This window comes from Bacterioplanes sp. CLAM21, from assembly GCF_059641015.1.
The window spans coordinates 1,990,976-2,106,318 of the sequence record NZ_CM184929.1 but is presented as its reverse complement, the minus strand read 5'-3'; the positions used below and the strand labels follow the sequence as shown (position 1 = coordinate 2,106,318).

The following is a 115,343-nucleotide window of genomic DNA, read 5'->3' as shown; positions in this document are numbered from 1 at the left end:
ATGCTCTTCCTCGTTCCCCCAAGGCAACACCACCTGACGCCCAGAGCCGACCACCTTCTCAGCCAGCTCACGCCAGTACTGCTCTGGCCACAACTTAGTCACCCAAGTAGTGCCATGCAAAAACAGCCAATAATCGCCATCAATATCCGGTCTTTGCCAGCGCTGACGATCAATACCGTAAGACAGCTGGGCAGGCAGCTCATAGCCCAGCACCGCGGCAAACAGCTGTCGCACTCGAGGAATGGCATGCTGACCACGGGCAATCGCCAGCTTGTGCTGATACGCCATGGCCGCCAGCGGTTCACGACAAGAGTGCTTGTTTAACCCATAACGAGGCCCACGAGCTAAACGGCTAAACAGCGCACTTTTGATCAGCCCCTGGGCATCGATGACGGCATCGTATTGCTGTTCACGCAGTTGCTGGATGAATGCCCTCAGCTCTTGTCGATGCTCGGCGTTAAACAGCTGCTTTCGCCAGCGCCGCCAAGCGACGGGGATCACCTTAGTCACCACCGGATGCCAGCCAGGAATGGCGGCAAAGGCTTCTTCCACCAGCCAGTGAAATTCGATATCTGGGCGCAACCGCCTAGCATCTTCCAGCGCCGGCAGGGTATGAAACACATCCCCCAGAGAAGATGTTTTAACGATCAGTACTTTCATTGCTGCATCCAAAACCCAGAATAGCGGCGCGCAACTTTACGTGATTCTAGCGGTGAATCAAGGCAGCAAGCTTGACTTTGCTGAGTCCCAAGGCAACCATCCGCGCCGTTAATCAATGATTGGGGCAAGGCGTGCTGTCTTCTTGGAAGTTTTGGTTAGGGGCCGGGCTACTACTGGGCCTGATTGTGCTGGTGGAAAACAGCTTTGGCTGGCTGGCGGTACTGGCGGCCTGGCAAGCTATCCCGCCGCATGCACTGGCGATGGCCGTTGGTCTGATGCTACTGAGCTATGTTCTGCGTGCGCTGCGTTTTTACGATTTTTTCCACCACTACTGCCAAGGGCATTTTGCCCGCCTGCTACATATCACTGTGCTGCACAATTTTTTTAACAACCTATTGCCCATGCGCAGTGGCGAAACCGCCTTCCCTTTATTGATGAAAACCCATTTCCAACTGCCTTACCGTCACAGCGCACCGGCACTTTTGTGGCTGCGACTGCTGGACCTGTATGCCTTGCTGGTGTTGGCGGCGATGAGTTTGCAAAACCTGCTGCCATTACCCACTGCGGTTCGTTACGGCCTAATGGTGGGGCTGTTACTGGCCCCGGTGCTGCTATTGCCCGTTCAAACCTGGCTAGAACAACGTTTACGCCAGCACCCAGCCAACTGGGCAAACCGCGCAGCCGAGCTATTACATGCCATACCAAAATCAGCCGGACCTTTTGTTCGTGCGCTACTTTGGACATTTGCCAACTGGACACTCAAGCTGGCGGTATTTGCCTGGCTGCTTAGCCAGTTTTTACCGCTACCTTACTTTCAGGCCTGGATTGGCGCCACCAGCGGTGAAATGAGCAGCGTACTGCCGATTCACGGCATTGCTGGGGCCGGCACTTACGAAGCCGGAATATTGGCCGGCCTGCTACCCTGGGGTATTGAAAAAACCAGCGCCCTGGCGGCGGCAGTCAATCTGCATCTATTTGTTTTAGGTTGTACTTTTTTGCTGACAGCTCTGCTATTAGTCGCGCTTCGCCCTTGGCTAAGCCGCAGCACTAGCAACACTGCAACAGAGTAATCCAGCCGCCGTCTGTGTTTTCCCGATCCGGCCTTTTCGGTATGATCGCGCTCTTACTTTGACGGGCCTTTGCCCGTCGCTTGCTTTAACCGTTGGCACTGCACGATCGGCAGCTGCCCTGACAAAAGTGGAATTCGCTTTGAGCCAATCACCCAAACCTTCACTGTCCGTTGTTATCCCTATGTACAACGAAGTCGAAAACGTGACTGCCATGGTGGCCCGAGTCCATGAAGGGCTGGCCGATTACCAAGGCAGCTGGGAACTGCTGGTGGTCGACGATGGCAGCTCAGATGGCACTCCACAAGCGCTGCACCGTGAGACCGAAGCTTACGGTCGTCATGTGCGCGTGATTGAACTGCGCCGCAACTTTGGCCAAACCGCCGCCATGCAAGCCGGCATCGATGAGGCACGCGGTGAGCTGATTGCCACCTTAGATGGCGATTTGCAAAATGACCCGGCCGATATTCCACGCATGGTGGATCACCTGCTCAGTAACGATTTGGATTTGCTCACTGGCTGGCGTAAGAATCGTCAGGACGACTTACTGTTACGCAAAATCCCATCTCGTATTGCCAATCGCTTGATTGGCAAGATCACCGGAGTGCGCATCAACGACTACGGTTGCTCACTGAAAATTTATCGAGCGTCGGTCATCAAGCAAGTTCGTTTGTACGGCGAAATGCACCGCTTTATTCCGGCTTGGGTAGCGGCCGTTGTTCCACCGAGTCGCATCGGTGAAATCGTCGTCAATCACAATGCTCGAGTGGCGGGTGAATCCAAATACGGCATTTCACGTACCTTTCGCGTCATACTCGATCTGTTGTCGGTGTATTTCTTTATGCGCTATCGCGCAAGACCAGGGCATTTCTTTGGCTCCATTGGTTTAGCGCTGGGCTCTATCGGTGGTTTATTAATGCTTCATTTAGGCTTTGTAAAGCTTGTTTTGGGTGAAGACATAGGTACCAGACCACTGTTTTTAATTGCCGTCGTCTGTGTCATTGCGTCCTTGCAATTCCTGACAACCGGGGTGTTGTCGGAGCTGATCTCACGCACCTATTTTGAATCATCCAAACGCCAGCAATATGCTATTTATCGCCGCGATAACGACAGTGACAGCGATCAAGTTAGCTGGGCTGAGCCAACACCAGCGCCAACCGGAGACGAGACAGACTCATCCCATGCGTAAGCTGAATTTCCCCTGGTGGTTATTGCCGGCATTAGCCGGCTTATTTTTGCTTAATCTGAATGGTTATTTATTATTTGACCACGATGAGGGCGCCTTCAGTGAAGCCACGCGCGGCATGTTTGAGCGTGGCGACTTTATCACCACCTATTTGAACGATCGCCTGCGCTTTGATAAGCCGATACTGATTTACTGGCTGCAAGCGGCATCGATTTATGTATTTGACATTGAGGTGTGGGCGTTTCGCCTGCCCTCCGCCTTAGCGGGTATCGCTTGGGCATTGGCGATTTTCTTTTTCTGTCGCCGCCATATCGATGAAGCAACGGCTTCAGCCGCCGCGTTAATGACAGCTACTGCCCTGGGCATTAATACCATGGCTCACGTGGCCACCGCTGATGCGGTATTAAATGTCCTACTGGCGGCTACCCTATTGGCCATGTATCACTACAGCCAGTCACCATCACGACGTGTATTACTGGCCATATACGCATTAATGGCGCTCGGCACGCTCACCAAAGGCCCAGTGGCTGTCGCTATTCCATTTTTAGTCGCCTGTATTTATTACCTCAGCTGTGGCCAGCACAAGCTACTGCTGAAAGCACTGTTTTATATTCCCGGCTGGTTGTTATTTTTGGCCATCGCTGCCCCCTGGTACGTACTCATTTATATGGATCAGGGCCAAGCCTTTATTGATGGTTTCTTTCTCAAGCACAACGTTAATCGTGTGACGGATGCAATGGAGGGCCACGATGGCGGCCCTTTGTATTACTTACTGATACTGCCCTTTGTGCTGGCACCCTTCGGTGGCTTGTTAGTACGGATTGTGCCCAGCATTCGCCATATACGACAAGGCGATCTGAGCCCAGGGCAAAGCCTTGATCGTTTTTTGTGGATTTGGTTTTTGCTGGTGCTGGTGCTGTTTTCATTTGTCAGCACTAAGCTGCCCCATTACATCATCTATGGCTGCACCCCACTGGTTATCTTAATGGCGCGCTACCGTCACTGGCTCAACAGTCGCTGGCTGGCGGCGGCCTTTCCGGCGGTATTTTTTGCTGTCATGGTGGCCTTCCCCTTATTGGTGCCCATCATCAAGGATTCACGCACTGACCCGTTTGAGATCGCCGTCGCAGAGCGTGTCGCTCAATTAATCGGCAACGAATTTCTTATCGCCGCCGCCGTTGCAGGCCTTGCCTCCATGGTGATTATTTTGGCCGTGCGCCGGCTAGCTCCCTGGCTGGCACTGATTATAGTGGGCGGCATTCAAGCCATGTTTGTCTGGTTGGTGTTCGTGCCCTTCGCCAGTGAGATGCAACAGCGTCCGGTATGGGAAGCCGCACAATTTGCGCGCTTGTTGAATGAGCCCATTGTGACGCAATCCATTAACAAGCCGAGCTTCAATGTCTATTTAAACCGGGTAACTGAGCGGCGCGATCTCAAGGTCGGAGAAGTAGGCTTTGCCCGAGAAGACAAGATCCGCGTTGAGCACTATGACACCCTGTTTAAATCAGGACCGATTATGCTTATCCGCCGATTGCCAGACAGCGTCCCTGGTGATGCTCCAACCGCCGATGGCACAATCAACTCGGAACAAGGCGCCCCGCATGAATAACGCACTCATTGCGATGGCCACCACCTTGCTGCTTGCTGCACTGACCTTATGGTTAAGCGATGCCCAAGTTGAGCTGTTTTTGCAGTTAAACCAAGCCAGCTCACAGCTGCCAGATTGGCTATGGGCCAATTTGACACTGCTAGCCGACACTCTATGGGCAGTCGCCGCCCTGTTGATCGCCGCCAGCTTTCGACCTCAGCTGTTTGTTAAGGCGTTATTGACGTTTCTGCTCGGTGCACTGATCGTACACTTGGCCAAGGCCGGCTTTGATGCATCAAGGCCGGCTTTGGTGCTGGGCAAAGAGGCCTTTCATATCATTGGCCCCACGCTAAAACACCACAGTTTCCCATCGGGCCATGCCTTTACCGCCATGGCGACAGCAGGCTTGTTAGCACTGACCTTTCCACGCGCTGCCATTGCGATATTAACCATCGGCGCCCTAGCAGCCTTTAGCCGTATCGCTGTCGGCGCACACTGGCCACTGGATGTGTTAGTCGGGGCGGGATTGGGCCTACTAACCGCTGTTGTCGGAGCACTGAGTGCTAGCAAGATAGCCCTGTTTCAACACAACGGCTGGCGCATGACTGCGTTAGTGTTGCTCACTCTGGCCACCATCGCGCTCATTTTCCATGATGATCGCTACCCCATGACTCAAGCACTGACCGTGCTCAGTGCCGTCGTTGCATTGGCCATTAGCGTGCAGCGTATGTGGTGGCCGTTGGTCCGTCTTATTCGCCAAACAGATCAAAGCTGAGGCCACCGTCTTCTGCTTGATCAAGCCAGCCGGCAGGCTTGCTAAAAGTCTGCTCCATTTGCCGCGCCAACTTGTCAGCGATTTTTCGCCGTGGCGGCTCTGCCAACATAGCCTCTAAAGCCTTTTCATCCTGCCCTAAACAAGCTGCCATGGTCGCCACATCGAGGGCGTTCTCAGCTAACAACTGCTGTGCTTTGTGCCAGCGCACATCTTGACCATTCATCACAAATCCCCTCGACCCAGAGTCATTGATTCTTCTGGATTAACAATATTTTTCTTTTTTACCTTTTCGTCACTGCTTTATAGTGACCGGCACGTGGCGGAATCTGCATTCAATGGATTTCACACCTGGCGTAACGCGGCTGCAATATTACCTCAATCCAGCCGCGTTATGCTGATGGAAATTCCGGCCGGTTCCGGAGCAAACAACACACCTTTAATAAGAGTTTTATTATGCGTCGCGTGGTGATCACAGGTATGGGTATCGTCGGATGCCTTGGTAACAACAAGGATGAGGTGCTGGCATCGCTGCAAGCCCAGCGCTCTGGCATTCGCGCTATTCCGGAGTATCAGGAGCTTGGCTTTCGTAGCCATGTTGCCGGCCGGCCAGACATCCAGCTGGACGAACACATCGACCGCAAACTGAAACGTTTTATGGGCGACTCAGCGGCCTACGCGTATTTGTCGATGAAAGAAGCCATCGCAGATTCAGGCCTGAGCGAAGAGATGGTCAGTAGCATACGTACCGGCCTGCTAACGGGTTCTGGCGGCGCCTCCACCAGCGATATCGTCGAAGCCGTCGACATTTTGCGCAGCAAAGGCATTCGCAAAGTTGGTCCCTATCGCGTTACCCGCACCATGGGCAGCACCACCTCAGCCAACTTGGCAACGCCCTTTAAGATAAAAGGCGTTAACTATTCCATGACCTCAGCGTGTGCCTCCAGCGCCCATTGTATTGGTCATGCGATGGAATTGATTCAGCTCGGTAAACAAGATGTGGTATTTGCCGGCGGCGGTGAAGAAGAACATTGGGCACTGAGCATGCAGTTCGATGCCATGGGCGCCCTGTCCAGCAAGTATAACGACACGCCAGAATCGGCCTCACGCCCTTACGACGCCAACCGCGACGGTTTTGTCATCGCCGGTGGCGGTGGAATGCTGGTGGTTGAAGAATACGAGCACGCCATAGCTCGCGGTGCCCATATTTATGCCGAACTCACGGGTTATGGTGCCACCTCTGACGGTGCCGATATGGTAGCACCATCAGGAGAAGGCGCCGTGCGCTGCATGCAGATGGCGTTGAACATGGCAGGCAATCCGCAGATTGACTACCTTAACACCCATGGCACCAGCACCCCAGCCGGCGACATTACCGAATTAAACGCCTGTGGCCAGGCCTTTAATGGCCAGTGCCCACCGATCAGTTCAACCAAATCGCTGAGCGGTCATTCGCTGGGTGCAGCTGGCGTTCAGGAAGCGATTTATACACTACTGATGATGCAGCATGGTTTTATTACCGGCAGTGCAAACATCACAGAAGCAGACGCAGGAACCGCAGGTTACGACATAGTAACCCGCAACCGCGAAGCGGAATTACGCACGGTAATGTCGAACAGTTTTGGTTTTGGCGGAACCAACGCAACTTTGGTTTTCCAGGCGTTACAAAAATGACATACTCGGGCGTCTCTACGGGCTATTAATGCCTGTCAGACTCAGGTCTGACGGCGCCCCCGCCCCAACCAGGCGTACCCTGCGCAGTTCTGTTTCATCGGACTTTGGCTGCAGCAAGGTACGTACTTTGTTTTGGATGGATATCGGACATAATGACAGCACACACCAGCGACAAACAAACTGACCAACTCTTTTTAATCGCCGAGCAATTATCGGCTGATTTTTCCCTGTTCCCAGAATACGAAGACAACGCTGTCGACCACAGCGTGCAGGGACTGGTCAACCCCACCGCCTGCCAGGCTGAACTGGAGCGACTACAACAGCTCAATATTGATGATTATATTGAGCAGGTGGTTTCCCCCAGTGAAAACGCCTCACGCCCCAGTGCCAAGGCCATCGTAAAACATCTGATTTTACGTACCATCAGCGAATTTGAAGATGGCCCACTGTATACTTGTGAAGCAGAAATGGACTTTGCTGGTGACGTTCGCAGGGTTGGTTTTATTTGCCAAAACCGCGAGCACAACAACGGTGTTTGGGGGCCCCAGCACCATAATCGCGCCGCCCAGCAAGCACGTGCCTTTGCTCGTCGCGCCATGCCCATTATCACCTTTATCGACACCCCCGGGGCCGATGCCGGCGAAGAAGCCAACGCCAACAACCAAGCGCACTCTATTTCTCACCTACTGACTGAAATGGCCAACAATGATGTACCGACCTTAGGTATTATCTGGGGTGCAGGTTATTCTGGCGGTGCCATTCCACTGGCCACCACCAATATTTTATTGTCGTTGCGCGACGGTATTTTCAACACGATTCAGCCGCAAGGCCTGGCCAGCATTGCTCGCAAATACAATTTGTCGTGGCAGGAGTGTGCCAAGTACGTGGGCGTCAGCGGCTATGAGCTGCGCAAAGCGGGCATTATTGACGGCATTATCGACTATGCGCCGACCGATGCCGACGAAAAACGCTATAACCTGCATCAAGCCATTGTCACCGGCATTCAATCCATCGAAGCCAGCGCCATTGAATTTGCTCGCACCAACCCGTATTTGATGGATCACTATCAGCGTTCGGTTAAACGCTTTTTAGCGCCTTCGGAAAAACTGGTAGCTCTGGAAAAAGAATCTAATTTCTTTTTAGCACCAACGCCGACAGAACATTTAAATATCTTTGGCCTGACCTACAAGTACACCCGCTACTTAACCCTGCGTCGCCGTATTCACGCCACCACGGTAGAAAACTACGGCCGCCTGGCAGATAACGAGGTGCCAGAGGGCCAGCTGCAACAACGTACTGAGCGTGAAGCCCAGCGCAAGTTCCGCAACTGGCTGCAAGCCCCAGAAAAAATTGTTTATGACGACACCTTGCATAAAAGCTGGAAGTCATTCTGGAACAAGTACGAAGAGCGTGATGAAAGCCGCTCGACCATTGCCCGTTTGTTTTTAGGTGAGCCTAAAAACAACTATTTAAAAGCCAAACAAGAGCTGTGCTTCAATTTGGGCCTGTACTTGTTTAATCGTTGGAAATCCGATGCCAGCGTCAACTTCCAAGGCCTGCTGAACTACCTGGAAGACTACAAGCAAAGTCGTTTTATGCTGCGCGCCAACGACATTCTTGACGGCGTTGCGGTGGCAGACTTTATCGAAAAAAATCCGCATCCATTAGCGGTGTACATTCGTGAAAGTTTGTCACACGAAACACGCCAGGACATCACCCAAGCGGTGAACCAGGAGCGTAAAAAAGGCGACCTGAAGCAGTCTCTGGCGTCCGCTTTAAACAGCGTATTAAGCAGCGATCTTATTCCTGAAGACATTCGCACCGAGCTTAAATTATCGACTCGCACACAAGCACTGGTTACCAGCATTGTCAGTGTCAAAGTCGAAGCCAATCGTCGCATTTTAGAAGAAGCACTGGCGCCTTATATACAGTTCCGCCAAGAGAGCATTCAAGATCCAGCCCACCCTGACATCACTATTCTTGATGCCATCTTACACGATGAACTGCGTTATGAGTTTTCCCAGGTGTGTCAGAACATGTTGGTGTTCGGCCAGCTGTATGACAACTTTATTAACAACCTGGTCAACGTTGCCAAAGAGGCTAACGAAAATCGCAGCTTGTCGCGCGAAGCGGTAAAAGAGTTGCTAGACAAGTCGTTGGCTCAAGCGACTTCGGGTGAAACCTACACCGAACAGGAGCGTGAATCTTTTAACCATTGGCTCAGCTACTTTATTAAGAGCAACAGCCGTGGTGACTTCCTGAAGTCGGTAGAAGAGTGGAAAAAACTGGCCTTCCCTCGCCTGTCAGACACTTTGTTTGTTGTTATCACCTTTATTTTTGAAAAGCTGCTGGGTGAATACCTGGCCGCCGAGCAAGATGGCAAAAGCTATAATGGTCGCATTATGCCGGTCTCCATTGGTCGTCGAAAAGACTTTTGGAACCGCCTCACCATGGCCTACCACGACCTGCTCATCCAACAGGTGTTGGATGATACTAAGCGTCAGAAAAAAACGTCGGCTAATGCCCTGGTAGAACGTTTCTTCAACGACTTCGAAGAAATTAACGCCAGTCTGATGTCTGCAGATCCAGTGGCCTTCCCAGGCTTCCGCTCTTCTATTGAGGCGGCACTGAACAAAGACATCAAACCTTGCGGCGTAATTACCGGTCTTGGCACCATTAAAATTGGTGAGCGCGAGCAGCAGGTCGGTGCATTAGTATCCAACCTGGATTTTCAGGCCGGCGCCTTTGATATGGCCAGTGCCGAGAAATTCTGCAAACTGATGGTCGAATGTGCCAAGCGCCAGCTACCGATTGTTTGCTTTGTCTCATCCGGTGGCATGCAAACCAAAGAAGGCGCTGCCGCACTGTTCTCCATGGCCATCGTCAATGATCGCATCACACGCTTCGTTCGTGATAATGATTTGCCGATCGTTATTTTCGGCTTTGGGGATTGTACTGGTGGCGCTCAAGCCAGCTTTGTTACTCATCCTCTGGCACAAACCTACTATTTCTCCGGCACTAATATGCCGTTTGCCGGGCAAATTGTTGTACCGTCTTATTTGCCGAGCACCTGTACCCTATCGAACTATTTGTCGGTGTCGCCCAAAGCAATGGACGGCTTGGTACAGCATCCGTTCTTTGACAACCTAGATGAGCGCTTGCGCGCCATTGACCCAGATATGCCGGTTGCACGTCATACCGTCGACGACGTGTTAGACCGCGTTTTGCAAGGCTATGTCAAAGCTGAACGTTTTGCTCCTGATACCGGCGAAATGGCTAACCAGAATAAAAAATACGGCAAGATCGATAAGGTTCTGGTCCATGCCCGTGGCTGTACTGCGGTAAAACTGGTACGCAAAGCTCAGGAAAACGACATCAAAGTGGTGTTAGTGCAGTCCGACCCTGATATGGAATCCGTGCCCGTTGATATGTTGGGGCCACAGGACCGCGTGGTCTGCATCGGTGGTAACACCCCGGATGAGTCCTATCTTAACGCCAAGTCGGTACTACGCGTTGCTGCCCATGAGCAGGTAGATGCATTGCACCCAGGTATTGGCTTTTTATCAGAAAGCAGCCAGTTTGCCGCTCTGTGTGGTAATCACTCAATTAATTTTGTTGGCCCACCGGTATCTTCTATGGAAACCATGGGTAATAAATCCAACGCGATTAATACTGCCATGCGGGTCAAGGTGCCCGTCGTTCCTGGCTCGCACGGGATTTTGACCAGCTCAGCCAACGCCGCCAACGTCGCCGAAGAAATTGGCTACCCAGTGCTGTTAAAAGCCGTGCACGGCGGTGGCGGTAAAGGCATTCAAGTGGTGGAATCGGCGGATAAAATTCACGCCCTATTCCATCAAATATCTACCGAAGCCAAAGCCGCCTTCGGTAATGGTGATGTCTATTTAGAAAAATACGTCACCTCACTGCGCCATATTGAAGTTCAGGTACTGCGTGATCGTCACGGCAATACTCGTATTCTGGGTCTGCGCGACTGCTCAGTGCAACGGAATAACCAGAAAATCTTCGAAGAGTCTGGTTCGACCATGTTGCCACGTGAGCTAGAACAGTCTGCTTACGACTACGCCGAGAAGTTGGCCGATGCGGTCAAATACGTTGGTGCGGGTACCGTTGAGTTTATTTTTGACCTCGACAACCGCGCTATTTATTTCATGGAAATGAACACTCGCTTGCAGGTTGAGCATCCTGTTACTGAATTGGTATCCGGCGTTGATATCGTTAGCCAGCAGTTCCGTATTGCCGAAGGCGGTGATATTTCGGATATCCAGCCTAAGTCGAATGGCTATGCCATCGAGGTGCGGGTTAATGCCGAAAAAGCCGTTATCAAAGGCGATAAAGTTGAATTTGTGCCTACCCCGGGCACCATTCGCGATTGTGTACTGCCACAGCATGATCACATTGAACTGATCTCCATGGCAGCGCCTGGCAAACAAGTATCACCTTTCTACGACAGCATGGTGGTGCAGATCATTTGCTACGGCAAAGATCGTGACGACACCATTAAAAAGCTGCGCAGTTATTTAGACGAAGTTCGTATTACTGGTGTGTGCACCAATATTGCGCTGCTTAAGCGCGTGTTGGATGACGATGTTTTCTGTCATGGTGAATACGACACAGGCTATTTGCCACGCTTGTTAGATCGCCTCGATATTGATGCCTTAATTGCTGACATAGAGCAATCTGCCGACCTCAGTGCCGACGCTGTTGATGCCGGCGCATTAAAAATTGAGGGTTCTGACGAGCTAAAAGTATTGTCTCCGTCCACCAGCATTTTCTACGGCGCTTCATCGCCCACAGAGCCTGCTTTTGTTAAGGAAGGCGACATCATCGATGTCGGTCAAACTCTGTGTTTGATGGAAGCGATGAAAATGTTTACACCCATGACGCTGGCGCAATTTAATCGTGCCGATGCGGAACTATACCCTACCAAACAGCGCTATAAAGTTACTCGCATTATGAACACCGACGGCCAACAGGTGAATCAAGGAGATCTACTCTTTGTTGTGAAGCCCGTCGCACAAAGCGCCTAATTTTTAGCCTACCTAACAAGCGCCCCACGAGGGCGCTTTTTTGTGCGCTTAAATCGAGCGTCACTTTCATGTCTGCACCATAATAAAACACAGCTCGGCCGTAATTGTCCGTTGACCTCGCTGCCTGATACGTGTGTATTAGATACAACGCAGGAGTAACGAGCCACTGAGGCGCTTCAGTTAGGGTCTTATTACTGCCAGCGGCCTGGGTTTGAAGTGAGCAGTGCAAAACCTGCCTCCGCAGCAATAAAAATAAATGACATTGGCACTGTATTTGATTACTTGATGCCAACGACAACGCATCCGCCCAGCTAAAGGGCACTTTAAAACCACGGAGAATCACAGTATGAAAAAACTGGCGTCTATCCTGACAGCAACCCTCGCCATAGGAGCAGCGGCGTCTGCCACTGCTGGCACGCTGGAAGATGTGAAAAAGCGCGGAATGCTGTCATGCGGCGTAAGTACCGGCTTAGCAGGTTTTTCGCAAAAGGATGAAAAAGGCAACTGGAGCGGCATGGATGTCGATGTCTGCCGTGCCGTGGCCGCAGCGGTATTGGGCGATGCCGGCAAGGTGCAATACAAACCTCTGACCGCCAAAGAGCGCTTCACTGCCCTGCAATCCGGTGAAGTCGATGTACTGTCACGCAACACCACCTGGACCCACACCCGTGACACCTCCCTAGGGCTCAACTTCGCCGGCGTGAATTATTACGACGGCCAGGGTTTTATGGTATCCAAAAAACTGGGGGTTAAAAGCGCACTGGAGCTGAATGGTGCCGCAGTATGCATTCAGGCCGGTACCACCACTGAGCTCAACCTGGCGGACTACTTCCGAGCCAACAAAATGGAATACACCGCCGTTACCTTCGACACCTCAGATCAGACCCGCGCCGGCTTTGAAAGCGGTCGTTGCGATGTTCTGACCTCAGACCAATCCCAGTTGTATGCCATCCGCATCGGTTTGAAAAAGCCATCTGAGGCAGTGGTACTGCCAGAAGTCATTTCCAAAGAGCCGCTAGGCCCCGTGGTACGCCAGGGTGATGACGCCTGGTTCAACATTGTGAAATGGTCGCTGTCCGCTATGGTTGAAGCAGAGTATCTGGGTGTCACCAGTGCCAATGCAGCAGACATGGCTAAGTCTGGCAGCCCTGAGCAGCAACGTCTGCTGGGTACCACTGGTGACTCTGGCGAGAAGATGGGCCTTAGCAAAGAGTGGGCAAAGAACATTGTTATGCAGGTCGGTAACTACGGCGAAATATTCGAGCGTAACGTAGGCATGGCATCACCGCTGCAAATTGCACGTGGTCTGAATGCCCAATGGAATAAAGGAGGCATCCTCTACTCCAACCCGATCCGTTAATCCTGTGTTCTACCCATCACCCGCCCATTGGCGGGTGATTTGTGTTTGAGAGATAACGATATGAGCGGAGCAAAACGCCCCCTGCCGCAGTCTTCCAAGGCGCCGGCGTTCTACAACAACCCCAATGTGCGGGCAGTGTTTTATCAACTACTGTTGGTCGCCACGCTGGGCTATTTCTTTTTCCTGATCGTTGCCAACACGCTGGCCAATATGGAAGCCAGAGGCATCAAAACCGGCTTTGATTTTTTAACCTCAACGGCCGGCTTCGACATTTTAATGTCGCTGATTCCCTATGAAGCCACCGATACCTACTTGGACACCTTTTTTGTTGGCTTACTGAATACCATTCTGGTCTCCATCATAGGCATTATTCTGGCGACCTTGCTGGGGTTTATCATGGGAGTCGCCTACTTCTCCCGCAACTGGCTGGTGTCTCGCCTGTCCATCGCCTATGTTGAGACATTTCGCAATATTCCGCTATTGCTGCAAATATTCTTTTGGTATTTCGCCGTATTGGCAGCGCTGCCCAGTGCTCGCAACAGCATGAATTTCGCCGATGCATTTTTCCTTAATGTGCGCGGCTTATACCTGCCGGCTCCCATTGAAGAAGCCGGTGCCAGCGCCTTCTATGGCGCCATTGTGTTAGCGATAGCGGCCATTGTCTGGCTCAGACATTACGCTAAAAAACGCCAAGATGCTGAGGGCGTACAGCTGCCAGTCTTTCGCCTGTCACTGGCCATCCTGTTGACCTTACCCCTACTCGCAGCACTCATTACTGGAGCACCGTTTTCGTTCGAATATCCTGAGCTGCGCGGATTTAACTTTCGCGGTGGCATCACCATTATTCCAGAGCTCATGGCGTTGGCACTGGCGTTGACTGTCTACACCGGTGCCTTTATCGCAGAGGCAGTGCGCGCCGGTATCCAAGCAGTTCCACACGGACAAACGGAAGCGGCACGCAGTATTGGCTTAAAAGAAAGCAAAATCATGAAACTGATTATTGTGCCCCAGGCCATGCGTGTGATCGTGCCCCTGCTCAACAGTGAATATCAAAGCTTGGTGAAGAACTCCACCCTGGCCACCGCCATTGGCTATCCAGATCTATTTACCGTCTTTGTTGGCACCTCGTTAAACCAAACCGGACAAGCCATTGAAATAGTGTTTATGACCTTGGCGGTGTACTTCGCCGTTAACATGACCATTTCATTGCTGATGAATGTCTTTAACCGCAAAGTCAGTCTGGTGGAGAGAAAATAATTATGAATCACTCAACACCAAATACAGATGCACGGGTTTTTGTGCCTAAGCCAGATCAGCCTGCGCCCGTATCAACCACAGGCCCAATCGCCTGGTTACGCAACAACCTGTTTAATGGCCCTATCAATAGCGCCATGACGCTGATCATTCTGGCATTTTTCTTTTGGGCCATTCCACCACTGCTCGACTGGCTGATCTGGTCGGCCGATTTTTCCGGCAGCAGCCAAAATGACTGCTCCCGTGACGGTGCTTGCTGGGTGTTTATTCAAGCCTGGTCACAACAACTGTTTTATGGCTCCTACCCAGACGGCGAAATCTGGCGCGTAAACCTCAGCTTAGTGCTGTTGGCCGTGGTTTTGTCATCGCCCTATTGGCTGCCCCATACACTGCGCAACCGTTTGGATCTGGCCATGCTGGTGGCTTATCCGTTTGTCGCCATCGTCATTCTAGATGGCCGCTTATTGGGGCTCGAACAGGTCAGCACCGATTTTTGGGGCGGTTTTTCCCTTAACCTGTTGCTCGCTTCAGCCAGTATTATTCTCGGCATGCCGCTGGGCTTTTTATGGGCGTTAGGACGGCGCTCCCATATGCCCATGGCACGCAGCATCAGCGTGATACTGATTGAGTTCTTTCGTGGCGTGCCGGTACTGGCATTGTTCTTTATGGGATCAGTGATGCTGCCGCTGTTTTTTCCAGAGGGCACCAACGTCGATAAGCTGTTACGGGTCTGGATCGTATTAACGCTCTTTATGGCGGGCTACATGGCTGAAGTATATCGCGGTGGTTTTCAAGCCATTCCTGCGGGTCAATACGAAGCCGCCGATGCATTGGGATTAAGCTACTGGCAGACCACATTGCTGGTGATCCTGCCCCAGGTCATTAAGGTCTCAATGCCGAATATTCTGGCTACCGCCATCATGCTGTTTAAAAACACCACTTTCTTACTGATTATCGGTATTTTTGAGGTGCTTAGCACGGCACAAACGGCACTAACCAACTCAAACTGGCTCGGCGGCTACGCCACTGAGGCCTATTTATTCGTCGGTATTGTCTATTGGATATGCTGCTTTGGCATGTCGCGCGTCGCCGCCAATATCGAAAAGAAACTCGACACCAGTCATAAGTCCTGAATTATTGGAAGTTCATTATGAATCAAGTATCTGACACGCCCAACACCGACGCTCAGGATGACGTTATCACCATCTCGGGATTAAATAAGTGGTATGGAGATTTCCACGTATTAAAGGACATCAACCTGCAGGTCAAACGTGGCGAGCGCATCGTTGTCTGCGGCCCGTCAGGCTCTGGTAAATCCACCATGATTCGTTGCATCAACCGACTAGAAGAATTTCAGCGCGGATCGCTAGTGGTGGATGGTACCGAAATGATCGACGATGTTAAAAACATCGAAACTATTCGCCGTGATGTTGGCATGGTGTTTCAACACTTTAATCTGTTCCCGCATCTAACCATTTTGGAAAACCTGACTCTGGGGCCTATCTGGGTTCAGAAAAAGCCCAAAGATGAAGCCAATGCCATCGCCATGAAGTATCTGGAACGGGTAAAAATTGCCAATCAGGCCGATAAATACCCAGGGCAACTGTCGGGTGGTCAACAACAGCGCGTCGCCATCGCACGTTCACTGTGCATGTCGCCGCAGATCATGTTGTTTGATGAGCCAACCTCGGCACTGGACCCCGAGATGGTCAAGGAAGTGCTCGACGTAATGATAGAGCTGGCCGAAGAAGGCATGACCATGCTGTGTGTTACCCACGAAATGGGCTTTGCCAAAAAAGTGGCCGATCGCGTGATCTTTATGGATGGCGGCGAAATCGTTGAGGAAAATACGCCAGAGCCGTTCTTCGAAAATCCACAAACCGATCGTTTGCAGCTGTTCCTAAGTCAAATTTTGGAGCACTAAACCTTATAAAAAAGGCGCCATCGGCGCCTTTTCTTTTGCCTAACACCTAGCCACTAAAAACCCAAGATAATTTGATGCTGATCGGCTAATTCTGGCTTGCACAAGGTGACTCGTGCCGACAACGGCTGCTGTTTTTCATCCTTGCTGGCAGCTAGGTATTGTTTCACCCACTGCGCCCGCAAGCTCGCCAGTTCGCTCCAGTTTTCCGGTGCATTTTCCTTGGCAAACTGAGGGCACACTTTTAATTCCAGCTCAGTCTTGTTTTGCATAATGCCAATCACTTTATCCAATTGTTGCTGCTGAGTGGTATTTAGTGCCTGTTGTTCGCCATCGAGGATCAGCGCGTCTAACCGTATCGCCATCAACTGCGAGCCAGCAAAATCGGCAATGCTGAGTAAGGTTCCATAAGGCACCAAGCTTTGTTTGAGGTAATGCATAGTGGCGGTGCGTAAGGCCAAGCTGGCCAGCTGCCGACCCAGGTCGTTTAGCCCGACATCCGGGTCTGACAAATCACCGGATAACGGCACGTTAAGGCGAATATTGCCGCTGTCGTCACGTAATAATGACAGGGCAGTATCCACCGGCATGGCGATTTGCTTGCTGACACGGTCAATCACCGCTTCGTCTTCCGGCTCAAAACGCGCGTTACGCAACAGCAGTGCAACATCGCCTTGCAACGCACCCTGCTTAAAGCCCAACTTGGCATCGACGTTAAGCTGGCCGCGACTGGCGTGATAGCCCATCGCACGCGACAAATAGCCATTCAGCGGCACTAAGTTCAACTGCGACACAGATACAACAACATCGCCTTGAGGATAGATCGCCTGCTCTGTTTTATAACTGCCCAGCTCGCCGTTGATGTCTATCTGGTTGTATTCATCCAGTGCCAGTTTAAGCTGCAGCTTGAGCGCTTGGACCAACTGCTGTTGCTGCGCATTGATGGGGCTAACCTGCAGGCTTTGCAGTGTAATATCTGTATTAAATGCGGGGGCAACGCTGGCATCTCGCATATGGATAACAGACGGTTGGTCTCCTTGGCGTATCCCCGCTACAAACAGCTTAAGCGAATGACTGGAATCGTCGGAGGACTCTGCTGGCGATTCTGCCTGCTCAGCAACGTCATTGCTGGTTTCAGCTGTGGTTTTGTCTGTTGCTTCCGCTACCGTTTTTGTGGTCGGTTCCATCGTCGGTTCGAGGGTGTCACTAGAGTCGTTATTAACCTGCGCCAGCGCTTTTATCTGACCGTTTTTATCAATATCCAGCCACACCTCAAGCCCTTCAAATTCGTGCCAGCCACTGTTCAGCTGCGCAGGCGTTAGCTCTACATCGGCCACCTGATAGTTGGGCAAAGACATCAATGGCTGCTGCTCTGTACCCAGCTGTAAGTCAGTCAGTGTTATTTGAGCCAGGGCCAATGTCTGTGACATCTGTTGCCAGCTAATATCCTCTAGCTGCAAATCTTGCAACGTCAGAGTTGGCGCCAGCGGGCTATTTAACGCCAGCTTTTCTAACTGCAGCTGGCCTTGCCAGTGCGACAGGTCAGCGCTGAGTTGGCCATCCAGCTTGAGTTCAAATTGCGCTGACAACTGCTGTTCTAACTCAAAGGTGTGAAGCTGCAACCGCAGGCTATGACTCAGCGGCCCTTGCAATGGCCACTGCACGTCCTGGCCAGACAGGCTAAGGGTTAATTGACCCTGATTATTGGCAGGCAGTTGGCTATGCCAGCCCAGTTGATGCTGATTCAGCTGCCATTGATCGACGCTAATGCGCCATTGGGGCTCAGTGGTGGTTGTATCGTTTGGCTCAACTGGCGCAGCTTCACTCGCAGCAACGGGCAAAACTAAGCCCGCCAGCTGCAATTGCTCATTGTCTATGCGCAGCTCAGCTTTCACTCCGTTTAGTGCCAATTCACGAATATGCAGGTGCTGTTGCCACAAAGACGCCAGGTCGTAACGCAGTAACAGCTGGTCTAATACCGTAACCTCACCGAGCGAATGGCCAGGGTGCCGCAACTCTAACTGTTGCAGCGATAACTCGCCTTTAAAGGGCGAAAAATGCCAGTCTGCTGCGGCTATCTGATAGCCCTCGCCCTGGCTCTGATACCAACGATCGGCCCACCACAAAGCAATGCCCGGAGCCAGATACAGGGCCAGCAAAGACAGCAGCAACAACAATAAAAATAGGGCCAATAACCATGACGAGACACGACGCACCCAGCTCATAGCCTTCTCATTTAATGACAATGGGCGGCCACTCTAGCACGCTGCATCACTGCACCCAAGACAGTCTTTACCACAACAAGCATCACCGCCAGGGCAGTTTAGAGCGGAGCAAAACCTGTACTTAAGATTTGTCATTATTCAATCAGAGGCTGCACAAGTTGGTTAGCCGTAACGCTAAGAAAGGCCCAACGAGAGATTGCTGGTCAGTCAAAATCATTGCTAAAACTGCGAATTTTTAGTGCTCCCTAATAACACCCAATAACACCCAATAACATCCTAGTTTTGCTAAGGGCTTCCGAGCCAGCGATGCAAGGTGGCATACAACTGAGATAACTCAATGGGTTTAGCCAAATGATCAGAAAAACCTTGCTCACTGTATCGCTGCACATCGTCAGCCATAACGTTGGCGGTCAACGCCACAATCGGTGTGTTATAGCCTTGGCCTCGTAGCGCCGTTGTTGCTTGCATGCCATCCATCACTGGCATTTGAATATCCATAAAGACCAGATCAAACGACTCTTCAGAAGCCAGGTCTACCGCTTGCTCACCGTTCACTACCATTTTCACTTCGGCGCCGGTCGATGTCAGTAGCTCCTCAACAATCAACTGATTAATATCATTGTCTTCAGCCACCAAAATACGTTTACCCTGACAATTTGGCATACTGGTTTCGTCATCCGCTAACGCCGCCTCCGTCTGTTGCTCTGCCACTTCAGGCAAAGGCAAAAACACCGTTACCGTAGTGCCAATATCGACTTGCGATTGAACCTCAATTTGCCCTTGCATCAGTTCGACCAATCTCTGGGTAATGGCCATACCCAAACCGGTGCCGCCGTATTTACGGGTGGTTGATTTGTCCGCTTGCTCAAAGCGGGTAAATAGTCGACTAACGGCCTCCTCGCTCATGCCTATGCCGGTGTCTTGCACCACCACAATCAGGGTGCCCTGCTCAGACTTTAGAAAAATTCGCACATGGCCCCGATGGGTGAATTTAATAGCATTAGAGACCAGGTTCAAGATCACCTGTCGTACCCGGACACTGTCTCCTAACCATTGCTGATGAAGAACTGAGCCTGGATGCAACGACAAACTTAAGCCCTTATCGACCGCATTGGCGTTTAAATCTGAAATAATGTTTTCAGCCACCTGGTAAATATCAAAGGCTTTTTCCTCAAAGCTCAACATGCCCGCTTCGATTTTAGAAAAATCTAAAATATCGTTAATAATGGTTAGCAATAGCTTGGTAGAGGTTAATGCACGCTTTACCAGCTCTCGACTTTCAGCGTCAATGGTCCTTGCACTCAATATTTGCAAAGAGCCATATATACCGTTCATGGGCGTTCGAATTTCGTGACTCATATTGGCCAAAAACTCACTTTTAGACTGGCTGGCCTCTTCTGCTCTGGCCACGCTTTCTTCCAGCGCCTTTGCGTGTTCAATACGCTCACTGATATCACGCAGTACACCGACAAAGGTCATGCCGTCGTCAGAGATTAAACTAGACACCATCAGCTCCACCGGAAATAAGCGACCACTGGCATGCTTAGCGTATAAGTCGCGGGTCGTGCCGACTGCTACAGACGGCTTTGATGGCTGATAACGCTTTAAATAATCATCATGATGTTGTGCATCCACATCATTCATTAGAAACTTGATGTTTTTGCCCACCACCTGCTCGGATTTATAACCAAACATTTGCTCGGCAGATTCTGAAAAGGTATGAATCTCACCATGGCTATCAATCACAATGACGGCATCGGCTAAATTTTGCAGAATACTGGCATTGTATTGAGATAAGCGTTCAAACTGCTCATCACTGTATTCGCGCTGTTTGGCTGCGATATCGCGCTCGGTTTCAACAATGTCCTGGCGCAATCGCTCTCCTGCCAAGGCAAACCACAGAGCAACGCCGTAAGCCAGCATCCGCAATACGTGCCAGCCCCACCAGGGCAGATCCCACAAGGCCGATTGCTCAAACATAATGGCGGCGGCGCCAAACATGCTGCAATGCAGTACAAACAATAAATCTTCAATATTGCGATACTGGCGATACGACAAAAACAATCGCACTGCTGCCAGCAGTAACAACAAACCGCCCGCTAGATTTAAAAACTCGGCTGCCAGAGTAAAGCGACCATCCTCCACCATAACGGGCACGGCCTGGGGCGCTAACACACTGAAGAGAGACAAACACAACGATAGGCCAGCGGCTAGCCAGATAAGCTTGGCGGAGTGCCAGCGATGTGGCAGCCACACCAGAGAAAACAACAGCCCACCCACAAAGGTGGCGTTGGAATGCAGCCAGACAAATAACTGCCCCGGCTCGACCAAGGCATGGGCACCGTCTAACAGCCCCATGCCCACCAGCGCAGCGGCAATGGGCATATTAAAATGCGTGCCTTTGCCATGCAGCTCCAAACGCCACAGAATATATGCCACAGAAAGGGCGATAAAGCTGCCAGCAACTTCCAGCGCACTATGAACTGGCAGATGCTGCCAGCGCCACTGCGAATAGACAGTACTGCCCAGCACCAAGGCTCCGATATGAAACGCGCCACTGGCCAAGATAATAACAATGATGACTCGTTCAGCACTCAAACGGCGGGTGATCATGCAGCAAATCCTTTATGACAGATACAAAAGCGCTGAACGCCTTCGTATCGACACTATAGTTGCTGCACACGGCCTTGCCAGAGTGGAAGATGAGCCAAGCGGCGCCCTAGGCACCGCTTGAAAGAGAATGGATCAGTAGTCGGGCTCGACCAGATGGGGGATACGACGCACTATGTAGGTGTACACAGTGGGCACGACGTAGAGTGTCAGCACCGTACCAAAGGTCAGACCACCGACGATCACCCAGCCAATTTCCTGACGGCTTTCAGCACCGGCTCCGCTAGCCAAGGCCAGTGGAATGTTACCCAGCACCATGGCACCTGTGGTCATCAGAATCGGCCTTAGGCGCAACACAGAGCCTTCAACAATGGCGTCAAACTTATCTTTGCCCTGCTCACGCAACTGATTGGCAAACTCCGTCATCAAGATGCCGTGCTTGGTAATCAAGCCAATCAGGGTAATCAGGCCAATCTGACTGTATACATTCAGCGTTCCGCCAGTCATATGCATGGTCAATAAGGCCCCCAGGATCGCCAGAGGCACCGTAAGCATAATCACCATCGGCGAGCGGAAGCTTTCAAATTGTGCCGCCAACACCAGATAGATAAACACCAGCGCCAATACAAAGGTCACCATCAGGGTATTGCCAGACTGAATGTACTCCCGAGCCTGACCACCGTAGTCAAACTGCACACCTTGAATGCCCAGTTCGGCGGCGGTTTCCTGCACTTGCGTGCGCAACCACTCCAGGGCCTCACCTTGGGTAATGCCTGGCATCAGGCTGGCCTGAATGGTGGCCGAGCGCAGCTTGTTAAAGTGGTTGAGTTCCTTCGGCGCCACGGACTCAGTCACCGTCACTAAATTCGACAGCTGAATCATGGCACCAGAACGATTGCGCACATAGATTTCGCTCAGGGATTCCGGCGTGGTGCGAGCGCTGTCTTCGACCTTAACAATAACATCGTACTGCTCATTGCCCTGACGATAGCGATTCACTGTGGTGCCACCTAGCAAGGTCGACAAGGTACTGGTGATATCCGACACCTGCACGCCCACCGACGCGGCTTTATCACGGTTCACTTGCACAATCAGCTCAGGCTTGTTGAGCTTAAGGTCAACATCCGGATTGGCCAATTTACCGCTGGCGTACACCTTGCCCATCACCGCGCCTACCAGGCGCTGCAAATCAGCAAAGTCACCGGTCGATTGCAATACCAACTCCACCGGACGGGCAATGGGGCTTTGTCCCAATGACGCCGGCAATACAGGAAACGACATAATGCCCGGAATACCGGCAAACATAGGTCCGCCTAATTCACCGGCAATGGCTTGCGCCTGGCGCTGACGCTCATCCCAGTCTTTAAGGCCGGCAAAGGCAATAATGTTGCTTTCGCTAGGGAATAAACCGGTGATGACAAAGTAGCGCTCGACTTCATCAACGCCAGCAAATACACCTTCCAGCTGACGACTGTAGCGATCCAAAAACTCCGTGGTGGAGCCTTCTGGGCCGATACCAAAGCCAATAATGGTGCCGCGATCTTCGGTCGGTGACAGCTCCGACTTTAAGCCGGTAAAACTGAAATACATGCCCACCAAACACGCTGCACCCACGGCTAATACCAGTGGCCGTGCTTTTAATGACGCCTGCAAAGAACGGCGATACGCATTACCCAGGCCATCTAACATGCGCTCACCCCAGAGGTAAAACGCACCGTGATCATCGCTGTGTTTAAGCAAACGTGAACACATCATTGGCGATAAGGTTAATGCGACAAAACCCGATACCAAAACAGCCCCTGCCAAGGTCAGGGCAAATTCGGCAAATAATTTACCCGTGCGCCCCTCGGTAAAGGCGATGGGGGCAAATACCGCAGCCAAGGTAATGGTCATAGCGACAATGGCAAAACCAATTTCCTTTGAGCCTTTAAAGGCTGCTTGAATCGGATGCATTCCCTCTTCCACATGGCGATAGATGTTTTCCAACATCACGATGGCATCATCCACCACCAGACCAATGGCCATCACCATGGCCAACAGCGTTAAGGTATTGACCGAATAGCCCAGCACATACATAAAGATAAAAGCACCCACCAGAGAGACCGGAATGGTCACCAAGGGGATCAAGGTGGCACGTGCCGAGCGCAAAAACAGGAAAATCACCAAAATCACCAATACCACGGCTTCTGCAATGGTGGTGTAAACGGCATTAATAGAGCGATCGATAAATACCGACGAATCGTACGCCACCTGAATTTGCATGCCCTCGGGCAGCATGGCTTCAATGGAAGGGATCATGGCGCGAATACCGGCTGACACATCCAGTGGATTCGCCACCGACTGTTTTACCACCCCCAATGCTACGGCGGTTTTGCCATTAAAGCGCACACTGCCACGGTCTTGCTCGGAGCCGATACGCACACGCGCAACGTCGGATAAACGTACCAAATAGCCGTCATCTTCACGCAAAATGACCTGCTCAAACTGCTCAGGCTTGGTCAAATCCGTTTGTGCCAACACAGTAAATTCACGAGTTTGTGAACGAATGCTGCCTGATGGCACTTCCAGATTTTGATTACGCAACGCTGTGGCAATATCGACCACAGTCACACCAAAGGCCGCCATACGTTGCTTATCCAGCCAAATGCGCATGGCATAACGACGTTCACCAAAAATGCGTACCTGGGCAACACCGGTCACGGTTTGCAAACGGTCTTTAACCAAACGATCGGCAAAATCCGTCATTTCCAACGGCGTATGATTGGGGCTAGAAAACGCCAAATACATAATCGGTTGCGCGTTAGCTTCTACTTTGGCCACCACTGGCTCATCGATATCATCCGGCAATAGGCCACGTACACGCCCTACCCGGTCGCGCACATCGGAGGCAGCGGTATCGGCATCGCGGTCGAGATTAAAATTAATGGTAATCTGACTTTCGCCGGAGGCAGAGGAAGACGTCATAAAGTCGATGCCTTCGATGCCCGACAATGAATCTTCCAATACGTTGGTCACTTGGGATTCAACAATGCTGGCATTAGCACCGTCGTAACTGGTCTCCACCGAAACCGTCGGCACATCAATATTGGGATATTCACGTACCGATAAACGATCATAAGCAATCAGTCCGACCAGAAACACCAGCAGACTCATCACCGTCGCCAGCACTGGGCGACGAATGGATATTTCCGATAACACCATAGTGCGGGCTCCTTAAGGCTGCTCTGACTGCGGCAAATTAATGGCCGCCGCTGGCGCACCAGGCTGCAGTTTCATCTGCCCTGCCGTAACGACGATGTCACCGTCCTCGATACCGGTCAGAATCTGTGCCCGACCTTGCTGGCGTAAACCTACCGTCACTGGCGTAATGGCAACCATGCCATCGACCAATTTATAAATCAGTTGATCACGCCCTTGTGGCACCAAGGCTTCTTCTTTCACCATCAGTGCATTATTGATATCGGCCAACGCCACTTTAACTCGGGCAAACAAACCGGGTTTTAAACGTCCGGAGTCATTATTAATGCTGGCCAGCACTTTAAAGCTACGACCATTCACATCAACGGCAGGAGAAATTGCGTAAATCTCGCCAGAGAATTGCTCACCGGGTAATGCATCGACGCTCATATTTACGGTTAGACCTGGAGTCAAATCAGCGACATAAATTTCGGGCACACGAAACTCAAGCTTTATCGGATTAACCGCCACCAATGGCGCCAGCGCTTCGCCAGGCGACACGTATTTGCCGACACTGACTTCCCTAAGACCCATCACGCCATCAAACGGCGCTGTTAACGTCATTTTTCGTACCCGCTCACGCGCCAGTTCGACCTCAGCTTCATCAATTTTTAGCTTGGCCAAGGCGGCATCGCGGTCGGTGGCACTGCCGACGTTTTTCTTCAGCAATTCGCTGGCACGCTTATATTCCAGCTCATTCAGTTTTTTGCTGGCCTGAGCCTGGGCCAACTGGGCACGCTCAATGGAGCTATCGAGGGTAAACAGCACATCACCGGCTTGCACCGCTTGGCCCTGTTTAAAGTGGATCTTGCTAATCCGGCCGGCCACTTCGGCGCTAATGGTGACGCTTTCATCAGCACTTAATGAGCCCACCACCTCAATGGTGCGCGATATGGTTTCACTGCTGACACGCTGCGCCTCGACTGGCATGGCAGGACGTTCAGCGTGACTGGCTGAGACAGCTGTTAAAGCCATCATCCACAGCAGTGTTTTTAATGTAATTTTGTGCATACCTTTGCCTCTGCAATGACGTTGCTTTGTATTCTCCAAACTCGACCGCGGGCGAACCTGGAAGGTTTTGCAACCGGTTAAAACCGCTAAACGCTGACCGCCGGCCAAGTGACAACCACAGACACCGAGCTGTGTGTGAACTCCATAGGAGGTTGGAAGCGCTTTTGTGTGGTGATTAATGATTGTCTCAAAAATCATCCCGTCTACGATGTTCAGCCTAGATCGACAACAACGGGAGGCCGTACTCTACCCGTTTTGTCTGCCTGATGCCGCTAAAAAACAATCTGTACCAACCGCTGAACAATAATAAACTTATCGATAATCGCCATGATGTTATTGGCTCTCGGCACGACAGTCATCAGGATTACGCAACGGGCAATCCTGCAAGGATAGACAGCCACAGCCAATGCAGCTGTCCAATTGCTGCTGCAACAGCAATAAATCAGCGATTTTTTGCTCCAGCAGCTGTTGCCATTGCTTCGACATGGCCTGCCATTGCTTGGCCGTCGGCGCATCATCTAACGGCAATACCGACAGCGCCTGCTGAATATCATCCAGAGCAATGCCGGTGCGTTGCGCCACCTTAATAACCGCAATTCGCCGCAGTACGTGGCGACTGTAGCGGCGATGATTACTGGCATTGCGCTGGCTTTTGATCAGCCCACGCTGTTCGTAAAAGTGCAAGGCAGATACCGCGATATTACAACGCTGGGCAACCTCCCCCACACTTAAGGTGGTTTTGTGGGCAGCAACGGGCTTAGCCATCAGAGTTGACCTCAAGTTAAGTTGAGATCTTATGTTAGCGCCTGTCATCATTATTGAGAAGTTTCACTATGCAGCACACATCCAGCATCGCAGCGCTTAACAGCGCCGCTAAAGTGAGCGGGCTAATTATCATCACCATGCTGATCGGTCTGAATTTACGCCCGGCATTGGCCGCCATTGGACCGCTCACCAGTGCCATTCAAACCGACACCGGCATGAGCTTCAGTGCCATGGCCTGGTTAACTCTATTGCCTGTTTTAGCCATGGGACTGGGCTGCTTCATGACGTTAAAGCTGCGCCATTATTATTCGCTCAAGCAATTGGTGCAGACATCACTGGGCCTACTGGTCATCGCCAATGGTTTACGTGCGCTGGACATCACAAGCCTGGCGCAACCGATTTTATTGCTCACTTCACTGCTGGCCGGAATAGGCATTGCGGTTTTACAAGCAACCCTGCCCGTGGTTATTAAAAGCTTGGCCGGTGACGACAGTGCCCGGGTGATGGGTTTTTACGTCAGCGCCATTATGGGCGGTGCCGCGGTGGCCGCCAGCGTAACACCTTGGTTAGCCAGTGACGGGCTGGACTGGCGCCTGGCACTGGCGAGCTGGAGTCTACTGGCATTATTGGCACTGGCCTGCTGGCAGCAGTGGTCATCACAATTAGTGCAAAAAAGTAATGGTAAGGCCTTGCACCATGGCGTCGCCAAAGGTCGCCAGGCTTCACTGATTGCCACCTTCAGCATGGCTGCTGCAGGCTATGTGTGCATTCTGGCGTGGTTACCTCCCTTTTTATTAGACTTGGGATTCTCTGCAACTCACGCGGGATTATTGCTGGGCTATCTAACCGCCGTTGAAGTCGCCGCCGGATTTATTTTTCCGACCCTGGCGTCCAAAAACCTGGATCGACGCTGGGTATTAACCCTGGTCATGCTGCTGTCTGTGACCGGATTTGTATGGCTGGCGCTGATGCCGCAATGGGCGTCTATTCTGCTCCCGCTCACATTATTGGGTTTGGGCATTGGTGGGCAATTTCCGATGGTAATGATCGTTACTATGGATCACCACCCCAACGCCGAGCAAGCCGGTTCGTTAGTGGCCGTCGTGCAAGGCTATGGCTATAGCTTGGCAGCCTTTATGCCATTATTTATGGGTGCACTGCGCGATCAACTGGGACAATTTGAGCTGGCCTGGCTGGCACTGGCGGGTATGTATATTGTCGCCATTGTATTGGTCAGTCGCTATGACCCAAAACACTACGAGACGCTACGAACAACTGGCAAAGCAATCTAACAGTTTTAAGAGTGTCTATTTATGTACGGTTGCGCTGTAGCAGTTCCATTCTAAATAAATGCACGTAACAAAAATCGCAAGGCCAATGCCCTGCTTGAGGAGTCTTATCCCTCACGCCGGGCAAGCGACTGACTGAAAGCGTACATCGAGGCAGTTTCCGCCAGGCGAAAAGTAATAAAAAAGCGCAGCTTACCTGCAGTAAGTGAGCATTTTTTTTGAGCTTTTCAACGCAGCAGAAACAACGCAGATAGCTTTCAGCCTGCTTTGCGCTACGCAGGCCGCTTCCCTTCGTTGCCAATGCTGTGATCGCCGCAACACCAACAGCCTGCATCCCGGCAGGATGTTGGCTGGTGCTACCATCCGTGCAGCCCCTGCGGGCACAGCCATTGTCAACTTAGGCGGCCTGCTAAGGCGCGGAAAAGCTGGCACGTTTTTCCACAAGGACATTAGAGAAAAAGCAAAGTATTCAGCGTCAAATCATGGGTTTGGCATGAACCTCTAGAACGGCTCCAGCCGGAAATACAGGTATACACGCTAAAAATCTGTGTTAAATCTCAATCGGAGATCTCATAGACATTGAGAGTGTAGAATTCGAACTTGTCAGGCTGTCAGAAAGGAACAAAACTTATCAAGGTTATCGATCATCCTATCGCCCATCAGCCTAAACGCTTGATCGGGTATCTGCATGGTATAACTATAGATTCCAATCGCCGTATAAAACTCTAACACCTTTTGCAGCAATGGACTTGGAAGGGCAATTCGATATTCCTGTTGATAACCCTCAAGAAATTTATCCCGAAGAGCATCATCCTGCGCCTCACGATTAAAGAACTTCACCAGATCCATCCATGCGATTTCGTACTTTGATCGTTCAAAGTCTATTAGCACCGGAACATTTCCCACCAGCTTTATATTGCGCAAGCCAAAATCACCATGCAACACGACTTTAGGCAGCGCTTCATACTCCTGCTGATATACCGCCTTAAACTCTAATAATGCGTTATAGATTCTGAGCACCTTGGTAAAATCCTTGTGCAAGCTTACCCTTTTCATTGTCTCATCAATTCTGGAAAAAAGCGTTGGCGAATCCCCTGACAAGCCTTTAACTTGCTGTGTCCTTTCTTGTGTTGCCACCCTGTGAAAGCGTCCAAGCAACTTTCCACACTCATACGCCGTCGCTATCGACATCTCAGAGACATCCTGCATGTCACAATACTCAAGTATCACGGCACTGATGCTGTCACGCTCAAATGAGCCTAGAAGCACAGGATTCTCTACAACCTCGAGCAAGGCTAGCTCCGAATAGTACCTTTTTTCACTGGTGTAGAGCTTAACAAAGATGCGTCTACTCAGTTTTTTGCTATGCCCAATATAATGTAGGTTCTTTGACTCATAATCCAGAAGAGCCAAATCACAATCATATTTCCTATTTATTTCTTCTATTGTTTTTATATGCACCAGACATCCATCATTAAATTTCTAGAACAGTACCCATGCTCATTGGGCCGATCTCGTTATACATGTTCATCGCAGCGCATTCCATACCATAGACACGTCTGATCACCCCTCGTCCCAAAGTAGCACAGCCCAGATGATCGCCGCACGATCACGCACTCTTATTGCGATTGAGCAAGGAAAATTGACCATTCAGACACCTATATATGTCCTTATGGTTCCAGCTAGGTCCAGCCGAGGCATTGAGTAACGCCTTTTCGTGAGGGTAATATCAAAAAAAAGGCTATAGCAGTGATATTCGAATGCTGGCCCGGCCAGCACTTATGTGCTTTCCTGACCATGTAAAACTCCCGCTGTTACTGCGGGAGTTTTACCATCACATTACTGGCAGTGAAGACCACTAAAAGGCTTCGCTTCCGGTGTCATATGAATGCTGGTGGTAAAGGTTTGCATGCCAAAATCAAGACTAAACAAGCTGGCGCGATAGCCCGATTCAGGGGCTTCTAGTGGCTTCGAAAATGCATAATACATTTTAGAGCGGCCATCACCATCCGGATCTTTAAATTCAACTTTCATGTGTTTGGCGCGCAACGTCTTACTCTTCCAAGCCTCATCGCCAGTCACATTTAAACGATAATCCAGTGTCTCGTTATCAGCAGTCCAAAACTCAACGTTCATGGGAATCTTAGAAGAGTACACAGTCAATACGTTGTTTTCGCGATCGGCTTCCCAAAAGATGTGAGGCGCTGAACGACGGCCATCACGATCCAACACCTTACTCGCAAATGCAAAGCCCGACATAATGGCATCTTCTGGAAGATTGTGACTGGCATTGGGAACAAAACGAATGTTCTTAGGGCCAGACACTTGGTCCCAGTAGTTCAAACTGTTGGTATTTTGGAAAAACTCATCCGAGGTGCCATTCAAGATGAATTTTGGCAGACCGGCCATTCTGTCTTGGTATTCAATAGGATCAACAATTTCTAACAGTTTTTGGCCGTCTTCGGTTTTAAAACGGCATGGCAAGTTTTTGCTGGTATAGGTGTTCAAAATTGGATAATAATCGCCAATGGCTTCGTACTGGTTTTCCAATGATTTATCAATATCCAGTACGTCAATCACCGCCGGTACAATGCCCTGCACACGGTGATCGACAGCAGCGGTCAGCCAGGTCGTCCAACCACGCTTAGAACCACCCACCATGGAGAAACGGTCAACATAAAGACCATGAAACTCGTCCAGATACTCGGTGCTAGCATCCATGGCTTTAACAACGGATTTCACCATAGGCAAATACAGAGGCCATTCTTCATTGCCCGTATCTAGGTAAAGCTCAAAAGAACGGGATACTAAATTATCCTCCTGCATTTCTTTTGCGTCTTCACCATCAACTACATAAGACCAAGGTTCGTTTGGTATTTGACGCACTTCAATCACGATTTTATTGAATTTCGCCGCAACCTTGCCGAACAAGTCATCAAACTTCGAGTCACGCAAATGCGTTCCACCCGCCACGTAAATAATCGCAGAATCGGTACCGAGCGCAAGCTTACCATGAGGATTGTCCGCCAATTTCTTAGGGAAATAAAACATGACATCATGTTGCCAAATCGGGCGGGTCGTTTCTTTCTCAGTGAGCCATTGTTGAGACGTTACCAGTATCTCATGGCCAACATAATAGTCCTTGTCTTCGCTGCGAACATACTCCCAATCGAACTTGCCATCGTCTTTTGCCAAGTATCGGTCTAATGCCGTTTCCGCTTGTGCGAATGCGGTTAGCATCAGCGTGAAAGCCAGCAGCACTGCCGACCTGAAAAACTTCACTGTATTCATGGTATTCCTTATAGGTTTTAGTCAACTTGGTCGAAACTAGACTGCCAGGAAACCTCTGATTCACTCGCGGCCCACGCTGAATCACCAGAGGGCTCAATATCAGCAAGCTGGTTTGCCGCTCTCAAAAATCGGCGACACAGAGCCGGGGGTCTTTGGCCTTCCCGTAGAGCTTAAGTGTCATGCTTCCAGAACGTCGTTAGCGATGTTGAAAAGGGCTGGCCATCTTCTACCATCGCCGCTTTGTTGTGAAAGCCAGCTGCACTCGCGCAGAGCTGTGCGGAATAATTCAGTGGTTCCCTAGTGCCCAGAATTCGGGCGGGATTATAGTCAGATGAAAAAAATTAAACAGTAAAATGCGAAGACGTTTTGGCCAGGCATATAACAAAACAACGCTACACTTCAGGTAAAACAACACTCAATACAGGGGCTTCATTAAGAACAGCCATCTTAAGCTGCCGCACTTGTAGCGGCGAAATCCGCAGCGGCAGGGTCAAATGGAGACCACAGCCAACAAACAACAGATTTTAGCCAGAAGCCCTAGTATCACTCTGCATCAGACTGCCTGCAGGGTTTCTCTCTGCCGTCAGGAACCCATCACCAGAGTGAACAACCAATATCGCAGTTATTTAGGTTACTAAGACGGAGATTTTGCGGGGGCCGCTGCCACAAGCAGTAGTTATTAAACCCAATGGCCGCTGAGGTCGCTAAGCCAGCACATTACGAGAAACTGCGCAACCAATAGACAAAGACTGCGTAGCCTTAACCCGAGAAACCCGAAGCAACTATTGACAACCACTACAGTACTGGTGTTTCGGCCGCAGAGCCACGTATAATCGCGGCTTTTTATTTGCCCCCTTAGGTGATGTATGTCCTCATTTCGACGCAGCGATATTGTAGCGCTGGGTTTTATGACCTTTGCGCTGTTTTTAGGTGCTGGTAACTTAATCATCCCACCCGATGTCGGCCGCCAGGCTGGTGTTGAATTTTGGCCGGCCACATTGGGCTTTCTAGCGACCGGGGTTGGGCTCCCGTTGTTAGGCGTTGTCGCGGCAGCCATGTGTGGTGGCGGCCTGCGCGAGCTAACGCGACCGCTACCAGCCTGGGCAGCCATTGCTTTTGGCTTGGCCATTTATCTTTCCATTGGCCCACTGTTTGCCATTCCTCGTACCGCCACCGTAGCGTTCGAAATGGGTACCGCTCCGTGGCTTAATAGCAGCAGCGAATCCGCCACCGCGTTAATGCTGTATACCCTGGTCTTTTTTGTTGTCAGTGCCTTTTTGGCACTATCACCCGGCAAGCTTATGGACCGTATTGGTAAATACATTACGCCAGCACTGATCGCAGTACTGGCCATCATGGCGTTTGGTATTTTACTGTTTCCACAGGGCGAGACAGGCACGAGTGGCACAGCCGTTGAGCACGGCGCCTTTGCCTTTGGCTTTATGCAGGGCTATCAAACCATGGATGCCTTGGCTTCGGTGGTGTTTGGTATCGTTATTATTCAATCGATCCGCGATCGCGGTATTAAAGACAAAGCATCCATTGCCCGTTATACCTTAGCGGCCGGTGTTATCGCAGCGGTGTGCTTGTCATTAGTCTATGTGCCACTGTCTTGGCTAGGAGCGACCAGTCATAGTGTTGCCAGCCAGTACGACAACGGCGGTCAGCTGATTGCCCTCTACATTACCGAGATCTTCGGCCCTGCTGGCCAGCTGATTTTAGCCCTGGTGATTACCCTTGCCTGCCTAACCACAGCGGTAGGCCTGCTGACCAGCTGCGGCGAATACTTTAACCAGTTAATGCCAAAAATCTCCTACAAAGTATTTGTAGTGACTTTGGCTCTGTTCAGTGCCCTTGTTGCCAACCAAGGCTTATCTCAAATCATTCAACTGTCGATCCCAGTATTGGTCGCTTTGTACCCACTCACCATGACCCTCATAGGCCTGTCATTAATACGCCCTTGGATGCGTGACCCTGAGCGTGTATTTGCCTGGGCCATGGGTGTAACCGCAGTGATTGCACTGTACGACGGCTTGGCTGTGGCTAAGCTGACCCCTATCGGCTTAGAGAGTTGGTATCAGCAACTGCCCATGGCCAGTAGTGGCATGGCTTGGCTAACGCCAGCCTTAGCAGCTATTGCCATCGGCTGGGCACTGCAACGACGTGAACCGGAAGCCATCGCCAGCTTGCGTTAACGGCAAATACTGGCAGCTCGACCTACGAGCTGCCGCTCCTCTACAAACTGCCTCTTTACAAACTATCCGCAAAGAACCGCCCGCTAAGAACCGCCTCCCCATGCCTCATATCGATAAGATATGTCACTTATTGTGTAACCGGGAGCCATGCATAATGATTATTGGTATCTTCCGTGCACTGCAAGGTAAAGCCATTTTTAAGATAAAAGCCATTGGCACGACTGCCATCAATTGCGGTTAAACGAATCGGAAGGGCCTTATCTTGTGCCAGGGCGATGAGCGAGCGCATAACGCTACCACCCAACCCATTACCCTGGTAGGCAAGATCTATATACAAATGCACCAGCCATAGGTGATCATGTTCTTGTTTAAGACTATAAAAGCCCAACACCTGATCGCGTTGCTGCAGCTTGGTAAACGAAAACTCGTGGTAATAGTCGTAAAAAATTTGTTCTAGCTGCTTAGCATCAAAGCGGCCAATGGCTGTTAAACTGTCTTTTAACGCAGCCACATATATTTTTGCCAATACTGCTCTATCGTCAATACTTGCCAGCTGCTCTGAGTAGTCCGTCACTGGGAACCTTCACTATTGATAATAGAGCGGCAATATTAACATCGCAGATGTCTAACTTTTAATGTGCATCATTCGAATACAATAGTGAGCGGTGCATGCATACCTGAGGTTCGCCAGTCTTGCCAATGCAGCGTCAAGGCCGAGCCACCGCCAACGTAATGTTCGTCGAGTAAATGATAAGCAGCATATCGATAGCCACGCTTATATTCGTGTACTAAACGGGTAATAAAGCCACGGCCGTAACTCTTGCTTAAACATAAGTAGACCAACTGACCCGCCATTGCCTGGTGTACCGCCTTACCAGCATTTTGCTCACTCCAGGCAGAGTTGTTGAGTTCAACAAATTGTTTAACAGGCATGAGCTGGCTCTGATTCATCAAATGCTGGCGATTGCCTTTATGCTGTTCTATCACAAAGCGCTGTTGAACATCCTCTTCAAGGGTCTCCATTTGCTCTGCCAAGCCCTCATTCAACCAGGCCGGCATAACTTCTGCGATGGAGTGCAAGATGGCATGACTGGTTTCATGCTTAATGGTGCGATAAGTGCTCTCCAATCCCCCTAGTCTGTCAGGGTGAATAAAGACCACTATTTGATGTCGTTCAGACAAGTAAACACCTAATGAGGGCGGGACATTCCCCTCAACATGCTGTGCCAAATAGCGGCGGTATTCAGATAAATCGGCCACCACATGAATACTCATCGGCACCTTGCGGTAAAAATCGACGTACAGCTTTTGATCATAAAAGCGATACACTCGATTAACGTCTCGCTCAATACGCTGTGCTTCTAATGGCGGTTGTTGCTTTGTTTTTTTTAGCAAGGCATCCGAGAACGTTAAACGAATATCAAAACCGCGCCATTTCTCACCCGGTGCGATGTTAACTTGTTCGGTTTGCGCCTCCGCTGGAGGGCGATCGCCAAAGTGCACCTTGCCATTGGCATCCGTCCAGCGATACACACCCGCATTGGCAAACAAACCATAACTAATCAGGGCGATTACGGCTGCGATCCGCAGGCACATACAACTGTTCCAGTAGATACTGTTTAAATTCCTGCGGCCAAGGCTGATCGTCGGCTGCTTTTTTCATGCACAACAACCACGCATCACGCTCACTTGCACCAATATCTAAATGCCGATGTGCCACAGGGATACGAATCGGGCCATACTTTTCCCGAAACAACTTGGGACCACCCAGCCAGCCGCATAGAAACAGCGTTAGCTTATCGCGCGATTCGGTTAAATCCTGTGGATGCATCTCGCGAATAACTTGCACCTCTGGCAGGCTATCCATATACAAATAAAAGGCATCCACCAAGCGGCGCAGACCGGCCTCACCACCGGCCTGCTGAAACGAGCTATCACCATCGCCATACGCCATCAGGCGAACTCCTCCATAAAATCCAGAGACGCTTGGTGACGAATAGTGCGCCTGTGATTAGCCCACAGCTCTTTAACCTTCTCTTGATTGCACTGCTGACGATCCACCAACACCCGTGTTTGCAATTCGCCTTTTTTCTGACCGCTCACCAACGGGACCTTACTGAACACAAACTGATTGGAGATCAAGTCCATAAAGGGCCCTGATTTACTGGTCGGCATAATAAACAGCAGCTGTAGCCCTAGGCTCTCGGTTAAATAGTTGATCACTTCCTTAGAGCGAGTTTCATCCATTTTGGAGAAGGCCTCATCCACCAATACCATGCGCAAATGGGTATCGCCTTCATTAAAACGAAATGCCGAGGTGATAGCTGCCGAGCGGATAATATAAGCCGGTGTTTCAAGCTGACCGCCAGAACCTGTACCATATTGACTCAAAGCAATAGGCTCCTTATTGGCCGGCTGCTTATAAATTTCATAAGCACGATAGTTGCGATAGTCGGATATACGCTCCAATTCGCGCATCGCTTTTTGCTCGTCTTCGTCCAGCAACATCGACATCATCTGATCACGCACCCGTTTAGCACTGGCGGTCAGGTCGGCATTAAACAAGGTGGCACCATCACCAAGACTGGGGTTTTTGATGATTTCTTCAAAGAACTGCCAGTACTCCTTGTACTCTGGCACCCAGCCCCAATCAAACCAATAGCGCTCGCGGTCAGCACCAAATTCATGATGCGCCAGCTCCTTATTAAGGTCCTCAAGGATGCGCTTACCATCGTTAATCGCTTGATAAATCGAATGGCACAAATTGGTCACAAAGGCGTTATTAAAGCTCTCTCGTAGCTGCACCAGCTGATCTTGTTTTTCCACCAAAATATTGTTTTTCAGCCGGTTATGCACTCGCTCCACTTCACGTTCCAGTGCACAAACACAGCGGAAAAAGTCAACGCCGTGCTCATCACGATAATCCGGGGTATAAACAATGGCATCCACCGTCTGACAGTTCAGATTGTGTTCATTGATGTTGCGTTCAATCTCATAAGCGGTCGAGTTGAGTTCCTGAGCAATGGATTTACGTTGATTCTCCACGGCCTCCACCGGACTGTTTTGCGCTTCTTCGTCGGCTTGCTGCAAGCGCTTTTCAACATCAAATTCTGGCCACACCGACACTATCTGACGCAGGCTCTGCTCTTTTTGATCAGCGTAGTCCGATGTTTTTTCTTGCATATCACTGAGATTGCGACACAGTTTTTCACTGTCGTTAAGCTGTTGCTGTAAACGCCCCAACTCACCATCCAAGTCTTTAATTAATGCATCCAGCTCATCGGCCTTATCTTTTAACACTTGGAATTCTTGCTCCAAATGAGAAAAATCGGATACATCCACCTGATTCAGTGACTGCTCTGCACGCTGCATTCGATAATGCACGTCCAGCATGGCTTGTATCTGATCGGCAAAGCTCACATGACGAAGCAGATTAATCGCGTCCAATAGCTGCTCTGCTTGGCGCAATTGAAAGCTGGCGTCGTTAGCCTGCTCGGCAATTGCATCCAATTCACTGCGCTTGGCTTCCAACGCTTTTTCTCGCGCCCCTAAACCAAACACCAACTCACTGTCGTCTAGGTCGCAGCGATAAATCGAATAAGCACCCGAGCCTAAGCCGTCACGGGTCACACCACGGCGAGTCATACGTAGGGTATCGGTATCCTGTACCTGCTCGACAGTGCCATAGCTGGCCTCTAAAAATGCCCGCGCCGTCGCATGATCAAAATCCATCAAGTGGATAATAGAATTCGCCGGCAAGCTGCGCCGCTCAGCATCGCGACGGGCTTTTTCCCCCTGAATCACCCGCGCCCGGCTGCCACCAGGAATGGCCCGGAGAATTTGTGCGGCTTCAGCCTCGTATTCACGCTCAACCAAAATACTAAAGCGGGCACCGCCAATATAACCCTCAATGGCGTTTTGCCACTGTGGATCACGCACTTCGACGTAATCCGCTAACACCCGAGGCTCAGCCTGCGGACATTCGCGTTTTAATACCTCCAATGCTTGGCGAACATATCCAGGATAATTCAGCTGCCGCGCTTCCAAGCTATCGATATCCGATTGCTTCTGCGCCATGCGCGCCGACATTTGCTGTTGCTTCTGCTCACGCCGATCAACCAACTTGGCAACCTGATCACGCAAACTCTGACCGCTGCTTTCCAGCTCTGCAGAATGAAAGCGTTCACGCCACTGATTGAGTGCACTTTGCTGACTGCGAGCCTGCTCCAAATGGCTTTCCAATGGCGACAAATCCAGGCCGTCACGGCCCATTAACTTGCGCAAATCCACCGAGCCCTGGTCTTTAATCGCCAGCACATCGCGCGCTTGCTGCAATAGTTTTTTCTGCCCAAGGCCAGGTACATCCATCGCCAGGGCAGATTTTTGCAGCGCACCATGTACCAGTTCCGTTGCCCGCAAGGTAGCCTGCAGTAACTGCTCTTGCTCCAATAAAGGCACAGACAGCTGCTGTAGCTGCAGCTTGCCATCTTGTAAAACCTGCTCGGCGGCGTCTTTATCTTGCAGCGCATCAATGCCACGGCGCTGTGCCTCCATGGTAATCAGCTGCTCACGCAATTGTTTGCGTCTATCCTGAGCTTGCTCTCGTTCTTTTTCCGAGCGAGAGAAACGCTCTCGTATATTTTGTTGCTGCTCTTTGGCGTCCAGATAATTGCGTTGATCATGCAAAAAACGACTGCGTGCAGCGGTGTACTCCAAAACGTTGTAATCAATCCATTGATCAATATAACGATTCGAAGCACCACGTGTGGCATTCAACCGCTCTATGGTTTGAGCCAAGGTATTGGCATCTGATTCCATCGCGTGAATGGTCTTCATCAGATCCGACACACTACGAATAGCATCACCTAGATCTTTGGCTTCCAAAATTTCGTTCTGCACAAAGCCATTAATACTTTTCACCGGCTTATAGGCCATAAAGCGTGAAAAAGTACGTGCAGCATTCATAGCTTCGCGTTCGGTTACCGCATCATGGCGCCCACGCAAAGCACCGTATAGGCGACGCAAATACTGTTTTTTAGTGTCGTATTTTTCGACATTTTCGCTTAACACTCGAGTACGCAAGCGCTTGGCAAAACGCCCTAACTCCAGCACCTGACGACCGTCGTCTTTGTCCTGAGTAAAATCGGCCAGCCCCAGCTGCTCTCCGGCTACAATAAAAAACTGCAGATCATTTTGTCGTGCGACGGGTTGCGAGCCCGCACGATCGATACTGGCACTGACACCAATAACCGCAGTAAAAGGCTCACCACTCTCCCCTAAGGTTGGATGAAACACCGCCGCCAGATACCCCACCGCACCATTGGGGCGGGCGTAGCTACCATCGTCACAACCGAGCACGTACGAAGCCAGGGTACGTACATTTTTGCCGCGCCCGCGCTGGGTCGCTTCGTCTTGCCCTGGGTTGTAATGAAATAGCGTATCGTGAGCGGCCGTCATAATGGTTTGAATGGCATCGGCAGCGGTAGTTTTACCTGAGCCATTGCCACCCGAAAGCAGATTAATGGGGCCAAAATCGAATTCACTGGCTGGAATATTGCCCCAGTTCACGTAAATAAACTTTTTTAGAAACATCGGGCTTATTCTCCAAATAAACTGGCCGGAGTACTGCGTTCGGCCACCTCAGGGCTGGCGTCGTCATTGGCCATCGCTGGCTGCTCAGCCATAACATCAACGTCTACTGGCGAGCCTTGCTCATCAATCGCCACGGACTCGTCTACAGCCGCTGCTAGGTTATCTTCCTGATTAGACGTGAGCCTTGTGACGTCAGAGTTTTCGCTGCTGTTGTCACCATTGTTGTCGCCCTCGTTTTGGCCTTGCTGTTGGTCAGACGACAGCGCCTGTTGTTCGGCTTTTAAGGTATCTTCCGGCGAAGGAACCGTGTCGTCATCATCTTGACTTAACTCCGACAGCACCTCATCACTGACATAGCTCATGATCATCGGGCGAATACGCAGCCATAAATCACCATCCGCCAATTGCTCTTCGTTGGCCAACTGAATCAGACGCAATTGTTTTAACCGCTTAAACAGTTGCTTACGTTCTGTCAGCTGCTCTGGCAAGGTACGCTTGAGCAAGTTTTTCATGGCAATGCTGAGGCTTTCCAGCGATACCATAACGCAGCCTTGCTCATCCACCTGGCCTTCACGCAAGGCTTTATCGTATTGAGCCCTGAGCACTAAAATAAGCGCCACTTCCTGCTGGTTCAGCCGTAATCTAAGTGCCTGGCCACCGAGCTGTGCGGTTTCTTCCATACCTGGCACTTGAGCACCCGGCGGAAATAAACGCACAAACTGAAAACGTCGATCGTGCTGCAAGCGAATGCCTAACACGGATAAATAATCGGCCACTAGCGCCTCTAAGCGCACAAAACGGTCGTATAACTGCTGTTCAACTTGGCTTTCATCACGGCAAACCACACCGTAATCCAACAAACGAATGAGTAATTCGGAAAAATCACGCTGGTCAAAACCCTCTTTTTCCAATTCACGTTCCAATATTTCCAACATAGGTCAGGACTCTTTCTGTACCAGCTCGAGGGTAAAGTGGTCTTTTTTAATAAAATAATCACCGCCATCTGTGGTAGCGGTGTCGTCAGGCTCAACGACAAACTGAAATTCACTCGATAAACCATCCGCCGCACCTAAACCAATAGCATGGGCGACGGCGAGAAAATCTTGCGCTGATTGAATCGGTAAATCCCGGGTAGATACTTTTTCGCCTTGGCTTAAATGGCTGCGAATATAACCACGCACCGCTTCCTGATTAACCAAGAATGCCCGGTCCAACACCTGTTGAATATAAATATCGCGCCGAGCATCCATATCAAAATCACCGCTGCCCTCATCCAGACCAGCATCTATGTGTCGTCTTTGCCTAGTGGCGGTTAAGCGCACTTGGGCTGGATCGAGCAGCGATACTTGCGGCACGGTCATTAGCCCAGCCACTCGTTGCAGTAGCGCGTCCTGCTGTGGCCGGTCGCACTGGGCCAGCTGTTTGCACACGGCTAATACATCGTTGTGTTGCTGCGAAGCCAAATAGCTCATTTGACGAATGATAATATCGGCACGCTTGGTAAAACTTTGCAGCGCACGACGCAGCGCCGGCAGCATAATATCGCTGGCATTGCGCAATCTTTGTTCGATGCCATCGAGTATTTGCCACAATACCGATTGACCCGGCTCAATCAGCTCCGGCAACACTTCACGTAAACGTGCTTCTGCAGCGGCTTTAACGCTTTTATCCTGTTTGCGTATTGCTGCAATCAGGCGTTGTATTTGGTCGCGGTGTTTCTCGACATTATCGGCCGATAAGCGTACGGACAAATCTGGCTGAAAGCGCTTTTCCATAAAATCAAAAAAGGCTTCACTGGCACGTTCGACCAGCAGCTGATCTTCCATCTCACGCACCAGATCACGCTTACGCTCTTCGAGCTCAGCAATCACGTCGGTGAAGTCGCTGATAATGCGCTCAGAATACTCGTAGGCATCGAGCAGATCATACACATCACCACGCTCCAGATAAGCTTCGAGGGAGTTGCGGGTATTACGAGTATTGCGATGACGGGTACGCGCAGAGGTACGACTGTCGGCCAGCCATGGTTCGGTAAATACCCGGCCATAGCGAGTAAAGGCAAAGGTGCTTTGCAAGTTGGCTTCATCCACCTGCTTTTCCAGCCAGCCGTGCTCCAATAACAGATTAAGAATCCAACCGGCTTGTTCGCGACTGTTGCGAAAGCGGCTGTCTTGCTCCTGCTCGTCACCGGGTTCGGCCAATAGAGGCGCTCGTACCAGCGCTTCTTGAAACACTTCGATCACAGTGTCGCGGCCAATGGCCTGGCCGTAGTCCGCACTGCTGGAGCTGTACAAGCGTCGGTACAACTCACTCAGGCACTGCTGAACCTGGGCCCGGTATTTGCCGGTCAGAGGGCGAAAGAACTGCAGCCGTTCCTGATCAAAAAACATACACAGCCATAAAATAAAAAACGTTATCGAACCGGCAAGAGTACTGAAAGCCTGCAACAAGTGCCAGTGCCAGCAACGCAAACAGTGACCCGCTCACCATCATGACAGTTGCGCAAAAGCCCAGGCCCTGACATGCTCAGTGTTGGCCCTTATCCAGTGCATGGGAGCACGACATGCAACAGCATCTGGAAGCGCAGGAGAAAGCGCTGTTTTTCCCTATTGGTACGGAAAAATTTATCGAGCTATCGCTCGCCACCTTTGGCCTGTATAACCTCTATTGGAGCTGGGCCAACTGGCAGCAAATCAGCCGTTACGACGACATCAATCCCACTCGTGCCATGCTGTTATGGCCATTCAGCCAGTGGCAGCTCTATCAGCGCATTCACCAACAGGCCGTGGCCGACGGAGACAGTCCCAGATGGCAACCCTGGCGCGCCTATTGGCTGTTTATTTTGCCCTTGCTGCTTAGCCTGTGGTTTATGGCCAGCGGTCATCTTTCGGGTGGATTTCTGGCTCTACTGCTGACCTTGCCCAATGCCCAGATCAACCTAACCATCAATCGCTTGCATGATCGCAGACTGCATTTTTACGCTCAAAATACCGACCTGACCGCCATCGAGTGGGGAATCTTAATCATCGGCATGGTGAGCTGGCTCAGTCTGATGATTGTCGCCCTCGCCTATTGATAGGCACGCCGTTCGCAACCATCCAACACCGGACTAAGGCAAGGAGAGCAGCATGGGCAGGGGCTTACTGGCTTCACTGTTATTACTCTGTTCAATGCTCGAGCTGCAGGCACAGCCGTTAACACCGCAGCAGCAATATGCTTTTGGCAGTGAGGCCAAATCACTGCTCGATCCTAGCCAGCAACTGCAGCTTAACGATGTGCGCCAACGCACCGACTGGCAAACCAGCCAGTCAGAGCATCCCAACTTTGGCTACAGCGACGCTGCCATCTGGTTTCACCGCCGCTTGGATGTCGGCACTGTGCCCTGGTGGTTATGGATACGCTATTCGCTGTTAGATCGAGTCGATCTGTACGTCTGCCAGGCTAATGACTGTCATCATCAGGCCGCTGGCGACAGCTTGCCGTTTCAACCGCGTGCCTTTGATCATCCCGATCTGATCTTGCCGATCCAAGCCCAGGGCGAGGTCGATGTCTATATACGCCTTCGCAGTCAGGGCACCAGTCAGCTGCCCGCCTGGCTGATCAGTGATGCCCAGCTGCGTCATGATTTGCTCAGCCACAACCTGCTCCGTGGTGGTTTTATGGGAGCACTGCTGGTCATGGGACTGTACAACCTGTTTATTGCCCTGACCACACGCGATCGCAGCTACCTGCTCTACTCTGGTTTTGTGCTGTCGTTTTTACTGCTGCATATGAGCTATGAAGGCTCGGCCTTTCAGTTATTGTGGCCCAACTTACCGCAGCTCAATCAATACGCCCTGCCCATGTTGTTTGGTGTAAATCAACTGCTGTTGTGCTTGTTTGTCGCGCGTTTTCTGCGCCTGTCACACCACAGCCCGATCATGAATCGCGGCTTTAGTGTATTTGCTGGCCTTATGGCGCTATCGGTTGCACTGAGCCTATGGCTGCCCTATGGCTCACTACTATTGGCACAGAATGTACTCAGCACCCTGATCACGCTGTCGGCACTGACCATGGGAGTACGAGTTTGGCGCAAAGGCGAAAAAGCAGCGCGATATTTCTGCATCGCTTGGCTGATGTTTATCGTCGGCATGGTGTTTACCAACTTACGCTCATTAGGCTGGCTACCGACCAATGCACTGACCTTGTTTAGTTATCAACTCGGCTCCTTTGTCGAGATCATCTTATTATCGATGGCTCTGGGCGAGCGCATCACTCGGTTGCAACGCAATGAACTACGCGCCCGACAACAGCGCTTGCAAAGCCAAGAGCAAGCGATTCAGTATTTACGCAGCTACGAAGACCTATATCACAACGCCTTATCGGGTCATTTTCAGATTGACCAGAGCGGCCGTTTTACCAAGTCCAACCCCTCCTGGCGGCGCATGATAAATAAATCGCATTGCGATACCGATCAACTACCGAGCTTTGATGAGCTATTCGAAAAGGCCAGCCTGGATCAGTTTTGGCCACGCCTTGAACAACAAGGGCAAATCCAAGGACACACGCTGATTACAGGCGCAGGCTCGCAACGTCGCTGGCTAAATATCAGTATGCGGCAGCGCCGAGATGGTGAGTTGGCTGGCTCAAGCGCCGCCTGGATTGGCTCAGCCCAAGACGTGACAGCTCAGGTTCAACAACGGGCGCGACTGGAGCAAATGCAGGCCGATAAAACCCAGTCATTAAAACAATTAGTAATGGGCGTTGCTCATGAAATGAATACCCCACTGGGCAACGTGCAAATGGCACAAAGCTACCTCAGCGAAAGCATCCAGGCGGTACGCGGGGAAGGTCTAAAACAACAGCTGCTGGACGGCTGTCAGCATATTGATCAAGGCATAGCGCGGTTAAAAGACCTGAATCAAGTAATGCGCAGTGCAGCCTTGCTGGACGGCCAACATTGGCGCGAGCTGATGCACTTGCGCTCCTGGTTTCGCCACTGGCGCAACGAAATCCTGCGCCTCGATCCACAACTGCAACTCAAAGTGAAGGTCACCAGCTTTATTCAACACTGGTACGGCGACAACGATGCCCTGGGCAGAGTGTTAAATCAGCTGGTCGATAACAGCCTGCGCCACAATTCAGGGCACCCCCTGGATATCCGAGTCAGCGTTTACGATAGCGATGATGCCCTGTGCATTCGCTACTCCGACAATGGCTGCGGCATAGCCAGCAGTGATCGCGAACGGGTTTTCCAGCCGTTTTACACGACCTGTCGCAGCCAAGCAGGCAGCCGCGGCCTCGGCCTGTATGAATGCCATAACTTGGTCATCGATGTATTACATGGACAGCTGCACTGGGGCGATGGTTTGGGCTTTGACTTGATACTACAGTTGCCGCTCAGTGAGTATCACAACGATGACGAAGCAACCACTGCCGACCAGCCTGATAGCGCTGTGATCTGACAAGGGCACACATTGCGCGGCCCGTCCGAGCACTCAGCCAACATCAGCCAGGCACACCCGATTACGGCCCGATTGTTTGGCTTGATACAAGGCCTCATCGGCACGCTGTAACAGTGACATGGCCGTGTCGCCCGGCTCGGCCAGGGCCACACCGACACTGGTCGTTACTGTCACATTGTGACCATCTTGATTATCGACTGTCATCGATTGCGTCGCCTGACGCAAACGCTCCGCCACCTGTGCTGCACCACTGGCGGACATGGCCGGCAGCAATAGCGCAAACTCTTCACCCCCATAACGAAATATCAGTTTATGATTATTGAATACGGACTTGAGCATATGAGCAAAGCCTCGCAGTACCTGATCGCCCACACTGTGACCGTATTGATCATTGATGCGCTTAAAATGATCCAGATCGATCAGTAATAAGGCCAGATCACCACGCGCCTGTTGTGCCAGCTGCAGTTGTTGTGGCAATTCACGATCCAGCACCGCACGGTTGTATACATCGGTGAGGCCATCCAACTCGCTTAACAAACGAAAGTGCTGAGTTCGCTCAGCCTGCTGTGCCAGGATCTGCTCCTGCCACTGCAACCAGCGATAAAAACCGATGCCCGCAAAGATCAGCCCAAAGGCAAACATCGCCTCAACCGTCTCGATAACGACATCTACTTGCTCGGTATAACTGACAAATTCGTCGATCCAGTCACTGACGCTGGAGACACTGATAAAAAAGAAGCCCAATACCAACGGCCGTCTGGCATGCTGGGTCAAGGAGCTGAGTTGGGCCATGCTCATGCCTGTCACGAAGATAATAAACTCAGCCAGCTTGGACACCACATCTGCATCGACCTTGCTTTTAAAATCGTAACCGAACGATAGGCAAGCCAGCGCCCAAGAAGCAATCAACATTAGCTGCAACAACAAGCCACGCCGCTTGCGGCGCAGATGGGCGTTTTGGCCCAGATGATCGACTTGGGGTGATGGCCTGACAGGCATAACGGCTCCTGATGCCTATGCAATAGCCATCAGCATAGCAATACAGACCCACTTTCCGCAGGGAGGCAGTGCTCATTTGCAACGCTTGTACTCTGCCAGAGAGCACACCAAAGGACGGGCCTTGCTAACAAGGCCCAATAGTGCCAGCGATTGAATCACCGGCGGAGACTAACGCTAGGGTTATAACGTGGCAGCTAATTCGCTGGCCAACTTAATGGCACGCTTGGCGTCCAGCTCGCCAGCAAACTCAGCACCGCCCACCAAGTGCAAGGCAAAGGTTTTGCTGCTGTCTTGCTCCAACTGCTGGTGAAGTTTGTTCACCGACACTTGGCCTGCACACAGCACCACATGGTCAACATCGAGTACGCGGGTTTCTTTTACTTCTTCACCCTCTTTGCCACGGGTAATGGTGATGTGCAAACCAGCGTCATCGACCTTGTCGTAGCTAACGCCGCCAATGGTTTCAACGCCTTTCATCGCCACAATGGCGCGGTGCACCCAGCCAGTAGTTTTGTTGAGCCCTTTGCCAAAACGCGAGGCTTTACGCTGCAGCATATAAACTTTACGTGGCGACTCTTCAATATCCGCCGGTTTTAAACCGCCGCGCACCGAGTTGCTGCCATCAACGCCCCACTCTTTCATCCAGGCGTCTTTATCGAGGGTAATGGATGGGCCTTCGTGGGTCAGGTACTCGACCATGTCGTAGCCGATACCACCGGCACCCATAATGGCGACTTTTTTACCCAGCTGCAGGCCTTTATCCAACACATCTTGATAAGTGACCACCTTGGCGTGATCCACGCCCGGCATATTCGGCACACGTGGTTCAACCCCAGATGCCACCACCACTTCATCAAAACCTTCGGCTTTTAATTGCTCAGCATCCACCCAAGTATTGAGGCGCAAGTCGATATTGTGCACCTCGATCATTTTGTGGAAATAGCGAATAGTTTCGTAAAACTCTTCTTTACCGGGAATTTTCGCGGCGTAATTAAACTGACCGCCAATATTGCCGCGCGCTTCAAATAAGGTGACCTTGTGGCCACGCTGAGCCGCGACATTGGCACAAGCCAAACCTGCAGGACCAGCACCGACCACAGCGACTTTTTTCGGCTGGGCCACTGGGGTATAGAGCAGCTGAGTTTCATGGCCAGCGCGCGGGTTGACCAAACAGCTAGCGCGTTTGTTTTCAAAGGTATGATCAAGGCAGGCCTGGTTACAGGCGATGCAGGTATTAATTTCATCAGCGCGATCTTCGCGCGCTTTATTGGCCCACTCAGGGTCGGCCAACAAAGGCCTGGCCATAGAAATCATATCGGCCTGACCACTGGCAATAATGGTTTCACCTACGTCAGGCATATTAATGCGGTTAGACGCCACCACAGGTACAGACACTGCAGCTTTGACCTGAGCCGTCACGTCGGTAAATGCAGCCCGTGGCACCGAAGTGACAATGGTCGGCACCCGTGCTTCGTGCCAGCCGATACCGGTATTAATCAGGTTAACGCCGGCTTTTTCCAGCTCTTTTGCTAGCTGAATCACTTCGGCCATATCTGAGCCGTCTTCGACCAAATCCAGCATCGACAGGCGGAACATTAAAATAAACTGCTCACCCACTGCAGCACGAATGCGACGCACCACTTCCAGCGGGAAGCGCATGCGATTTTCGTAGGACCCACCCCATTCATCGGTACGCTTATTGACGCGCTTATTCAGCATCTGGCAGATAAAATAGCCTTCCGAGCCCATGATCTCGATGCCATCGTAGTTGGCCTTTTGCGCCAGCTTGGCGCAACGCACATAATCATCGACGGTTTTTTCGATTTGCTTGGCGCTTAATTCTTTTGGTTTAAAGGGCGTAATGGGCGATTTAATCGCCGATGGCGCAACGTTAAACGGGGTATAGCCGTAACGTCCGGCATGCAGAATTTGCAGCAATATTTTGCTGTCTGACGCCGCCTCATGCACCGCTGAGGTGACTTTTTTATGGAACGGCACCTGCCAGCCACTGATCAGCTTGGAGCCAAATGGCAGCAAATCGCCGCGGCGGTTAGGAGAAAAACCACCGGTCACCATCAGGCCGGTGCCACCACGAGCGCGCTCAGCAAAGTAGGCAGCCATTTCGTCAAAGTGCCAAGGACGATCTTCCAGCCCGACGTGCATGGAACCCATCATGATGCGGTTTTTCAGTTGGGTAAAACCCAGATCTAAAGGTTCAAACAGATGGGGATACTGACTCATCAAAGGCTACCTGCACATTTATTGTTGATGAGCGCAGTTTACCCTGACAAAACGCCGGGTAAATGACCCAAGTGCGCAAATAAGATACCTAAGTGCGCACTTTGGCATATCTGGGTTATAGCGAGACGCTAGTCATCACTAATTTCAATACTGGGCATGACCTGACGGTTTTGTGCCTGGTGCATCAAGGCCACGGCTAAGTGGCGCGCGGCGTGGCGATACATCATCGACACCTCGGAGCAATCATCGGCGGCAACCACTGGAGTGCCGGCGTCACTTTGCTCACGAATGTATTTAGACAACGGCAGTGAGCCCAGCACTTGGGTATCGTAGCGCTGCGCCAGCTCATCAGCGCCATCTTGGCCAAAAATAGGCTCGGCATGGCCGCAGTTGGAGCAAATATGCATGCTCATGTTTTCAATCATGCCCATCACTGGAATGTTCACCTTATTGAACATTTCAATGCCTTTTTTAGCATCAGCCAGAGCAATGTCCTGCGGCGTGGTCACAATCACTGCACCCGATACCGGGAATTTCTGACTTAAAGTCAGTTGGATGTCACCGGTGCCCGGCGGCATATCGATAATCAAATAATCCAGCTCGCCCCATTGGGTTTGAGTCAGAATTTGCTGCAATGCACCGGCAACCATAGGCCCGCGCCACACCATAGGCGTCGACTCAGTGACCAAATAGGCCATCGACATGGTTTTAATGCCGTGGGCTTCAATCGGCACAAACCATTTATCATCGATAGTCTCAGGTCGCGTACCCTCGTCTACGCCCAGCATAATGCCCTGACTAGGACCATAAATATCGGCGTCTAACAAACCCACTTTGGCGCCGTCTTTGGCCAATGCCAACGCCAAATTCACAGAAGTGGTCGATTTACCGACGCCACCTTTGCCCGATGCCACAGCCACAATGTTTTTGACCTGCTCAATGGCATCAGCGCTGTTCTGGCTTTTGTTTTCCAGCACTTCCCAGCTGATTTTGACATTGGCGGATTGGCAGCCATCGATGTTTTCAATGGCCGTTTGCAGCATTTGCTCAACGCCATTGGCCAAAAAACCACTTGGATACTGCAGGTGCAGATCCACTTCGATCTCATTGTTATTGCTAATGCTCACGCAACGCAGAGCACCGGCACTGAGGAGATCACTGTTTAGATACGGGTCGGTATAGCCTTGGATGGCTTGCTCAACTTGAGACTGGGTAATTTGACTCACGGTGCATCCCCTTAGATCACAACCTTTACTCATGATGGCGCGATTGTACGCCGCCCAGCGGCAAATGCCAGACTGGACGGGCAGGACTTCAAGATAACGGTATAACCAGCCATCAAGGTAACCTAAGAACTAGTCAGTACAAGCCCAACTAAATCCTCTGATCTCACACCAGCTTCCTGCATAAACTCCAAGAAACACCAGACTGTATCACCTACATCGTCATACTCAGTTTCTACATACATTACACAAATCAGGGAACGAACAGCATTGCCTACTACAGAGCTTGGAGACGGCGTTTCCTTTATTTGATCCAGAAACTGCCAACAAGCGACTCGATGCGCCACCAGAACACTCTCCTCCCCTCCGGAATGCCAGAATACTCTGGCATATGCATACGCATTAGTGACCTCACCCTCGAAATGTTCCGACACTGCTTCTAGCAGCGTCAACAACACTTGCATTCCGCACCTGAAGTCATCACCCACTTCAGCAATGATGTCGTCTTTAACAGGGTTGCTTCACCCATAAATCTCCAACAACCCCATCAACTAAGCAGAAAGGCTGCAAGACGCATTATCCTGCAACCACTGACGAATAATACTTTGCATATCCAGTTGCAACCGCTCAGGGCCTAGGTCCGTCATATCATTATGGCGAGCGTTAGCCATGTTAATAATGCAACTCGCATAGAGTTTTTGTTCGCGCGGGTTGGGCAATACACCCTCATTGGCATCAAAATCACTGGCACGCAATGACAACACCTTAATCTTGTCTGACCTTGGTAGCGGCACTCGGCGATGATCTAGGGTAATAATGGCTTCCACATAATCAGGTGACTGTCGAATCAGCCAGGCAGAAATATCGCCCCCATTGGAATGCCCCACTAAGGTTAAATGATCAAAGTCATAGCTGGGGTATTTGCTGGATAAGACTTGCCGAATAAAACTTAGCGTTTGCGCACCACGCGCCCAGTTTTCTGCACGAGTTTCAAACAAGTTGCCAGTGACAGATAAAGGTGGATCACCTGCTAACTCGTCTCCTATCGCAACCACTAAAAAACCTTGCTCTGTTAATACATCCACTAAAAACTGATAACAAGTATGAGAAACACCATAACCAGCACTCACAAAGGCTACTAGGCATTTTGATGACTGCATGCACTGTTCACTGGCAGCCGGATGGAAAATTTCAACAGGAATAGAGCGCTGTCGCGTATGATCTATAACCTTTTCGCCATTAGCCGCAAAACTGAGCATTATGAGAGCGATCGCAATAAATTTTTCCATAATTTCACTTAGAGTTTAAAAATACTGCGCAAAAAACTCGGCCGATGGCTCACAGGGCGTGCTGATATCAATCAATACGCCATCAGGGTCAGCCATCAAAAAACGTCGCTGGCCATAATCCTCATTCCGTGGCTCCTGCACGATCGGCCACCCTTTGGAAAGGGCGTATTGATACCGCTCGTCAACATCATCCACAACAAACACCAGACAAACACCTTGCGGAAGCTGTTGGAAACTCGTCGGTACCAGCTCATGCTGTTGAGGTTGCAGCATCAGGCACACATCGCCGCTGTCCGGATCCGCTAGCTGGACAATCCAGTCTGTGTCAAATACTGCATTGATCCCCAATAACTCTTGATAAAAGGTTTTTGAGCGAGCAAGGTCGCTGACGTAAACAGCGGTCATCATCCGGTTAATCATATCTTCCTCCCTGCAAGTTATTTTCCTGATTACTAACGCATGCCTCTACTGGCTCACTGAACCCTTCTTCTGCTCCAGTATCTTTTTAAGCGGCGAATCACTTGGGTATAACACCTTGGCGCTGGGCACTTCCAAAGCAGCAACGTCTAGATGAGTATCTTGATCGTCAAAGAAAATATGAGGCTTAAACGCTTTCAAGAACCGACCCTTTTCTAGCCCGCCGAGAAAGAATGCCTGATCTATATAAACGTTCCATGCTCGAATGGTGTTGATGACCCTCATTTCTGCTGGGCTATTCCTGGCAGTCACAATCGCCAATCGAACAGGAGAATGCTCGATCTGCCCTGGCAGACGCTCTTGTATATTTGACAATTTTTTGAGCAAGTTTGCATGCGGCCCTTCTTGTAGAGGAACTTCCTTCTGCAGGTCTTCCATTTCCAGAAACTTATCTAACCCGTCTCTTTGATAGATCAGTTCACTGTCTTCATTGAACAGTACCGCGTCAGCATCAAAGGCAATTCTCACCTGATCACTCCTCAATCCGCATGAAGACTTGGGTGGTTCTTTTACAATCGCACCGGCACAAACCTTACTATCAACCACACTTTGGGCGTCCTGCTCATCCGTGGTCAAAAAGAGATCAACATAGAATGCCTCAAGATAATCGGAGCTCGGCTCCCCGGCAGTAAATGCCGATCGGGTAATGGCGAGACCTCGTCGCTTTATTTCTTTCAGGACTCTAAATCCTGTTTCCGGGCTATTTTTAGAAATAATAACGACTTCGACAATTGGGTCCGGTGCAGAAGCATCCTGATGCTCATTGAGTGCCAATAGCGCCTTAACCAGAGGCATACCGGTGCCATCTTCCAGCGGCTCATCTTCATGCTGGAGCATGTAATCCCTGTATTCAAGAACAGCCGTTTCCGGGTCCTGAGCCCGTTTTTCTCGAAATACACGATCAGCCTCTGACAGATCAAACAACGCCGTTGCTGAAACACCCACCACCAAAGTTTCTGATAAATCGACCGGCATCTTTCCCTAACCCCCAAAAAACTGATTACAAGCGCTAGCGATTGACCACAGCGCTCAAGGTGTCTACACAATTACCGTATTACTTTACACGCTGACTTAGTGCGCTTCGCCGATACACTCATGCCCATCATCCACTTTACGCATTACTAGCAACACCTGGCCAACATCAAAACCCCATTTGCTCATGGTGGTTTCATTCACCACTACGCCATCGGCGACTTTAAACATCCAATCATCCATAGTTAGATCTATGGTGTCGCCCGGTTGGCCATAGCGCAGCAGGTAATTCATATGAATGGCATTGCCGGCAAAATTCATAACAGTAGCTTCTGGCACATCGCTGGCCTCGGCACGGTAGGCGCGCTGACCATCGCTATTTGTTATTGGCGTTAACGTCCAAATGCGGGTTTCAATACCGTCGTCAAACTGAAACACCTCATCTAATGTGCCAACACCGTCGGCGTCCCAACTGGCGAGAATGCGAGCATTAAACTGGCGAATCTGTTCACCTTTCCAATCGCGTACCACACCATCGGCGCACAACTTGCCATCGAAAAACTGGCGAGGGTCAAGCTTAGGCTGGCGCTGTGCGTAATCCTGCACAGACACCGACGCACAGGCACTCAGCAGCAAGGATGCTGTCATAACGGCTATCGGTTTAAGCATGAAACTGCCCCTTTTAGTTTGCTGTGCCAACAATGTACACTGCAGACACCATTCATGACCACTTTGCTGCTATGCCGCAACTTGAAGCCTTACCCAAACAAGTAAAAAAAGCCTACGGGGTGTATTTATTATCACCTCAGCACCCCCTTATTCGACGTTTAGAAGATATTGCTAAACCCCGTGTCCACGGCCATAAAACCTGGGAGTCGAGTTTTTTACTGATGGACTATCTGCGGGAAAAGCCGATTAAAAAGCGTCGTACACTGTTGGAGCTAGGCTGCGGCTGGGGACCTGCCAGTATTTACTGTGCTCGCCAGTTTAAGTCCAAAGTGACGGGTGTCGATATTGACCCTGCGGTGTTTCCTTATTTAGACGTAATGGCCGCCTATAACGACGTTAAACTCAGTAGATGGGAATCGGCCTTTGATGATATCAAGGTAGGTGATCTGCGTGACTTTGACGTTTTGATCGGTGCCGACATTTGTTTTTGGGACAGCCTAACTGATGAGTTATTCCGGCTAATAAAACGTGCCAAACGCGCCGGTGTAACAAGAATACTGCTGGCCGACCCCGGCAGACCGACCTTTGAAGCGTTAATAGAGCGCTGTCAGCGCGCCTGGCCCAAGGCCACCACACATAGTGTCTGGTATGCCACCGAGCCCAAGCGCAGTACGGGCCATATTTTGGATATTAGCTTTTAAGCGCCCATATTGAGTAGATAGCCAATCAACAGCACTTGAGGCACCGTCACCAGCGGCAGGAATAAAGCAATCTTCCAGCTACGGGTGGTGTCTTTCAGCGACATGATTTCAGTGTAATCTGTCGCCGCGCCAGCCATTAAAAAGGTAAAGGCATTGCCCGGTGCACCAGCACGATTCACTAAGTCTGCGGCAATGGGACTGCTGCCTTCTGAGCACACTTCTAAAATGGTGGTCGCCAACAAGGTCATAAATAAACCGCCTGCGGTGGCACCAAACCAGGTACTGAACATTTCTTCTGGCACAAAGGCCCGCACCAAGGCAATTAATACGATGCCAAATACCACCCAACGCAATACCATGCGCGAATCTTTCAGCCCTTCCCAAAAGAGTCCGGCCATGGCTTTGGGACTCCAGTCGTAGCCGCTCCAGCTGCTTTTTAGCGTTGGCCAAAATGGCAATTGCTGAAACTCGACCTGGTTTGGATTGGCCGGCAACACTTGGCGATCAACCAGACGATCAAAGATCCAGCCACTGATCAGTGCTATGACCATAGACCCGGCAATAAAGGTTAATGTCAGCGGCAATCCAATCAGGCCAATTAAAATCAAAGTGAGGGTCAACGAATTCCACGGACTGGCGATTAAAAACGCCATCACCTGTCCCAGGCTGGCACCGCGCTCATACAGCTTCATACCTATCATTAATATGCCGTGATTGCATAAATCGAGCAGCAAACCCGCGGCCGTGGCACGCACTAGCCCACGTTTACTGCCGCCACGCCCTAGTACTGACATCACCAATTCTCTTGGCACCCTCGTCAGCAAGCCAACAAAAAACGCCGCCATTAAAATGCCCCACCACATGGCATTGACCATTTCAAAACTGGTGTGAAACATCACCGCGAGCCATTCTGGCAAGCCATCGTGTCCTAACGCCAAAAAGCCCAGGTAACCCGCGATGACAAAGGGCAAGCAGGTCCACATCACCCAGTCGATGCGTTTTTTACCTTCTGTGCCGCAGCAGCCAGCATCATCATTTGCCTTAGGAGCCGTTCCGCAACAGCTGCCTTGTTGTTTTTGCACGCTGTTGTCATCACAGCCACTGCTACTGTTTGCCTGGCTTGCACAGTGGTCTAATGACTGAGCCTGGCATTCACTCGAAGCCGCAGGCTGTTGATCTTTGCCTGAACAGCAAGATGTTGTTGTCTCAGTCATGTGAGTGCTCCTTATCGCCGGGATCTGTGCCTTCGATTAAATGACAAATGTGGGTACCGCAGGGCTGGCAATCGGGTTGATGCTGCCATTGCTCAACGGCCTTTTCCATACGTTCAACCAATTGCTGCATCGCCGCTAAACGACTGCGCGCCTCGCTTAGCCTTGGCTCTATCAGCTGCCGTACCGTCGGACAGGGGGATTCCCCATGCTCAGCCTGGGCCATGACTTGGCCTATATCGTCGAGGGTAAAGCCCAGTTGTCTGGCCTGTAGAATAAAGCTCAGCCGGCGGGCATCACTATCATTGAACTGGTGATAGCCATTGCTGCCTTTAGCCGGTGTCAGTAAACCAATGCGCACATAGTGGCGAATGGTATCGGCGCCGGTGCCAGACAGCCTGGCCAGTTGTTGAACTGTCATCGTGACTCCTTCGGCTTGCCACCTTGGGCAAACCTGTCATCAGTAAAACATTGCGCCAAGCCAGCGACCCGCGAGCCAGATTCAATGGCCAGCAAGGCAGCAGTGAGTGCCGCAATCGTTATTCACCTGTTCAGGTTAAACCTATGAGCTACTCACAGGTCAAGCCATGCCATAAACTTTTTCACACCCGCGGCTAAGCGCCAGTAATGCTGATTCCGACTACACTGAGGGCCATCAGGCGTGTAAATCCGGCGGTGGGATGATCACAATTCGCAAGCTGTCGCTACTGGCGACTCTGCTCTACTTAATATTGCTGTTTCTCGGCCTTATCGCCGTGCGTGCTTGGTGGTTTCATCCGCAGGAGCTGGAAATCGTACGCTCTTACCAAGAGCACGAGATCAGAATGGTTAACCGCCAGCTGGAGCAGAAATCAGAGCACTTATTGGCTTTTGTGGTGGATTATGCCCGCTGGGACGACACTTATGACTTTATCCAGCAAGCATTGCCGCTCAACCCAGAACACCGCTACGTACACACCAATTTCATCGCCGATACCATGATCAATTTGGACATTCAACACGTATTGCTGGCCAATGCCGAAGGTGAACTGCGCCTTTCCATGCGCCATATTCTCGGCACGGAGGAGCTGCAGCGCTCATTACCCTCACTCGAATACTGGCTAACGATGCAAATCCGCTCTGGCGACCCCAAATTTGCTTACCAACCCACCAGCTTCCAGAGCATTGATGGCCAAACCTTTATCTTAGCGGTGGCAGAAGTACTGCGTTCTGACGGTAGTGGCGATATTCGGGGCTATTTATTGATGGCACGTCGTATTGACGACAGTTTTTGGCGCGCGCTCAGTTACGGCCAGCATCTGACCATCGAATCCAGCATCAATCCGCCTGCCGACTGTCAACCCTTGTATGTCAAACTGCCTGCGGCACAAAAACAGCATCAGCGCTGTTTGATGGATGTGTTTGACAAGCCCTCTATCATGCTGACCTTTGATCATGGCAATGTGCTGCCACCACTGTTCCAACCAGCGGTATTTGGCTCCTTTGTGGTGTTAGCGCTACTGCCAAGCTTACTGTTTCTGGCTTTTTTAAAAGTGATTATTCATCCCATTGTGCACGCCACCAATCATTTACGCGAAAATCGCCGCGAGGGTGTGTTCTCGCCCATTCGATTTAGCGACCCTTTTAAAATAAAAGAGTTAATTGAGCTAAAAAACTCCTACAACGCAGTGGTGATTGAAATCAATCGACAAAAAACCATGTTATTAGAAATGTCCAATACCGATCGCTTAACCGGCATTAATAACCGTCGCAGCTTTGATGAAGGCTTGTTAAATACCTGGCAGCGATTACATCGCCATTCAGATGGCATGGCACTGGTGCTGTGTGATATCGACTATTTTAAGCGCTTTAATGATCACTATGGACACTTGGCTGGCGACGATGCCTTACGTCGCGTCGCAAAGGCCTTGGCACGCTGTGCCAGGCGAGCAGATGAACTGGCGGCACGCTACGGCGGCGAAGAGTTTATTTTAATTATTTATCTGCGCAATGCCGAAGATCTCGACAATCTTCGCCATCGTTTGCAGCAAGCCATCGCTGAACTGGAAATTGTGCACGGATTTTCCGACGTCAGCGATTACCTAACGGTATCTTGTGGCATTGCCTGGATTCCAACTCCAGGCAATTGGTTGCATCAAACAGAGCCTGAGCGCTGGGTCATGGCCGCAGACTACGCCCTATACAAAGCCAAAAGCGAAGGTCGCAACCGCTCCGTTGTGCACACTCTTAGCTGTGAGCAGGACTGGAATTTTCCGTCACAATGGCTGCAATAACGGCCTTAGCCTTAGCTCTTGCTGAATCAACATCGGCGGCTTTGGCCAACGCCACGCCCATGCGTCTTTGACCACGAATCTCAGGCTTAGCAAATAATCTCAGCTCGGTATCCGCTTGTGCCAGGGCTTTACGCAACCCTGAATAAGTCATTTGGTTGCTATCGCCGGTGGGCAATAACACCGCTGATGCGCTGGCTGACAGCAGCTCTATATTGGCAATGGGCAAGCCTAAAATCGCCCGTGCATGTAAAGCAAACTCGGATAAATTCTGCGAAATCAGCGTCACCATGCCAGTATCGTGCGGACGCGGAGAGACTTCGCTAAAGATGACCTGATCGCCTTTAACAAATAATTCAACACCAAATAAGCCCAAGCCCCCCAAGGCTTCGGTGACGCGTTCGGCGACTTGCTGAGCTTGTTGCAGCGCTGTGGCAGACATCGCTTGTGGCTGCCAGGATTCTTGATAATCGCCATTGTGCTGGCGATGGCCAATGGGCGCACAATAGTGTGTTTCGACGGCACCTGTTGCATCGAGGCTGCGAACCGTTAATAAGGTAATCTCAAAATCAAAGTCGACAAAACCTTCGACAATCACCCGACCACCGCCAGCGCGTCCGCCCTCTTGCGCGTATTGCCAAGCAGCTTGCAGTTCATCTGCGCTGTTTACCAGACTTTGGCCTTTGCCAGACGAACTCATCACTGGCTTCACCACACAAGGAAAACCAATGTCTGCGGCGGCATCGGCAAATTCTGACCAGTCGCTGGCAAAACGATAAGCCGATGTCGGCAGCTGCAGAGTTTCTGCCGCCAACCGGCGAATGCCTTCACGATTCATGGTCAATTGTGTCGCCTTGGCGGTCGGCACAACACAAAAGCCTTGCTGCTCCAGCGCCACCAACTCATCGGTAGCAATGGCTTCAATTTCCGGCACAATTAACGCGGGCTGTTCAGCTTCAATCACCGCGCGCAAAGCCGCACCATCGAGCATATCAATGACATGGCTACGGTCTGCTAGCTGCATGGCAGGAGCATTGGCGTAACGATCGACAGCAATGACTTCACAGCCCAAACGCTTCAGCTCTATCACCACCTCGCGCCCCAGCTCACCAGCACCACACAGCAGTACCCGAGTGGCAGTGGGGGAAAACGGCGTACCTATCAAAGGATTTGTAGCAAAAGGATGGCTTACACTCATGTCGATTCCTTAACGGCGGTAAAATTAAAAGACGCCCGTTCACGCTCAGCTACCTGCTTTAACACCTGGCGTTTATCCTCATCGTTCAAACGTCCCCAAGCCGTGATTTCGGCTGCACTACGATAACAGCCCAAACAAATATTCTGATCGTCTAATGCGCAAATACTGACGCAAGGCGAAGCTACCTGACTCATAATTCAATGACCTGCAAATCCTGATTAAATCGTTTGGCATTGGCAACATAATGAGCAGCGCTGGCTTCTAACAGCTGGCGTTGCTGATCTGACAAACGGCGTTTAATGCTGGCCGGCGCCCCTACCACCAATGAGCCGTCGGGAATATCCATACCTTCAGGCACCAAGGAGTGAGCGCCAATAATGCAATGGCGACCGATTTTCGCCCGGTTCAACACCACCGCATGAATGCCAATCAAGGAATAGTCACCCACCTCACAACCATGCAGCATGGCATGATGGCCGACGGTCACACCGCGCCCCAGAGTTAAAGGAATGCCGGCATCGGTATGCAGTGCCGCCGCGTCTTGCACATTGCTTTCTAGACCCACGGTAATGCGGTGATGGTCAGCGCGGATAACGGCGCCAAACCACACGCTCGTGCGATCTTGTAACTCCACATCACCAATGATGCGGGCGTTATCGGCTACAAATACGTCCTCACCACGACTCGGGCGAAGCTTGCCAAGCTGATAGAACATAAGACTCTCCAGGGCTTAGCCGATGCGATAGTCGATCTGGCAATCCCAGTAGTGATTCATAAATTCGGTAATCATCATGGCGGTCAGTCCCCAAATATGAAACGACTGATAGTCAAAGCTGGGGATCCGCACATTGCCGCGCTCAAAGTAGGTCACGGGCGGTTGCTGAAATAAATCTAAGGGCGGCAAAAACACCGCATCCAACTCGCCGGGGTTGGGAATAAAGCTCAGGTCGGGAGGAATCACCGCCAGCACTGGCGTCACCAAATAACCAAAACGCGACACCACCTGATTCAGCTCGCCGATAACGGTGACATCACTGCCCGATAGCGCCACTTCTTCTTGCGCTTCACGCAGCGCAGTGGCGATCAAATCGATATCTTCCGGGTCCTGTTTACCGCCTGGAAAGGCAACCTCGCCGCTATGGGACGACAACTGGCGTGAGCGTTGTGTCAGCAGCAACCTGGGATTTGGCTCATCGGTCAGTGCCACCAGCACGGCCGCGGCTGCCAGACCAGGCTGATGGACTTTGCGCCGCGGCTGCTGTCGCCAGCGCTGCTGTAAATAGGGCGTTAACGGGAGATTCATGGCGGCCAGTTTACTGGCTTTCCTGTTCGCCCTCCAGCCTGCTCTCCCTGACCCCCTCTCTCTTGTCCTTCCCAGTCCTCTCTCCCGTCCTTCCCAGCCTGCTCTCCCTCCGTTCACGCCCTGCCGGCATGGCTTATGCCAGACTATTAAACAAGCCCACACAAAGTATGCGACTGACATGACACTGGGCTCAAAAAGACAGCCGCACATGCACTGCTCGACGCTGCAGAACTCATTATTTTTTCGTATTCTGAACAGGTAATCAGATAACGGTAAACCTTATGACCCTAGCCAGCCCCACCGATCTCGGTGAGCTGACTGAGTTACCCGACCCGGATGAGCTGCACCGCATGGCAGAGCAGCAACCCGAAGCACTGGAAGCCTTGCGTCAACATATGGTTCAGCAGCTAATCGATCAATCTCCACAACGCTTAAAGCCGCGGCTGCAAGGTTTGCAATTTCGCATCGACATGGAACGTGAACGCTGTAAAACGCCGATGGCCGCTTGCTTGCGCTTATCCACCATGATGCACGACTGTCTGGCTGATTTGCACGACAGCCTGCTCGGACGCTACGAGCCGGCGGTAGATAGCAAAGCCAGCGTCACCTGCATGCATAGCCGCACACCGCTCACCCAGGTCGACGACTGACCTGGGCTTTCTTCGTTTGTTTTTCATTCATTGCCCGCCACCCGCCAGCACCGCTATGATCCTGGCAAGCAGCTAAGGCTTGTTCACCCTCAGTCGTCATGCCCTAGTCTGTGCGACCTGCATCCTTGCTTCCAGGAGGTTTATGCATGAAGTTTTGCAGTCAGTGCGCCGCCCCAGTGCATTTTTTAGTGCCTGCCGGCGACAACCGTGAACGTTTTGTGTGCCAGCAATGCGACACCATTTTTTATGACAATCCGCGCATCGTGGCCGGTACCATTCCCATCTGGGAGGATCAGGTATTGCTCTGCCGCCGTGCCATCCAACCGCGGCGCGGCTTTTGGACCTTGCCCGCCGGATTTATGGAAAACGGTGAAAGCACCGAACAAGCCGCCAGCCGGGAGACGTGGGAAGAAGCCTGTGCCAAGGTCGAATTGGGGCCGCTATTTAGCATGATTACCGTGCCCCATATTAATCAGGTGCATATTTTTTTCTTGGCTCAACTCAGCAGTAAAGACTTTGCCGCCGGTGAAGAAAGCCTAGAAGTGGCGCTGTTCGATGAACAAGACATTCCTTGGCAGGAATTAGCCTTTGCCACCGTCGGCCAATCATTGCAGCGCTATTTTGCCGATCGTCAGCAGCATCAAATCATCACACCACACGTGTTTGATATTTCACCGCAGCAGGCTTTGGTGAAACACATTTAGCCATCTCACCGCTGTAGAGCTAAACCGACAGTAGCGGCCACACTTCATAGGCAGGTTCTTCATAAGGATGAGCCTGCTTTAATGCCGCCACAGCCGCCACCAGGCAATCATCATCAACTAACAGCTCCACTTTAAGCTCGGCCACGTGCTCAAGCTCCCCCACGTCACCGAGGGTGGGATTTGCCCCCGCCAGCGGTCGAAACTGCCCCTGTCCCAAGGTCTGCCAGCAACATTCCGCGTAATTGCCAAGGCGGCCAGCTCCCGTAGCAAAGACTGCCTGCTTGACCTGTTCGACATCAGCCTCGGGTACATAAAAAGCCATTTTGTACATGTGTCCTCCGACATCGCCACCACGGCTCAGCCTTCATTCTTTAAGTTTTTTATCGCCGGCCGATAACACATCTCAGAATCAGCCCGGCCCTGATGCTTATGCATTATCCGGGTTCCTGAACTAAGATCATATAACTCAATAGCAGGACTGGATGTTCAGCATGGCCCGCCAGGCGCTCTCTATTCAACGCAAAGTGTATCTCGCCCTCAGCCTTATTTTTGTTTTGGTACTGGTGGTGGTGGTGAATATTGCCATCAACGCTGAGCGCCAACTCAGCCGTGACATGGTGCACAGTCAGCTTGAAGGCCGAGCATCTGGCTACCTAGACACTATGAACCTATTGATGATTTCCGGCGCTATGGGCAATCGTGAAATGGTGCGTGAAAAAATGCTGTCGGATAACAACATTACCGAAGCACGCATGATGCGAACACCTTTGGTCGATAAGTACTTTGGCAAGGGCCATGCACACGAATATCCACAGGATGCCCTCGATCGCCGCGCCTTGGCGGGCGAAGCCGTTTTCCTAGAGGAGTACGGCGATGATGGCCATACCATTACGTATGTCACACCCGTCATTGCCGAAGAGAATTACCGTGGCACGAATTGCTTAACCTGCCATCAGGCAAAGAATGGAGACATCCTCGGCGCTATTCGCGTGACTTATAACCTCGATGAGCTCGACAGCACCATTCGTTCCAACATGCTCACCATGAGCATTGCCCAAGGCGCACTCTTTATTGCCGCCTTAGTGGTGTTATCGCTGTTGCTACGGCGGGTCATTTTAAAACCCGTTAAAAAAATGCACTGGGCCCTGCAACGGATGGAAAAAGATTCGGATTTAACCCAAAGGGTCAAAGTGAAAGGCAGTGATGAAATTGGTATGGCCGCACAAGCGCTTAACCAGATGATTAGCCGCTTTTCCGAATCACTGAACGAAGTGGTGAAAGCCGCCGATGAACTGGAAACCTCCGCCCATCACATTGATCAGTCATCGCGACAATCCCTCAGTGCCGTTGATCAGCAGCGCCAGGAAACCGATCAAGTCAATATATTGATCGAACGTTTGCACGAATCCATTCATGGTGTGCAGTACAACGCCGAGCAAAGTTCAGCAGCGTCACAAAGCGCAATCGACATTGCCCATTCAGGCGTTGCCAAGACCGATCAGGCCGCCGCCACCATCGAGCGTATGAATAAAGCCATCACCACTACCGCCACTGTGGTGTCGTCACTCGATGAGCGCAGTGCTAATGTCGGCAACGTGTTAAGTGTGATCAAAGGCATCGCCGAGCAAACCAACCTGTTGGCCCTCAACGCCGCCATTGAAGCCGCCCGCGCTGGCGAAAGCGGGCGTGGTTTTGCCGTGGTGGCGGATGAGGTCCGCACCCTGTCACAGCGCACCCACGAATCGGCGCAAGAAATCGAAGACATGATAGGCCAACTGCAAGAAGAAGCTCGCCAGGCCGTGAGCGCCACCAATGACGCTCAAAGCACCTCGGCCGATGGCATGGCCCAGGTTCAGGATGCCGCCAGCGCGTTGCACAGCATGGTCGCCCAAGTCGAAGAAATGACACGATTAAACCGCGAAACGCTAGAGCGCATGTCCGAGCAGGTAACCGTCGGCAAAGAAGTGGCCGCCAGCATTGAAACCATTTCCGAGCATTCGGTGAATACCACCCAAAGTGCGGCCAAAACCACGGAGATTGCCAGTCGGCTGGTAGATGTAGCGAACTACCTGGCCACGCTGGTGAAGCGCTTTAAGCTGTAACACAAAGCGCCGCAAACTAACTCAGCAGCAACTCAGCCATTGCACTAGCCGCAGGTCAGCTGCTCGAGTTCTATCAAGATCGCCAGTGCCTGCTGGCGATTATCACCGCAAATACTGGCTTCGGCCTGAAAACCTAAGCAGGTCGCAGGGCGAGTTGGGTCGCCAAATAACCGACACAGCCCGTGCTCGTCCAATTGCACACACGCCACACCCGCCGCTTTACCGTTAGGCATGCCAGGGATGGACTCACTAATGGAAGGTGCGATGCAACAGGCACCGCAGCCGAGACGACACTGCATGATTAATACCGGTATTTATTCAGTTGGCGGCGCTTGTGCAGGCGCATTTCTTTCAGCACCGTCAGATTGTACCTCAATGCATAGCTGCGATAACGCCGAAACACAGTTTCATCCTGCTCTATGTTCTGAAAGGTTTTCCAACGCCGGTTTAATGCCCGAATCGGATAGTCCTTTTCCAGCTCTTGTCGTTCCGTATCCGACAGCCCAGGCGTGACCAGTTCATCCGGCAACTGAATGCCGACAAATTCGATGTTATTGTCCGCCACCGCTTGCTTGGCATCCATAACCGGATTGCCCAGCTCTGCAATATCATCCAGCGCCAGTGCTGAGCCACAGCAGCTCAGCAGCCACAGTAAAAGGATTCGCATACACTGTCCCCCTGCTACTGACACTAATGATAACTCCACAACCGCCAGGACACACCTTTGCACACCATCACCAAGCTCTCCCTTGCGCATGCCCCGGTGCTGGGATAGCCTCTGCAGCCGTCTGACTTCAGGAATTCGATTATGAAGCTGTGCTACTGGCTAATGCTGTGTTTGAGCTGTGCCCCTGCGCTCTGTAGCGCCGCGGACGAACCGACTAACTTTCGTGTTGGCGTCGGCAGCTGGCAGCTGTCGATCGACCCTGGCCAACCCAGCAGTGACGATAGAGGCATCGCCTTGATGGCAGAGTTTCCACAATCGGAGCACGCCGGCTCTCGTTTTTTGTATTACCGCCAACAAGGTGAGCAAGGCTACTGGCTGCATGGGGTAGAGACCCAATTATTTTGGGGCTGGGGCCTGAATCAGCCCGGTTGGCGGCTCTTTTCCGGCCCTAGCTGGTACTGGCAAAAGTCGCACTCCGATCAACAGTCCCATCAAGTACACAACGGCTGGGGCTGGCACCTGGGCACAGGCTGGCAATGGCAGGCTTTGATCCTGGATGTCAGTGCCAGTTACCGTTTGCCTGATGAGTATCGAGTCAACGGCAAAACGCCGGATGTCACCACCACCAACTTGATGCTCAGTTACCGTTTTTAACTAGATTCACTTAGAGGAGCCACCATGACCACCCCGGTTGCGGTTAAATACATGTCGCGTTCAGAACTGGAAAGCCTGATGTACAGTCTGACGGCAGCAACAGACAACTCACAGGCTCAGCTATTTGAAGCCATTGCTCGACGCTTATTAGAGTTAATGGAGCAATCCGCCTCTTGATCCCGCTCGACAGCATTGCCATTGTTCATCAAGGCTCAGACTGGCTCGCCATCAATAAGCCCGCCGGCGTCGATATGCACAGCAATAATCAGCCAGGTTTGATTGCCCAACTGAGCGAACATTGGCAACGCCCGCTATGGCCCTTGCACCGCCTCGACAGTGTCACCTCAGGCATCTTATTGATTGGACTGAGCGCAGACGCAGCCAGGCGCTTTGGCCAGCTGTTTGAACAGCGCCAAATCGAGAAATATTACCTAGCCGTGAGCACCGCCAAAACAAAGAAAAAACAAGGCTGGGTCAAGGGCGATATGAGTAAAAGTCGCGGTGGCAGCTGGAAACTCGAACGCAGCCAGCAAAACCCGGCGGTGACTCGTTTTATTAGTCAGCATGACCCCAGCAAACAACAGCGTCTGTTTTTGCTCCAGCCCCATACCGGCCGAACGCATCAACTGAGAGTGGCGATGAAATCCTTGTCAGCGCCCATTCTTGGTGATCAACGCTATGGCGGAGCACCGGCTGAGCGTACCTATCTGCACGCCATGGCATTAAGGTTCAACGACGGCAATGACGACATTGAACTCGTCTGCCCACCAGAGGAAGACGGCTGGGGCGCACTACCACAGCCATGGCTCACCCCCTGGCACTGCTTTTAGTGGGTCTTACCTGCCCACTAATCTCGCCTTATTGCGCCCCCACCAAGGCCGCCAGTTCGGTATAACCGCCGACATAATCACGACCATTAAAGATTTGTGGCACGGTTTCTACCGGTTTACCGACGGTTTTCTCCAAATCCGCTTTGCTGATGCCCTCGACATTGATATCCACATATTTGTAGGGAATCTCGCGGATATCGCACAGCTCTTTTGCTCGCCGACAGTAGCCACAGCCTTCACGTCCGAATATGGTCATTGGTCCCATTATTTTTGCTCCTTCGTGCCCGGTTGCTCTAAATAGAATACAGGACGTAGTCTGAGCCAATTAGCCAAAGCCACCAATCGAAAAAACTAATAAGGTCGATAGTAGGCTGACAGCGCTCACTATATGAATTACTATATTCCCAACAAGGAATATAAATACCAAAGCGGAGAGCAGTCATGGCTTTCAATCAAACACTCAAAGGCGCTATCCAACTGCTGTATTTGCTCTGGCTAATCAACTGGGCATCCTTCGGCCAGGCCGAGTTACTGCAAGCGCAAACACAATCCATTACCCAATACAGCTATATTGATGCCAAGCTGGAGCCGGTGTTTGAAAGTACCATTGCCGCCCAAACCGCCAGCATCGTGAGTGAAATAAAGTTTGATGTGGGTGATGCAGTCCAGCAAGGCGACTTACTGCTGGTGCTGGATGACACCGAGCAACAAGCCGGAGTCGCCCAGGCCGAAGCTGACCTGGCCAAAGCGCAAGCGCAAGATGAACAGGCGCAATTGTTACTGCAACGCCACCAGCGGCTGCACCAGCAAGGTACCTTATCGAAAGATGAATACGACGGCACCTTGGCCGCCGCTAAGAGCACCAAAGCCTCCGTCAATGCTGCCAAAGCCAGACTGGTTCAGGCCCGTCAGCAACTCAGCTACACCCATATTCGCGCCCCCTATGCTGGCATCGTTAAAGCCGTGCACGTCGATTTAGGTGAGCGCGTCGCACCCGGCCAAGCGCTGATGTCGGGGTTTGCTCCAACACCGCTGCGTGCCGTCGCCGATGTGCCACAATTTTTGGCTACGCCACCCATTGAGGTCGAGATTATCAGTCCACAAGGCCGTGTGGCTGCCAGCGACAGCGTGCTGTTTCCCTATGCCAGCGCGGATCATCATAGCGTTCGATTGCGCGCACAGTTACCAGAATCGTTAACTTTGATGCCCGGCAGTTGGGTAAAACTGGCCATTGATCAAGGTCAGCGCCAAGTAGTGCTGGTCCCTTCCAGTGCCGTGTTTCAGCGCGGCGAAATTCAAGGGGTGTTTGTGCTTGATCAGGGCCAAACGGTACTGCGCCAAGTGCGTATCGGCGAGCACCATGTGCTCAACAATGAAGCTTGGTTAGAGATCAACGCCGGCTTGAGCGCGGGAGACACCTTTCATAGCGATGCCTACGCCTATCTGGCCAGCCTTGGAGAGCAGCCATGAAGCTTGGACTGTCTGGTCGCATTGCCGCCAGCTTTCAAAACAGTGCCCTTACCCCGCTATTGGCGCTATTGGGGCTGCTGCTCGGCGCCTTTGCCATCATGGTGACACCGAAAGAAGAAGAACCGCAAATCGATGTTACCTTCGCCAATGTATTTATCAGCTTTCCCGGTGCCAGCGCCAAACAAGTCGAGCAGCTAATCTCGATTCCAGCAGAACAAGTGTTATCTGAGATAGCCGGCGTTGATGATATTTTTTCCATTAGCCAGCCCGGCCAAGCCATACTCACCGTCGCCTTTGAAGTGGGTATTCCGCGCCAGCAAGCCATCGTCGCGCTGTACAATCAAGTGCATTCCCATCAGGACTGGTTTCCCAGCCAGCTGGGGGTGCAACCGCCGTTGGTCAAACCCATGGGCATTGATGATGTGCCGATTATGAGCCTGACCCTCTGGTCGGACGACACCGACGTCAGTGGCGCCCAGCTCACCCAGGTCGCACACACGCTGGAGGATGAACTCAAGCGCATTGCTGGTACCCGAGATATCTACAGCATTGGTGAGCAAACCACGGTGGTTGATATTGAACTCGATCCCAGCCGCATGAATGGCTTTGGCTTGGCCTTTGGTGACGTGCGCCGGGCACTACAATCCGCCAATGTCGGCGGCCAGCTGCAGTCGTTGGTGCAAAACAATCGGGTCATTCGGGTCCAGGCGGCGGACTTTTTGCGCTCAACGACGGATATAGAAACCCTCATTGTCGGCAAGACTGACACCGGCTTAGTCTACCTGCGCGATCTCGCTGATATCCGTCTTGCTGCTGATACACCCAGCCAGCAAGTGCTGCACCAAGGCAAACATCACGGTGCGCAACCCGCCGTCACCTTGGTCATCGCCAAACAACCGGGCACCAATGCCATTGATATCACTCGCAGCGTGCGCGAACGATTGCAACAGCTACAAGGCACGCTGATCCCTGACAATATCCAGGTCACCGTCAGCCGCGATTATGGCCTCACCGCCAAAGCCAAATCGGATCAATTGATGGCCAAGTTGCTGTTCGCCACCGCCGCGGTGGTGGTACTGGTATTAGCGACCATGAGTTGGCGTGAAGCGGTGATTGTTGGTGCCGCGATTGGCATTACCTTAGCCATAACTTTATTCGCCTCCTGGGCCTGGGGCTTTACACTGAATCGCGTGTCGTTGTTTGCGCTGATTTTCTCTATCGGCATCTTGGTCGACGATGCCATCGTGGTGGTGGAGAATATCCATCGCCATATGCATTTGCAGCAACAACCGCTTAGCCAGATTATTCCTGTGGCCGTCGATGAAGTCGGTGGTCCCACCATTCTCGCCACCTTTACCGTGATCGCAGCCTTGATGCCGATGGCGTTTGTCTCTGGTTTGATGGGCCCTTATATGAGCCCGATTCCCATCAATGCCTCGACCGGCATGCTGATCTCTTTGCTGATCGCCTTTATTGTCACGCCCTGGTTGGCGTTAAAACTGTTAGCACGATCGACGAGCACACCCTCGCAGCATGCAACGACGGACCACAGCAATCGCAGCTATCGGTTATTTGATCGCCTGATGCGCCCCTTTATTAACCATCGAGCAAAACGTGCTGGCCTGTTTGCCGCCATTCTCGTGGCCATTGTGATGGCAGCCGCGCTGCCGGTGGCGCAGTGGGTAGTGCTGAAGATGCTGCCGTTTGACAATAAATCTGAGTTTCAAGTGGTGGTGGACATGCCGGAAGGCACGCCAATGGAACAAACTCTGGCTACCTTGCAAGCACTGAGTGCCGAGCTGCGACAAATACCAGAAGTAGAACATTTGCAACTGTATGCCGCCACTGCCGCACCGATTAACTTTAACGGCCTAGTGCGGCAATACTATTTACGGGCGTTACCGCATCAGGGCGACATTCAAGTTAACCTGATTGATAAAACCAAACGCCAACGCTCCAGCCATGCCATTGCCCTGGCCGTGCGCCCAGCGCTGCAAGCCATTGGTCGCCGCTTCCAAGCCAATGTCAAAGTAGTTGAAGTGCCACCTGGGCCCCCGGTGATGGCCCCCATAGTTGCAGAAGTTTACGGCGCTCACTATTCGCAGCAAATCGCCGCTGCCAAACAGCTGCGTGCATTACTGGAAAGCACCGACTCTGTGGTAGACGTCGATGACTGGATTGAAGATCCACAAACCCGGCTCAGCATCCTTGTTGATCGCCAGCGCGCAGCGCATCTTGGCATCGACCAAGCCACCCTAGCGCAAGCCATCAACACCGCCTTAGGCGGTGAAGATGTCAGCTATTTACACCAGCAAAGCAAATACCCAACCCCTATTCGTTTGTCCTTTAGCGATGCTAATCGCAGTCATCTGAATGCATTATTAGCTATGAAGGTACGCTCAGCCGACGACCAGCTCATTGCCCTCGGTGATCTGGTCAGTGTGCAGCAAGGAAGCATGGAGCAAACGATTTATCGCAAAAACCTACAGCCAGTGGTGTTCGTAACCGCCGATATGGCCGGTCCACTCGACAGCCCCTTGTATGGATTATTTGACGCGTCATTCGCCATGGCCGATCACGGCCTCGACTGGCCACAGTTCTTTATTCAATCACCGCCTCTGCCACTTGAGAACAGTGTCAAATGGGACGGTGAATGGCAGATCACCTACGAAACCTTTCGCGATATGGGCCTAGCCTATGGCGTTGGCATGCTGCTGATTTATCTGTTGGTGGTGGCGCAGTTTCGCTCTTATCTAGTGCCATTGATCATTATGGCCCCCATCCCCTTGACCCTGATTGGTGTGATGCCAGGCCATGCACTACTGGGAGCGCAATTTACTGCGACATCCATGATCGGCATGATTGCACTGGCTGGTATCATAGTGCGCAACTCCATATTGTTGGTCGACTTTATTGGCCAACAACGCAGGGCCGGTATGTCTTTTGAGGACGCCGTGGTCAGCTCAGCGGCTGTCCGTGCCAAGCCCATTATACTGACCGCCGTAGCGGCCATGGTAGGCGCCTTCTTTATTATCGATGACCCCATCTTCAACGGTCTGGCCATTGCCTTGATATTTGGCATCCTGGTCGCCACGGTGTTAACGCTGGTGTTGATTCCCCTGCTCTACTACGCCGCTATGTATCGACGTCAGTAAGCTGTTGTTCACTTGGCCCGCCAAGCACGCGCGGGCTTTTCCTTCAAAGGCCAGCTTCGTCTACACTGAAAGCGTTGATACCTGCAGAGTGCGTTGTTTCATGGCAGATACCGCCTCCAGCACTGAAGATTCAGTGTTTCATGGCATTCGGCGCCAGTCGTTGGTGTGGCGCATCATTCTTTACTTTGCTGTGGCATCGCTGGCATTAGCGGTTTCTGTGGGTGCTGCCATTGCCTACTGGAACTACCAGCAACAACTGCAAACCTTTGAACATCGCCTCGACGATATTCGTTCTAGCTACTTAGAGTCGCTTGGCTTTAGCCTGTGGTTTTACGACGAGGTGCAAATTCGAACCCAGGTGCAGGGCATCGAGAACCTCGATGCTATCGCTTATGTCCGAGTCACCGATAATTTGAATCTGAATATTGAGCGCGGTACTCGTCCCCATCGCGATCATATTTATGAAATGGATATTCAATTCAACGAGCGCATGTTGGGCAAACTAGAGATCGCCTTTGACCGTGATGCTGTGCTGGATGCCGCCTATCAAACTGCCGTATCCAGCATTATTGCCCAGCTTATTAGTATGTTATTACTGGCGACCTTGTTAGGAACTGTAGTGCACCGGCTGATTAACCGGCGAGTACGCTCCATGGCAGAGGAGGTCAACGACCGCCTCAGGTCAGAAAACTATGAACCCTTATCTATTCGCCAAAGTCACGCTGGCGATGAGATCGACACCCTAATCGAAGCCTTCAATTCACTCAGTGCTCAAATGAACAGTGAGCTGGAACAGCGTACCTTTGCCCAACAACAACTGAAAAACATCAATGCTGAACTCGAAGATCGAGTGAAAGAGCGCACCATTAACCTGCAAAAAACCGTCGATGAGTTAAACCATACGCTATCCGAGCTGCATAACACCCAGAGCAAGCTGATCGAAGCAGAGAAGCTGTCATCATTGGGCGGCATGGTGGCCGGCATCGCTCACGAAATAAACACCCCCCTGGGCCTTTGCATCACCATACATTCTTACATTAACGACAATTACCAAATCGTGCGTGAGCGCTTTGATAGCGGCAATATCCGTAAACAGGATTTTATCGATTTCACCGATATGATGGATGAAAGCCTGGGCATTTTAGATAAGAACTTGCAACGTGCTGCTCACCTGATTAAGAGTTTTAAGCAGGTATCGGAGGATCAAACCGGCGAGCATATTCGCGACTTCTTATTACGCGACTACTTGCAGGAAGTGATGGAAACTCTGTCGCCCAAATTTAAACAAACCCAGCACCAAGTCACCATTGATTGCTCTCCCACCTTACGTTTGCAAACATTACCCGGTGCCATTTCCCAGGTGATTACCAACCTGGTGATGAACTCGCTGCTGCATGGTTTTGAAGGCCGTAATGATGGCCATATCGAAATGATGTGCGCCGAAGAGCGCGGCAATGTCATTATTCGCTATCGCGACGACGGCAGCGGCTTGTCAGCTGAGGCTAAGCAGAAAATATTTGATCCTTTCTACACTACCAAGCGCGGCCAGGGCGGCACTGGCTTAGGCATGCATCTGGTGTACAACATTGTCAGCCAGCGCCTACAAGGTGAAATCATGATTGAAGAGGTCGATAGCGGAACGGCGTTTCGTTTAGTGATCCCGAAAAAAATCAGTGCCAGCGACGATGTCGATCAGCTTAATGACGCCCAAGGGCAGGCGTAATCTCAACTGTGCAACCACACACAATCATTGTGCGACCTAGGCCTAACTGCTTGCCCAAGGGTTTGCGACACTTAGGGTCTGAATAGTGTTAACAGGCCTTAGCCTAATTCATTGATCGAGGTTGCCCATGTCGTCTTCCGTGCTGTATTTGTCCCACGGTGGTGGACCACTGCCGTTACTGGGCGACGCTAGTCACCAGGATATGCTAGACACCCTCCACAACATCACCACGCGGCTAGAGAAGCCCAGCGCCATTGTCGTTATTAGTGCCCATTGGGAGACTGACGTCATTCGAGTGACCAGCGCCGCAGCGCCGCCTTTGCTGTATGATTATTACGGTTTTGAGCAGGCTGCATACCAACTTCAGTATCCGGTGGCAGGGAATCCTGAACTGGCCAAAGCGCTGATCATGCAGCTGAAAAAAGCGAACATCGCCTGTGAGCCTGAGCCACAACGCGGCCTAGATCACGGCGTATTTATACCGCTGCTGTGTATGTATCCGAATGCTGATACTCCCTGCATACAGTTATCATTGCAGCAACAACTTGAGCCGGAGTTTCATATCAAACTCGGCCAAGCATTAGCGCCGTTAGCACAGCAAGATGTGTTATTTATGGGCTCTGGATTTTCCTTTCACAATATGCAGGCGTTTTTTAGGGGCACAGACAACGACGATAAAAATCTCGAGTTTGAGCACTGGCTACAGCACACCATGACGTCGACTGATATCACCGAGGAGCAGCGCTATCAACGTTTACTGCAGTGGCAGCAGGCCCCCTACGCACGTTACTGCCACCCTCGCGAAGAGCACCTTTTACCTCTGCATGTGTGTTATGGCATTGCAGGTACGCAGAGTACACAAGCCTTCCAGGCAGATATTCTGCATAAACGCGCTAGCTTCTTTTTATGGCAGTTGTAAACTCAGCAGAGATAAGCCACAAAAACTCGCATTGACTAATGCATCAATGCACCTTTTCGATCATGCATTCAGTAACTTGGCTTTCAGGGTTTCAAATTCAACATCGTTAATGGCTCCCTGATCCAGCAACGCCTTGGCTTCGGATATTTTGGCCAAGATATCCTGTCCATTGTCGTCTTCGTCCCCAACAGAGCCAACGCTCAGTTCCATGTGGGTTCCGCCACTGGCTGCACGGTGCTGTTCCATCTCCCGCACACGATGTTTTTCTTCCCAGCTTTGCTCTTGAGCCTGCGCATAACGGTACAACTCAGTGGCCGCCTCTGAATCGACGTTAATATCAAAAGGAGCACCTTGACGATGCGTGACATGAATAAGACTGCCAGCAAATGTCGGAATAATATTTTGCTCTACTTGAGCATCACGTACGTCTTTCCATTGAATGTCAGCCATTTTGTAGCCGCCAAACAAGGGGCGCTTAAACAACAGCACACGACTATCCGTGATCATTAGAACGCTACGACGATGAAACAAAGCAAAAGGGCGCTTTTCATGCACGCTGCATAATAGCTGTTCGCCCGCCATTAATGTTTGCTGAAACTTTTGCTTATCAGTATCGAGTCGCTTGGCCCCCTTCACCAACATAACCACATGCAATAAGAGGAACGGTATACCGACAATAGAAAACAGCATGACCATACTGTAAAGGATAAACACGATCGAAGTGGTGATAGCCGCCATTGAATTGCTCCCTGCATAGCGTTTTTAGAACAGCTAAGGATTTTGTGCAGAAAAGCCTGCTAAGTCAACGCAACAAAGCTCGCCTAAGCAATCAAACCAGTGCTCTGGAATCAACTGTTGCATTTTTACGCCTGTCTAACAGCAAATAAGGTCAATATGATACAAGACAGCAAGCACGCCTAGGCCGTAGAAAGGCCAGCTAAAACACCAAATGTTCCCGCACGGAGGCAATCATGCAAAGCCCCAAACCAATACTACTAGTGACTGCTCTACTGAGTGGCTGCGGTGGTGATAGTGACAACAATACAAACATCGAAACATTGCATAACCATGATAGATTGACTCTCGGCACGTTGGCCCAAGCACACACTATTTTGGATACTTTGCGGTTTTTTTATTTACCCGAGCCCAACCAAGCCGCTCTGGCCATCGTCAGTGCCGATATTGCTGCCCTAGATTCCGGTCAAATTAGTGTTAGAAACTACCAAGGCAATGCGCCGATCGCCTTGAAGGCATCTGCACGAGACTTCTCAAGCACAACGGTGGGGACATGGGATATGGGAGCCGAACGCCGCCTACAGTGGGTGTATTTCCCTGCCAATAGCGCCACAGAAGTGACGCTGGATATTTATACCAGTCGTGGAGACCAATCTCTTCCTTTCGCGTTTGCATTACTAGAGCCACAGCGATCGACATTAAATCTAATCGACGGAGAATCCCTGGTGCATGGTACCCGCACTGTTACACAACGCTGTCATGGTGGATTCACCGGCGAAGCATTACCTGCAACCACGTACGACTATACTTGGCAATTTATTGTCAATTTCAGAGACGGCTATTTAGAAGATGCCACAGGCAATAGAATCGCGCTGCAAACGCAAATCGATAACCGCTTTAGCACGAGCCAAAGCGTGGTAGATTTCAGCGAGCGTCCTGAAATACCGATTACCTACCAGTACGACCCAGCTCAAAGCACGGTAACCGCTGAAGGTGAGTCTGAAGCCTTTGATATTGATGACGGCCAAGCCAGCTGTGTTATTGAGTATCGCTACCATGGCCAGGTGGTGCTTTAACACTGAGTCCGGTAACCATACTGCTCAGTAACTGAGTTGAACCCCACAAGCCCAAATTATGTTGGGCTTGTCTCATCAAAGCCACGTTGTGTGCGATACTAGATCACCATACTGATATCCACACAATGAGACCGATATGGCAGATACCCACGAGCACTTTGGCATTGGCTACGCTGAATTTGCCCGTCTGATCGATCATTTACATGATGAAATCGTCATTTATGATCGCCACTATCGCATTGTCTACGTCAATAAAGCCTGTGCCCGCCATTATGGTTTTAGCCAAGCAGAAATGATTGGCCAGGATTTTCAACATTTTGCCAATGAAAATCGCTGCTGGAACAACTCGGTGTTGCCGACTGTGTACCAACTTAAAAAGTCCCTTTCGACGGTGCAGCGCACGGCGATGAATACAGAGATTCTGACCATTGCAACGCCGTTGCTGGACGCTCACGGCGAAGTCGACTATGTATTGATGAATGTGCGCGATTTATCCACCGACGCCCATGTTCAGCGCTTGCAAGACATTATTAATCAGCCGGACACTCTGGTTGAACCAAGGCTACAGGGGCTGGTTCATCGCAGCGAATCTATGCAGCAAGTGCTGCAACTGGCGCAGCAAATGTGTGATTCAACCTCACCTTGTTTGATATTGGGCGAAACCGGCAGTGGTAAAAGCCTGCTGGCCAAATACATTCACCATCATAGCCCACGTCGCGACGCGCCCTTTGTGGTGGTGAATTGCGCCAGCATCCCTAATGATTTATTTGAGTCGGAATTATTCGGTCATACGCGCGGCGCCTTTACCGGTGCCATGAAAGATAAAACCGGGCTATTCGCCCAGGCCGAGGGCGGCACTCTATTTTTGGACGAAATCTCAGAGCTGCCACTGGCTATGCAGGCAAAATTACTGCATGCCGTGCAAGAGCGCGAATACCGTCCCGTAGGCGCCAATGCCATGCGCCAAGCCGATGTTAAATTACTCACCGCCAGCAACCGTGATTTATTCGCCATGGTGCATAACGGCGCCTTTCGTGAAGACTTGTACTACCGCCTCAATGTGTTTGAAATTCAGTTGCCGCCGCTGCGCCAGCGCCGGGAAGATTTACTGCCACTGGCATATTTTTATCTCAGTCACTTTAACCAACGTTACCAAAAGGCCCGCAGTCTTAGCGATGAAGCACTGAATGTGATGCAAGCCTACAACTGGCCCGGCAATGTGCGAGAGCTGGCCCACGTGATCGAACGCTTAGTCGTGACCGTGCAAAGCGATGCCATCACAGTACAGGACTTACCCGCCAGTTTGTATGAAACCCACGATTTTGACCGCCCTGCGGCTGCACAGCCTTTTGCCAACTGCGACGATTTGGACAAAACCCTGGAGCAAGTTGAAAAGCGCTTGATTCAGGCCGCCGTAAAGCAACACGGCAGCAGCCGCCAGGTCGCTGCGGCACTGAATATCAGTCAAAGCAAGGCCACACGCCTGATGCGTAAGTATTCGAGCTAGCAAACTCCTACCATTGAGTCACAATCAACTCACTGAGTCATTAATGACTCATTTTCTCAGCCATCTGGCTGACGATCGATGCCAGGGCCATCTGGCTGTATTCACCGCCTATTTTCGAGTCAAAAATGACTCAAAATGAATAGATCCAGAATCCCAAATGCCGCTCAACCCCTTGTTTTAACAGACTTTTCCAGAGAAATTCCAAACTGGCACGGTGACTGCTAAAGCCATTGATTCAGCCTAAGCTGATATCACACCGTGCAGACATGTGCTCGGACAAACACCATCTACCTGAATTTGAGGAATAGAAGATGGCGACGAATAACAATAAACCTCAAGTGGATCGCGGTATTTTCTTCAGCTCGCTAGCGCTGCTGATGCTAATTATCGTGCCACTCGCCCTCTACCCAGACGCCGGCTCCGATGTGCTGGGCAAGATTCTGTCTTACACCACCCACCAGCTCGGCTGGATCTATTTGCTGTTTGCCCTCATCGTTATGGGCTTGTTGGTTTATCTGGCGTTTGGCCGTTTTGGCCATATTCGCTTTGGTGAAGAGCCGCCCGAGTTTTCTACCTTCTCCTGGATCGGCATGATTTTTACCGCCGGCATTGGTTCCAGTATTTTATACTGGGCACCGCAAGAGTGGGCCTACTATTACAAAGCACCGCCCTTCGGTGCCGATGCCTTCACTCCAGAGGCCGCAGAACTGGCGATTGGCTATGGGTTTTTCCATTGGGGCTTAAGCGCCTGGGCCATTTTCTGCATTCCCGCCCTGCCCATTGCCTATCAGTATTTTGTGAAAAAGCGTCCTTTTTTACGTCTTAGCCAAGCTTGCACTGAAACTCTGGGTGAAAAGCATACTCACGGTTGGGTCGGCAAGGTCATCGACATTGCGGTTATTTTTGGCATTTTAGGTGGTCTAGGAACCACCATAGGGCTGGGCACACCTATGGTGTCTACCCTAATAGGCAGCATATTTGGCGTTGAAGCCGGCTTTGGTCTTAACCTGATTGTGATGGCCATTTGGGTGTTGATGTTTTCTGCCAGCGTTAGTCTCGGCCTGCAAAAAGGCATTAAACGCTTAAGCGATGCCAACATGTTATTAGCACTGGTATTTTTGGGTGCTATTTTGGTCGTTGGACCAACAGCTTTCATTATTAACAGCATGCTCTCTGGCATGGGCTTTATGCTGGATAACTTTATGCATATGAGCTTGTGGACGGACTCCATCGCCGAAGGCGGTTTCCCTCAAAACTGGACCATCTTCTACTGGGCTTGGTGGGTATCTTGGGCACCCTTTGTCTCTATTTTTATTGCTCGTATTTCTCGCGGCCGCACCATTCGTGAAACCATCTTTACCGTAGTGGGTTTTGGCAGCCTGGGCTGCTGGATTTATTACGCCGTCTTAGGCAACTACGGCTTATATCAAGAGGTAAAGCAAGGAGCTGAAATCACACAGGTTCTGGCCGAACAAGGCGGTAGCGCCACGGTTTTGGCCGTGCTGTCGAGCCTGCCATGGCCAACCCTAGCTGTGGTGGTGTACACCATTTTAGCCTTTATCTGCCTGGCCACCTCGTTGGATTCCGCTGCTTATACCTTATCAGCCATTGCCACCGATGACCTTGAGCAACACCAAGACCCTGCCCTTTGGCACCGGATTTTCTGGGCCTTTGCACTGGCCGCACTGCCGTTAACGCTGATTTTAATTGGCGGCGGCAAAGAAGGTAGTTTAAAAGCCATTCAGACCTGCTCCATTGTGTTAGCACTGCCACTAACCCTGGTATTGTCTTTGGTGATTTATAACTTCTTTAAAGTATTAAAACAGCCCCACAGCGACAAAGATGTGTGCGCTCCAGGAGCCGAGCATGGCTAACACCATTGAGCGCATCCGCATCGAGCTGTACAACCCTGCAAAAGAACATATTCAGCTTGGGCAGCACAGTGGCGTCGTGGTCGAAGGCCTGCTGCTATGCCGTATTACCACTCGCGAAGGTATCGAAGGCTGTGCCGGTTTAACCACCTACACAGAATATGATATCGACCGCTCGATTTATGCCAGCGCCTGCAGTGCCGCACGAGCGGTACTGGGTATGGACGCCAATGCACGCGAGCAAATCAATCAAAAACTGTGGCGGCGCTATGATTTTTTGCGAGCCCAAAGCAGCTCATTGATTGATTTGGCATTATGGGATGCCGCCGGCAAGGCGGCCAACCTACCCTTACATCAACTATTGGGTAGCGCGCGCCAGCGCGTGCCCGTTTATGCCAGCATTCCGACTTTCGCCAATATAGACGCCTATATAGACCAGGTCGGCAAATTATCGACTCAGCCCTACCACGCCATCAAGATTCATCCGTTTTGTGAGCTAAAGCAAGACCTAGAGCTTATCGAGGAGTTAGCTAATAACTTTAACGGCCAGCAAACCTTTTATTTTGATGCCGAAGGTCAATACAGTCGCGAGGCGGCCGTCAAAATAGGCCAGGCACTGAGCCTCCATGATTGCTTTGAGTTTTTTGAAGCACCCATGTCCGATATGGATTTAGACGGCCATGCTTGGCTTAGATCGCGGGTCAATATTCCACTGGTGATGAGCGGTATTGAGATTTTCTCACCGGCGCTACAGGCCCACGTTATTAACCAAGGCTGCTGCGATCGCCTGCGTTTTGATACCAGCTTAACCGGCGGCGTGACCGTGGCGAAAAAGCTGATGGCCCAAGCCGAAGCAGCCGGACTGCCCTGCGAAATACAAAGCTGGGGCTTTGCCACCACACAAGCCGCTAACTTGCATATGATGCTAAGCAGCAACAACGCTACCGGCTTTGAACAGGCCGTACCCTTTGAGCCCTATAACTGGGGCACTCACGATGGCTTTGTCATGGATAACGAAGGTTATGTTAGCGCCAATCAAAAGCCGGGCTTAGGCGTCGACTATATTGATGACATTATTCAGCCCTGCCGGGTGGAAGTGTGCGAGGTAACGAGGTAAAACTTTATACCTATGTGAAAGGATGCTGGCGTGTATACGCTAGTATCCTACCTTCCAAAAGGCTTGAGCTTCGCTTTAAACAGCAGCCAACACCTGCATTTTCGTTTCTTGAAACATAGATTTTGAGTAAATCGTGCTACTAGCACTACTAACCGTGATTTTCACCAGCGTTTATACCCCCAGCTCGAGCACTCGAATTTGGTGCTCTTCCCTGACGAGGATGAGTAAAGCGTTGACATAAGCACGAACGCCCTACCCAAAATACCTGCAACACAACGCTGTTTTACGATTACACTTTGCAGTTGGCTGCCGTTTTATGATGAGTTACCTCACCCGCCGACTGCACCAAACGACTTTGCCTACAATTTGCACTTGCTCATCGTCCGGATCCAGCGCCCAAGCCGGAAAGTTGCTGTTGTCACTTATCACCTGAATACCAGAGCCTTCACGACGCAGACGTTTCGTTATCAAACCATCAGAATGATTCAGCACATAAATGCCGTTATTTTGCAGCTGCTGCTGAGCTAGATCGACCAGGATCATATCGCCATCCTCCAGCGTTGGCTGCATAGAGTCCCCACTAACATGAATAAACAGCAGCCGATCACCAGAAATACGCAGCGTTCTGTTCAACCATTGGCGGTCGAGGACAAACTGCTGCTCTAGATCTTCGCTAAAACCGCTGGAACCAAAACCCGCACTGGCCTGAACATCCAGTACAGGAGCATAAACTAGGTCATTTGCAGCATTGGCTGCAGGGGTCATACCCTGGACACGATCGGCCTGATCCCCCGTAAGCAACCAGGTAATATCGACATTCAATTGCTCATAAATGGTCTCAAGATAACGCATCGAAGGCCGAGACTGACCGCGACAAATTTTATAAACATGGCTTGGTGATTTGCCCGTTAGGCGGGCAAACTGTGCTTTATTGCCATCGCAAAGGGTATCGATCACATAATTAAAGCGCTGACTCAGGCTCATAGGACGCAGTTCGCATAAAAGTTCGCCATGATACGGCTAAGCAATGGGAATGTCAGCGCCCATTGATACAGCATTTAGAAAGGTATGCCAGCTGCAATAGTGATTGCTTAAGCTAGTATCTGCTCAACTGATACGCACTGTAATACACCAAAGGCACGGACAACAGCGTCCAAAACCAGGGCTGCAAGAACGATCCAAGGCCCGTTGGCAACCAAGCACCAAAGCAAAGTTATGCCTTGATGCCTGAAAGCACCTATGCCTATAAAAGACGAGTTGATACAGAGGACCAAACTATCGCTTTAATCTTTCACCACAGTGATAACAATTATCTCTAGGCAAGGGCAAACTTAGCGTGGATAGAGAGCGAACTATTTAAGACCGTCGACAATCAGGACTTGGACATGATAACAAGCCAAGCGAACCATTTAAAATATGACACCCACCTGCAATCCACGCGGTTGTACAAACTTATGGATTAGGTTCTTCATGTTTCCGCCAATCAAAAGCTTGGATTAGTACTGGCATTCATTGACGACATAACTCACCCGATTGAGCAAAAATGTACTCGACCACTAACCCCCTCATTACCGGCAACACACAGACGCATGACCAAAGCAACAAACTGCTCCTTACATTGACGACACTTAACCAGAAACAGCTGTATTGAAAAACCGGGAGCAAAGTTACTTTTCAGCAGACGCTCGACCCACCTCTGCTTCATCTAAAACCTTACGAATCAGATTGTGCTCTACGTCTTTTCTCCAATTGCGCCCTTCAATATTGTCAGGATTCGAACGAAATACATTAAACCAAGACCGCGTTGTCGATAAGCTGACATCACGCTCAACTTTAACCTGTTCTGCTGGATCCGAGTACATTACCGAGTAGCTAGTGGATTCATAGTAAGGAATAAAACCTATCGATAAAAAATGCAACAACATAGTAAAACCACTCAAGATTTTTGGAGTATTACTCTCTTCAATCTTTATCGTCGCCGCTTCGGCATCATTAGACGGGAAGACCTTATAGCCACGACCCCTAAAATGACTAACGACAAACTCTATACGCTCCTTATTTGTGCATTTACTACGCACTCTATAGGCAGATGTGTCACTCACATGACATTGCATATCAGCATCGATGACCAACGCTTTTGGGTAATAAGTAGCTTCTCTGGAAGCCTCCTGAGGCTCCGGAACCTCTAGCAAACTCTGATCAGAGATCGAATAGGTCGTACATCCAGAAGTGATTAACACAAGGCATACTATAAAAAGTCTCATAACTACCTTCATATGTTTAATGGTTAGCACAATGCACTGAAGCGCTGAGTTGAAATTCAAGGAAACTACTACGGCTCAACCTTCAAACAACCAACCCATCCAAACTCCTCTTTTCGCGAGATCAAGCATTTGGTTACACTCACGCCCGATTCGCAAACGTTAAGCAGAATTAAACCTCGTTGCCCATGTCACACAAGCAGCGCAGCCTTTAGAGCATCGATCGAACGGTAATGCCTCCATGCTGTCTGGCTTTGGCACGGCACACGACCTTTCATCTGAAACAGCTAATATCTTAGCATAGTAACGTCGATCAAGGCCTAGCACGAAAATGCCACTCATACATGCCCACATCGTTATGAATAGAATGGCGCACTGAATCATCAATGGCATCGGAATCCTGATTGTATAAGCCGCATAAACTCAGCGCATTAAGCACATCAACCTCTATCCCCAGGTATTCGTACACCACCCGGGCGCAGCACGGCATACGCTCACCACTACCCGACACTCCCAATTTTAAACCGGTTAATCGTGAAATTCGGTTTTTAAAGGAAGGGAATAAAATGGTTTGAGTTATTTCATGGCCACTGAGCGCTTCGTAATCGGACATGAAAATGCGGTCGGTTAAATAATGCACCGTACCCAAATATTTACCATGAAAGACTTTGTCGGTGGGTGATTCTTGCAGCCTCTCAGTGCGCTGATACACCATTTGCTCGCCCTGCTTTTCGATGCACACGAGGGTACGCAGTATTTTGCCTGGACACGCCATCGACTGGTAATACTCGAAGTAGAAACCGAGGTAGCGCTCCAGGTTGTGATTAGCACTCCACTGCTGCAACTGTTGCAAGTGTGGCCATACAGCATGATCGGTTACATCTTGCTCAGCACGTTTAGGCCTGACTTTTACCAACCGCTCAAACTGATTATGGGGCAATAAAATATCGTGTTTCTCTACCCCAAAAAAATTGCACAGCTTCATCAGCATATTAGCCGATGGGCGACTGCGACCATTTAGGTAACGATTAAACTGTGAACGATTGATATCTAACCGGCGGCAGACGTCGGCAATGGATTTATAGTAACTGCACAGCAAGCGCAGATTTAGCGATAAGTCGTCCGGCATCACTGTCTCAGATGTTGTCTCATTAAAAACATGCTCACTCACAGCCAGCGTAAGCTGGGCGAAGGTCACTTCGCGCGGCACCGTCGTTGCCCACCCAACGCCAACATCGCCTGAAACTGCCTCTACTCAAGGGGCTTAAAGGTGTCAGGGCACGGCAACGGCACGCATCTTAAAGAAAGCGCATACAAACGCACACCCTCAGCCTGATGCTAGTCGACGCTCATGTAGCACCAACTAGCATCAGTTTAGATCAAGCAGCCAAATGTTGTCAGCATCGATTTTTTGATTGCATTAGCAACTGGTGATTTACGGTCAAACGCACCTGGCAAATCGCCTGGTGATACCTGCCATCGCCATAACAATAAAAATGTGCACTGAGGGTGCCACGGGAGGAATTCATGCTCGATCTGCTCAACGATCTGCTGTGGGGCAAGCTGCTGATTGCAGTCTTACTGATTCTGGGAGTCTGGTTTACGCTGGCATCCCGCTTTGTTCAATTCCGTTATTTTGCCTCGATGTTCCGCATCCTGGGCTCGAGCCAGGCCTTTAAGCGCGACCCTAATGGCCACTTAAGTTCGTTCCAAGCGCTGGTGTTATCGGTCGCTGGCCGTGTGGGCGGCGGTAACATCGCCGGCGTAGCGGTTGCCATCGCAATGGGTGGCCCGGGTGCCGTGTTCTGGATGTGGGTGGTCGGCCTGATGGGCATGGCGACCAGCTACTTTGAGTGTACCTTGGCACAAACCTACAAAAAGGCCGAGCCCGATGGTACCTATCGCGGCGGTCCTGCGTATTACATTTCCCGCGGCCTGGGCCAGAAGTGGAAATGGCTGGCAGCGGTGTATTCGGCACTTCTGCTGGTGACCTTTGGCTTTGGCTTTACTGCGCTGCAATCTTACGCCGTGTCCACCTCGGTTGAAGACGCCTTTGGTGTACCGGCCTATTACACAGGTATTGCTTTGGCTTTAATCGTTGGCCTGATTATCTTTGGCGGCGTCAAACGTATCGCCAAAATCTCTGAAGTGCTGGTGCCGATCATGGCGCTGGGCTATATCGGTATTACACTTGTGGTACTGGGCCTGAACTTCGATGAAATTCCTGCTGCCCTGACGCTGATTGTTAAAAGTGCCTTTGGCCTTGAACCTGCCATCGGCGGTGGTATTGGCGCGGCTATTTTAATGGGCGTTAAGCGCGGCCTGTTTTCTAACGAAGCCGGCCTTGGCAGCGCGCCAAACGTGGCCGCCGTTGCTTATGTGCCACACCCTGCCAACCAAGGCATTGTGCAGTCATTTTCGGTCTTTATTGACACCATTATTTTGTGCTCATGTACGGCGCTGATTATTTTGCTGAGCGGCGCTTACGACCCAGCATCGGCCGGCACTCAAGGTGGCGTAGCGCTAACGCAAATGGCACTGGCTGACCACATTGGTGAATGGGGCCGTATGTTTGTCAGCGTGGCTCTGCTGCTGTTTGGCTTTAGCACCATCCTGTACAACTACTACCTAGGTGAAAACAGCCTGAACTACTTCAGCGAAGAAAATCAGAGCCTGTTTAATGCTTTCCGCGTGGCCATTATCTGCCTGTGCTGCGGCGGCGCCATTATGGACCTGGGTACGGTATTTGCCTTTGCTGACGTCACCATGGGCTTGCTCGCGTTGGCCAACCTAGTAGCACTGGCACTGTTGTTTAAAACCGGTCTGCGCGTCATGAAAGACTACGACCAACAGCGCGCCAGTGGCATTAAAGTGCCGGTATTTGATGCAGAGAAGTTTGCCGACTTAAATATCGACAAAGCGGCCTGGAAAATCGAAAGCAGTGACTTGCCTGCCGATGCTCAAAACAGCCAGACCACAACAACGGCCAATGCCAATTAATAACACCAAATGATTTTTACCCAGCCGAGGCGAGAAATCAGGGCCCGATAAGCCAACCCTCAGCTGAGTTGATTTTCAGACCCCAGGAGGCCTAGCCTCCTCTTTGCCGGCCCGGCTTGGGCCGGCTTTTTTAGTCCTGGAGACTTCATGACCACCCGACTTGAGCACGATTTACTCGGTGATTTAGCCGTTCCTGCCGATGCCTGGTACGGTATTCAAACCCAACGCGCAGTCAATAACTTCGCTATTACCGGCGTTGCTATTAGCCACTTTCCGCAGCTGGTAAAAGCCCTGGCACAGGTAAAACAAGCCGCTGCCCAGGCCAATCGTGATCTGGGCATTCTGGCTCCTCACAAGGCCGAAGCTATTATTGCTGCCTGTGAAGACATCGCTGATGGCGCACTCAACGATCAATTTGTTGTGGACTTAATTCAAGGTGGCGCTGGCACATCCACCAATATGAATGCCAATGAGGTGATCGCGAACCTGGCATTGCAAAAACTTGGGCACGGCAAGGGCGACTACCAGCATTTACATCCTAACGACGACGTTAATTGCTCTCAATCGACCAACGATGCCTATCCGACAGCCGCCTGCTTAGCCATTCAATTTGCCGCCGAACCCCTGGTTGAGTCTATTCGCAGCCTAGTTAACGCACTGCAGCAAAAAGGCAATGAATTTGCTGACGTTGTCAAAATGGGTCGTACTCAGTTGCAAGATGCAGTACCGATGACCTTAGGACAGGAATTTGAAGCCTTTGCCGTTAACCTGTCTGAAGATATTGACCGCCTGCATGAAGCCTGCCTGTTGTTATGTGAGGTAAATCTAGGCGGCACCGCCATCGGTACTGGCATCAACACCCATGCCGATTATTCTGAATTGGCGATCAACTATCTGGCCACACTGTCGGGCAAACCTATGGTACCGGCAGCCAACCTGATTGAAGCCACCTCAGACATGGGCGCCTTTGTATTATTCTCCGGAGTATTGCGCCGCTTTGCCATTAAACTGGGCAAAATGTCGAATGATTTGCGTTTATTATCGAGTGGCCCGCGCACCGGTTTTGGTGAAATTAAATTGCCACCCATGCAGCCTGGCTCGTCCATTATGCCAGGCAAGGTGAATCCGGTTATTCCCGAAGCCGTTAACCAAACCGCCTACCAAGTCATGGCCAATGACCTGGCGGTGACTCTGGCAGCTGAAGCGGGTCAGCTGCAATTAAATGCCATGGAGCCACTGATTATCTACAACCTGCTCAATTCCATGCGCATGCTGGGCGAAGCCTGCCACATGCTGGAGCAACGTTGCATAATCGGCATTGAAGCCAACCGCGAACGCTGTGCCGAGCTGGTGGATATCAGCATTGGTAGCATCACTGCCTTGGTTCCCCATATTGGCTACGCCAACGCATCACGCATCGCCAAACAAGCTCTGCACACTGGCGGCACAGTCAGAGAGCTGATTTTGGCCGAAGGATTGCTAAGCGAAGCAGAGCTGGAACAACTGCTCAGCCCGCAGTCGATGCTGGGGCATCGCAAATCATAACAACAACAAGGAGTACAGTATGACGAAGCAACATATCCTGGTCATTTATTGCGGTGGCACCATTGGCATGACGGCCTCGGCGCAGGGTTTTGTGCCAGCCAGAAATTTTGCCGACGCCCTTAAGCAACACTTGCCCGACGATCATAGCTTGCCTCGTTATACCTTGTTGGAGCTTGAGGAGCTGATCGACAGCAGCAATATTCGCTGCGACCATTGGCTTTTATTAGCCCAGCTACTGCAAGACAACTGGCATGACTACGACGGTTTTGTATTGCTACACGGCACCGATACCATGGCCTATACCGCTTCTATGTTGTCGTTTTTATTAGCCGGGCAAGACAAGCCTGTGGTTATTACCGGTGCTCAAATTCCCTTATCGCAGCCTGGCAGTGATGGCTTAGATAACATCCTTAATAGCCTAGTCGTGGCCAGCCAGCCGCCATTAACTGAAGTTTGCATTTGCTTTAATCAACGTATTTTACGTGGCAATGCCAGCACCAAAGTTAGCAGTTCGGACATGGACGCGTTCAATAGCCCCAACCAAGCGGATTTAGGCCGTGTCCGCAGCCAAGGCAATCAGGTCGATATTGAATTGGACCTCACCAAGTTACGCAAATCATCAGACAGCGCCATTCATTTACCCGATTTACGTCCAGAGCGCGTCGCCGTGCTGCGTTTATTTCCTGGCATGACCGGGCAAATGCTGGCAAGTCTCAGCGCCAATGCTGAAGGCCTGATAATACAGAGTTATGGCGCTGGTAATTTTCCGGATGCAAATCAGAGCGTGATGGACGCACTGCACAAACTGCAGCAGCAAGATCGGGTGGTGGTAAATATCAGTCAGTGCAACCATGGCGGTGTTAAGCAAAGCACCTACGCCAGTGGTGCGGTGTTAAATCCGTTAGACGTGGTCGACGGAGGCACCATGACGTTAGAGGCAGCCTTTTGCAAACTGCATTATTTGCTCGCCACAGAAACCACTGCCAAGCTTGCACGGATAAAAATGGTAGACGATCTACGTGGAGAATTAGGACTCTAATATCCGTCAACAAGCGAGTCGCGCGCCAATAAAAACCGAACGTCGACTAACTTATCATAAAAGTATCAAAACTCGCGCCAGCTTGTTAAAAACCCAATGAGCTGGTGTAGCTCCCTACAAACAAAATATCGACAAGAGCAATCGAATGGAAAAATAGCTAGAAAACCACTAGAATATTGGCCTCATCGTATCAAGGACAGAGACTGTGCAGACCAAAAAGACTGCTGCCGTACTGGCAACCGCACTAGTAGCAAGCTGCGGCGGAAATGGCAACAACGAAAAAAACGATTGTAATCCGCCGGTGTTTTTAGAAGAAAGTATTCAGGGTATAACAACAACCCGTACAGCGATTGCACCCATTACCGACCTCGCCGCAGCGACATTACATATCGACTTCGATTTGAATGAGCAGCAGCTGTCATCTTTAAATCGCCCCAAAGCTAACGATTACCGTTTCTCCTTCTCCTTGTTTCCAAGAGCTCATGCACAAAGCTGCCAACCTAATATGCTGCGAGAAACCATCACATCAATAAACATCACCAGCACCGCTCACTACGATGAGCTGCATATGCCTGGCGATAGCTTAAACGACGTTTTTAGCAACGACTTCACCTCGCAAAGCCTTGAAGAATCACTGTATAGCACCGTTCTTTACCAGTCTGGCATCAATCTGCGAATGAAAACGCTACCGACAGTGGACTTCGAACATACTTTCAAAATTGAATTAACACTCGACAATGGTCAGTACCTTGTGGCAACAGTAGAGGATGTTAAGTTTGAACTAGAGCAATAGACAATGAAGCAGAGCAGCCAGCAACAAGCCACTCCGCCTTCTACTTCCGATTGCCATGCGCTCAAACAATAATGACAGCCTACATAACAACGCTGTTCAATCAGTTTGACCGCACAAAGTCGATAACAAGCTAATACTCTCCCACACAACTCACTGGGTTCGCTGCTATTTCTGTGCCGGCCCAGAGTTGTATAACCAACTCCAGGCACAATAACTACGCTGCTCATCCTGATGATATAACCAATAGCGATTGCAGTTATCGTCATAACTGTAGTTGCCAACATTCACCACATAAGGCCCTAAATTCACCCCTTGCAGTGACTGATAGCGCCCTTCATACAACAACGAAAAATGTAAATGCGGCCCAGTTGAACTACCTCCCTGACACAAGGCCGTGCTGCGATCATTGGCGTAGGTACCAATGCGGGTATTGATATCCACCCAATCACCGTCGCTCACTTCGATGTCTTCCATATGGTAATAATTGGTTTGCCAACCACTGGAATGGGTAATACGCACATTACAGCGAGAATACACAGTGACTTTACCTGAATGCGCCGCCGTCACACTGTAAGTACGACCGCCCCATCTTGGCCAATCGTAGGACACGTCCACCGACGATAATGGATAACCTGAACCCGAGTTAGCATGGGCACCATTGGCCTTCCATGAATAGCCCTGACGCCATGGCCACTGCATCAAATCTCGTGGTGGCGTCGATGCCTGGCGTAATAACAGAGGTACCGAGTAAGTAGACTCAAATGCTTTGGGGAATAATTGCTGATAGCTCTTAAGCACGCCTTGCAGTTGAGCATTCGCATCAACATCAGCCGCATTTAAAGATTGCCACACGGCCCAGCTCGCAGCACTGAATGGCGACGACAAAACCCGCTGACTGTCTTGCTCAAAAAGGTAAAAATACTGCGCTAAGGTCAGCATTTGCTGGCCTAGCTGCTCGGCCAATGGCTGCTCGCTACGTTCACCCCACAAAGGCCTTAACTCATTGCTAGGCGCACTGATCTGCTGTCCATTAGCCTCCAGTAACGCCAGTACCAATTGTGGATTCAGGCTAGCAACACCCGCCCAATGGGACAAAGCTTCGGCATAAGGCAGCCATTGTGGCGCTTGCTGTTGTAGATAATCTTGCCAGGAAAACGGCGTCGAGCGCGGCGCATCAACAAACTGCCCCGTCGATAGCTGCTGTGTTAATGACAATGATTCGACCGTAGCGACAGAATTTACCGGCGTTTGCGCCTCAAAGGTGTGTAAATCCAAGGCACTGACGCTCGCCGCTAAAACAAATTGACCTAAACCTAAGCCAATCATAAAAGATTTTTTCTGTAGAAGTGTGTCCATTCCATGCTCCTAGAGCGAAGGGTTCTCCTTCACTCTAGGTAGACATAACACGCCTGCTAAAACGCCCCTGCCGCTTTAATAACTAAGTATGGCAATCGTTGTTTTAATATCTGCTCTACGCCAACTCAACCAGACTAACTTTCAACAGCTATCACAGAATGCGCAATATGATCTGAGCTTTTTTTCTTAGTATTTTATCGCTTAGGCAATGTCGGCCACCAGGTAGCAACGAGTGCAGGATGGCAGGCACCTTCTATCGCTATATCGTGTTGGAAGCGGTTTTACATTGAGTTCACCTACCAGACCTTACCCTGCAGCTCTATCACTCACAGCATGAGACTACGATATGAGCAAGCCCACCTTCATTAACAGCAACCGCTCCATTGCCAACCTACTGTCATTAGCGCTGCTGAGCGTTAGCATACCTGCTGCTGCCAACGTTAGCGATACTGACAGCCAAAGCGATAGCGTCCTTGCCACAACTAGCGTCAGCCACTCGGGCGCACACACCCATACTGATCTGTCCAGCGCAACGACGCAATTGAATGCATCGATCCAAGACCTACTATCCCAACATCAGTTGCCCGGCCTGGTACTAATGGTCAAACACCGCAACCAATTGCTGCATTACCAAGCCTATGGCCAGGTCAATGTCGAAGAACCGAAGCCCATGAAAAAAGACGCCTTGTTTCGCATATTTTCAATGAGCAAACCCATCACCACCGTGGCGCTACTGCAACTGGTAGAGCAAGGAAAGGTATCACTAAATGATGATATTCGCCGCTACCTACCAGACTTTGAGCGCTTTGAAATAGACGGCCAGCCGCAAGTCGTGACCGTGCATCATTTATTATCCCATACCGCAGGTTTTGGCTATGGAGGCGGCATAAGCAACTGGGTTGATATTCGTTACTTATTAGCCAACCCGTTAAGCCGGAACAATACGCTAGACGATATGGTGGACGATTTATCTGGCATAGGCCTTAAATTTAAACCAGGCGAGCGTTTTGAATACTCTATCGCCAGCGATATACAAGGCGCCATTATTGAAAAAGTCACCGGCCTTTCTTTAGATGTGTATTTGCAACGCCATATTTTTGCCCCATTAAATATGGAAGATACTCGCTTTTATGTGCCCCAAAGCCAAGCACACAGATTAGTCGACATGTACGAGTACGACGCCTCCACCTTTGAAGAAGCCTACACCTTTAACCAAGAGAAAATTCAGCTGATTGAACAAGCAAAAGACAGTGAGTACCTTCATCAGCCAGCACTGCTATCGGGTGGTGGTGGTTTAGTATCTAACGCTCAAGATTACAGCAACTTTGTTGCCATGTTATCCGATGGTGGCCGCTTTAATGGCCAACAAATTTTGTCGCAAGAGCTAATCGATACAATGCTGAGCTCGAAGACACAAGGGCTAGAAACACACTTTTTACCCAGGCTGTACAAGGGCGCCGGCTTTGGCTACGGTGTAGGCATTCAAGAAACGATGACCGAGCATCGCCAGCCTGACTCCTTCTTCTGGGCAGGCATGGGTGGCACGCTATTTTGGAGTGACCCGCAAACGCAACTGCAAGTGGTCGCCATGATGCAAGTAGAAGATGGCTGGATTGCGCTGGAGAAGTGGCTAATTCCTCAGATATACCAGTTTATTGATACACGATCGATGACAGGCGCTCCACCGGCAAACAAGGCCACACAAAACAGGTAACAGATGGCAAATATTCTAGTAGTAGAAGACGATATGGATATTGCTCAAGGGATTGCTGAGTTCCTGCAAGACAAGGGCCACGAGCTTGATTTTGCCTACACGGGCAGGCAAGCCTTAACAAGGCTTGAGCAGAGTCACTATCATCTTGTGCTACTGGATATCAACTTGCCCTTTATTAATGGCTATGATATTTGCCGGCAACTGTCGGAACATGCTCTAGGCCAGGCGCTGGCAAAAATTCCCGTCATTATGATGTCGTCACGCAGCCATGAGCAAGATATCCTTCAGGGCTTTGAATCTGGCGCTTGGGACTATTTGAAAAAGCCCTTTTCCTTTGCAGAGCTATCGGCACGTATCGAGGTTGGACTATTAAAAGCTGCACCAAACACCGCCCAATCGCCGACCACCCATGCTCACACGATCAGCTATCTGGGTGCCTCTCTGAACGAAGCGGCGCTAGTATTTAGCTATCAGCAACACGATATGCAGTTGCACAATATCGGCTATCAAATATTGAAACTGCTGATTGAACAGGCGCCAAATACCGTTAAAACCAGCACTATTCATACGCAATTATGGCCCGAAGAAACACCAGATAGTGACCCGCTTAGAGCTCATATCTACAAATTGCGCAAGCAGCTTAAAGCTGAATATCAGCAAGCTTTTATTGAGACAGTCAAAGGCGTTGGCTACAGGTTTTCTGTCGATGATCAGCCTAATGTATAAAAAAACAGCAAAGCCAACACTGCTAACTAGGGTACGCCAACATAGCCTATGGCTAGCAGGGATTTTGTTCAGCCTGTTTTCATTGCTAACTCTTTTTATTGTATTTGCCTTGGAAGATGCGTTTTTGAAAGATCAGCTGCTGCAAACCTACCAGAGCCTGAAACAAGGCCATGCATTGCCTGAGCACTATCGCCTTATCACAGATTCAGAGAACTTTCAGATTGCGGGCGCTGAACAGCTCAAGTATTTTGAGTTTGATGATAACGCCGGGGAATTCAAGCAAGGCAATCAGCATTTTCATTTTATTAAAACCGACTTAGGCATACTGCTGCTGACTGGCTCCAAAATGAGCCTTGTTGGTCGGGCCATTGATGATATCTTGTTACTACTACTGGTGATGCTAATACCCACTTTAATAATAGCCTTCTGGTTGTCAGGCAAGCTGGCTAATCAAGCACTTAAGCCCTTTACCCTGATGCAGCGAGCACTGACAGGTAAAGAGCCGCACATTAATCAACTGAAGGTCGTTGTTGCCAATATAGAAGAGCAAGATTTACAGGCCATTGCCAACCAGCTCATTCATGCATTACAGCAACAGCAGCAAGCGTTGCATGCGCAAATTACATTCAACCAAGGCATGGCCCACGAAATACGCACGCCCCTTCAAGTGATGTCACATTCCATGGAGCTGATTAATGCTTCATTGCCGCAAGCAGCCAAGCTGGCGTCGTATCAGCGTCTGGACAAAGCCCTTATAAGAATGAATAGAATCAGCACCGCTCTATTATGGCTAACCTCTGCCGCCAAAGAAACGCACACGACGAATGTCAACGATATAATACAAGCCATGCTAAAAGAGTCAGAGCCGTTGATTCAAGCGCACAACCTGGATATACACCTAACAGAAAACCCCTCTACTCTAGAGTTACCTGCGCCTGTTGAAGTACTTGAATTGGTAGTGCTGAATCTATTGAATAATGTGATTCATCATGGTCAATCAATCAATGGCCATATCGCCTGGCATATCGATATTCAGCCAACACAGGTTCGCTTTAGCAACGCATTTAGCGGCTCATTTGACAACTCAGTTAGCCACTCGGCAAGCCAGCCAGAACCTGGCGAAGCGACCATACCCACGACAAAGACGGCCAGCTTTGGCTTAGGGCTACAGCTAGTAGTGGCGTTAATGCAGCGATTTGATATTGCCTGTGACATACAAAATGGCAACGGCAAATTTTCCGTAACCCTAAGCAGCAAACCCTATCAGCCATCGACGTAAAACAGTACACGTCGAAGCAGAAACAAATCTAACACTTCACACCCACAACAGCCGCTATAAGGCGTCTATTCACCGCGCTTGAATAGCTTTTACCAGGTGCATGTACAACGCTGGCTGCCGCCTTCAGCATCGAGCCACCTCAAGGAGACCTCTCCAGCCTGGATTTTGACTATGGGTATTTACTGGCAAGTGATGGTTACTCATAGCTTATTCCAGCTTAACCAAGTCAGAAATAGAGAAATCACCTCAGCCCAACTGGTCGGCAACAAACTTATTATTCCTACCGTTATGCGCCGCACAATCACTGCTCAGCGTGTGGCGACTCGTCTGGCATTGCCGTGCATTCGCTGTAGTAGCCGCCCCGGATATTTAGGGGCGGTATTTAATTGCAGTGATTGATCACCGTAACTCACACCCCGTAGCTATTTTCGTCATAAATCAGAGTTCATATATTTCATCTACATGATGTGTGACCCAAGTTACCAGCAAGATGGCGCTTCGGGTTGTTTGATACTTTGTGCACACTCTACCATCGTACAATGCATTATCACCGACCACTTGCACTCCGTTGTCTTCCGTTATAAGCACCACGCCCCCCGAAGGAGCTTCACAACGATAGGTGACGGTCTTGCCAAAAACAGGCAAGAATGGGGTTAAAACAGCTAGAAACATTAGTACCCATTTTTTCAATAGCAATCCTCCTAACATCCTTTTCAACTACGCAGGATAAAGCAGAACCTGCAAATGTATACACCTGCATAGCGCGCCATAGCCAAGGACTTAAGCATTAGCCATAACTGGTCTGTCAATCAGTTATCTTTAAATACTGCTGCCAAGCCTGGTGATATGTCTGCTTGGCTTGATCAAGTTCAGCCTTGAGTTGACGCACATCTGGGTCAAAGGGCTCGATGGCCATTAACCACTGTTCATCCAGCCATTGGCGCATGCGGACAGCCTGCACAGATTGCTCAGCTTGCTGCTGCGCTTGCTGTAACTGCTGTTGCCATTGCTCACGCTGCGGGAGAGCATGCGACTCAGCAGCCAGCTGCTGACGTAACAATGGAGCATCCGTACCCGCCATCATCATTTGCTTATCCAATAAACGGATGTAATCCTGTTCAGCATCGTACAACGCTGGTTGATGTTGGGCAGCCTGTTGTTTTAAACGGTCGTAACGTCGTTGCAGTTCAACCACCTTCATGCTGGCTTCACCTTGACGCTCCATGATGGCTTGCTGCTCATGAGTAAGAGCACAGGTGGAAAAAGAACTGGAAAACAAGGCCACTGCCAGCACAGCCTGAAGTATCGAAGATTTCATCGTTATTCCTCCCTATCAACCCGGGCATAATAAAACCAGGGCACCAGAGCACTCTTTGAGTCATCTCTCAATAAAGGATTCTATTCCTATTAAAGTCCCAAAAGAGATGCCTTATTGATCCATATCAACAAGGCATCTAAGTTAGAGACCCCTGACTAGAGCCACATAGGTTCAAAGACAGTTTTAATCTTTGTTTATGGCCTAAGCGGTTACGCTATTACCGTAAAGCTCAGGCTTCATAGAAGACGCCAACGTTCACCTTCAACCCTTTACTGACGTGCACCGACATGAATAGCCGAAGCAGTCATGGCTGGTACCACAAAGTCAGCATAACCTGCGCTATCGACCTCAATAAAAGACCCACCGCACCATTTTTGGTTAAAACTGTAGTCACTCACCGCTACGTCACAATAGCGCCCTGCCGGCAGACCGGTTTGCAAACGCTTAGCCAGTGGCTGGTATTCTCGATTGATCACCACAAAGCCGCGACTGAGGCCATCGTTTGCCACCCGCGCAAAAGCAATCTGGTTGTTATCATTGTGCCAGCCATGGCCAATAGCCCAAGCATCCTGAGTAAAATTATTAAAGCCCACCATGCCAGCAATAGAGGTCCAGCGATGTTCACAGACCCAGCGACTGTGAGGGTTATTGGCGCAATCAACATCTTGAGTGCGACCATTAACCGACGGCGGCCCCACCCAATCATTTTTATCGTAGTTTTTCATTGAGCCGTCTTTCCAGCCGTACACCACATCACGATCCCAGCGATAGCTCGACATAATTCTCGGAGAGCCGTAAGGCCAAGCCAGCATAAAGACATTAGCCAGATTATATTCCGAGTTTTGACCGTCATGATCACCATCATAAAAGTGCGTCAGAATGCCACCAATAGCATTATCATGGGTAGCATCATAATACCCGCTGCCATGACCACGCTGATTGTCATGGTTATCGGTGAACACTAAGGCAAAGGCGCTATCAACCAAGCCCCACCCCGAGGAGGCCACAGGAAAGTTGTATTTGAGAAAATGCGAAATCGTGCCATCGCCATCGCTGCGAAACTTTTTGCCCAGCTCACGTCCGTAGTCAAACTCGGTGATCTGCATGTTTTCACCATGCAGCGAAAACATATGCTCTTCGACCCGTATTGCCTCGTTCGGACCCTTACCGCCAATCACTTCCTGATAGACAAAGGGTCGACTGCCCTGGGCGAACCAGCCGTCGTCCGATTTAAGATCCTGCACCGCGGAGAAAATAACCTTTAAGTCTTCTACCGGCACGTGCTTAGCGGTATCTAAGCGAAAGCCTGCTACCCCAAAATCAATAAACTGGTTTAAATAACGGCTTGCCATGCGTCGAACGTGCTCGGATTCCGTTTTTAAGTCGGGCAAGTTACTAGTACGACAGTTATGCACTTGCCAGCGATTGCCATAGTCCTGAATGCCGCAATCTGGGTGAAAGTCATTGCTGCTGAAAAACTCGGCTGGCTGCTCTGCGGTTGCGTCAAACAGCTTAAAATCCGGAAAGCGGTAATAGCTTCCATCTGACGCGACATCTTCACCTTCTGCCATATGATTGATGATGACATCGACATATATTTTTACGCCATGATCTTGCCAGCAGCTGCGCACCATGTTTTTAAATTCATCGACTGTGCCACTGCGAGACTCACTCAGCTTATAACTGACTGGCTGATATCGATGCCACCACGGATGATCGATGCGGCCGTTGGCATCAAAATAGGCGTCTTCCACAATACGATGCACCACAGGTGGCGACACCTGTACGGCGTTATAGCCTTTATCCTGTAAATACGCACACTCTTTTTCAATATCAGTCCACTTCCATTCAAATAGATGAACCGTGACATTTTTAGCCGGTGGCATTACCGCAACATTTGCAGTCGCCAGCGAGCACAACATTATCGCCAGTATAATAACCGGCAGGCGTATTAGCATCGCTTTCATTTTTTACATCCCATATTTGATTAAATCGTCAGGCGGCACAGTGCCGACTGAAAGCGCGCTAAGATATACCCGCATTTACTCAAACTCGGCACGTCTTCCCATAGATTCAGAAAACCTGCTGACACTACTATTTATGCAGGACCGCATTAAGCGAAGATTTAGCGATAACTGACGAAGAGTGCCGATGGCAGATGGCAGATAGCAGATAGCAGATAGCAGATAGCAGATAGCAGATAGCAGATAGCAGATAGCAGATAGCAGATAGCAGATAGCAGATAGCAACCATCGCGATATTGGATTTGTACCGCCAGTCAAGGCATGATTGGATAGAGATTCTTCGTTTATGCATGCTCAACCACAACTCCGTTAGTGAAGGAACCTGCCATATGTCTTCCCGCAAGCCCTCACATCGATTGTTCGCCTCGCTGTTTATCGCAGCCGGTAGTATGGCCTTTTACTTTCTTTCCTTAGTGCCACTGCTCAGCTATTGGCAATCAGGCCAATGGCAATCGGTACCCGCGACCATTACGCACTTGGAACTGGTATCCAGCACCAGTGACGGCAGTACCACATACCGGGTAGAAGCTGATTATCACTATGAATTTAATGGCCAGCGTTATCGTAGCGATAACGTGTCGTTATCCAAGGGCTCAGACAATATCGGCGATTATTGGCAAGCTCTACACCGGACACTCAGCAAACAGCGCAGCAGCAATCAGGCAACCGCGCTGGTCAATCCAGACAACCCCCAAGAGGCACTGCTAGATCGAACGTTACGCCCAGGAGTATTACTAATGGGCAGTGCCTTTTTTATTATTTTTGCCGGCGTCGGCGTTGCTGTGATGCGAAAACCTAAAGACACGACCTCTGAGGCTCATCAAGGTGACATCTATAGCGATCAAAAGGGCAGCTATAAAATATTGCTGTTTATTGGTGCGGCTTTTTTAATCCTCGGCACCGGTATTAGCACCACGGTACTGCTATCGGAACCATCATTGCAACCTAAGGCACTACTCATACTTATCTTCCCTGCTGTGGGGGCGGCGCTAGCCTGGCAAGCACTGCGCATGCGTAAGCGCTTCTTAAGCCTGGGAATGACGCCACTATCACTAGACCCGAATCCCGCTTCAGCCAATGGCCACATAGCGGGCAGCATCACCATTAACGGCACACTAGAAGCTCCGTTAACTCTGACGCTGCAATGCATTAACCGCTACACCACAGGCAGCGGCAAAGAGCAAAAAACCGAAGAACGCGTTATTTGGTCCGACAAGTCGGTTAGCTGGCCTGGGCCTGAGCTACAACAGCATTGCTTTGCCTTTCAAACAGAGGGTCAAAGAGCCACTGGCGCGGCTCGCCGTGGTAGCATTCTTTGGCGCCTGCGAGCCCAGGGAAAGGTAAAAAGCGATAGCAGTAATCAGTTAGAAGCGTTAAATCGCAGTTGGCAAATTCCTGTTAGCGAAGCTCACGCGCTTACTAGCTTGAATATTCCTGAGCGCCTGGCGCAACAGATCAGCAGTCAATTCGACAGTGATGTTACTGAAGAATTTGCTATCCAGCAGCAAGGCCAAGAGCTTTATTTCGTTAGCGCCGCCGGGCGCAATCTAGGTGCGAACCTTGGCATAATGTTAGCGGGCGGCGTTTTTCTCGCCAGTGGCATATTTTTGTTTAGCGAAGCCATGCAAGAAGGCGGAGCCTTATGGTTTATGGCTTCCGCCTTTTCATTGACCGGGCTGATTATTGTTTTATCAGCACTGTGGACCATGGGCCGCAAATTGGAAACTTGGATCAGCCCAACCGGCATACGAACATTGCGTTCATTGTTTGGCCAAACGCTATACCAACGGCAATTAACGTCTGTTACTCCAACACAGCTCGATAAGAAAAAAACCTCATCCATGCAATCAGGCAGTGAACACAAGGAATTTTATAAACTCTATATCGAAGATGGCGACAAAAAACTTACCCTGGCCGAAAGCATAGAAAGCAGTAATTCTGCCGATGCCCTGCTTAATCGCATGCGCCAAGCGCTTACGGGCCACTTAGATGATGAGCTGGGGCTTTAGCGCTGCTGACATAAAACGGCGCCGAGCGCCGTTTTTATTTGCTGCAAGTTAAGGGGCAGTAAGATACAAACCAGGACTGTCTGGGTGGAAATTTTTGCCCGTCAGCGTTAATGAAATAGGTGTATCACTGGTGTGCTTTCTCGGCATCACCGCCATTTGCGGACCTTCGCTATAATCGGGTTTAATCAACTGATTTTGCCATTGCTGCCAGGCTCTATCGGCTTGCGGGTAGTTCGAATCCACAGCCGCCGCCAATGCCAAACGCAAGTTGGTTGGAAAACCCTCGGTCGAATGCGCATAACCAATCATCTGCCCAGGCTTAAGGGTTTCATAGGTATCATCAAGCTGGGCGTAAGTGCTGGCCTTGATAGCAAAAGTTTCAGTGGCACACGGCGACTGAGACAAATCAATAGCAGTGGTTTTTTCAAATACTTCGGCAAATGAGCCAAATAAGGTTGCCAAGCCCGAGTCATTACGCTGCATTAATTTTAAGCCATTTTGCACACTGGCCAGCATCCAGCAATAACCCGGGTCTACCATACGCTCAACACTAAAGCGCGCACGTTTATCCAGCACCTCTGCTGCTTTGGCAAAGCCTAAATCACGCAAAAATCCGATTGACCAAGTATGAAAATCATCCTGCCACACACCTGAGCCTGTGCCCTTATGATACACCAGCGCATATTCACCAGTGCGCACGCCAAAGGTATCGATCAGCGGCCCGGGCTCATAGCCTAACCGGGAAATCACCTTGTCACTGTCACGATCGGTCTCGGCCTTGGCGACGTAAAGGTTATAGAGGTACTCCAGATTGTTATTCACGATCTGATTAAAGTATTCTTTATTGGCATCGGTGTCTGGTGAGATATACGCTACTTGTCCCAAAGAACGCAGCACCCAAGCCTCTTCACGTACCTGACGACGGCGCAATATGCCCTGCTCTTTGCGGCGATACCAAGGGTTGGTATAAAGCAAATTAAAGCCTGCCCAAAATTGCAGTTCTTCCAGATAATAATATTCACCTGTCAGCATATAGGGTAAATACGCCAGCGATGGTTGATGGGCACCATCCGGCTCATAAGGGTTATTACACTGAGCACAAGCAGGAAATGCCTGTAGTTCGCCTGACGCTGGGTCGGTCATATCGCCGGGTGTGCCAAACAAACCGGCGTAGGGTTTTTCGTCAATACGCACAATATTGTCACTGCCTTTCATGCGAAAGTGAACCGGCCAGGAACCCGCTTGTGTGGCATTGCCTAACATGGCCGTTTCGGCGCGCTTATCCTGGCTCAATAAATAGCTGGCAGTCCAACCTGGCAACGGCCCCAGATCGACTCGGCCGCCCGCCGCTCCCATGGGGGATTGCATCGCCCCCTTGGCCATCAAGCCTTGATGTTGCTGATAATGATTAAAATGAGTTTGGATGAGCGACTCATTGACCATCAAACCAGATTGATAACGCGGCAAGGCACCACTGTCCATTAAATAGTCAGCATTAAATATCACATGCATATCGTCCTTACCCGCCAGCAGAAAATCCTGTTTCCAACGAGCATTGTGATAATGAGTCAGGGCATTTTTTTGCAGCAATACCTGCCCTTGGTGCATCACCTCAAGATCATATTGATAGTCTTGTGGATGAGCTTGATAGGCATAGGTATTTTCAACCAGTAGCGCCAGCTGAGCTTTTTCAGCGTGCCGACCATACAGACGCAAATAAAAACGAGCATGCAAATGCGGATGCGCCTGCCCCTGCTGATTGACAACGGGACTGACCAAAATAAATTCATTGACCAGATCGCCTTGCAACCATTGCTGTTTTAACTGCCCTTGTTGCACAGCACCTGCCAAGCTGGCTTGATAATCACCCTCTGCTAGCGATAAACGTACCGTCACATCAAGGTCTGCCAGAGGAACGTCTGTTAAATTGAAGGTTGACGTCAATGCTGTTGCGCTGTCTTTCACCCGAAACAAAGAAAACGCCTCAGTAGGTAATTGCAATGTCGCTTTGGCACTAATAATGGCATGGCGAACAGAGCCATCTGGGTGGCGCGCTTTAATATCGACTTGAGAGTTTAACCACTGCCCGCTCGCTGACTGTAGTGCCAAGGTTTCTCCTGAGCGCACCTCACCTGGCTTAAACACATGACCAAAGGTGACATAATCCACTGCCCCGGCCTGACCGGCGTGAGTCAAACCGATATCGGTGACGCGTTTAATTACCGCCTCAGGTGTCGGATTTTCTGGCTCAGGATTTTCTGGCGCAGGCGTTTCTGGATCAGGGTTTTCAGGCTCAGGATTCCCAGCATCGGGTATGCCTGGATCTGGAGTCTCAACCTCAGGAGGAACGGGGGTTGGATTCTCTGGCGACGGCACTTCTGGCTCGGGAGTTTCTGGCTCGGGAGTTTCTGGCTCGGGAGTTTCTGGCTCGGGAGTTTCTGGCTCTTCAGTAATAACATCATCCGTACCTGTTTCGGGCAGCACATCGGCACCGCCATCTGTACCATTTCCCTGGCTGTCCTCAACAGGATTGCCCTGACCATCGCCAGTACGACTGCTGTCATTATTATCGCCGCCCATACACGCCGAAAGTGCACTAGCGAGCACAGCTGCACTCAGCAGCCGAAACACAACGGAACTCATTGATCATCCTCTAATACGCGTCTTTACAACTGATGCTTCACAGCTGGCTGCAGCCCAGCAAGATCTGAAAGGAGCGAAGTGTCGCACCCAAATGAAGCCGATAAGATATTCAGGCTTTGAAAATGTGATTTACCTTCACCCGAGTTTCACAGCTTTGTGAACTAGGGCACCTCGGAATAATTCGTGCTCGCTCTGGATCACCAGAGGGCTCTAGGTCACCAAGCCGGTTTGCCGCTCTAGCGAGCCAAAGCCTGCTGTACTCGCGCAGAGCTGTGCAGAATTATTCAGAGGTGCCCTAATTCAGAACAAGCGGCTGTCTGCCAGCAACCACAGCGCCACCACCGCCAAACAAATGGCATAACAGGCAGATTGCAACTGCCGATATCCAGGACGATCGGAGAGCTGCGAAATGGCATGGCCGGCCTTGATCCACAGCAAATGCATAGAAATATTCAGTGCCGCCAGCCAGATCACTAACACCCAAGTACCCAGGCTGCCAAACTGTTCCAACGCTCTCTCCGAGAACAGCGAGAACATCAGGACAACCAGCAACCAGCCTTTGCTATTAAAGATCTGGATAACCAAACCATCGGTAAAGCCCAGTGGTTTGCAATCGTTAGGCGATGGCGAGCGCGCCGAATGCCAGAAGGTCCAGGCAAGATACAGCAAGTACAAAGCACCCATCACTTGCAGGCCACTGACCAATACCGGATACCGTATCAGTACTTGACCAAAGCCAAAGCCGATTAAGATCGATTTAACAATAAAAACACTGTCAATCCCGGCCAACAGTGGCAATGATCGACGCACACCGCGCTGGGCACCACTGACGGCAAATACGATATTGGCAGGCCCTGGGCTAAACACCAGCGGAAACATAACTCCCAGCCACAAACTAAATAGACTCATAACGACTCCTGCAATTACTACCATCGAGTCCAATAGCGCAAGCAACTTGCAATTAGTTGAACTCATTTACGGCAGTCAGCTTAGTGACCTAAGCGAGGACAGGCTTGTACGAATGTGCAGCGAGAAGATAAAAAATGACGAGCGACATCAGCCGCCACTGGCGTAGCGCGATGGTGAAATGCCCATGGCTTTTTTAAAGTTACGAGAAAAGTGGCTTTGGTCAAAAAAACCACAATCAACCGCGACATCAGCACACGACTGGCCCGTCAGCAAACGCCGCCGTGCTTGCTGGATTTTTAAGGCCAATAAATATTGATGCGGCGCCACACCAAAACTGTGTTTAAACTGCCGAATCAGCTGATAGCGACTTAAACCGGTGAGCAGCTCCAACTGTTCAGAAGAGACGTTATCGTGCCAATGATCCTGCAAATACTCACGTGCATGTTGGATCCTGGCAGAGCTGGAAGTAGAGGTTCTTGACGCATAACAACCGCCGTAACGAGAAAACAACTGCAATAAGGTTTCATGCAATACAGCCTGCTGACTCAGTAGTAAACTGCCGCTCTGCCAAGCCTGATGCAACTGCAGCAAATTGCCAAACAGCTCAGGATCAAAAATGACGTTATGCAATAGTGTGGGTGAAAACCCAGGCAACTCGTCGGCGAATGCTCGGCTTAGCATATCGGTATCGAAATAAAACATTCGATAGCTCCAACCACTATCGCAACCGGCAAAGCCCGTGTGCACTTCCGCCGGATTAATGGCAACAATATGCTGTTGCGGCACAATCACCCGGCTGCCACGATAATCTAGGCCTTCAGCGCCGCGCTCAATAACACCAATGGCCAGCTCATCATGCCAGTGACGGCCAAATTCGAACTGGGTAAAGCTGGCTGCTAATAGCTCTATACCGGGCCAGTGTTGAGGCCGCCAAACCCTTGCCTGTTCCATGAATCAACCCAAAAACAAGCAAGATAGCAGCACATCAAGCCACACCATAGCCACAGCAGCCTGCAAAATCACCAGCACAGTCGCGGCTATAAAAGTTACTGTTTAGTGAGGGTAAATTTGGCACTGACAAACCAAATGCTGGTCGTCGATTCAAAACCAGAATCCGAGGCCACGATGGCCCAGGCTTCACCCTTGTCGGTGGCGGTCAGTTCAATCGGCTGCTCGGTCACCACGGTTTTTAATTCATAAGGCGTTTCAGGCTCATCACAACGCTGGCTGTTAGCAAAATCACCCAGAGTTTTCACCCGCTTACCCGACACTTGCTGGTTGCCTTTGTCGATATTCATCTCATAGTAAGAAGCGCCGCCCACTTCGGCTTTGGGCTGCATTTCCGTAACACCCGCTTTAATGTAGACACTCTCTCCGGGCGAACCACCAACACCAAAGCAACCCGATGCCACATTAGTCGCAAAGGTAAGGCTGATGTCCGCTTTATAGACTTGATTTGCCGCTAAACCTGTCAATTTTCGTTCGGCAAACATAAACAAGTCGTCACTGCGATTAGTGCCACGAATATTTAATCCACGCGTTGTTTGCAACGGCTCAGGCAAGGTTCCAACACTGTGTCCTAGCTCATAAATATCAACGTTATCGCTGGGGTAATCGGCAAAGCCGACATTCCAAGGGGCAGATACATCGTCAAATGTCAGGCTGAATTCCTTTTTATCTCCGATCACGATCGGTACCGGTGAATCGTTGCTATCGCTACCACCGCAGGCACTAAGCAGACATGCCAAAGGTAGAGTCAATAAACTGGTTCGCATGGTTGTTCTCCAACGGTCTACAAGCGTTAATAAACAGGCACTAACTAGCATAAAAATCGTAATTTACGCGCCCAAGCAAACCATCGCTCGAGCCAATTCCCAACTACCCACAGGTAGGCTTTACATCGACTTTGCATCTTAACTTGTGGCCGGAGCCTGACTGGCGGTTTGCGGCTTCACCAGAGCCTGCCCTTGCACGAACAAGGTATTGGGTTGATTTTTACCCGTTATTTTCCACCATAAAATGCGACTCAAAACTCGCAGCAGTATCAAGCCATCACTTTGCTCATTGGCCGTAACTGGGCCCGTCGCATTAGCAACATTGACCTGCATCGCAGGTGGCAGCCTATCCTGCCCAGAACGAATAAAAGTATGAATAATACCGACCATAGGGAAACCGGCTCCCACGGTATTGGCAATAGGGGTATGGCAACAACGGCTATACCAGCGATATAGACCCTTAGCACTCAAACGCATGCACGCCAGTTGCTGCTGCCCCTGACTGAGGTGAAACGCGGAGGGAGGCACTTGTACAATTTCGGTACCCGACGCTGCGTTCAAGCATTCTTGATCTGACAGCCAATGGGCAAATTCCTGACAGTCCTTGCAGTAACACACCACATGATTGGTTTTAACCGCAGGCATAGCTAGATGCCCCTGGATCTGACCACAGCGACACCCCAGTTCAACTGACGACATAACTATCCTCCCGATAAGTATTGGGATTATGCCATCATTGAGTGGATTAACAGCAAGTCATATAACGCCGGGTTTGAGACTTGTAACAGCTTGTTCCAACACCAACGTACCAGACATTGTTCAGACTGAGTTACACTGGCATGGTGACGCGATAGGCAAACTTCAGGTTTTAGTCTGATCGTCAGGAACTAGAGACAACCTTTCCGGTCATAAGCCATATCAATTCTGTTCTCCTTCCTCTCTCTCCGAGCCAGAATTGACTCTCTTTGGGCGCCAATCGGCGCCCTTTTTTTGCCACCTAACAGATGCTCTGACTGACCCAAGCAAGAACGGCTACGGGGCCTCTCCCGCTAACAGTGCTTGAATCTCGTCATCATCAGGCAAGGTCATGCTGGAGTTGGAGCTGACGACTTGTCCTTGACGATTGATCAGATACTTATAGAAGTTCCACTTGGGAGCCGTATCTTGTCGGGCCACTTCGGCAAACAACGGGTGGGCGTTGTCACCACGCACAGGCACAGTCGCCAGCATGGTGAAGGAGACACCAAAGTTCTTGAAGCAGATTTCCGCAGCTTCTTCTTCATTCTTGGCTTCCTGATTAAAGGAATCAGACGACACCCCCAGCACCACCAGACCTTGCTGTTGGTATTTTTGATGTATGGCCTCCAGATCGCCAAACTGATCGGTGAAGCCACAATGACTCGCCGTATTGACCAGCAATACCGGGTGACCATCCACCACATCACACAAGTTGAGCATGTTAGAGCTGTGCAATTGTTTCATCTTATGCTGAAAAATCGCCGGGCACTGCCAAGCACTCGCTTTTTCTACAGCGCCCTCTGAGCCATGATTGTCTGCCGCCCAAGCGCCTGCACTCAGGAGCCCAGTCAACAACAAGCACACACCGCCACGTAACAGGGTCATATCACACTCCACTGGTTATACAATATTTGTACATTGATACAAGAGACGTGCAAACACTGCAAGGATTAAACGATGCACAGGCCAGCGGGTGCGTCCGTTAAGCAAGCACCGGGGCGACAGATCTGGTAAAAATCGTTGGCCAGAAAGAAGTCATCCACTGCGCCTGGCAGCTGAGTAATACTACCCATACGCTGCATACCGAGCTTTGTTAATAGCGCAGCCGAAGCGCCATTATCTGGCACAACCGTGGCAGTTAGCGCTGGCAGGTCATAGTCACTGAGCGCTTTTGTTACCAGTGCTTGCACCGCCTCAAATGCATAGCCTTGACCTTGCTGAGCCGGTGCCAGGGCATAATACAATTCATACCAGTCTGGATTCAGATCAGAAGGGCCCAGCCCACACCAACCAATGACCTGTTGTGCACAGGTAATGGCAAGGTTCAGCTTGATTATCGCGCCAGGTCGATTTTGTCGATAACAATCGCTAGACCAAGCAATAAGCGATTCAACTTCTGTCAAGCTGATGGATTTATCCGGTAAATAGCGCACCACTTGCGGATCATTTGCAATGGCAAACAGCGCCTTGGCATCATCCGGTTGGTACGGCCGCAGATACAGCCTTTCGGTATGTAGGTGACCATCAAGGTAAGAAGAAAGGGTCATTACTGCGCAAGCTCCGTATTCTGTTGTAATAATTCAATGGCCGCCTCGAGCGTCAAATCTCGCTGCATTAAACGCTCTTGCGGCTCAAACTGCGGCAAGACCTCAAACTGCACCGGCTGACAAATGCTGCTGCAAATGTTCCACCAACAACCGAATTTTCACCGATGAGCGCAAGCTGGTGGGATACAGCGCCCAAATGCCCTCTTCTTGCGGCTGATAGTCGCTTAACAGCGCTTCTAACTGGCCATTAGCCAGCCAAGGCGCCACGTAATAGTCCGGCAGTTGCACTATACCCAAGCCCTTTAAAGCCGCATCCAGCAGCGCAGGTCCGCTATTTACCCTCAGACGGGCATTAATGGGAACCGCACGACCATTGGCAAAGCGCCAATAATCCAAGGTGCCCGATAAGCAATGGTGCTGGCTCAGTTGTTCAGGTTGCACGGGCCGGCCAAAGGCCTGCAAATACTCAGGTGACGCACAGGTGAACAAACGTCTTACTGCCAACCGCCTTGCTATCAAACGGCTGTCTTGTAATGGCCCTACGCGAATCGCCAAGTCAAAACCCTGTTCCGCTAAATCCAGGGTTTGATTGCTCAGCCAATAATGCAGCTGCAACTGCGGATAACGTGCGGCAAAGCTGTTCATTAGCGGTGCCAAGTGACGTTCACCATAACTCATCGGCGCCGTCACTCGCAGGCGTCCCATAGGCGTTGCCTGCCATTGCCCCAGGGCGCGTTCGGCTTCTGCCAGAGAATCCAATAACGGCCGACAATGACGCCAGTATTGCTCACCGGATTCCGTCAAGCTAACTTTGCGTGTCGTGCGCTGCAGCAGTACCGCGCCCAAGCGTTGTTCTAATGCCTGTATCTGCCGACTGATATGAGCCGTAGACACCCCCAGCCAGCTGGCGGCACGGGTAAAACTGCCCTGCTCTGCCACCGCCACAAACTCACGTATTCCCTCCCACTGGGGCAAAGGCATATCCGATTGATTATTACTCATCTGTAACACTCAATTTATGAATTTCGTGATTATTACTCAAAACAGAAATATTACACTGATAGCTTCATTATTGATTGCACAGGAAGTTGTTTATGTCTGCCCAAACCCTGCATTGCCGTGCCGCCGTCGCTTGGGGACCCGGCCAGCCGTTGAGCATTGAAACCGTGGAAGTCGACCCACCCAAAGCAGGTGAAGTCCGAGTACGCATTGTCGCCACCGGCGTTTGCCATACCGATGCTTTCACCTTATCGGGTGACGATCCTGAGGGCGTATTCCCGGCCATTCTCGGTCATGAAGGTGGCGGCATTGTTGAATCCGTGGGCGAAGGCGTTACCAGCGTCGCCGTCGGTGACCACGTTATTCCGCTGTACACACCTGAGTGTGGTGAGTGCAAATTCTGCCAATCGGGCAAAACCAATCTGTGCCAAAAAATACGGGCGACCCAGGGCAAAGGCTTAATGCCCGATGGCAGCAGTCGTTTTCGCTGCAAGGGTGAAACCATCTATCACTATATGGGCTGCTCGACCTTTTCCGAGTACACCGTACTGCCAGAAATTGCCCTCGCCAAGGTCAACCCAGCAGCGCCGCTGGAGGAAGTATGTTTACTCGGTTGTGGTGTCACCACCGGCATGGGCGCTGTCGTCAACACCGCTAAAGTTGAGCCCGGCTCCAGCGTCGCGGTATTTGGCTTAGGTGGAATTGGTTTGTCTGCCATCATTGGTGCCGTGATGGCCGGTGCCACACGGATTTTGGCCATTGATATCAATGAATCCAAGTTTAAACTGGCTCGCCAGCTGGGCGCTACGGATTGCATCAACCCGAAGCAGCATGATCGTCCAATACAGGACGTTATCGTTGAGCTGACCGACGGCGGTGTCGATTATTCGTTTGAGTGCATTGGCAACGTCGATGTGATGCGCTCCGCCTTAGAGTGCTGCCATAAAGGCTGGGGGGAGTCGGTGATTATCGGCGTTGCCGGTGCAGGTCAGGAAATCAGTACCCGCCCATTCCAACTGGTCACCGGCCGGGTCTGGCGTGGCAGTGCCTTTGGTGGTGTGAAAGGCCGCAGCGAGTTACCACAGTATGTTGAACGCTACTTGGCGGGCGAGTTTAAATTAAGTGATTTTATTACTCACACCATGACACTGGATAATATCAACGACGCCTTTGACTTGATGCATGCCGGTAAAAGCATTCGCAGCGTTATTCATTATTCAGGAGAATAATATGAGTGACCTGACCCTGATCAGCCAGAACCAGTGTTTTGGTGGCTGGCATCGCCGCTTTCGTCATCACTCAACGGCCGTCAATGGCGACATGACCTTCGCTATTTTTTTGCCGCCGGGTTGCCAGCAAGACAGTCCGATGCCGGTACTGTACTGGTTATCTGGACTGACCTGCAGCGATGAGAACTTTATGCAAAAAGCCGGTGCTATGCGTACCGCAGCAGAACTAGGCTTGGTATTAGTCGCACCAGACACGAGTCCACGCGGCATCGACGTGGCCGATGACAGTGCTTACGATCTGGGTCAGGGAGCTGGTTTTTATATCAATGCCAGCCAAGCGCCCTGGGATCAGCACTATCAGATGTTCGACTATGTCACCGATGAGTTGCCAACCCTGATTGAAAGCCAGTTTCCAGTCACGACGCTGCGCTCTGTCAGCGGCCACTCCATGGGCGGCCATGGCGCTTTGATCTGCGGACTAAAACAGCCAGAACGATATCGCTCGATATCGGCCTTTAGCCCCATTAGCAATCCCAGCCAATGCCCTTGGGGCATTAAGGCCTTTCGTCACTATTTAGGGGATAACGACAGTGCCTGGAAGCAATGGGATGCCGCCGAACTGATGAGCAAAGCCAGTATTACTTTGCCCACATTAGTGGATCAGGGCCTGGCCGATGAGTTCCTGGAAGAGCAGCTGCAACCTCAACAGTTGCAGCAAGCAGCCGATATGCGTGGCTTTCCGCTGACCTTGCGTCAGCACCCCGGCTACGATCACAGCTACTATTTTATCGCCAGCTTTATCGATGAACATTTGCGCTTTCATCACCAGCACCTGCAAGGGCCGAGCGATACCAATTAGCTCTCTCGCTGGTTGACTGACTCAGCATAAAAAAGCCCGCATAACGCGGGCTTTTTTATCAATCGAGGAAAATCACCTTCAGCAACAGCAGTGCTGCGATAATAAACACGCTAACATTGACCTCTTTGTGCTTACCAGCCAGCAGCTTGGCGGCTGCGTAGGTAATAAAGCCCAAGGTTATACCGTGGGCAATCGAGAAGGTCAGAGGGGTCATCAACAAAATAACCGCCACGGGTGCTGCTTCGGTTAGATCATCCCACTCTACTTCTTTGAGAGTAAACATCATCAATACCGACACATAAAAAATAGCACCGGCGGTGGCGTAAGCTGGAATCATGCCTGCCAGAGGAGCAAAAAAGATCGCTAACAAAAACAGTACACCGACTGTCACCGCCGTTAAACCGGTACGACCACCGGCAGCGACACCCGAGGCACTTTCGATATAGCTGGTGGTGGTTGACGTACCCAAAGCAGCACCCGCTACAGAAGCAGTACTGTCAGCCAGCAATGCACGCCCTAAACGCGGCACATCACCGCTAGAAGTGGTAAGGCCGGCACGCTGAGATACCGCAATCAAGGTACCTGAGGTATCGAACAAATCGACAAATAGGAACGCAAAAATTACGCTGACCATGGCCAGGTCAAAGGCCGCACTCACATCCATCTGCATAAAGGTAGGGGCCAATGACGGTGGCGCCGCGGCAATACCCGAATACTTCACATCACCAGCCAACATGCCAGCCACTGTCACCAAAATAATGGCCAGCATCACAGCACCTGGTACCTTGCGCTGAATAAACATCACAATCAGAAAGAAGCCTAAAATCGCCAGTGCTGGGGACAGCTCAGTCAAGTCGCCCAAGCCCACCAAAGTGGCCGGATTATCGACAATAATGCCGGCATTTTTAAGCGCAATCAGCGCCAAAAATGCCCCAATACCGGCAGCGATGGCTTTTTTTAGCGTCGCTGGAATGGCATTGATAATCCATTCACGAATTTTAAATAAGCTCAGGGCAATAAACACCAGACCCGACAAAAACACCGCGCCAAGCGCTGCTTGCCAGCTATAGCCCATGCCGAGCACCACACCATAGGTAAAGAAGGCGTTTAAGCCCATGCCGGGTGCCAGCGCAACGGGTAAATTGGCCCAAAAACCCATAATAAAACAGCCGATGGCCGCTGCCACACAGGTGGCAACAAACACCGCGTTGTAATCCATACCAGCGTCAGCCAGCATCGCAGGGTTAACAAAAATAATGTACGCCATGGTAAGGAAGGTGGTGGCCCCCGCTACCAATTCAGTGCGTAGATTGCTGCCGAATTCCGACAGCCGGAACAGTTTTTCCAGCATAGTGAGCTCTCGTAAGGGTAATGCGGCTGACCGCATGGGCAGATTTTTTACTGGCGGGCAGTATAATGGCTCGCTTTTGGAGCGTCACCCAAGCAAAGGCTACAATCGCCTACTTTGGCGTGAACAGAACTACCACTAAGAGATCGTTATGAGCGCATACAGCCAGGAAATCCGTGAAGCCATCCGTACCGTACCCAATTGGCCAGAACCCGGAGTGATGTTCCGTGACATCATGCCACTGCTGCAAAGGCGCGATATTTTTCGCAAGCTGATCGACAGCTTTGTGCATCGTTATCAGAACATGCAACTGGACGCCGTGGCCGCCATTGATGCCCGTGGTTTTATTCTCGGCTCGCCGCTGGCCTACGAGTTGGGCCTGAGCCTGGTGCCAGTGCGCAAAAAGGGCAAACTGCCGTTCGATACCGTCACTCAGGAATACCAGCTGGAATACGGCAGTGCCTGCATCGAACTACATACCGATGCCTTTAAAGCGGGCGATCGAGTGTTAGTGATGGACGATCTGATTGCGACCGGCGGCACTATGCTGGCAGCCTGTGAGCTGGTGCGCCAACTACAAGCCGAGGTGGTTGAGGTCGGTGCTATTATCGATTTGCCTGATCTTGGCGGTAGTCAAAAGCTGCGTGACGCCGGCTTTGACGTTTATGCCGTGTGCGAATTTGACGGGCATTAATCATGGCGCTGCTGCACTTTATTACCCATCGCATTGAAAAAAGCGAAAAAGACCCAGGCGCCAGCTTCACCCACAGCGAGGATGAAGCCAACCTTGAACAGGAGCCACTGGCAGGCTTTTGCCAACACACAGCGCAGCAGCTCAAAGGAATTTTGGCCAAGCGCGGTGGTCGCCGCTATGGTGCGTTCCACCCAGAAGCCATGCAAGTGGCGGCTCTGCTGCAAGATTGGCAAGCCAACCGCCAATCCTTTGCGGCGGTGACTCGTCGACTGGGGTTATTGTTGTCCGCCAGCCTGGACAACAGCGAACACGCCATTGACGGCTATTTTGCCTTTTTCGTTGAGCAACTGGCCGACAGTGATCGTTTTTATGTGTTTCATCTACAACACAGAAGCAGCGTTACTGTCGCCGCCGACATGAGCCTAAGCGAGACCCACTACCTGGATTTCGCCAGCACGGGCTTTGGCTTGATGCTGAATCTGACCGACTGGCAGCAACAGCTAGCCAACTACCTCACCTGGACCTACGGCCGCGCCGACCGTGCCTTGCAAAACCACTTTGCGGAGGTATTAGGTTTTTGCGATACCCTCGACAGCGCCGAAGAAACACGCGAGTTCTTGCAGGCCGTTGAAGACTATAGCCAACAACTACCGAGTGAAAAAAGCCACGAGTACAAAGCCAAAGTGGTGGAATATTGCGTCGAACAGGATTTACGCGGTGAGCAAGTAGACGTCAAAGAGCTATCCGACTACGTCAGCGCCAGTGTTGAAATGGACCAGCCAGCGGGACAGGATTTTGCCCACTATGTGGTCTCACGCCAACAAGACAGTGATGGCAAGCAGCCCCTGCCAGAGCAGCTGACGCCTGATCGCAAAACCTTAAAGCAGTATCTGCGCTATAGCGGCAAAAATCGCGACCTGAGCATCAGTTTTGCGGCCCACCTTCTGGATGAAACCATTCACTATCATGCCGCCAGCGACACCTTGACCATCAAGACGCTGCCCGACAGCTTGCGTAAACAGCTACGTGGGGACGACTGATTCAGTCATTGCGCACAACCTGCTCCGGGCCCACCCTGAGCAGGAACGTCAGCGTCAATCATTACCGCGGCCGTCGAGCAGAGGTTACAGAACTTAGCTATCAGCGCTGATCGACTGGCTCGATAAACCGGCGGTCAAAATATCGCGCATGGAATCTGTGGTGCGACGAACGATAAACACCGCGCTGTTGTTGTTGTAATCGAGGATGGCCTTTTCCACAAATTGCCATTTGCCTTGCAACTTGCGTTTTATATCGGCAGGCAAACTTGGCAGCAGTTGGCGAAAGCGCTGAGCCGCCGCTTCGATGGTGTTGTCAGTCACAGACAGACCGCCAAACACATTGATATTAAAATACATATAACCGGCCACCATCTGCTCCAGGGCGGCTAAGGCCTGCAACATGGCACGCAAATCGGCGTCAGTACCTGCCTCATTGCCATCCTTCGCCAGGCGAATGGCTTTGTACAAGGCCTGCTGCTGCTCATCCAAGTTAACCGGGTAGCGCACATCACCATTACTGGCCGCCACTTCCAAATTTTTTTCAATAAACCGTCGACTGTTACGCCACTGATCAGCCAACTGCGGCCATTGACCTGCCAGCTCATTGACCTGCTTGTCGGTGTCAATCAAGGTTTGCTGTAGACGTCGCCGCGACAGGCCATCACCCTGCCGCAAGGATACCAGGCTGGCATCGGCGGTGGTTTTATACGCCAGCGCTTCCAGCGTGAGTAGCTGCTGCTCGTTGGCCCACCCACACAGCGGCATGCATATCAGCATGCCCAAAATCAATCGCAACATCGCTATACCGTCCACTTGGGCGCCTGCAAGCAGGCGCTTTTATTATTTTATCTAGGGCCTGTTAACACTATTTCGATCACGCTGTTATAAACTGAAAACCCCTCAATCAAGGCACGAAGAGTGATGTTTAGCGAGTTGAGCAACACAGATTGAGGGATGTTCAGCCATACTCCGAAGAGCTGGAGTCCGTTATTCGTTGCTTATTTAACCCGTTAAACCACGCTCCTCATGTCTCACTCAAGCAGCAAAGAGCTAAATAGCGTTAACAGCCCCTAACATAACGACAAAACGGTCTAAGGCAAACGACCAAGCGGGACACACAGTTTGTCTTGTGGGCCAACGACCAGCGGCGGCAAAAGCGTTAAGCCTTGTTATGATCGGCTGCAGCAATGCGTTCCACCACCCTGGCGGCAGCCACAAAGCCAAAGGTTCCCGTTACCATAGTGGCCGCACCAAAACCAGATGAGCAATCGAGGCGGGTACTGTCGCCAGCAAATTGTTTGGTCTGACAGACACTGCCATCGGCTTGGGGATACTTCAACTGCTCAGTGGAGTACACACAAGGAATGGAATAATTGCGTGAGGCATTGCGAGAAAAGCCGTATTCGCGGCGCAACAACGAACGAGTCTTTTTCGCCAGCGGATCATTATGGGTTTTATTTAAATCCGTCACCTGGATTTGCGTCGGGTCTAACTGGCCACCAGCAGCCCCTGTGGTCACCACGCGAATCTTGCTGCGTTTACAGTGTGCCAGCAGAGCCGCTTTGTTTTTAACACTATCGATGCAATCAATAACGTAATCAAAGCGGGCATCAATCAGCTCGGCCACATTATTGCGGGTGACAAAATCGACCACCGCATGCACCTGGCATTCTGGGTTAATCGCACTGATACGTGCCGCAACGGCCTCAGCTTTCAGCTGACCAACGGTCGATGTGAGGGTATGTATCTGACGATTGCTGTTGCTGACACAAATGTCATCCAGATCAATCAGCGTCAGCTGACCAACACCAGAGCGGGCCAGAGCTTCAGCAGCCCAGCTACCGACACCACCAATACCAACAATGCAAACATGAGCGGCTTGCAGTCGCTGCAAGCCGTCGACACCGTAAAGGCGGCCGATGCCGCCAAAGCGATTAAGATATTCGGGATTCACGCCAATACCGTTACAGCAAAAGCGCGCAGTATATCAGAGGGTGCTGACCTGAACGTCACTATCACGCAACCAACGTGTGGTTTGAGCAATGCGGCGCAGAGAAGGTTCGGTACTGTCAAAGTCGTTCAGTAACTGGCGAACCTGATCAGCTGGCAAGCCACCGGTAAGACCCAGCTTAAGCTGAGGAATGGGCGCAATACGAGCCGTTAGTGTGTTTACCAGCATTGGCAGGAAATCAGCAGACAGTTCGGCATGATCACGGTAGTTCAAGCTAACGACTACCTTTTCACCACGCTGTTCCAGCACGATGTGATCACCTTCCTTCAGCTCACCACGAACCACAGAGGTAAAACGAACCAAATCAGCATCAAACTTGGCCAGATTGGCTGGGGACTGCACCACTGCCAGAGCATCCATCCATAATTGTGCAAACTTGCGGGCGGAAATTTTCTTTTCCACCACTTTCAGTTCCAACCGTTGCGCTGGGCGACCATCCGCGCGAGCCACAATAGGATCTGAATCGCTGTACAAAGCAGTAATAAACCAAGGCTGATTCAGTGTTTCGAAAACACCAATTCCTTCCAAATCAGCGGCATTTGCTGCCACGGCCATTGTCGTCCCTAACATGGTAAGCAGCAGTCGACGTAACATAGCCATAACTCCAACCTTGCCAGATGCTGTGTAACTTTTGGTCACAACCTCACGCACCTGACCCTTATTAATGTATGGCTCTATTGTCGTTTGTAACTGTGTAACCAGCAACGACACAATCCGCCATACAGACAAATAAAGCGTGAACAGGTTAGCAATTTTGCTAAAAGGTGACGTTTTTTGTCAGTGGGCCACTATTAATGGGGCTCTGCCACTGGGTCGAGTGACCAACAGCGGCAGATATAGAAAGCTGCACAAAGCGATTTTGCACAAGCAAAATGACAGAGTTGAATTGACGATTAGTTCGTCAAAGCAAAACGGAACGGCAGTTCAAATTCCAACATGTCTTCATCCAGCAACTCGGGGGCCGTCGGATATGGCGCCGCATCTTCCACCGCTTTACGCGCAGCGCGGTCCAACGCTTCGATGCGTGAGCTTGAACTGGTTTCAAGATCGACTATCTGCCCATCTCGCGACAATCGAATCAACACCCGCACTTCACCTTCCTGGCCACGCTTCAAAGCCCGTCGCGGATAACGCACAGCCTGAGTTGCTTGTGAAATCAACTGCCGATAATAACCCACCTCAGCCATTTGCAACGCGGCCCAATCCACCGCAGCCACAACGGGTGGAGTCACCACAACAACCTCTTGCTCGGTCTGGCTTTGGTCAGACAAAGCCAGCTCTGCATCGGTTTGCTGTAAAAGAGAGCCCTCGCCACTTGCGTCAACGGCTAGGTTCAAAGGCGACTCTGATGTCGAAGTCGATTGCTCTTCAGCTATCTCATCAGTCACTACGGACGGAAGCTGTTTTTGCTCTAATGGTGCAGGCTGTTCTGCTATCTCCTTCTCAGGGGCGGGGGCGGGAGCTCTAGCCACTTGGACTGGCACAGTATCCTTTTGCTCAACAACGACTTTGTTAGCAACCACCTTAGGCGTGGCTTTGGGGGGCGTATGCGCTTTAGTTTTTGCGCTTTGTTTTGGCACAACCGCTTCTGCCACTACCGCAGACGGCACTGGCGCTATCGGTGTAATCCAACCTTCAATCACCTGCTGACGCCCAGCCTGTGGCTGAATGGCTTCGACCACCGCCACTGCCTCGGCTCGACTTTCTGGCTTAAAGCCCAACAGCTGTTGCTGAAAAGCCGGAGAATAAGGAAAACGACCGACCCAGGCGTGCGCCAGCAAAGGCACCAAAGCACTATCTGGCCAACTCAGCACTTCAACTTCATTAATGCTGACACGACTGTGACCATCAACATTACTAATAAGCACCTTATCACCCGGTTCTAACGTACCTCGTACGCAGCGCAGAAAACGCCCAACTGGCTCCGCCGCTGCCCGTAGCTTACTGTCATCTAGGTTGATGGCTAACGCTTCGTTCCATATTCGGTAAAAGCGTCGCGACGACATGGAATCAGAGACAATACGCATTTCCAGAACCAGCTGCGACTCGGGCCGCGCCCAGCCTTTCCAATCCGATTCGTCGCTATAGACCGACGCACGAAACATATCGGTCCCCAAACGCTGGTACACTGCCGTTCCTTGCAGAGGCGGCAAAGCCGCAAGCGCCGTTGAACTACACACCCAAAAAGCCAGCAACCAGGACAGCCGTTGCATGTGAACTCCTTATTAGTCTTGTTATCGTCACCCGCGCAGCAAAGCAGCCCTTTCAGTCAGAGGTTCACCAAACGAATGCGTTGGTGACTGTCTAACACCTGTGCAGGCAAATGTTTGGCCAGTGTTTGCTGGCGAACATCTTCTAATGTGACCCGGGCCAAAATCTGCATCAGCAGCTCGTTAACGCCCATCCAGCCAGAAGCCAGAGAACAACTCGATTGAATATCACAATCTGACCCAGATTGACTACACTCCGTCAGCGCCACTGGCCCTTCAAACGCTTCCACCACATCTAAAATTCGCACTTGCTGAGGCGCCCTGGCTAGCCGATAACCGCCATGGGCACCGCGTT

General features: G+C 50.9%; 95 protein-coding genes (2 of these 95 running past the window's edge). 42 read left to right on the top strand and 53 right to left on the bottom strand.

Annotation, left to right across the window (positions count from 1 at the left end):
• On the bottom strand, nucleotides 1-660 hold the 5' portion of the coding sequence (gene waaC / locus AC55FS_RS09740) for a lipopolysaccharide heptosyltransferase I (RefSeq protein ID WP_496935895.1). It extends 363 nt beyond the left edge of the window; 660 of the gene's 1,023 nt are visible here — the first part of the coding sequence; its start codon is at nucleotides 658-660; its stop codon lies beyond the left edge, outside the window.
• A 131-nt stretch (nucleotides 661-791) separates the two neighbouring features.
• Here waaC and AC55FS_RS09735 point away from each other — a divergent pair, with 131 nt between their 5' ends.
• From AC55FS_RS09735 to AC55FS_RS09720, 4 genes are all read left to right on the top strand, one after another.
• Entirely contained in the window at nucleotides 792-1,730 is a 939-nt protein-coding gene (locus AC55FS_RS09735; protein ID WP_496935894.1) for a lysylphosphatidylglycerol synthase transmembrane domain-containing protein, read from the top strand.
• A gap of 139 nt (nucleotides 1,731-1,869) precedes the next feature.
• The gene (locus AC55FS_RS09730) at nucleotides 1,870-2,916 is read left to right on the top strand and encodes a glycosyltransferase family 2 protein (protein WP_496935893.1); all 1,047 of its coding nucleotides are present in this window, start codon (nucleotides 1,870-1,872) and stop codon (nucleotides 2,914-2,916) included.
• On the top strand, nucleotides 2,909-4,522 hold the full coding sequence (locus AC55FS_RS09725; protein WP_496935892.1) for an ArnT family glycosyltransferase: 1,614 nt from the start codon (nucleotides 2,909-2,911) through the stop codon (nucleotides 4,520-4,522). The genes AC55FS_RS09730 and AC55FS_RS09725 overlap by 8 nt, the downstream gene beginning before the upstream one ends.
• Complete coding sequence (locus AC55FS_RS09720) at nucleotides 4,515-5,276, top strand: phosphatase PAP2 family protein (RefSeq protein ID WP_496935891.1); 762 nt, start codon at nucleotides 4,515-4,517, stop codon at nucleotides 5,274-5,276. The genes AC55FS_RS09725 and AC55FS_RS09720 overlap by 8 nt, the downstream gene beginning before the upstream one ends.
• Here the strand turns inward: AC55FS_RS09720 and AC55FS_RS09715 are convergent.
• Nucleotides 5,251-5,499, bottom strand: coding sequence for a hypothetical protein (locus AC55FS_RS09715; RefSeq protein WP_496935890.1), 249 nt, complete (start codon nucleotides 5,497-5,499; stop codon nucleotides 5,251-5,253). The genes AC55FS_RS09720 and AC55FS_RS09715 overlap by 26 nt on opposite strands.
• Nucleotides 5,500-5,729: 230 nt before the next feature.
• On the opposite strand from AC55FS_RS09715, the gene fabB reads away from it, so the two are divergent.
• From fabB to AC55FS_RS09685, 6 genes are all read left to right on the top strand, one after another.
• Complete coding sequence (gene fabB, locus AC55FS_RS09710) at nucleotides 5,730-6,947, top strand: beta-ketoacyl-ACP synthase I (protein WP_496935889.1); 1,218 nt, start codon at nucleotides 5,730-5,732, stop codon at nucleotides 6,945-6,947.
• Between the two features lie 152 nt (nucleotides 6,948-7,099).
• Entirely contained in the window at nucleotides 7,100-11,995 is a 4,896-nt protein-coding gene (locus AC55FS_RS09705; RefSeq protein ID WP_496935888.1) for an ATP-binding protein, read from the top strand.
• Between the two features lie 346 nt (nucleotides 11,996-12,341).
• Nucleotides 12,342-13,355 (top strand): amino acid ABC transporter substrate-binding protein, encoded by a 1,014-nt coding sequence (locus AC55FS_RS09700; protein WP_496935887.1) that lies wholly within the window; start codon nucleotides 12,342-12,344, stop codon nucleotides 13,353-13,355.
• Between the two features lie 60 nt (nucleotides 13,356-13,415).
• Nucleotides 13,416-14,612, top strand: a complete 1,197-nt coding sequence (locus AC55FS_RS09695) for an amino acid ABC transporter permease (protein WP_496935886.1) — start codon at nucleotides 13,416-13,418, stop codon at nucleotides 14,610-14,612.
• A 2-nt stretch (nucleotides 14,613-14,614) separates the two neighbouring features.
• Nucleotides 14,615-15,742 (top strand): amino acid ABC transporter permease, encoded by a 1,128-nt coding sequence (locus AC55FS_RS09690; RefSeq protein ID WP_496935885.1) that lies wholly within the window; start codon nucleotides 14,615-14,617, stop codon nucleotides 15,740-15,742.
• A 17-nt stretch (nucleotides 15,743-15,759) separates the two neighbouring features.
• A complete protein-coding gene (locus tag AC55FS_RS09685) occupies nucleotides 15,760-16,533 on the top strand; it encodes an amino acid ABC transporter ATP-binding protein (protein ID WP_496935884.1) in 774 nt (257 codons plus the stop codon).
• Nucleotides 16,534-16,586: 53 nt separating this feature from the next.
• Here AC55FS_RS09685 and AC55FS_RS09680 read toward each other — a convergent pair whose 3' ends face one another.
• The 5 genes from AC55FS_RS09680 to soxR all read right to left on the bottom strand — a co-directional run bounded on the left by AC55FS_RS09680 (nucleotide 16,587) and on the right by soxR (nucleotide 26,378).
• Nucleotides 16,587-18,755 carry a DUF748 domain-containing protein gene (locus AC55FS_RS09680; protein ID WP_496935883.1) on the bottom strand — a complete coding sequence of 723 codons (2,169 nt, stop codon included), beginning with the start codon at nucleotides 18,753-18,755 and terminating at the stop codon, nucleotides 16,587-16,589.
• A 285-nt stretch (nucleotides 18,756-19,040) separates the two neighbouring features.
• Complete coding sequence (locus AC55FS_RS09675; RefSeq protein WP_496935882.1) at nucleotides 19,041-21,368, bottom strand: ATP-binding protein; 2,328 nt, start codon at nucleotides 21,366-21,368, stop codon at nucleotides 19,041-19,043.
• 132 nt (nucleotides 21,369-21,500) lie between these two features.
• Entirely contained in the window at nucleotides 21,501-24,566 is a 3,066-nt protein-coding gene (locus AC55FS_RS09670; RefSeq protein ID WP_496935880.1) for an efflux RND transporter permease subunit, read from the bottom strand.
• 12 nt (nucleotides 24,567-24,578) lie between these two features.
• The gene (locus tag AC55FS_RS09665) at nucleotides 24,579-25,613 is read right to left on the bottom strand and encodes an efflux RND transporter periplasmic adaptor subunit (RefSeq protein ID WP_496935879.1); all 1,035 of its coding nucleotides are present in this window, start codon (nucleotides 25,611-25,613) and stop codon (nucleotides 24,579-24,581) included.
• 333 nt (nucleotides 25,614-25,946) lie between these two features.
• Entirely contained in the window at nucleotides 25,947-26,378 is a 432-nt protein-coding gene (soxR, locus tag AC55FS_RS09660; RefSeq protein ID WP_496935878.1) for a redox-sensitive transcriptional activator SoxR, read from the bottom strand.
• A gap of 68 nt (nucleotides 26,379-26,446) precedes the next feature.
• Between soxR and AC55FS_RS09655 the strand changes: the two genes are divergently transcribed.
• On the top strand, nucleotides 26,447-27,670 hold the full coding sequence (locus tag AC55FS_RS09655; protein WP_496935877.1) for an MFS transporter: 1,224 nt from the start codon (nucleotides 26,447-26,449) through the stop codon (nucleotides 27,668-27,670).
• Nucleotides 27,671-28,270: 600 nt separating this feature from the next.
• Here the strand turns inward: AC55FS_RS09655 and AC55FS_RS09650 are convergent.
• Nucleotides 28,271-29,128, bottom strand: coding sequence for a phosphotransferase (locus AC55FS_RS09650; protein ID WP_496935876.1), 858 nt, complete (start codon nucleotides 29,126-29,128; stop codon nucleotides 28,271-28,273).
• Between the two features lie 378 nt (nucleotides 29,129-29,506).
• Nucleotides 29,507-30,958: a PhoPQ-activated protein PqaA family protein gene (locus AC55FS_RS09645; RefSeq protein ID WP_496935875.1), complete on the bottom strand. Its 1,452-nt coding sequence runs from the start codon at nucleotides 30,956-30,958 to the stop codon at nucleotides 29,507-29,509.
• A gap of 866 nt (nucleotides 30,959-31,824) precedes the next feature.
• Here AC55FS_RS09645 and brnQ point away from each other — a divergent pair.
• Nucleotides 31,825-33,153, top strand: a complete 1,329-nt coding sequence (gene brnQ, locus AC55FS_RS09640) for a branched-chain amino acid transport system II carrier protein (protein ID WP_496935874.1) — start codon at nucleotides 31,825-31,827, stop codon at nucleotides 33,151-33,153.
• 127 nt (nucleotides 33,154-33,280) lie between these two features.
• On the opposite strand, the gene AC55FS_RS09635 is transcribed toward brnQ, so the two are convergent.
• The 6 genes from AC55FS_RS09635 to AC55FS_RS09610 form a co-directional block, all read right to left on the bottom strand.
• Nucleotides 33,281-33,727, bottom strand: a complete 447-nt coding sequence (locus tag AC55FS_RS09635) for a GNAT family N-acetyltransferase (protein ID WP_496935873.1) — start codon at nucleotides 33,725-33,727, stop codon at nucleotides 33,281-33,283.
• A gap of 68 nt (nucleotides 33,728-33,795) precedes the next feature.
• Nucleotides 33,796-34,749, bottom strand: coding sequence for a DUF4124 domain-containing protein (locus AC55FS_RS09630; RefSeq protein WP_496935872.1), 954 nt, complete (start codon nucleotides 34,747-34,749; stop codon nucleotides 33,796-33,798).
• The gene (locus tag AC55FS_RS09625; RefSeq protein ID WP_496935871.1) at nucleotides 34,712-35,107 is read right to left on the bottom strand and encodes a group II truncated hemoglobin; all 396 of its coding nucleotides are present in this window, start codon (nucleotides 35,105-35,107) and stop codon (nucleotides 34,712-34,714) included. The genes AC55FS_RS09630 and AC55FS_RS09625 overlap by 38 nt, the downstream gene beginning before the upstream one ends.
• Entirely contained in the window at nucleotides 35,107-38,745 is a 3,639-nt protein-coding gene (locus tag AC55FS_RS09620) for an ATP-binding protein (RefSeq protein ID WP_496935870.1), read from the bottom strand. Before AC55FS_RS09620 ends, AC55FS_RS09625 begins: the two co-directional genes overlap by 1 nt.
• Nucleotides 38,746-38,750: 5 nt before the next feature.
• Entirely contained in the window at nucleotides 38,751-39,680 is a 930-nt protein-coding gene (locus AC55FS_RS09615; protein ID WP_496935869.1) for a DUF4194 domain-containing protein, read from the bottom strand.
• A gap of 3 nt (nucleotides 39,681-39,683) precedes the next feature.
• A complete protein-coding gene (locus AC55FS_RS09610; RefSeq protein WP_496935868.1) occupies nucleotides 39,684-41,135 on the bottom strand; it encodes a Wadjet anti-phage system protein JetA family protein in 1,452 nt (483 codons plus the stop codon).
• A gap of 173 nt (nucleotides 41,136-41,308) precedes the next feature.
• Here AC55FS_RS09610 and AC55FS_RS09605 point away from each other — a divergent pair, with 173 nt between their 5' ends.
• Nucleotides 41,309-41,821: a hypothetical protein gene (locus AC55FS_RS09605; RefSeq protein WP_496935867.1), complete on the top strand. Its 513-nt coding sequence runs from the start codon at nucleotides 41,309-41,311 to the stop codon at nucleotides 41,819-41,821.
• Nucleotides 41,822-41,873: 52 nt separating this feature from the next.
• Nucleotides 41,874-44,189, top strand: a complete 2,316-nt coding sequence (locus AC55FS_RS09600; protein ID WP_496935866.1) for a 7TM diverse intracellular signaling domain-containing protein — start codon at nucleotides 41,874-41,876, stop codon at nucleotides 44,187-44,189.
• Nucleotides 44,190-44,222: 33 nt separating this feature from the next.
• On the opposite strand, the gene AC55FS_RS09595 is transcribed toward AC55FS_RS09600, so the two are convergent.
• The 7 genes from AC55FS_RS09595 to AC55FS_RS09565 all read right to left on the bottom strand — a co-directional run bounded on the left by AC55FS_RS09595 (nucleotide 44,223) and on the right by AC55FS_RS09565 (nucleotide 52,059).
• A complete protein-coding gene (locus tag AC55FS_RS09595) occupies nucleotides 44,223-45,188 on the bottom strand; it encodes a GGDEF domain-containing protein (RefSeq protein ID WP_496935865.1) in 966 nt (321 codons plus the stop codon).
• 180 nt (nucleotides 45,189-45,368) lie between these two features.
• The gene (locus AC55FS_RS09590) at nucleotides 45,369-47,429 is read right to left on the bottom strand and encodes an FAD-dependent oxidoreductase (protein WP_496935864.1); all 2,061 of its coding nucleotides are present in this window, start codon (nucleotides 47,427-47,429) and stop codon (nucleotides 45,369-45,371) included.
• 128 nt (nucleotides 47,430-47,557) lie between these two features.
• Nucleotides 47,558-48,655: an iron-sulfur cluster carrier protein ApbC gene (gene apbC, locus AC55FS_RS09585; RefSeq protein ID WP_496935863.1), complete on the bottom strand. Its 1,098-nt coding sequence runs from the start codon at nucleotides 48,653-48,655 to the stop codon at nucleotides 47,558-47,560.
• Nucleotides 48,656-49,203: 548 nt separating this feature from the next.
• Nucleotides 49,204-49,941: an alpha/beta hydrolase gene (locus AC55FS_RS09580; RefSeq protein ID WP_496935862.1), complete on the bottom strand. Its 738-nt coding sequence runs from the start codon at nucleotides 49,939-49,941 to the stop codon at nucleotides 49,204-49,206.
• A gap of 15 nt (nucleotides 49,942-49,956) precedes the next feature.
• Nucleotides 49,957-50,361 carry a VOC family protein gene (locus tag AC55FS_RS09575; protein WP_496935861.1) on the bottom strand — a complete coding sequence of 135 codons (405 nt, stop codon included), beginning with the start codon at nucleotides 50,359-50,361 and terminating at the stop codon, nucleotides 49,957-49,959.
• 45 nt (nucleotides 50,362-50,406) lie between these two features.
• Nucleotides 50,407-51,393 carry a 5'-nucleotidase gene (locus AC55FS_RS09570; RefSeq protein ID WP_496935860.1) on the bottom strand — a complete coding sequence of 329 codons (987 nt, stop codon included), beginning with the start codon at nucleotides 51,391-51,393 and terminating at the stop codon, nucleotides 50,407-50,409.
• A 96-nt stretch (nucleotides 51,394-51,489) separates the two neighbouring features.
• Nucleotides 51,490-52,059 carry a DUF3833 domain-containing protein gene (locus AC55FS_RS09565; RefSeq protein ID WP_496935859.1) on the bottom strand — a complete coding sequence of 190 codons (570 nt, stop codon included), beginning with the start codon at nucleotides 52,057-52,059 and terminating at the stop codon, nucleotides 51,490-51,492.
• Nucleotides 52,060-52,091: 32 nt separating this feature from the next.
• Between AC55FS_RS09565 and AC55FS_RS09560 the strand changes: the two genes are divergently transcribed.
• Nucleotides 52,092-52,760, top strand: a complete 669-nt coding sequence (locus tag AC55FS_RS09560) for a class I SAM-dependent methyltransferase (protein ID WP_496935858.1) — start codon at nucleotides 52,092-52,094, stop codon at nucleotides 52,758-52,760.
• Here the strand turns inward: AC55FS_RS09560 and AC55FS_RS09555 are convergent.
• Together AC55FS_RS09555 and AC55FS_RS09550 are read right to left on the bottom strand one after the other, a co-directional pair.
• Nucleotides 52,757-53,974, bottom strand: a complete 1,218-nt coding sequence (locus AC55FS_RS09555) for a permease (protein ID WP_496935857.1) — start codon at nucleotides 53,972-53,974, stop codon at nucleotides 52,757-52,759. The two genes, AC55FS_RS09560 and AC55FS_RS09555, sit on opposite strands and share 4 nt — an antisense overlap.
• Entirely contained in the window at nucleotides 53,967-54,392 is a 426-nt protein-coding gene (locus AC55FS_RS09550; RefSeq protein WP_496935856.1) for a MerR family transcriptional regulator, read from the bottom strand. Before AC55FS_RS09550 ends, AC55FS_RS09555 begins: the two co-directional genes overlap by 8 nt.
• Nucleotides 54,393-54,651: 259 nt before the next feature.
• Here AC55FS_RS09550 and AC55FS_RS09545 point away from each other — a divergent pair, with 259 nt between their 5' ends.
• On the top strand, nucleotides 54,652-56,244 hold the full coding sequence (locus tag AC55FS_RS09545) for a diguanylate cyclase domain-containing protein (RefSeq protein WP_496935855.1): 1,593 nt from the start codon (nucleotides 54,652-54,654) through the stop codon (nucleotides 56,242-56,244).
• On the opposite strand, the gene purT is transcribed toward AC55FS_RS09545, so the two are convergent.
• From purT to AC55FS_RS09525, 4 genes are read right to left on the bottom strand one after another with little or no spacing between them, the layout of a single operon-like run.
• The gene (gene purT / locus AC55FS_RS09540; protein ID WP_496935854.1) at nucleotides 56,198-57,439 is read right to left on the bottom strand and encodes a formate-dependent phosphoribosylglycinamide formyltransferase; all 1,242 of its coding nucleotides are present in this window, start codon (nucleotides 57,437-57,439) and stop codon (nucleotides 56,198-56,200) included. The two genes, AC55FS_RS09545 and purT, sit on opposite strands and share 47 nt — an antisense overlap.
• A complete protein-coding gene (locus AC55FS_RS09535; RefSeq protein WP_496935853.1) occupies nucleotides 57,436-57,633 on the bottom strand; it encodes a DUF1289 domain-containing protein in 198 nt (65 codons plus the stop codon). The genes purT and AC55FS_RS09535 overlap by 4 nt, the downstream gene beginning before the upstream one ends.
• A complete protein-coding gene (locus AC55FS_RS09530; RefSeq protein ID WP_496935852.1) occupies nucleotides 57,630-58,154 on the bottom strand; it encodes a gamma carbonic anhydrase family protein in 525 nt (174 codons plus the stop codon). The genes AC55FS_RS09535 and AC55FS_RS09530 overlap by 4 nt, the downstream gene beginning before the upstream one ends.
• 15 nt (nucleotides 58,155-58,169) lie before the next feature.
• Complete coding sequence (locus AC55FS_RS09525; protein ID WP_496935851.1) at nucleotides 58,170-58,742, bottom strand: CoA pyrophosphatase; 573 nt, start codon at nucleotides 58,740-58,742, stop codon at nucleotides 58,170-58,172.
• A gap of 281 nt (nucleotides 58,743-59,023) precedes the next feature.
• Between AC55FS_RS09525 and AC55FS_RS09520 the strand changes: the two genes are divergently transcribed.
• Both AC55FS_RS09520 and AC55FS_RS09515 read left to right on the top strand, forming a co-directional pair.
• Complete coding sequence (locus AC55FS_RS09520; protein ID WP_496935850.1) at nucleotides 59,024-59,392, top strand: DUF3135 domain-containing protein; 369 nt, start codon at nucleotides 59,024-59,026, stop codon at nucleotides 59,390-59,392.
• A gap of 146 nt (nucleotides 59,393-59,538) precedes the next feature.
• Nucleotides 59,539-60,096, top strand: a complete 558-nt coding sequence (locus AC55FS_RS09515) for an NUDIX hydrolase (RefSeq protein ID WP_496935849.1) — start codon at nucleotides 59,539-59,541, stop codon at nucleotides 60,094-60,096.
• Between the two features lie 19 nt (nucleotides 60,097-60,115).
• On the opposite strand, the gene AC55FS_RS09510 is transcribed toward AC55FS_RS09515, so the two are convergent.
• On the bottom strand, nucleotides 60,116-60,427 hold the full coding sequence (locus tag AC55FS_RS09510; RefSeq protein WP_496935848.1) for an NGG1p interacting factor NIF3: 312 nt from the start codon (nucleotides 60,425-60,427) through the stop codon (nucleotides 60,116-60,118).
• 151 nt (nucleotides 60,428-60,578) lie between these two features.
• On the opposite strand from AC55FS_RS09510, the gene AC55FS_RS09505 reads away from it, so the two are divergent.
• Nucleotides 60,579-62,198, top strand: a complete 1,620-nt coding sequence (locus tag AC55FS_RS09505; protein ID WP_496935847.1) for a methyl-accepting chemotaxis protein — start codon at nucleotides 60,579-60,581, stop codon at nucleotides 62,196-62,198.
• A gap of 44 nt (nucleotides 62,199-62,242) precedes the next feature.
• On the opposite strand, the gene AC55FS_RS09500 is transcribed toward AC55FS_RS09505, so the two are convergent.
• Both AC55FS_RS09500 and AC55FS_RS09495 read right to left on the bottom strand, forming a co-directional pair.
• Entirely contained in the window at nucleotides 62,243-62,497 is a 255-nt protein-coding gene (locus AC55FS_RS09500) for a YkgJ family cysteine cluster protein (protein WP_496935846.1), read from the bottom strand.
• 2 nt (nucleotides 62,498-62,499) lie between these two features.
• Nucleotides 62,500-62,865, bottom strand: a complete 366-nt coding sequence (locus tag AC55FS_RS09495; RefSeq protein WP_496935845.1) for a hypothetical protein — start codon at nucleotides 62,863-62,865, stop codon at nucleotides 62,500-62,502.
• A gap of 141 nt (nucleotides 62,866-63,006) precedes the next feature.
• Between AC55FS_RS09495 and AC55FS_RS09490 the strand changes: the two genes are divergently transcribed.
• From AC55FS_RS09490 to AC55FS_RS09480, 3 genes are read left to right on the top strand one after another with little or no spacing between them, the layout of a single operon-like run.
• Nucleotides 63,007-63,519: a putative outer membrane beta-barrel protein gene (locus AC55FS_RS09490; RefSeq protein WP_496935844.1), complete on the top strand. Its 513-nt coding sequence runs from the start codon at nucleotides 63,007-63,009 to the stop codon at nucleotides 63,517-63,519.
• A gap of 24 nt (nucleotides 63,520-63,543) precedes the next feature.
• Entirely contained in the window at nucleotides 63,544-63,696 is a 153-nt protein-coding gene (locus tag AC55FS_RS09485; protein ID WP_496935843.1) for a cell developmental protein SirA, read from the top strand.
• Nucleotides 63,693-64,349, top strand: a complete 657-nt coding sequence (locus tag AC55FS_RS09480) for a TIGR01621 family pseudouridine synthase (protein ID WP_496935842.1) — start codon at nucleotides 63,693-63,695, stop codon at nucleotides 64,347-64,349. Before AC55FS_RS09485 ends, AC55FS_RS09480 begins: the two co-directional genes overlap by 4 nt.
• A 28-nt stretch (nucleotides 64,350-64,377) precedes the next feature.
• On the opposite strand, the gene AC55FS_RS09475 is transcribed toward AC55FS_RS09480, so the two are convergent.
• Entirely contained in the window at nucleotides 64,378-64,614 is a 237-nt protein-coding gene (locus AC55FS_RS09475) for a GrxA family glutaredoxin (protein WP_496935841.1), read from the bottom strand.
• Between the two features lie 176 nt (nucleotides 64,615-64,790).
• Between AC55FS_RS09475 and AC55FS_RS09470 the strand changes: the two genes are divergently transcribed.
• From AC55FS_RS09470 to AC55FS_RS09455, 4 genes are all read left to right on the top strand, one after another.
• The gene (locus AC55FS_RS09470; protein ID WP_496935840.1) at nucleotides 64,791-65,819 is read left to right on the top strand and encodes an efflux RND transporter periplasmic adaptor subunit; all 1,029 of its coding nucleotides are present in this window, start codon (nucleotides 64,791-64,793) and stop codon (nucleotides 65,817-65,819) included.
• Complete coding sequence (locus tag AC55FS_RS09465; protein WP_496935839.1) at nucleotides 65,816-68,974, top strand: efflux RND transporter permease subunit; 3,159 nt, start codon at nucleotides 65,816-65,818, stop codon at nucleotides 68,972-68,974. Before AC55FS_RS09470 ends, AC55FS_RS09465 begins: the two co-directional genes overlap by 4 nt.
• A gap of 100 nt (nucleotides 68,975-69,074) precedes the next feature.
• A complete protein-coding gene (locus AC55FS_RS09460; RefSeq protein WP_496935838.1) occupies nucleotides 69,075-70,697 on the top strand; it encodes a sensor histidine kinase in 1,623 nt (540 codons plus the stop codon).
• 127 nt (nucleotides 70,698-70,824) lie between these two features.
• A complete protein-coding gene (locus AC55FS_RS09455) occupies nucleotides 70,825-71,616 on the top strand; it encodes a DODA-type extradiol aromatic ring-opening family dioxygenase (protein ID WP_496935837.1) in 792 nt (263 codons plus the stop codon).
• A gap of 60 nt (nucleotides 71,617-71,676) precedes the next feature.
• Here AC55FS_RS09455 and AC55FS_RS09450 read toward each other — a convergent pair whose 3' ends face one another.
• Complete coding sequence (locus tag AC55FS_RS09450) at nucleotides 71,677-72,354, bottom strand: PH domain-containing protein (protein ID WP_496935835.1); 678 nt, start codon at nucleotides 72,352-72,354, stop codon at nucleotides 71,677-71,679.
• A 233-nt stretch (nucleotides 72,355-72,587) separates the two neighbouring features.
• Between AC55FS_RS09450 and AC55FS_RS09445 the strand changes: the two genes are divergently transcribed.
• From AC55FS_RS09445 to AC55FS_RS09430, 4 genes are all read left to right on the top strand, one after another.
• Nucleotides 72,588-73,427 (top strand): hypothetical protein, encoded by an 840-nt coding sequence (locus tag AC55FS_RS09445; RefSeq protein WP_496935834.1) that lies wholly within the window; start codon nucleotides 72,588-72,590, stop codon nucleotides 73,425-73,427.
• A gap of 136 nt (nucleotides 73,428-73,563) precedes the next feature.
• Nucleotides 73,564-74,934: a sigma-54 interaction domain-containing protein gene (locus AC55FS_RS09440; protein WP_496935833.1), complete on the top strand. Its 1,371-nt coding sequence runs from the start codon at nucleotides 73,564-73,566 to the stop codon at nucleotides 74,932-74,934.
• 311 nt (nucleotides 74,935-75,245) lie between these two features.
• Complete coding sequence (locus tag AC55FS_RS09435) at nucleotides 75,246-76,808, top strand: BCCT family transporter (RefSeq protein WP_496935832.1); 1,563 nt, start codon at nucleotides 75,246-75,248, stop codon at nucleotides 76,806-76,808.
• Entirely contained in the window at nucleotides 76,801-77,922 is a 1,122-nt protein-coding gene (locus AC55FS_RS09430; protein WP_496935831.1) for a mandelate racemase/muconate lactonizing enzyme family protein, read from the top strand. Before AC55FS_RS09435 ends, AC55FS_RS09430 begins: the two co-directional genes overlap by 8 nt.
• A gap of 324 nt (nucleotides 77,923-78,246) precedes the next feature.
• Here the strand turns inward: AC55FS_RS09430 and AC55FS_RS09425 are convergent, their stop codons facing one another.
• The 3 genes from AC55FS_RS09425 to AC55FS_RS09415 all read right to left on the bottom strand — a co-directional run bounded on the left by AC55FS_RS09425 (nucleotide 78,247) and on the right by AC55FS_RS09415 (nucleotide 81,312).
• Nucleotides 78,247-78,906, bottom strand: a complete 660-nt coding sequence (locus AC55FS_RS09425; RefSeq protein WP_496935830.1) for an XRE family transcriptional regulator — start codon at nucleotides 78,904-78,906, stop codon at nucleotides 78,247-78,249.
• A 683-nt stretch (nucleotides 78,907-79,589) separates the two neighbouring features.
• Nucleotides 79,590-80,186 (bottom strand): hypothetical protein, encoded by a 597-nt coding sequence (locus AC55FS_RS09420; RefSeq protein ID WP_496935829.1) that lies wholly within the window; start codon nucleotides 80,184-80,186, stop codon nucleotides 79,590-79,592.
• 310 nt (nucleotides 80,187-80,496) lie between these two features.
• Entirely contained in the window at nucleotides 80,497-81,312 is an 816-nt protein-coding gene (locus AC55FS_RS09415; protein ID WP_496935828.1) for a helix-turn-helix domain-containing protein, read from the bottom strand.
• Nucleotides 81,313-81,710: 398 nt separating this feature from the next.
• Between AC55FS_RS09415 and AC55FS_RS09410 the strand changes: the two genes are divergently transcribed.
• The 4 genes from AC55FS_RS09410 to AC55FS_RS09395 all read left to right on the top strand — a co-directional run bounded on the left by AC55FS_RS09410 (nucleotide 81,711) and on the right by AC55FS_RS09395 (nucleotide 86,560).
• Entirely contained in the window at nucleotides 81,711-83,183 is a 1,473-nt protein-coding gene (locus AC55FS_RS09410) for an alanine/glycine:cation symporter family protein (RefSeq protein ID WP_496935827.1), read from the top strand.
• Nucleotides 83,184-83,330: 147 nt separating this feature from the next.
• The gene (locus AC55FS_RS09405) at nucleotides 83,331-84,728 is read left to right on the top strand and encodes an aspartate ammonia-lyase (RefSeq protein ID WP_496935826.1); all 1,398 of its coding nucleotides are present in this window, start codon (nucleotides 83,331-83,333) and stop codon (nucleotides 84,726-84,728) included.
• A gap of 19 nt (nucleotides 84,729-84,747) precedes the next feature.
• Complete coding sequence (locus tag AC55FS_RS09400) at nucleotides 84,748-85,767, top strand: asparaginase (protein WP_496935825.1); 1,020 nt, start codon at nucleotides 84,748-84,750, stop codon at nucleotides 85,765-85,767.
• A 205-nt stretch (nucleotides 85,768-85,972) separates the two neighbouring features.
• Nucleotides 85,973-86,560 (top strand): hypothetical protein, encoded by a 588-nt coding sequence (locus tag AC55FS_RS09395; protein ID WP_496935824.1) that lies wholly within the window; start codon nucleotides 85,973-85,975, stop codon nucleotides 86,558-86,560.
• Between the two features lie 165 nt (nucleotides 86,561-86,725).
• Here AC55FS_RS09395 and AC55FS_RS09390 read toward each other — a convergent pair whose 3' ends face one another.
• Nucleotides 86,726-87,916 (bottom strand): M23 family metallopeptidase, encoded by a 1,191-nt coding sequence (locus AC55FS_RS09390; RefSeq protein ID WP_496935823.1) that lies wholly within the window; start codon nucleotides 87,914-87,916, stop codon nucleotides 86,726-86,728.
• Nucleotides 87,917-88,262: 346 nt separating this feature from the next.
• Between AC55FS_RS09390 and AC55FS_RS09385 the strand changes: the two genes are divergently transcribed.
• The 3 genes from AC55FS_RS09385 (at nucleotide 88,263) to AC55FS_RS09375 (ending at nucleotide 91,635) form a co-directional block, all read left to right on the top strand.
• Nucleotides 88,263-89,630, top strand: coding sequence for a serine hydrolase domain-containing protein (locus tag AC55FS_RS09385; RefSeq protein WP_496935822.1), 1,368 nt, complete (start codon nucleotides 88,263-88,265; stop codon nucleotides 89,628-89,630).
• 3 nt (nucleotides 89,631-89,633) lie between these two features.
• On the top strand, nucleotides 89,634-90,356 hold the full coding sequence (locus AC55FS_RS09380) for a response regulator transcription factor (protein ID WP_496935821.1): 723 nt from the start codon (nucleotides 89,634-89,636) through the stop codon (nucleotides 90,354-90,356).
• A gap of 64 nt (nucleotides 90,357-90,420) precedes the next feature.
• Nucleotides 90,421-91,635 (top strand): ATP-binding protein, encoded by a 1,215-nt coding sequence (locus AC55FS_RS09375; protein ID WP_496935820.1) that lies wholly within the window; start codon nucleotides 90,421-90,423, stop codon nucleotides 91,633-91,635.
• An 805-nt stretch (nucleotides 91,636-92,440) separates the two neighbouring features.
• Here AC55FS_RS09375 and AC55FS_RS09370 read toward each other — a convergent pair.
• Entirely contained in the window at nucleotides 92,441-92,953 is a 513-nt protein-coding gene (locus AC55FS_RS09370) for a hypothetical protein (protein WP_496935819.1), read from the bottom strand.
• Nucleotides 92,954-93,222: 269 nt separating this feature from the next.
• On the bottom strand, nucleotides 93,223-94,920 hold the full coding sequence (locus AC55FS_RS09365; protein WP_496935818.1) for an alpha-amylase: 1,698 nt from the start codon (nucleotides 94,918-94,920) through the stop codon (nucleotides 93,223-93,225).
• Nucleotides 94,921-95,306: 386 nt separating this feature from the next.
• Between AC55FS_RS09365 and AC55FS_RS09360 the strand changes: the two genes are divergently transcribed.
• Nucleotides 95,307-96,986: a DUF3592 domain-containing protein gene (locus AC55FS_RS09360; RefSeq protein WP_496935817.1), complete on the top strand. Its 1,680-nt coding sequence runs from the start codon at nucleotides 95,307-95,309 to the stop codon at nucleotides 96,984-96,986.
• A 48-nt stretch (nucleotides 96,987-97,034) separates the two neighbouring features.
• On the opposite strand, the gene AC55FS_RS09355 is transcribed toward AC55FS_RS09360, so the two are convergent.
• The 8 genes from AC55FS_RS09355 to AC55FS_RS09320 all read right to left on the bottom strand — a co-directional run bounded on the left by AC55FS_RS09355 (nucleotide 97,035) and on the right by AC55FS_RS09320 (nucleotide 105,600).
• Entirely contained in the window at nucleotides 97,035-99,629 is a 2,595-nt protein-coding gene (locus AC55FS_RS09355) for an RIFT barrel domain-containing protein (protein WP_496935816.1), read from the bottom strand.
• A 300-nt stretch (nucleotides 99,630-99,929) separates the two neighbouring features.
• Nucleotides 99,930-100,538 (bottom strand): LysE family translocator, encoded by a 609-nt coding sequence (locus AC55FS_RS09350; RefSeq protein WP_496935815.1) that lies wholly within the window; start codon nucleotides 100,536-100,538, stop codon nucleotides 99,930-99,932.
• Between the two features lie 147 nt (nucleotides 100,539-100,685).
• Complete coding sequence (locus AC55FS_RS09345) at nucleotides 100,686-101,489, bottom strand: helix-turn-helix domain-containing protein (protein ID WP_496935814.1); 804 nt, start codon at nucleotides 101,487-101,489, stop codon at nucleotides 100,686-100,688.
• A 95-nt stretch (nucleotides 101,490-101,584) separates the two neighbouring features.
• Nucleotides 101,585-102,313, bottom strand: a complete 729-nt coding sequence (locus AC55FS_RS09340; RefSeq protein WP_496935813.1) for a hypothetical protein — start codon at nucleotides 102,311-102,313, stop codon at nucleotides 101,585-101,587.
• Between the two features lie 138 nt (nucleotides 102,314-102,451).
• A complete protein-coding gene (locus tag AC55FS_RS09335; RefSeq protein WP_496935812.1) occupies nucleotides 102,452-103,012 on the bottom strand; it encodes a DUF6151 family protein in 561 nt (186 codons plus the stop codon).
• A 333-nt stretch (nucleotides 103,013-103,345) separates the two neighbouring features.
• The gene (locus tag AC55FS_RS09330; protein WP_496935810.1) at nucleotides 103,346-103,936 is read right to left on the bottom strand and encodes a glutathione peroxidase; all 591 of its coding nucleotides are present in this window, start codon (nucleotides 103,934-103,936) and stop codon (nucleotides 103,346-103,348) included.
• Between the two features lie 65 nt (nucleotides 103,937-104,001).
• Nucleotides 104,002-104,598: a GNAT family N-acetyltransferase gene (locus AC55FS_RS09325; RefSeq protein ID WP_496935809.1), complete on the bottom strand. Its 597-nt coding sequence runs from the start codon at nucleotides 104,596-104,598 to the stop codon at nucleotides 104,002-104,004.
• A gap of 102 nt (nucleotides 104,599-104,700) precedes the next feature.
• Entirely contained in the window at nucleotides 104,701-105,600 is a 900-nt protein-coding gene (locus AC55FS_RS09320; RefSeq protein ID WP_496935808.1) for a LysR family transcriptional regulator, read from the bottom strand.
• Nucleotides 105,601-105,692: 92 nt separating this feature from the next.
• Between AC55FS_RS09320 and AC55FS_RS09315 the strand changes: the two genes are divergently transcribed.
• Both AC55FS_RS09315 and fghA read left to right on the top strand, forming a co-directional pair.
• Nucleotides 105,693-106,826 carry an S-(hydroxymethyl)glutathione dehydrogenase/class III alcohol dehydrogenase gene (locus AC55FS_RS09315; RefSeq protein WP_496935807.1) on the top strand — a complete coding sequence of 378 codons (1,134 nt, stop codon included), beginning with the start codon at nucleotides 105,693-105,695 and terminating at the stop codon, nucleotides 106,824-106,826.
• Between the two features lies 1 nt (nucleotide 106,827).
• Nucleotides 106,828-107,685, top strand: a complete 858-nt coding sequence (gene fghA / locus AC55FS_RS09310) for an S-formylglutathione hydrolase (protein ID WP_496935806.1) — start codon at nucleotides 106,828-106,830, stop codon at nucleotides 107,683-107,685.
• Between the two features lie 58 nt (nucleotides 107,686-107,743).
• On the opposite strand, the gene AC55FS_RS09305 is transcribed toward fghA, so the two are convergent.
• The gene (locus AC55FS_RS09305) at nucleotides 107,744-109,036 is read right to left on the bottom strand and encodes an NCS2 family permease (RefSeq protein WP_496935805.1); all 1,293 of its coding nucleotides are present in this window, start codon (nucleotides 109,034-109,036) and stop codon (nucleotides 107,744-107,746) included.
• Nucleotides 109,037-109,184: 148 nt separating this feature from the next.
• Here AC55FS_RS09305 and AC55FS_RS09300 point away from each other — a divergent pair, with 148 nt between their 5' ends.
• Entirely contained in the window at nucleotides 109,185-109,727 is a 543-nt protein-coding gene (locus tag AC55FS_RS09300; RefSeq protein WP_496935804.1) for an adenine phosphoribosyltransferase, read from the top strand.
• A 2-nt stretch (nucleotides 109,728-109,729) separates the two neighbouring features.
• A complete protein-coding gene (locus tag AC55FS_RS09295; RefSeq protein WP_496935803.1) occupies nucleotides 109,730-110,767 on the top strand; it encodes a nucleoid-associated protein in 1,038 nt (345 codons plus the stop codon).
• A gap of 93 nt (nucleotides 110,768-110,860) precedes the next feature.
• On the opposite strand, the gene AC55FS_RS09290 is transcribed toward AC55FS_RS09295, so the two are convergent.
• The 5 genes from AC55FS_RS09290 to AC55FS_RS09270 form a co-directional block, all read right to left on the bottom strand.
• On the bottom strand, nucleotides 110,861-111,565 hold the full coding sequence (locus AC55FS_RS09290) for a hypothetical protein (protein WP_496935802.1): 705 nt from the start codon (nucleotides 111,563-111,565) through the stop codon (nucleotides 110,861-110,863).
• Between the two features lie 361 nt (nucleotides 111,566-111,926).
• Entirely contained in the window at nucleotides 111,927-112,721 is a 795-nt protein-coding gene (gene tcdA, locus AC55FS_RS09285) for a tRNA cyclic N6-threonylcarbamoyladenosine(37) synthase TcdA (protein WP_496935801.1), read from the bottom strand.
• A 33-nt stretch (nucleotides 112,722-112,754) separates the two neighbouring features.
• On the bottom strand, nucleotides 112,755-113,372 hold the full coding sequence (locus tag AC55FS_RS09280) for a chalcone isomerase family protein (RefSeq protein ID WP_496935800.1): 618 nt from the start codon (nucleotides 113,370-113,372) through the stop codon (nucleotides 112,755-112,757).
• A gap of 299 nt (nucleotides 113,373-113,671) precedes the next feature.
• A complete protein-coding gene (locus AC55FS_RS09275; RefSeq protein WP_496935799.1) occupies nucleotides 113,672-114,991 on the bottom strand; it encodes a TonB family protein in 1,320 nt (439 codons plus the stop codon).
• A gap of 56 nt (nucleotides 114,992-115,047) precedes the next feature.
• Nucleotides 115,048-115,343, bottom strand: partial view of an SUF system Fe-S cluster assembly regulator gene (locus tag AC55FS_RS09270; protein WP_496935798.1) — the 3' portion only. It continues 172 nt past the right edge of the window; the window shows 296 of its 468 coding nt (coding positions 173-468); its start codon lies beyond the right edge, outside the window; its stop codon occupies nucleotides 115,048-115,050.

Coding starts and splice junctions, on each gene's coding strand:
- AC55FS_RS09725 (WP_496935892.1), top strand. CDS start 2,909: ATGCGTAAGCTGAATTTCCCCTGGTGGTTATTGCCGGCATTAGCCGGC.
- AC55FS_RS09720 (WP_496935891.1), top strand. CDS start 4,515: ATGAATAACGCACTCATTGCGATGGCCACCACCTTGCTGCTTGCTGCA.
- AC55FS_RS09715 (WP_496935890.1), bottom strand. CDS start 5,499: ATGAATGGTCAAGATGTGCGCTGGCACAAAGCACAGCAGTTGTTAGCT.
- fabB (WP_496935889.1), top strand. CDS start 5,730: ATGCGTCGCGTGGTGATCACAGGTATGGGTATCGTCGGATGCCTTGGT.
- AC55FS_RS09705 (WP_496935888.1), top strand. CDS start 7,100: ATGACAGCACACACCAGCGACAAACAAACTGACCAACTCTTTTTAATC.
- AC55FS_RS09700 (WP_496935887.1), top strand. CDS start 12,342: ATGAAAAAACTGGCGTCTATCCTGACAGCAACCCTCGCCATAGGAGCA.
- AC55FS_RS09695 (WP_496935886.1), top strand. CDS start 13,416: ATGAGCGGAGCAAAACGCCCCCTGCCGCAGTCTTCCAAGGCGCCGGCG.
- AC55FS_RS09690 (WP_496935885.1), top strand. CDS start 14,615: ATGAATCACTCAACACCAAATACAGATGCACGGGTTTTTGTGCCTAAG.
- AC55FS_RS09685 (WP_496935884.1), top strand. CDS start 15,760: ATGAATCAAGTATCTGACACGCCCAACACCGACGCTCAGGATGACGTT.
- AC55FS_RS09680 (WP_496935883.1), bottom strand. CDS start 18,755: ATGAGCTGGGTGCGTCGTGTCTCGTCATGGTTATTGGCCCTATTTTTA.
- AC55FS_RS09675 (WP_496935882.1), bottom strand. CDS start 21,368: ATGATCACCCGCCGTTTGAGTGCTGAACGAGTCATCATTGTTATTATC.
- AC55FS_RS09670 (WP_496935880.1), bottom strand. CDS start 24,566: ATGGTGTTATCGGAAATATCCATTCGTCGCCCAGTGCTGGCGACGGTG.
- AC55FS_RS09665 (WP_496935879.1), bottom strand. CDS start 25,613: ATGCACAAAATTACATTAAAAACACTGCTGTGGATGATGGCTTTAACA.
- soxR (WP_496935878.1), bottom strand. CDS start 26,378: ATGGCTAAGCCCGTTGCTGCCCACAAAACCACCTTAAGTGTGGGGGAG.
- AC55FS_RS09655 (WP_496935877.1), top strand. CDS start 26,447: ATGCAGCACACATCCAGCATCGCAGCGCTTAACAGCGCCGCTAAAGTG.
- AC55FS_RS09645 (WP_496935875.1), bottom strand. CDS start 30,958: ATGAATACAGTGAAGTTTTTCAGGTCGGCAGTGCTGCTGGCTTTCACG.
- brnQ (WP_496935874.1), top strand. CDS start 31,825: ATGTCCTCATTTCGACGCAGCGATATTGTAGCGCTGGGTTTTATGACC.
- AC55FS_RS09630 (WP_496935872.1), bottom strand. CDS start 34,749: ATGTGCCTGCGGATCGCAGCCGTAATCGCCCTGATTAGTTATGGTTTG.
- AC55FS_RS09625 (WP_496935871.1), bottom strand. CDS start 35,107: ATGGCGTATGGCGATGGTGATAGCTCGTTTCAGCAGGCCGGTGGTGAG.
- AC55FS_RS09620 (WP_496935870.1), bottom strand. CDS start 38,745: ATGTTTCTAAAAAAGTTTATTTACGTGAACTGGGGCAATATTCCAGCC.
- AC55FS_RS09615 (WP_496935869.1), bottom strand. CDS start 39,680: ATGTTGGAAATATTGGAACGTGAATTGGAAAAAGAGGGTTTTGACCAG.
- AC55FS_RS09610 (WP_496935868.1), bottom strand. CDS start 41,135: ATGTTTTTTGATCAGGAACGGCTGCAGTTCTTTCGCCCTCTGACCGGC.
- AC55FS_RS09605 (WP_496935867.1), top strand. CDS start 41,309: ATGCAACAGCATCTGGAAGCGCAGGAGAAAGCGCTGTTTTTCCCTATT.
- AC55FS_RS09600 (WP_496935866.1), top strand. CDS start 41,874: ATGGGCAGGGGCTTACTGGCTTCACTGTTATTACTCTGTTCAATGCTC.
- AC55FS_RS09595 (WP_496935865.1), bottom strand. CDS start 45,188: ATGCCTGTCAGGCCATCACCCCAAGTCGATCATCTGGGCCAAAACGCC.
- AC55FS_RS09590 (WP_496935864.1), bottom strand. CDS start 47,429: ATGAGTCAGTATCCCCATCTGTTTGAACCTTTAGATCTGGGTTTTACC.
- AC55FS_RS09580 (WP_496935862.1), bottom strand. CDS start 49,941: ATGGAAAAATTTATTGCGATCGCTCTCATAATGCTCAGTTTTGCGGCT.
- AC55FS_RS09575 (WP_496935861.1), bottom strand. CDS start 50,361: ATGATTAACCGGATGATGACCGCTGTTTACGTCAGCGACCTTGCTCGC.
- AC55FS_RS09570 (WP_496935860.1), bottom strand. CDS start 51,393: ATGCCGGTCGATTTATCAGAAACTTTGGTGGTGGGTGTTTCAGCAACG.
- AC55FS_RS09565 (WP_496935859.1), bottom strand. CDS start 52,059: ATGCTTAAACCGATAGCCGTTATGACAGCATCCTTGCTGCTGAGTGCC.
- AC55FS_RS09560 (WP_496935858.1), top strand. CDS start 52,092: ATGTACACTGCAGACACCATTCATGACCACTTTGCTGCTATGCCGCAA.
- AC55FS_RS09555 (WP_496935857.1), bottom strand. CDS start 53,974: ATGACTGAGACAACAACATCTTGCTGTTCAGGCAAAGATCAACAGCCT.
- AC55FS_RS09550 (WP_496935856.1), bottom strand. CDS start 54,392: ATGACAGTTCAACAACTGGCCAGGCTGTCTGGCACCGGCGCCGATACC.
- AC55FS_RS09545 (WP_496935855.1), top strand. CDS start 54,652: ATGATCACAATTCGCAAGCTGTCGCTACTGGCGACTCTGCTCTACTTA.
- purT (WP_496935854.1), bottom strand. CDS start 57,439: ATGAGTGTAAGCCATCCTTTTGCTACAAATCCTTTGATAGGTACGCCG.
- AC55FS_RS09535 (WP_496935853.1), bottom strand. CDS start 57,633: ATGAGTCAGGTAGCTTCGCCTTGCGTCAGTATTTGCGCATTAGACGAT.
- AC55FS_RS09530 (WP_496935852.1), bottom strand. CDS start 58,154: ATGTTCTATCAGCTTGGCAAGCTTCGCCCGAGTCGTGGTGAGGACGTA.
- AC55FS_RS09525 (WP_496935851.1), bottom strand. CDS start 58,742: ATGAATCTCCCGTTAACGCCCTATTTACAGCAGCGCTGGCGACAGCAG.
- AC55FS_RS09520 (WP_496935850.1), top strand. CDS start 59,024: ATGACCCTAGCCAGCCCCACCGATCTCGGTGAGCTGACTGAGTTACCC.
- AC55FS_RS09515 (WP_496935849.1), top strand. CDS start 59,539: ATGAAGTTTTGCAGTCAGTGCGCCGCCCCAGTGCATTTTTTAGTGCCT.
- AC55FS_RS09510 (WP_496935848.1), bottom strand. CDS start 60,427: ATGTACAAAATGGCTTTTTATGTACCCGAGGCTGATGTCGAACAGGTC.
- AC55FS_RS09505 (WP_496935847.1), top strand. CDS start 60,579: ATGTTCAGCATGGCCCGCCAGGCGCTCTCTATTCAACGCAAAGTGTAT.
- AC55FS_RS09500 (WP_496935846.1), bottom strand. CDS start 62,497: ATGCAGTGTCGTCTCGGCTGCGGTGCCTGTTGCATCGCACCTTCCATT.
- AC55FS_RS09495 (WP_496935845.1), bottom strand. CDS start 62,865: ATGCGAATCCTTTTACTGTGGCTGCTGAGCTGCTGTGGCTCAGCACTG.
- AC55FS_RS09490 (WP_496935844.1), top strand. CDS start 63,007: ATGAAGCTGTGCTACTGGCTAATGCTGTGTTTGAGCTGTGCCCCTGCG.
- AC55FS_RS09485 (WP_496935843.1), top strand. CDS start 63,544: ATGACCACCCCGGTTGCGGTTAAATACATGTCGCGTTCAGAACTGGAA.
- AC55FS_RS09475 (WP_496935841.1), bottom strand. CDS start 64,614: ATGGGACCAATGACCATATTCGGACGTGAAGGCTGTGGCTACTGTCGG.
- AC55FS_RS09470 (WP_496935840.1), top strand. CDS start 64,791: ATGGCTTTCAATCAAACACTCAAAGGCGCTATCCAACTGCTGTATTTG.
- AC55FS_RS09465 (WP_496935839.1), top strand. CDS start 65,816: ATGAAGCTTGGACTGTCTGGTCGCATTGCCGCCAGCTTTCAAAACAGT.
- AC55FS_RS09460 (WP_496935838.1), top strand. CDS start 69,075: ATGGCAGATACCGCCTCCAGCACTGAAGATTCAGTGTTTCATGGCATT.
- AC55FS_RS09455 (WP_496935837.1), top strand. CDS start 70,825: ATGTCGTCTTCCGTGCTGTATTTGTCCCACGGTGGTGGACCACTGCCG.
- AC55FS_RS09450 (WP_496935835.1), bottom strand. CDS start 72,354: ATGGCGGCTATCACCACTTCGATCGTGTTTATCCTTTACAGTATGGTC.
- AC55FS_RS09445 (WP_496935834.1), top strand. CDS start 72,588: ATGCAAAGCCCCAAACCAATACTACTAGTGACTGCTCTACTGAGTGGC.
- AC55FS_RS09440 (WP_496935833.1), top strand. CDS start 73,564: ATGGCAGATACCCACGAGCACTTTGGCATTGGCTACGCTGAATTTGCC.
- AC55FS_RS09435 (WP_496935832.1), top strand. CDS start 75,246: ATGGCGACGAATAACAATAAACCTCAAGTGGATCGCGGTATTTTCTTC.
- AC55FS_RS09430 (WP_496935831.1), top strand. CDS start 76,801: ATGGCTAACACCATTGAGCGCATCCGCATCGAGCTGTACAACCCTGCA.
- AC55FS_RS09425 (WP_496935830.1), bottom strand. CDS start 78,906: ATGAGCCTGAGTCAGCGCTTTAATTATGTGATCGATACCCTTTGCGAT.
- AC55FS_RS09420 (WP_496935829.1), bottom strand. CDS start 80,186: ATGAGACTTTTTATAGTATGCCTTGTGTTAATCACTTCTGGATGTACG.
- AC55FS_RS09415 (WP_496935828.1), bottom strand. CDS start 81,312: ATGCCGGACGACTTATCGCTAAATCTGCGCTTGCTGTGCAGTTACTAT.
- AC55FS_RS09410 (WP_496935827.1), top strand. CDS start 81,711: ATGCTCGATCTGCTCAACGATCTGCTGTGGGGCAAGCTGCTGATTGCA.
- AC55FS_RS09405 (WP_496935826.1), top strand. CDS start 83,331: ATGACCACCCGACTTGAGCACGATTTACTCGGTGATTTAGCCGTTCCT.
- AC55FS_RS09400 (WP_496935825.1), top strand. CDS start 84,748: ATGACGAAGCAACATATCCTGGTCATTTATTGCGGTGGCACCATTGGC.
- AC55FS_RS09390 (WP_496935823.1), bottom strand. CDS start 87,916: ATGGACACACTTCTACAGAAAAAATCTTTTATGATTGGCTTAGGTTTA.
- AC55FS_RS09385 (WP_496935822.1), top strand. CDS start 88,263: ATGAGCAAGCCCACCTTCATTAACAGCAACCGCTCCATTGCCAACCTA.
- AC55FS_RS09380 (WP_496935821.1), top strand. CDS start 89,634: ATGGCAAATATTCTAGTAGTAGAAGACGATATGGATATTGCTCAAGGG.
- AC55FS_RS09370 (WP_496935819.1), bottom strand. CDS start 92,953: ATGAAATCTTCGATACTTCAGGCTGTGCTGGCAGTGGCCTTGTTTTCC.
- AC55FS_RS09365 (WP_496935818.1), bottom strand. CDS start 94,920: ATGAAAGCGATGCTAATACGCCTGCCGGTTATTATACTGGCGATAATG.
- AC55FS_RS09360 (WP_496935817.1), top strand. CDS start 95,307: ATGTCTTCCCGCAAGCCCTCACATCGATTGTTCGCCTCGCTGTTTATC.
- AC55FS_RS09355 (WP_496935816.1), bottom strand. CDS start 99,629: ATGAGTTCCGTTGTGTTTCGGCTGCTGAGTGCAGCTGTGCTCGCTAGT.
- AC55FS_RS09350 (WP_496935815.1), bottom strand. CDS start 100,538: ATGAGTCTATTTAGTTTGTGGCTGGGAGTTATGTTTCCGCTGGTGTTT.
- AC55FS_RS09345 (WP_496935814.1), bottom strand. CDS start 101,489: ATGGAACAGGCAAGGGTTTGGCGGCCTCAACACTGGCCCGGTATAGAG.
- AC55FS_RS09340 (WP_496935813.1), bottom strand. CDS start 102,313: ATGCGAACCAGTTTATTGACTCTACCTTTGGCATGTCTGCTTAGTGCC.
- AC55FS_RS09335 (WP_496935812.1), bottom strand. CDS start 103,012: ATGTCGTCAGTTGAACTGGGGTGTCGCTGTGGTCAGATCCAGGGGCAT.
- AC55FS_RS09330 (WP_496935810.1), bottom strand. CDS start 103,936: ATGACCCTGTTACGTGGCGGTGTGTGCTTGTTGTTGACTGGGCTCCTG.
- AC55FS_RS09325 (WP_496935809.1), bottom strand. CDS start 104,598: ATGACCCTTTCTTCTTACCTTGATGGTCACCTACATACCGAAAGGCTG.
- AC55FS_RS09320 (WP_496935808.1), bottom strand. CDS start 105,600: ATGAGTAATAATCAATCGGATATGCCTTTGCCCCAGTGGGAGGGAATA.
- AC55FS_RS09315 (WP_496935807.1), top strand. CDS start 105,693: ATGTCTGCCCAAACCCTGCATTGCCGTGCCGCCGTCGCTTGGGGACCC.
- fghA (WP_496935806.1), top strand. CDS start 106,828: ATGAGTGACCTGACCCTGATCAGCCAGAACCAGTGTTTTGGTGGCTGG.
- AC55FS_RS09305 (WP_496935805.1), bottom strand. CDS start 109,036: ATGCTGGAAAAACTGTTCCGGCTGTCGGAATTCGGCAGCAATCTACGC.
- AC55FS_RS09300 (WP_496935804.1), top strand. CDS start 109,185: ATGAGCGCATACAGCCAGGAAATCCGTGAAGCCATCCGTACCGTACCC.
- AC55FS_RS09295 (WP_496935803.1), top strand. CDS start 109,730: ATGGCGCTGCTGCACTTTATTACCCATCGCATTGAAAAAAGCGAAAAA.
- AC55FS_RS09290 (WP_496935802.1), bottom strand. CDS start 111,565: ATGTTGCGATTGATTTTGGGCATGCTGATATGCATGCCGCTGTGTGGG.
- AC55FS_RS09280 (WP_496935800.1), bottom strand. CDS start 113,372: ATGTTACGTCGACTGCTGCTTACCATGTTAGGGACGACAATGGCCGTG.
- AC55FS_RS09275 (WP_496935799.1), bottom strand. CDS start 114,991: ATGCAACGGCTGTCCTGGTTGCTGGCTTTTTGGGTGTGTAGTTCAACG.